Annotated in this window: 85 protein-coding genes and 1 other RNA gene (2 of these 86 running past the window's edge); 53 read left to right on the top strand and 33 right to left on the bottom strand. The window is 63.2% G+C overall.

Features of this window, described 5'->3' with window-relative positions:
- Window positions 1–1,225, top strand: the 3' portion of a protein-coding gene (locus ACEW7X_RS11490) for a TonB-dependent receptor domain-containing protein (RefSeq protein ID WP_420177206.1). It extends 1,550 nt beyond the left edge of the window; the window shows 1,225 of its 2,775 coding nt (coding positions 1,551–2,775); the start codon falls outside the window, past its left edge; it ends in the stop codon at window positions 1,223–1,225.
- Window positions 1,226–1,383: 158 nt separating this feature from the next.
- Entirely contained in the window at window positions 1,384–3,822 is a 2,439-nt protein-coding gene (locus tag ACEW7X_RS11485) for a PKD domain-containing protein (protein WP_420177205.1), read from the top strand.
- Between the two features lie 188 nt (window positions 3,823–4,010).
- Here ACEW7X_RS11485 and ACEW7X_RS11480 read toward each other — a convergent pair whose 3' ends face one another.
- The 3 genes from ACEW7X_RS11480 to ACEW7X_RS11470 all read right to left on the bottom strand — a co-directional run bounded on the left by ACEW7X_RS11480 (window position 4,011) and on the right by ACEW7X_RS11470 (window position 6,313).
- Window positions 4,011–4,172 (bottom strand): hypothetical protein, encoded by a 162-nt coding sequence (locus ACEW7X_RS11480; protein WP_165390075.1) that lies wholly within the window; start codon window positions 4,170–4,172, stop codon window positions 4,011–4,013.
- A gap of 12 nt (window positions 4,173–4,184) precedes the next feature.
- Window positions 4,185–5,270: a YeeE/YedE thiosulfate transporter family protein gene (locus ACEW7X_RS11475; RefSeq protein WP_068370254.1), complete on the bottom strand. Its 1,086-nt coding sequence runs from the start codon at window positions 5,268–5,270 to the stop codon at window positions 4,185–4,187.
- Between the two features lie 89 nt (window positions 5,271–5,359).
- Window positions 5,360–6,313, bottom strand: a complete 954-nt coding sequence (locus ACEW7X_RS11470) for a rhodanese-like domain-containing protein (RefSeq protein ID WP_253102246.1) — start codon at window positions 6,311–6,313, stop codon at window positions 5,360–5,362.
- A 346-nt stretch (window positions 6,314–6,659) separates the two neighbouring features.
- Between ACEW7X_RS11470 and ACEW7X_RS11465 the strand changes: the two genes are divergently transcribed.
- The 5 genes from ACEW7X_RS11465 to recR all read left to right on the top strand — a co-directional run bounded on the left by ACEW7X_RS11465 (window position 6,660) and on the right by recR (window position 11,279).
- Window positions 6,660–7,565 carry a DMT family transporter gene (locus tag ACEW7X_RS11465; protein ID WP_068370249.1) on the top strand — a complete coding sequence of 302 codons (906 nt, stop codon included), beginning with the start codon at window positions 6,660–6,662 and terminating at the stop codon, window positions 7,563–7,565.
- An 80-nt stretch (window positions 7,566–7,645) separates the two neighbouring features.
- An RNA gene (ffs, locus tag ACEW7X_RS11460) (signal recognition particle sRNA small type) lies at window positions 7,646–7,743 on the top strand.
- Between the two features lie 128 nt (window positions 7,744–7,871).
- The gene (gene dnaX, locus ACEW7X_RS11455) at window positions 7,872–10,277 is read left to right on the top strand and encodes a DNA polymerase III subunit gamma/tau (RefSeq protein WP_253102244.1); all 2,406 of its coding nucleotides are present in this window, start codon (window positions 7,872–7,874) and stop codon (window positions 10,275–10,277) included.
- A gap of 51 nt (window positions 10,278–10,328) precedes the next feature.
- Window positions 10,329–10,655, top strand: a complete 327-nt coding sequence (locus tag ACEW7X_RS11450) for a YbaB/EbfC family nucleoid-associated protein (protein ID WP_068370245.1) — start codon at window positions 10,329–10,331, stop codon at window positions 10,653–10,655.
- Between the two features lie 12 nt (window positions 10,656–10,667).
- Window positions 10,668–11,279 (top strand): recombination mediator RecR, encoded by a 612-nt coding sequence (recR, locus tag ACEW7X_RS11445; protein ID WP_253102242.1) that lies wholly within the window; start codon window positions 10,668–10,670, stop codon window positions 11,277–11,279.
- 144 nt (window positions 11,280–11,423) lie between these two features.
- Here the strand turns inward: recR and tal are convergent, their stop codons facing one another.
- Window positions 11,424–12,389: a transaldolase gene (gene tal, locus ACEW7X_RS11440; RefSeq protein ID WP_127774733.1), complete on the bottom strand. Its 966-nt coding sequence runs from the start codon at window positions 12,387–12,389 to the stop codon at window positions 11,424–11,426.
- Between the two features lie 331 nt (window positions 12,390–12,720).
- Here tal and carA point away from each other — a divergent pair, with 331 nt between their 5' ends.
- The 4 genes from carA (at window position 12,721) to greA (ending at window position 19,598) form a co-directional block, all read left to right on the top strand.
- A complete protein-coding gene (gene carA, locus ACEW7X_RS11435) occupies window positions 12,721–13,875 on the top strand; it encodes a glutamine-hydrolyzing carbamoyl-phosphate synthase small subunit (RefSeq protein ID WP_068370465.1) in 1,155 nt (384 codons plus the stop codon).
- Between the two features lie 13 nt (window positions 13,876–13,888).
- Window positions 13,889–17,137 carry a carbamoyl-phosphate synthase large subunit gene (gene carB, locus ACEW7X_RS11430; protein ID WP_068370239.1) on the top strand — a complete coding sequence of 1,083 codons (3,249 nt, stop codon included), beginning with the start codon at window positions 13,889–13,891 and terminating at the stop codon, window positions 17,135–17,137.
- Window positions 17,138–17,315: 178 nt separating this feature from the next.
- Window positions 17,316–18,638, top strand: a complete 1,323-nt coding sequence (locus ACEW7X_RS11425; protein ID WP_068370237.1) for a solute carrier family 23 protein — start codon at window positions 17,316–17,318, stop codon at window positions 18,636–18,638.
- A gap of 483 nt (window positions 18,639–19,121) precedes the next feature.
- Window positions 19,122–19,598 (top strand): transcription elongation factor GreA, encoded by a 477-nt coding sequence (gene greA, locus ACEW7X_RS11420; protein ID WP_068370234.1) that lies wholly within the window; start codon window positions 19,122–19,124, stop codon window positions 19,596–19,598.
- A gap of 142 nt (window positions 19,599–19,740) precedes the next feature.
- On the opposite strand, the gene ACEW7X_RS11415 is transcribed toward greA, so the two are convergent.
- Window positions 19,741–20,289, bottom strand: a complete 549-nt coding sequence (locus ACEW7X_RS11415; protein WP_420177204.1) for a YhbY family RNA-binding protein — start codon at window positions 20,287–20,289, stop codon at window positions 19,741–19,743.
- Between the two features lie 18 nt (window positions 20,290–20,307).
- On the opposite strand from ACEW7X_RS11415, the gene ACEW7X_RS11410 reads away from it, so the two are divergent.
- From ACEW7X_RS11410 to ACEW7X_RS11390, 5 genes are all read left to right on the top strand, one after another.
- A complete protein-coding gene (locus ACEW7X_RS11410; protein WP_068370230.1) occupies window positions 20,308–20,943 on the top strand; it encodes an RlmE family RNA methyltransferase in 636 nt (211 codons plus the stop codon).
- 235 nt (window positions 20,944–21,178) lie between these two features.
- Window positions 21,179–23,107 carry an ATP-dependent zinc metalloprotease FtsH gene (gene ftsH, locus ACEW7X_RS11405; protein ID WP_068370228.1) on the top strand — a complete coding sequence of 643 codons (1,929 nt, stop codon included), beginning with the start codon at window positions 21,179–21,181 and terminating at the stop codon, window positions 23,105–23,107.
- A 25-nt stretch (window positions 23,108–23,132) separates the two neighbouring features.
- Window positions 23,133–23,984, top strand: coding sequence for a dihydropteroate synthase (gene folP / locus ACEW7X_RS11400; protein ID WP_068370226.1), 852 nt, complete (start codon window positions 23,133–23,135; stop codon window positions 23,982–23,984).
- A complete protein-coding gene (gene glmM / locus ACEW7X_RS11395) occupies window positions 23,971–25,320 on the top strand; it encodes a phosphoglucosamine mutase (RefSeq protein ID WP_068370224.1) in 1,350 nt (449 codons plus the stop codon). The genes folP and glmM overlap by 14 nt, the downstream gene beginning before the upstream one ends.
- A 62-nt stretch (window positions 25,321–25,382) precedes the next feature.
- Window positions 25,383–26,213: a GNAT family N-acetyltransferase gene (locus ACEW7X_RS11390; protein ID WP_068370221.1), complete on the top strand. Its 831-nt coding sequence runs from the start codon at window positions 25,383–25,385 to the stop codon at window positions 26,211–26,213.
- A gap of 76 nt (window positions 26,214–26,289) precedes the next feature.
- Here ACEW7X_RS11390 and ppx read toward each other — a convergent pair whose 3' ends face one another.
- Window positions 26,290–27,780, bottom strand: a complete 1,491-nt coding sequence (ppx, locus tag ACEW7X_RS11385) for an exopolyphosphatase (RefSeq protein WP_068370219.1) — start codon at window positions 27,778–27,780, stop codon at window positions 26,290–26,292.
- Between the two features lie 212 nt (window positions 27,781–27,992).
- On the opposite strand from ppx, the gene ppk1 reads away from it, so the two are divergent.
- The 6 genes from ppk1 to ACEW7X_RS11355 all read left to right on the top strand — a co-directional run bounded on the left by ppk1 (window position 27,993) and on the right by ACEW7X_RS11355 (window position 36,108).
- Entirely contained in the window at window positions 27,993–30,077 is a 2,085-nt protein-coding gene (gene ppk1 / locus ACEW7X_RS11380; protein ID WP_130487798.1) for a polyphosphate kinase 1, read from the top strand.
- Between the two features lie 93 nt (window positions 30,078–30,170).
- Window positions 30,171–31,214 carry a phosphate ABC transporter substrate-binding protein PstS gene (gene pstS / locus ACEW7X_RS11375; protein ID WP_068370216.1) on the top strand — a complete coding sequence of 348 codons (1,044 nt, stop codon included), beginning with the start codon at window positions 30,171–30,173 and terminating at the stop codon, window positions 31,212–31,214.
- A 120-nt stretch (window positions 31,215–31,334) separates the two neighbouring features.
- On the top strand, window positions 31,335–32,345 hold the full coding sequence (gene pstC, locus ACEW7X_RS11370; protein ID WP_068370214.1) for a phosphate ABC transporter permease subunit PstC: 1,011 nt from the start codon (window positions 31,335–31,337) through the stop codon (window positions 32,343–32,345).
- A 35-nt stretch (window positions 32,346–32,380) separates the two neighbouring features.
- Window positions 32,381–33,262: a phosphate ABC transporter permease PstA gene (gene pstA, locus ACEW7X_RS11365; RefSeq protein ID WP_127774727.1), complete on the top strand. Its 882-nt coding sequence runs from the start codon at window positions 32,381–32,383 to the stop codon at window positions 33,260–33,262.
- Window positions 33,263–33,314: 52 nt separating this feature from the next.
- Entirely contained in the window at window positions 33,315–34,127 is an 813-nt protein-coding gene (gene pstB / locus ACEW7X_RS11360; RefSeq protein WP_068370213.1) for a phosphate ABC transporter ATP-binding protein PstB, read from the top strand.
- Between the two features lie 205 nt (window positions 34,128–34,332).
- Window positions 34,333–36,108, top strand: a complete 1,776-nt coding sequence (locus tag ACEW7X_RS11355; protein ID WP_068370212.1) for a DKNYY domain-containing protein — start codon at window positions 34,333–34,335, stop codon at window positions 36,106–36,108.
- 78 nt (window positions 36,109–36,186) lie between these two features.
- On the opposite strand, the gene ACEW7X_RS11350 is transcribed toward ACEW7X_RS11355, so the two are convergent.
- The 3 genes from ACEW7X_RS11350 to ACEW7X_RS11340 form a co-directional block, all read right to left on the bottom strand.
- Complete coding sequence (locus tag ACEW7X_RS11350) at window positions 36,187–37,458, bottom strand: saccharopine dehydrogenase family protein (RefSeq protein ID WP_068370211.1); 1,272 nt, start codon at window positions 37,456–37,458, stop codon at window positions 36,187–36,189.
- A gap of 63 nt (window positions 37,459–37,521) precedes the next feature.
- Window positions 37,522–38,619, bottom strand: a complete 1,098-nt coding sequence (locus ACEW7X_RS11345; protein WP_068370208.1) for a carboxynorspermidine decarboxylase — start codon at window positions 38,617–38,619, stop codon at window positions 37,522–37,524.
- 123 nt (window positions 38,620–38,742) lie between these two features.
- On the bottom strand, window positions 38,743–39,432 hold the full coding sequence (locus tag ACEW7X_RS11340; RefSeq protein ID WP_068370206.1) for a TetR/AcrR family transcriptional regulator: 690 nt from the start codon (window positions 39,430–39,432) through the stop codon (window positions 38,743–38,745).
- A 492-nt stretch (window positions 39,433–39,924) separates the two neighbouring features.
- On the opposite strand from ACEW7X_RS11340, the gene ACEW7X_RS11335 reads away from it, so the two are divergent.
- The 9 genes from ACEW7X_RS11335 (at window position 39,925) to pgsA (ending at window position 52,876) form a co-directional block, all read left to right on the top strand.
- Window positions 39,925–41,112: an efflux RND transporter periplasmic adaptor subunit gene (locus tag ACEW7X_RS11335; RefSeq protein ID WP_068370204.1), complete on the top strand. Its 1,188-nt coding sequence runs from the start codon at window positions 39,925–39,927 to the stop codon at window positions 41,110–41,112.
- An 80-nt stretch (window positions 41,113–41,192) separates the two neighbouring features.
- Window positions 41,193–44,366: an efflux RND transporter permease subunit gene (locus ACEW7X_RS11330; RefSeq protein WP_068370202.1), complete on the top strand. Its 3,174-nt coding sequence runs from the start codon at window positions 41,193–41,195 to the stop codon at window positions 44,364–44,366.
- Window positions 44,363–45,871: an efflux transporter outer membrane subunit gene (locus tag ACEW7X_RS11325; RefSeq protein WP_130487801.1), complete on the top strand. Its 1,509-nt coding sequence runs from the start codon at window positions 44,363–44,365 to the stop codon at window positions 45,869–45,871. The genes ACEW7X_RS11330 and ACEW7X_RS11325 overlap by 4 nt, the downstream gene beginning before the upstream one ends.
- A 22-nt stretch (window positions 45,872–45,893) precedes the next feature.
- Window positions 45,894–46,616: a pyridoxine 5'-phosphate synthase gene (pdxJ, locus tag ACEW7X_RS11320; RefSeq protein WP_068370201.1), complete on the top strand. Its 723-nt coding sequence runs from the start codon at window positions 45,894–45,896 to the stop codon at window positions 46,614–46,616.
- Window positions 46,617–46,929: 313 nt separating this feature from the next.
- Window positions 46,930–48,657, top strand: a complete 1,728-nt coding sequence (locus tag ACEW7X_RS11315; protein WP_165390076.1) for a putative bifunctional diguanylate cyclase/phosphodiesterase — start codon at window positions 46,930–46,932, stop codon at window positions 48,655–48,657.
- An 87-nt stretch (window positions 48,658–48,744) separates the two neighbouring features.
- Entirely contained in the window at window positions 48,745–49,191 is a 447-nt protein-coding gene (gene acpS, locus ACEW7X_RS11310) for a holo-ACP synthase (RefSeq protein WP_068370196.1), read from the top strand.
- A gap of 5 nt (window positions 49,192–49,196) precedes the next feature.
- Window positions 49,197–50,276 carry a beta-N-acetylhexosaminidase gene (gene nagZ / locus ACEW7X_RS11305; RefSeq protein ID WP_068370194.1) on the top strand — a complete coding sequence of 360 codons (1,080 nt, stop codon included), beginning with the start codon at window positions 49,197–49,199 and terminating at the stop codon, window positions 50,274–50,276.
- 17 nt (window positions 50,277–50,293) lie between these two features.
- The gene (uvrC, locus tag ACEW7X_RS11300) at window positions 50,294–52,165 is read left to right on the top strand and encodes an excinuclease ABC subunit UvrC (protein WP_253102234.1); all 1,872 of its coding nucleotides are present in this window, start codon (window positions 50,294–50,296) and stop codon (window positions 52,163–52,165) included.
- Between the two features lie 135 nt (window positions 52,166–52,300).
- Window positions 52,301–52,876: a CDP-diacylglycerol--glycerol-3-phosphate 3-phosphatidyltransferase gene (pgsA, locus tag ACEW7X_RS11295; RefSeq protein ID WP_068370190.1), complete on the top strand. Its 576-nt coding sequence runs from the start codon at window positions 52,301–52,303 to the stop codon at window positions 52,874–52,876.
- Between the two features lie 171 nt (window positions 52,877–53,047).
- Here the strand turns inward: pgsA and queF are convergent, their stop codons facing one another.
- A complete protein-coding gene (queF, locus tag ACEW7X_RS11290; protein WP_068370187.1) occupies window positions 53,048–53,887 on the bottom strand; it encodes an NADPH-dependent 7-cyano-7-deazaguanine reductase QueF in 840 nt (279 codons plus the stop codon).
- 398 nt (window positions 53,888–54,285) lie between these two features.
- Between queF and aceA the strand changes: the two genes are divergently transcribed.
- Window positions 54,286–55,590: an isocitrate lyase gene (aceA, locus tag ACEW7X_RS11285; protein ID WP_068370185.1), complete on the top strand. Its 1,305-nt coding sequence runs from the start codon at window positions 54,286–54,288 to the stop codon at window positions 55,588–55,590.
- Window positions 55,591–56,035: 445 nt separating this feature from the next.
- On the opposite strand, the gene ACEW7X_RS11280 is transcribed toward aceA, so the two are convergent.
- A complete protein-coding gene (locus tag ACEW7X_RS11280) occupies window positions 56,036–58,324 on the bottom strand; it encodes an NADP-dependent malic enzyme (protein ID WP_068370184.1) in 2,289 nt (762 codons plus the stop codon).
- Window positions 58,325–58,758: 434 nt separating this feature from the next.
- On the opposite strand from ACEW7X_RS11280, the gene ACEW7X_RS11275 reads away from it, so the two are divergent.
- From ACEW7X_RS11275 to lpdA, 3 genes are all read left to right on the top strand, one after another.
- Window positions 58,759–61,626 carry a 2-oxoglutarate dehydrogenase E1 component gene (locus ACEW7X_RS11275; protein WP_130487804.1) on the top strand — a complete coding sequence of 956 codons (2,868 nt, stop codon included), beginning with the start codon at window positions 58,759–58,761 and terminating at the stop codon, window positions 61,624–61,626.
- Window positions 61,627–61,668: 42 nt separating this feature from the next.
- Window positions 61,669–62,883, top strand: coding sequence for a 2-oxoglutarate dehydrogenase complex dihydrolipoyllysine-residue succinyltransferase (gene odhB, locus ACEW7X_RS11270; RefSeq protein ID WP_127774713.1), 1,215 nt, complete (start codon window positions 61,669–61,671; stop codon window positions 62,881–62,883).
- Window positions 62,884–63,021: 138 nt separating this feature from the next.
- Complete coding sequence (gene lpdA / locus ACEW7X_RS11265; protein WP_068370176.1) at window positions 63,022–64,449, top strand: dihydrolipoyl dehydrogenase; 1,428 nt, start codon at window positions 63,022–63,024, stop codon at window positions 64,447–64,449.
- A gap of 113 nt (window positions 64,450–64,562) precedes the next feature.
- On the opposite strand, the gene ACEW7X_RS11260 is transcribed toward lpdA, so the two are convergent.
- The gene (locus ACEW7X_RS11260) at window positions 64,563–66,050 is read right to left on the bottom strand and encodes an MFS transporter (protein WP_253102232.1); all 1,488 of its coding nucleotides are present in this window, start codon (window positions 66,048–66,050) and stop codon (window positions 64,563–64,565) included.
- Between the two features lie 646 nt (window positions 66,051–66,696).
- On the opposite strand from ACEW7X_RS11260, the gene zapE reads away from it, so the two are divergent.
- The 3 genes from zapE to ACEW7X_RS11245 all read left to right on the top strand — a co-directional run bounded on the left by zapE (window position 66,697) and on the right by ACEW7X_RS11245 (window position 70,061).
- A complete protein-coding gene (zapE, locus tag ACEW7X_RS11255) occupies window positions 66,697–67,794 on the top strand; it encodes a cell division protein ZapE (protein ID WP_127774710.1) in 1,098 nt (365 codons plus the stop codon).
- A gap of 170 nt (window positions 67,795–67,964) precedes the next feature.
- Window positions 67,965–69,314, top strand: coding sequence for a tryptophan--tRNA ligase (locus tag ACEW7X_RS11250; RefSeq protein WP_253102230.1), 1,350 nt, complete (start codon window positions 67,965–67,967; stop codon window positions 69,312–69,314).
- A gap of 285 nt (window positions 69,315–69,599) precedes the next feature.
- Complete coding sequence (locus ACEW7X_RS11245; protein WP_253102228.1) at window positions 69,600–70,061, top strand: hypothetical protein; 462 nt, start codon at window positions 69,600–69,602, stop codon at window positions 70,059–70,061.
- Between the two features lie 201 nt (window positions 70,062–70,262).
- On the opposite strand, the gene ACEW7X_RS11240 is transcribed toward ACEW7X_RS11245, so the two are convergent.
- The 4 genes from ACEW7X_RS11240 to ACEW7X_RS11225 form a co-directional block, all read right to left on the bottom strand.
- Window positions 70,263–71,732, bottom strand: coding sequence for an efflux transporter outer membrane subunit (locus ACEW7X_RS11240; protein WP_253102226.1), 1,470 nt, complete (start codon window positions 71,730–71,732; stop codon window positions 70,263–70,265).
- Entirely contained in the window at window positions 71,732–74,863 is a 3,132-nt protein-coding gene (locus tag ACEW7X_RS11235; RefSeq protein ID WP_253102225.1) for an efflux RND transporter permease subunit, read from the bottom strand. The genes ACEW7X_RS11240 and ACEW7X_RS11235 overlap by 1 nt, the downstream gene beginning before the upstream one ends.
- A gap of 21 nt (window positions 74,864–74,884) precedes the next feature.
- The gene (locus ACEW7X_RS11230) at window positions 74,885–76,105 is read right to left on the bottom strand and encodes an efflux RND transporter periplasmic adaptor subunit (protein ID WP_242611515.1); all 1,221 of its coding nucleotides are present in this window, start codon (window positions 76,103–76,105) and stop codon (window positions 74,885–74,887) included.
- Between the two features lie 235 nt (window positions 76,106–76,340).
- Window positions 76,341–78,719 carry a Tex family protein gene (locus ACEW7X_RS11225; protein ID WP_068370161.1) on the bottom strand — a complete coding sequence of 793 codons (2,379 nt, stop codon included), beginning with the start codon at window positions 78,717–78,719 and terminating at the stop codon, window positions 76,341–76,343.
- 214 nt (window positions 78,720–78,933) lie between these two features.
- On the opposite strand from ACEW7X_RS11225, the gene ACEW7X_RS11220 reads away from it, so the two are divergent.
- Complete coding sequence (locus ACEW7X_RS11220; RefSeq protein ID WP_068370157.1) at window positions 78,934–80,973, top strand: ATP-dependent DNA helicase; 2,040 nt, start codon at window positions 78,934–78,936, stop codon at window positions 80,971–80,973.
- Between the two features lie 21 nt (window positions 80,974–80,994).
- Here the strand turns inward: ACEW7X_RS11220 and ACEW7X_RS11215 are convergent, their stop codons facing one another.
- The gene (locus tag ACEW7X_RS11215; protein WP_253102223.1) at window positions 80,995–81,846 is read right to left on the bottom strand and encodes an outer membrane protein assembly factor BamD; all 852 of its coding nucleotides are present in this window, start codon (window positions 81,844–81,846) and stop codon (window positions 80,995–80,997) included.
- A 50-nt stretch (window positions 81,847–81,896) separates the two neighbouring features.
- On the opposite strand from ACEW7X_RS11215, the gene ACEW7X_RS11210 reads away from it, so the two are divergent.
- The 5 genes from ACEW7X_RS11210 to phaR all read left to right on the top strand — a co-directional run bounded on the left by ACEW7X_RS11210 (window position 81,897) and on the right by phaR (window position 86,864).
- Window positions 81,897–82,862 carry an RluA family pseudouridine synthase gene (locus ACEW7X_RS11210; protein WP_134838643.1) on the top strand — a complete coding sequence of 322 codons (966 nt, stop codon included), beginning with the start codon at window positions 81,897–81,899 and terminating at the stop codon, window positions 82,860–82,862.
- Window positions 82,850–83,617 carry a peptidoglycan editing factor PgeF gene (gene pgeF / locus ACEW7X_RS11205; protein ID WP_253102220.1) on the top strand — a complete coding sequence of 256 codons (768 nt, stop codon included), beginning with the start codon at window positions 82,850–82,852 and terminating at the stop codon, window positions 83,615–83,617. The genes ACEW7X_RS11210 and pgeF overlap by 13 nt, the downstream gene beginning before the upstream one ends.
- A gap of 101 nt (window positions 83,618–83,718) precedes the next feature.
- Window positions 83,719–85,341 (top strand): PHA/PHB synthase family protein, encoded by a 1,623-nt coding sequence (locus tag ACEW7X_RS11200; protein WP_134839023.1) that lies wholly within the window; start codon window positions 83,719–83,721, stop codon window positions 85,339–85,341.
- Window positions 85,342–85,501: 160 nt separating this feature from the next.
- Window positions 85,502–86,239, top strand: a complete 738-nt coding sequence (gene phbB / locus ACEW7X_RS11195; RefSeq protein ID WP_068370149.1) for an acetoacetyl-CoA reductase — start codon at window positions 85,502–85,504, stop codon at window positions 86,237–86,239.
- Between the two features lie 61 nt (window positions 86,240–86,300).
- Window positions 86,301–86,864, top strand: coding sequence for a polyhydroxyalkanoate synthesis repressor PhaR (gene phaR, locus ACEW7X_RS11190; RefSeq protein ID WP_068370146.1), 564 nt, complete (start codon window positions 86,301–86,303; stop codon window positions 86,862–86,864).
- A 188-nt stretch (window positions 86,865–87,052) separates the two neighbouring features.
- Here phaR and fnr read toward each other — a convergent pair whose 3' ends face one another.
- The 4 genes from fnr to ACEW7X_RS11170 form a co-directional block, all read right to left on the bottom strand.
- Window positions 87,053–87,787 carry a fumarate/nitrate reduction transcriptional regulator Fnr gene (fnr, locus tag ACEW7X_RS11185; protein WP_068370144.1) on the bottom strand — a complete coding sequence of 245 codons (735 nt, stop codon included), beginning with the start codon at window positions 87,785–87,787 and terminating at the stop codon, window positions 87,053–87,055.
- A gap of 176 nt (window positions 87,788–87,963) precedes the next feature.
- Window positions 87,964–89,814: a PhoH family protein gene (locus ACEW7X_RS11180; protein WP_130487811.1), complete on the bottom strand. Its 1,851-nt coding sequence runs from the start codon at window positions 89,812–89,814 to the stop codon at window positions 87,964–87,966.
- Window positions 89,815–89,947: 133 nt separating this feature from the next.
- Window positions 89,948–90,415, bottom strand: a complete 468-nt coding sequence (locus ACEW7X_RS11175; RefSeq protein ID WP_068370141.1) for a peroxiredoxin — start codon at window positions 90,413–90,415, stop codon at window positions 89,948–89,950.
- The gene (locus ACEW7X_RS11170; RefSeq protein WP_068370137.1) at window positions 90,412–90,873 is read right to left on the bottom strand and encodes an Mth938-like domain-containing protein; all 462 of its coding nucleotides are present in this window, start codon (window positions 90,871–90,873) and stop codon (window positions 90,412–90,414) included. Before ACEW7X_RS11170 ends, ACEW7X_RS11175 begins: the two co-directional genes overlap by 4 nt.
- A 425-nt stretch (window positions 90,874–91,298) precedes the next feature.
- On the opposite strand from ACEW7X_RS11170, the gene ACEW7X_RS11165 reads away from it, so the two are divergent.
- Together ACEW7X_RS11165 and ACEW7X_RS11160 are read left to right on the top strand one after the other, a co-directional pair.
- Window positions 91,299–92,204 carry a DMT family transporter gene (locus tag ACEW7X_RS11165; RefSeq protein WP_068370132.1) on the top strand — a complete coding sequence of 302 codons (906 nt, stop codon included), beginning with the start codon at window positions 91,299–91,301 and terminating at the stop codon, window positions 92,202–92,204.
- Window positions 92,205–92,539: 335 nt separating this feature from the next.
- Window positions 92,540–93,307, top strand: coding sequence for a murein L,D-transpeptidase catalytic domain family protein (locus ACEW7X_RS11160; protein WP_202969536.1), 768 nt, complete (start codon window positions 92,540–92,542; stop codon window positions 93,305–93,307).
- Window positions 93,308–93,313: 6 nt separating this feature from the next.
- Here ACEW7X_RS11160 and ACEW7X_RS11155 read toward each other — a convergent pair whose 3' ends face one another.
- Window positions 93,314–94,441, bottom strand: a complete 1,128-nt coding sequence (locus tag ACEW7X_RS11155) for a hypothetical protein (protein WP_415358517.1) — start codon at window positions 94,439–94,441, stop codon at window positions 93,314–93,316.
- A gap of 305 nt (window positions 94,442–94,746) precedes the next feature.
- Window positions 94,747–95,790, bottom strand: coding sequence for a L,D-transpeptidase family protein (locus ACEW7X_RS11150; protein WP_253102912.1), 1,044 nt, complete (start codon window positions 95,788–95,790; stop codon window positions 94,747–94,749).
- A gap of 559 nt (window positions 95,791–96,349) precedes the next feature.
- Here ACEW7X_RS11150 and ACEW7X_RS11145 point away from each other — a divergent pair.
- Entirely contained in the window at window positions 96,350–97,651 is a 1,302-nt protein-coding gene (locus ACEW7X_RS11145; protein WP_420177203.1) for a homoserine dehydrogenase, read from the top strand.
- Entirely contained in the window at window positions 97,648–99,057 is a 1,410-nt protein-coding gene (thrC, locus tag ACEW7X_RS11140) for a threonine synthase (RefSeq protein WP_068374550.1), read from the top strand. Before ACEW7X_RS11145 ends, thrC begins: the two co-directional genes overlap by 4 nt.
- A gap of 176 nt (window positions 99,058–99,233) precedes the next feature.
- Here the strand turns inward: thrC and hpnE are convergent, their stop codons facing one another.
- Genes hpnE through hpnC form a run of 3 tightly spaced genes read right to left on the bottom strand, consistent with a single transcriptional unit; the run spans window position 99,234 to window position 102,342 of the window.
- Entirely contained in the window at window positions 99,234–100,640 is a 1,407-nt protein-coding gene (hpnE, locus tag ACEW7X_RS11135) for a hydroxysqualene dehydroxylase HpnE (RefSeq protein ID WP_420177202.1), read from the bottom strand.
- Entirely contained in the window at window positions 100,637–101,509 is an 873-nt protein-coding gene (hpnD, locus tag ACEW7X_RS11130; protein WP_134838638.1) for a presqualene diphosphate synthase HpnD, read from the bottom strand. The genes hpnE and hpnD overlap by 4 nt, the downstream gene beginning before the upstream one ends.
- A complete protein-coding gene (hpnC, locus tag ACEW7X_RS11125) occupies window positions 101,506–102,342 on the bottom strand; it encodes a squalene synthase HpnC (protein WP_068374559.1) in 837 nt (278 codons plus the stop codon). Before hpnC ends, hpnD begins: the two co-directional genes overlap by 4 nt.
- Window positions 102,343–102,514: 172 nt before the next feature.
- Here hpnC and fghA point away from each other — a divergent pair, with 172 nt between their 5' ends.
- The 4 genes from fghA (at window position 102,515) to ACEW7X_RS11105 (ending at window position 106,340) form a co-directional block, all read left to right on the top strand.
- On the top strand, window positions 102,515–103,372 hold the full coding sequence (gene fghA / locus ACEW7X_RS11120; RefSeq protein ID WP_068374562.1) for an S-formylglutathione hydrolase: 858 nt from the start codon (window positions 102,515–102,517) through the stop codon (window positions 103,370–103,372).
- Window positions 103,373–103,495: 123 nt separating this feature from the next.
- On the top strand, window positions 103,496–104,221 hold the full coding sequence (locus tag ACEW7X_RS11115; RefSeq protein WP_068374565.1) for an SDR family oxidoreductase: 726 nt from the start codon (window positions 103,496–103,498) through the stop codon (window positions 104,219–104,221).
- A gap of 16 nt (window positions 104,222–104,237) precedes the next feature.
- Complete coding sequence (gene radA / locus ACEW7X_RS11110; protein WP_134838637.1) at window positions 104,238–105,605, top strand: DNA repair protein RadA; 1,368 nt, start codon at window positions 104,238–104,240, stop codon at window positions 105,603–105,605.
- 135 nt (window positions 105,606–105,740) lie between these two features.
- The gene (locus tag ACEW7X_RS11105; protein WP_420177201.1) at window positions 105,741–106,340 is read left to right on the top strand and encodes a nucleotidyltransferase domain-containing protein; all 600 of its coding nucleotides are present in this window, start codon (window positions 105,741–105,743) and stop codon (window positions 106,338–106,340) included.
- A 50-nt stretch (window positions 106,341–106,390) separates the two neighbouring features.
- Here the strand turns inward: ACEW7X_RS11105 and ACEW7X_RS11100 are convergent, their stop codons facing one another.
- From ACEW7X_RS11100 to ACEW7X_RS11090, 3 genes are read right to left on the bottom strand one after another with little or no spacing between them, the layout of a single operon-like run.
- Window positions 106,391–106,756 (bottom strand): glyoxalase superfamily protein, encoded by a 366-nt coding sequence (locus tag ACEW7X_RS11100; RefSeq protein WP_068374575.1) that lies wholly within the window; start codon window positions 106,754–106,756, stop codon window positions 106,391–106,393.
- 57 nt (window positions 106,757–106,813) lie between these two features.
- The gene (locus ACEW7X_RS11095) at window positions 106,814–107,716 is read right to left on the bottom strand and encodes a LysR family transcriptional regulator (protein ID WP_068374578.1); all 903 of its coding nucleotides are present in this window, start codon (window positions 107,714–107,716) and stop codon (window positions 106,814–106,816) included.
- A 43-nt stretch (window positions 107,717–107,759) separates the two neighbouring features.
- Window positions 107,760–109,196, bottom strand: a complete 1,437-nt coding sequence (locus ACEW7X_RS11090; protein ID WP_253597054.1) for an SLC13 family permease — start codon at window positions 109,194–109,196, stop codon at window positions 107,760–107,762.
- 256 nt (window positions 109,197–109,452) lie between these two features.
- Between ACEW7X_RS11090 and ACEW7X_RS11085 the strand changes: the two genes are divergently transcribed.
- Complete coding sequence (locus tag ACEW7X_RS11085) at window positions 109,453–110,121, top strand: 7-cyano-7-deazaguanine/7-aminomethyl-7-deazaguanine transporter (protein ID WP_253597069.1); 669 nt, start codon at window positions 109,453–109,455, stop codon at window positions 110,119–110,121.
- Window positions 110,122–110,206: 85 nt separating this feature from the next.
- On the opposite strand, the gene ACEW7X_RS11080 is transcribed toward ACEW7X_RS11085, so the two are convergent.
- The 4 genes from ACEW7X_RS11080 to ACEW7X_RS11065 all read right to left on the bottom strand — a co-directional run.
- Entirely contained in the window at window positions 110,207–112,201 is a 1,995-nt protein-coding gene (locus ACEW7X_RS11080) for an FUSC family protein (RefSeq protein ID WP_253600737.1), read from the bottom strand.
- Between the two features lie 254 nt (window positions 112,202–112,455).
- Window positions 112,456–113,727 carry a GDSL-type esterase/lipase family protein gene (locus ACEW7X_RS11075; protein WP_420177200.1) on the bottom strand — a complete coding sequence of 424 codons (1,272 nt, stop codon included), beginning with the start codon at window positions 113,725–113,727 and terminating at the stop codon, window positions 112,456–112,458.
- Entirely contained in the window at window positions 113,724–115,097 is a 1,374-nt protein-coding gene (locus ACEW7X_RS11070; RefSeq protein ID WP_415358520.1) for a DUF459 domain-containing protein, read from the bottom strand. Before ACEW7X_RS11070 ends, ACEW7X_RS11075 begins: the two co-directional genes overlap by 4 nt.
- Window positions 115,084–115,343, bottom strand: partial view of an MBOAT family O-acyltransferase gene (locus ACEW7X_RS11065; protein WP_068374591.1) — the 3' end only. Its footprint extends 1,147 nt past the window's final position; only the last 260 of its 1,407 coding nucleotides appear in the window; the start codon falls outside the window, past its right edge — the gene reads right to left on this strand; the stop codon is at window positions 115,084–115,086. The genes ACEW7X_RS11070 and ACEW7X_RS11065 overlap by 14 nt, the downstream gene beginning before the upstream one ends.

The following is a 115,343-nucleotide window of genomic DNA, read 5'->3' as shown; positions in this document are numbered from 1 at the left end:
CCGGCGCATCGGGGTGGAACTGGGCAATACCTCGCAGTTCGAGGTATGGGGCGAACATACACTCAGCTACGGCGCCACCTTCCAGCACGAGAAAATCTCGACCGATCCGTCCATCGGGGCGCTGGATGACGCTGCAGGGCGCGAGGGCAACCGCAGGGAATACAGCCTGTATATGGACTGGCACTGGCAGCCTGCGCCTGAATGGCAGATCAATTACGGCTTGCGCTACCAGAATTCCCGCACCCGGGATGGCAAGCTGAGTACCGATATGCGCTATGAGTGCGGCAAATGGGCCATGGATGCGCAGGGCGTGGAAAGCTGCCAGCAATATGTCGCAGTGCCGACGGAAATGTGCGATGGCGTAGCCTGCTCCTATCACTATAAAACCCGCAACAGCGGTACGGTGCCGGTGTACAGCATCAGCTGGGAGCCCTGGCTCAATGGCCTGCAGTTCTATGCGCGGCATGCCGAAGCGTTGCGTATGCCCAGCCTGTTCGAATCTACCCAGGGCTGGTCGGTACAGCCCGCGCCCGGCGTGCCGCTACGGCCGGAACATACCCGCAATCGTGAATTCGGTCTGAACCTGCTGACCAACGATGTGCTGCGCAGCAACGACAGGCTGGCATTCAAGGCGGCCTACTTTCGCAACAAGACCAACGATTACCTGACACGCACTTCACCCAACGAGTGGGAAAACCTGCAGCAGGATTTCGTGATGCGCAATATCCGCAGCGTCAAGCTGCGCGGCTTCGAAGCCACCCTGGATTACGACGCCGGACGTGTCTACACACGCCTGAGCGGCACCCGCTACAACTTCATCGAAGTCTGCCACGAGGGCAGCTACCGTCGTGATGACTGCAATAACTATGGTGTCGCCGCGTCCTACTTCAACGACATGATTCCGCCGAAATGGCATGCCAGCGTACTGCTCGGCACACGCTGGCTGGACGGCAAGCTGGACCTTGGCGCCCGATTGACCCTGATGGGCAAGCGCAACCCGACGCCGGCATTCAATGATGACACCAAGCGGGCCTTTAACTGGCCGACGCTTTGGCAAGACTACAAGGTCGTGGATATCTACGCCCGCTATCAGTACAGCGAGGCGGTGTCGGTGGATTTCAACATCGACAACCTGACCGACCGCTATTACGTCGATCCGCTCAGCCTGGGCATGGTGCCGGCGCCTGGACGCACGGCCCGGCTGGGCCTGACGCTGAACTTCTGAAACCTTTGCCGCCGACTGGATACAGACGACAGCAACCTGATGGATGACTCCCGCCAGCAAGGGTGGGAAGAAGGCATGCCCGGCAACGGGCATGCGCGTGGACCTGGCTGTGCCGGGGCAATGAAATAACCGATTTTTTTGAACAGAAAGAGACCAGCATGAAACTGAACAAGTACGTGATGTTGCTCGGCCTTCCCCTGATGTTGGCCGCGTGCGGCGGTGGCGGCGGAGATGGCGATAGCGGCGAGCGCCCGGTAACGAAAAGCCCGGTGGCCAATGCCGGGGTTGATCAGATAGTGCCGATGGGAACAGTCGTGCAGCTCGACGGTGGCGCGAGTGAGGCGGGTACCAACGGCAATGATTTGCGCTACATCTGGAGCCTGCCCGAGAAACCGATGGGCAGCAGCGCGGTCTATGCCGATGCGGGTATTGTGAACCCCAGCTTCCTGGCGGATCTGCCGGGCCGTTATACCGCGACGCTAACTGTCAACGACGGCGTGGTTGATAGCGCATCTGACAGCGTGACGATCACGGCGACGACCACGGTGCCGGTGGCGATCGCCGAGCCGGTGCAGGACGTGGCCCTGAGCGCTGAAGTCGTGCTCGACGGCAGCCAGAGCGTTGCGCCCAGCGATGGTGATGCCGGTGCGCTGGTGTATCGTTGGACGCTGTTGTCCAAGCCTTCGGGTTCCCAGGCCGAATTGACGGATGCGACGACGGCCAAGGCGCGTTTCCATGCGGATGTGGAAGGCGAATACCTGGCCTTGCTGATCGTCAACTACGGCGATCAGGTCAGCCAGCCGCGTGAAGTGCTGGTGCGTGCGGCGAAAGGGAATGCTGCCCCGGTAGCAAAGATCGAAGTGGTGTCGATTGGCGGCAAGCCGGTGGAACCCTTGACTGGCAAGAACAAGAAATATCAGGTCGAACGTGGCCAGGAAGTTGTTTTCAGCGGCAGCGGAAGCACGGACGCCGATGGGGATGAACTCAGCTATCGCTGGGGCGCAACGAGCTGGACCCAGGGATCCGAGATTGCGAACAAGCTCAAAGGCAAGCAGGCCGAATTCCGCATGACACCGGATGTCGCTGCTGGCGACTGGTCGGTCTCGCTGCAAGTCTTCGATGGCCAACTCTACAGCCAGGTTTCTGCTCTGCTGAATGTGGTCAAGCCCGAGGGGGCAGAGAATACGCCGCCGGTCGCAAGGCTGGATCCGGTCACGACGACCGAAACGTATGAGATGGAGTTGGGCCAACTCACCAATATCAGCGCGTTTTCATCCTACGATATTGATGGGGACCAGCTTTGGGGCAAGCACAAATTGCAGTTGCTGGACTATCCGGCAGGGTTTACGCCGCCAGATTGGTCCGCGCCCATCTGGAGCACGACACAGTTCACGCCCACGGAGTTGGGTGACTATCGCGTGCGCTTGATTTCCAATGATGGTCTGGCGGACAGCTTGCCGGTCGAAGCGGTCTATACCGCCAAACGTGGCGCCAATCACAAGCCGAAGGCAAGTGTCGTGGTGACGGCTGCTACAGCCCTGATCAATCAGGATATCAAGTTCGGTTGCGGCGGCAGCGACCCGGATGGCGATGAACTGACATGCGAATGGGCCGTGGCTGATACGCCAGACGGCAGCGCAGCGACGTTGCAGGTACTGAACGGCGGCAAAACGGCTAGCATGAAAGCCGATAAACCGGGGCGGTATGTCGTTGATCTGGTGGTGGTGGACAGCAAAGGCGCACGTAGCCAGGCCGCGTCTGGCAGCATCCATGTCAAGTCCGTCAACAACCCGCCGGTATATGCCGGACTCTATCATTACGCCTATGGCGAGTTCTCGATACTCTGGACGTCCATCGCCAACAAGCAGGTGGGCAGTCATTTGGGCACCGCGGCGCAACCTTATCTCGTCGGACAGCGCATCGACCTGATGCCGATCAGCATGAGCGACCCCGATGGCGACAAGCTGTATCCGCTCTGGACCCTGATCGAGCAGCCGAAAGGCAGCGAACAGGTCGAGGCGGTGGATACCGAGAACTTGAGCTTCACGCCCCAGTATCCAGGCCGCTATGTTTACCAGTTCATTACCAGCGATGGCATCGTCAAGACCCAGCCCCAGCAGGTGGCGGTCGAGGTAGTGAAGGAAGAGGAGTATCCCGGCCTGCTGCTCAGGACGCATGGCGCCTATGATGACCCCGCCAATCTGTGTCCCACCCGGGGGGGTGTGCAGCCGCAGCTGGGTTGGCCGCATGACTGGATGAATACCGTGGCCGTGAAGCAGGATCCGGCAGGCGGCGCGTCCTTGAGCAAGGCATGGAATGCAGGTGTCCTGTTCAGCATGACGGCCCATGACAAGGATTACACCGTGTCGGATATGCGAGTGCAGGCCGATGGCGATCGTCCGGAATTGCCGAGCTTTGTTGGATTGACGAATGGCCAGAAGATCAAGCGCGGGGAAACTGTCTACTTCCTCGTCTATGACCCGCGCCAGGCATCCAATGGAACCTTGGACCCCGGAACGGAGATCGAATGGTTCTTCCGCATTGCCGAAAAACCTGAACAAACCTTCCGATATCGCCAGCGTTATCAGTTGTATTGATACGGCAGTGTTTCTCCTGGCCCTGAAGTGAGGGCCATGGGGACACGCAGAAAAGGCCGGTGTGAAGCGATTCACACCGGCCTTCTTCAATGCAGGCTTGACGGCAAGGGCTGGCGTTCAGACAGGCGGGGGGGCGGGCAATCATTGCCCGGTTGCAGCCCGGGCGTACGCGGTTGGCCCGCCTGTCTTCAGAATGCCGAGCAGTGCCCGCCGGTCGGCGCCTGGCCAGACCCCAATGCAATGATGGCTGGTTCCTTGCGCAGGTTGATGGGGGCGGAAGCTGACCAGTCCCAGGCCAGGAAGGCCACCAGGACGATCCAGAAAAGCGTAATGGAAAATTTGCGCTGCATGATGATCTGTCCTTAGAAGCCGTAGCGGCGGCGCAGGCGCACGCCGAGGATGGAGCCGCCGAAGGCCAGCACGATCCAGATCCAGCCATGCACGCTGCCCGTACTGATGCCACTGACCATGGCGCCCACGTTGCAGCCGAACGCCAGTCGCGAGCTGTAGCCCAGCAGGAACCCGGCGATCAGGCCGATGACCCACTGCTTGCCGGTCAGGGCTTTGCCTGCGCCTGCCTTGCTGGCAGAAATCCACAGGGCGCCGGCCAGGATGCCCAGGTTGGTGATGGTGGTCACATCCAGCAGGACATTCTGCGATAGCGTGTGGAAGTTGCCGGGTTGGCTCCAGAACGGGTTGGCGGCAGGATCGAACAGGCCCAGCGACGTGAAAATCTTTGCGCCCCACAGGCCGAAACCATAGACCACGCCCCAGGGCTGGCCGGCGATGACCAGGTTCAGGACAGCCAGCAAGGCCAGGCCGATGCCGGCAATCACCAGCTTGCGATCCAGCCAGCGCGAACGGCGTTCGCCGCGCTTGCCCCATGCCAGTGCCAGCGCGCCCACCAGCGCCAGGCCGATGAAGGTCAGCAGCAAGGCCTTGCCGGGGCCGTAGGTGTTGACCAGCCCGATCGGCTGGACGGCACCCAGTGATACCCATTGCTCCAGTTGGGCCGATCCCAGGAAGCTGCCCAGCGTGAACAACGGCAGGATGGCCATGTTCAGCGGAACGCCCATGCCTGCCTTGTAGAGCGTACCTGAACCGCAGCCGTCGGCAATCTGCATGCAGGCGCCGAAGACGAAGGCGCCAATCAGCAGGCTGAAGCTAGGGGGGCCCAGGGCAGCCATCAGGTCGGTGGGGAAGGCGGCCAGCAGAGGGATGGAGATGGCCGCCGCGACGGCCAGCAGGATCAATTGGGCGCACACGCCGGTAGCGTCGCGGTTTTCGATCAGTTTGCGCCAGCCGGTCGTAAAACCGAAGCGGGCACCGGCCAGAATGCCGCCCATGCCCAGACCGACCAGGAATAGCAGGGCTTGGCGCAGCGAAACGAACCAGGCCAGCGCCACGAAGGCAGCGGCGATGGCGATGGAGAGTGGAAGGCGTGACATATCAGGAGAAGGGCGAAGGAAAGGCAAAGGGCCGGTGGCGGCCGGAAACCGGCGCATTCGTCCGGCTTCGGCGCGCCGCCGGGAAAGCATCAGTTGAACAGGCTCTTGATCTTGTTGCCGATCTGGCTGCCGCGCCCCGGTTCGTTGTCCATGGGCAGGGGAGCATCGGCATTGGTCCAGTCTGCCAGTGATTCCGGATACATGCGCACATTCGGCAGGCCTGCCAGTTCGGACAGCGCGAACCAGTCCGTGGCGGCCCAATGCCCGGTGTTGCAGAAAGCGATGGTGTCGTCGGCCACTTCAGGGAAATGCTGGCGGGCGATTTCGCGGGCCTGTTCGGCGCCGACGATGCGGGTGGTGCCAGGTTCGAACCAGACGCTGTGTTCAAGATTGACCGCGCCGTGGATGGTCCCCGGCGTCGAGGCGGTGGGCGCCTTCACCTGGCCCAGGAAGAAATTCTTCGGACGTGCGTCGACCAGGCGTGCCTCCGGGTTGCCTATCTGTGCCTGCACGTCGTCCTGGGTGGCCAGGATCGCGGTATTGAGCACAGGCTCATACTGGCTGGCAGCGACGCTGGCTGCAGCCTGTTCCTGGGGCAAGCCGGCGTCCTGCCATGCATGCATGCCGCCGTTGAGCACAGACAGGTTTTCCAGGCCCAGATACTTGAGGGTCCAGTAGACTCGGGCGGCGGCGCCAAAGTCGGTGATGTCCGCGCCGCTGGAGACCACGATGGCATGGCTGCCCTGGTCCAGGCCCAGCTGGCGCAGTTGTTCTGCCAGGCGGGTCAGCGGCGGCAGCTGGCCGGGGCTATTGGCCGGACCACGCCAGGAGCCATAGGGGGCGGACAGGGCGCCGGGCACATGGCCCGCCTGGTATTGCTCGGGCGGGCGGATGTCGATAATGCGGGTTTCCGGCGCTGTGCGCAGCTCATTGAGCGCGGCCGGGTCCAGGACGGGCTGGCTGGCGGCTGCCTGCAGGCTGTAGGCAGCCATGAAGAGGGCAGCGCCGCCTTTCAGGACGGTAGTGAGAATGGCGTGTTTCATGAATTTTTCCGGGGAATCGCTGCCAGTTTATATGTGTATGTGTTCGTATAAGCTGATCCGTTTATTCCTTTTTGTGATAAGAAAATCAGGAGAAGAAATAAGCGCGGCGGGGCAGCGGCCCATGAATGGCGCGAGATGCTAGGGTGGGCCTGCCTGGCAGGCCACGGCAAGAGCCGTTGGCGTGGCTGGCCTGGACGGCGGGCACCCTTCGGTCATCCGGGGCGCGTGTGGTGTGGATGCAGCAATGTCCATGCATGGAGCATAGGCATCTCCCGGCCTGGCCTGGGCAGGCGATACAGTGGCGGGCTGAAGATACTGATGCCGGTAGCGGCGAGAGCGGGGAGACATGAAGGCGGACAGCTGGGCGAGGTTATTGCTGCTGGCGGCAGTGTGGGGCGGCAGCTTCATGTTCCTGCGGATCAGTACGCCGGTCATGGGCGTCATGCCTACGGTGTTCGGGCGGGTCTTCATTGCGGCCATCGGCCTGTACGCGCTGCTCAGGATGGCGCGCATCAAACTGGATTTCGATGGCCGCCTGGTACCGGCGCTGTTGCTGGGCGTGATCGGTTCCGGCATTCCCTTCCTGTGCTACACCATCGCCTCGTTGTTCATTCCAGCCGGCTACAGTGCCATTCTGAATGCCAATACGCCCCTGATGAGCGTGCTGGTGGGGGCCTGTTTTTTCGGCGAATCCGTTAGCCTGAGCAAGGTTTTCGGTATCTTTGCCGGGCTGGCCGGGGTCTGGGTGTTGATGCAAAGCGGGCCGGTCGCGCTGGACTGGCAGGTCATGGTCGGCATGCTGTCCTGTCTGGTGTCCACGGTTTGCTATGGCACGGTAGGGTACCTGACGCGGCTTTGGATCACGCGCCGGGGCGGCATGGATAACCGCCTGCTGGCGTTCGGCAGCCAGTTGGGCGCAACAATCTTCCTGCTGCCCATGCTGCTGGTGTCGTTGTTGCTGCACCCGGAGCAGGGCAGCAATATGCTGAATGCCGGGGCCAAGGCCTGGCTCGCGCTGATTGCCCTGGGTTTTGTCTGTACCTCGTTGGCCTACATTCTGTTCTTTCGCCTGCTGGCGGAAGTGGGGCCGGTACGCACGACCACCGTCACGTTCCTGATTCCCCTGTTCGGCGTGCTGTGGGGCTATCTGTTCCTCGACGAGCAATTGTCCCTGGCGCACCTGGGCGGTGGCGGGCTGATTGCGCTGGCCCTGTTGCTGGTGACGACGCAGTTCCGCCGCAGGCCGACCTGATGCATGACGGAAAAGGGCATCCGGGGCGGGGGCCGGAAAGCCTTGCGCAGATAAAATGAAACTCTGTTAGAATTCGGCTTGGCGGGCCCCTCCGCATGGTTCGGCGGCGAATCTGGTCAGGTCGGGAACGAAGCAGCCATAGTCGTGCAGAATCAGTGCCGGAGTCAGGCTCGCCTTTTGAATTTCAACAAGCCCGGTGGCGTTAGCGCTACCGGGCTTGTTCGTTTCCGCCCCATGCCGGACAAGCGGCCGGATAATCTGGCAATGTGATCTTGCGCATGTGCCAACAGGCTCTACAATCGCGCAATGAGTTATCTGGTCCTTGCCCGAAAGTGGCGCCCGAAATCCTTTGACACGCTGGTCGGCCAAGACCACGTCGTGCGTGCGTTGACGCACGCGCTGACGACCCAGCGCCTGCACCATGCCTGGCTCTTTACCGGCACGCGCGGAGTGGGCAAAACCACACTGTCGCGCATCCTGGCCAAATCGCTGAACTGCGAAACCGGCATCACGGCCCGCCCCTGTGGATGTTGCCGTGCGTGTACGGAAATTGATGCCGGCCGCTTCGTGGATTACGTCGAGCTGGATGCTGCGTCCAATCGTGGCGTCGACGAAATGACCCAACTGCTCGAACAAGCGGCATATGCGCCCAGCGCGGCGCGCTTCAAGGTCTACATGATCGACGAAGTGCACATGCTTTCCGGGCACGCCTTCAACGCGATGCTCAAGACGCTTGAAGAACCGCCGCCCTACGTCAAGTTCATCCTGGCGACCACTGATCCGCAGAAGATTCCACCCACGGTCCTGTCGCGCTGCCTGCAATTCAACCTGAAGCAGATGTCGGCCGATGCCATCGTGGGCCACCTCAGCCATGTGCTGGGCGAAGAAGGCATTCCCTTCGAGACGCAGGCCCTGTGGCTGATCGCACAGGCGGCCTCGGGCTCGATGCGTGACGCTTTGTCGCTGACTGACCAGGCCATTGCCTACAGCGCGGGCAGCATGACGGACGAAGCCGTGCGCGGCATGCTGGGCACCATAGACCAGCGTCATCTGGTACGACTGCTGGACGCCTTGCTGGCCCAGGATGGTTCCGCCATCCTCGCGGTTGCCGATGAACTGTCCGTGCGCGGCCTGTCGTATTCCGGTGCGCTGGGCGACCTGGCGGTGCTGCTGTCGCGTATCGCCGTCGCCCAGCGTGTGCCGGCCGCGATCTCGGCGGATGATCCCCTGGGGGCGGATATCGTCCGCCTGGCCCAAGGGATGGACGCGGATGCCATCCAGTTGTTCTACACCGTTGCGGTGCATGGTCGCGGCGAGCTGGCGCTGGCGCCGGATGAGTATGCGGGCTTCGTGATGACGGTGTTGCGCATGCTGTCGTTGTCGGCTTCGGCCGGCGGCGCGGCTGGCGTGCCGCCCGTCCCGGGAGGCACGGATACAGGCAATGCCAGGCCGGCCGCTGCGCCGGCGCCCAGCGTTGCGTCTGCCCAGCCCAGCCTGTGCGCGCAGCCCGAGTCGTCCGGGCAATCCAGTGCGACCATGCCGCCTGCACCGGCAAATGCGGGGGCGAGCGCCGTTGCCAACCCGCAGCAGGTTGTTGCTCCTGGCGTTACGTCTGACGTCGCTCCTGTTCCTGTTACGGCCTCGCCGGCTCCGGCTGCCGTTCCGGCAGCGCCTGTCGATCAGGCCGAGCCGATTGGTAGCGCGCAGGCCGCTACGACACCGGTTCAGCCTGCGTCTCGCGCGGCTGCCAGCGCACCCGAGGCCGCTGCGCCATCCGTCACGGCAGATGTTGCGGATGCGGCGGTCCAGGACCAGGACCAGGTGCAGTCCGCCGAGCCAGCCGCTGTAGCGGCCAGCCCGGCTACTGACAGCAAGAATATATCCGGCATGCCGGAAGCAGCGGGTTCCCCTGTCGGGGCGGATGCGCCAGCAAACGCCGCCCGGTCCGACGGCCGTGAGGCGCCTGGGCATATGGCCGGCGGCGATGGCCGCAGCTCGGCTGCCGTGCCGGAGGCTGATAGCCAGCGCCAGGCCAGCCCGGCCATCGCGCGACCGCAGGGAAGGGCGTCCGCTGCGCCGCCAGATGGCGACGTTCCGCCCTGGGATATGGACATTCCTGCCTTTCCGCCGTCCGGCGACGATCTGCAAGCCTATGATGAGCTGGAAGTTTCAGCGCGGCCGCAGCGTGCCGCCGGCAAGGGACGCGCAGCAGAACAGGGGGCAGGCCAGGCAGATAGCCGTGCGGTATCGCGCCGGCCAGCAGAATCGGCACCGCGCCAGACCAGGTCAGCTGCGCCCACGCCGGGCGTCATTGCCCTGGACCGGCCCTGGTATGAGGTTGCGGCCTCGCTGCCCGTGACCGGACTGGCATCGGAACTGGCGCGCCATAGCGAGTGGCTGGGCGTGAAGGGCAATACCATCCGTCTGAAAGTGGCGGCACGAACCCTGGCCGAGGTCAATGGCCGGGACCGCCTGCGGCACTGCCTGGAAGAATATTTCGGTTGCCGGGTCAATCTGGATATCGAGGTTGCGGAAACCGGTGAAGGCACTGCCTACGCCGTGGATGAGGCCGTGCGCGCCGAGCGCCAGCGCGTGGCCGAGGAAACCGTGCAGGCCGATCCTTTTGTGCAGGAACTCGAACGGGATTTCGACGCCCGGGTCTATCCGGGTTCGGTCAGGGCAGTCATGCCCGAGGCGTCCGGCAACGCCTGAGCGTGCCTGGATGCCCCTATTTTCACCAAGCAAGCAAGGAATGACAGCACCATGATGAAAGGTCAAATTGCCGGCCTGATGCGCCAGGCACAGCAAGTGCAGGAAAACATGAAAAAAGCGCAGGAAGCGCTGGCGGAATTGGTCGTGGATGGCGCTTCGGGCGGCGGCCTGGTCAAGGTTTCCATGACCTGCCGTCACGACGTGCGCCGCGTGACCATCGACCCCAGCCTGCTGGGCGAAGACAAGGACATGCTGGAAGACCTGGTTGCCGCCGCATTCAATGATGCGCTGCGCAAGGCCGAGGCCGCCAGCCAGGAAAAGATGTCGGCCGCGACCGCCGGTATGCCGCTGCCCCCGGGCATGAAGCTGCCGTTCTAAGGGCGCAGAGGGATGGATACGCCTGCCGGTGAACCCGCGCCTTTGCGGGAACTGATAGACGCGCTGCGGCGTTTGCCGGGCGTAGGGGTGCGTTCCGCGCGCCGCATGGCGTATCACCTCATGCAGCACGATCAGGACGGCGCCCGCCAGCTTGCCGACAGCATAGGCGGGGCGCTGTCGCGTCTGCGCCGTTGCTCGCGCTGCAACAACTTCACCGAAATGGATCCCTGTGCAATCTGCAGCCACCCCAGGCGGAACCCAGGTTTGCTGTGCGTCGTGGAAACGCCCGCCGACCAGAATACGATAGAAGCCAGCCAGGGGTATCGCGGGCTGTACTATGTATTGATGGGGCGCCTTGCGCCGCTGGAAGGCATCGGGCCGCGCGAACTGGATTTCGACCGGCTGTTGCGCCGGGCGACGGACGGGCTGGTGCGGGAGGTGATCCTGGCCACCAATTTCACGGCCGAAGGTGAAACCACGGCGCATTTTCTGTCCGAAGCCCTGACCGCACGCGGCCTGAAGGTGACGCGCCTGGCACGTGGCGTGCCGGCTGGCAGTGAGCTGGAATATGTGGACGCGGGCACGATCGCCTGGGCGCTGATGGAGCGCCGCAGCGCAGAGTAGTGGCTGGGCCGGGCTGGCCTGTCGTGCCCTGCCTGGAATAAAAAAATGCCTGCTGGACCGAGATGGTCCGGCAGGCGTTTTTCTTGTCTGGCCTGTACGTGGCGCCGGCATGCGCATAGGTGCCAGGCGCCGCTGGGCCAGACGTCAGGCGGCGCGTTGGCGCGCCGCTTCGATCAGGGCGTCCAGCTTGACGGCATCGGCCGAGAAGGCGCGTATGCCTTCGGCCAGCTTTTCCGTGGCCATGGCGTCGTCGTTGAGCTGGGTGCGGAAGGCAATTTCGTTGCACGGCAGCAGGGCAGGCGCTTGCTCGCGCGCGCTGGCGGCATTCAGCCTGGGCTCGACCTCGCCGTTCTGCGCGGCCAGTTCGGTCAGCAGTTCGGGGCTGATGGTCAGGAGATCGCAGCCTGCCAGCGCCAGAATCTGCCCGGCATTGCGGAAGCTCGCGCCCATGATTTCCGTTTCGATGCCGTGGGTCTTGTAGTAGGCGTAGATGTTGCTGACCGACTTGACACCAGGGTCGTTGGCGCCGGCATTGGCGGGCTCGTCCCAGGCGGCGCCGGCTTGCTTCTTGTACCAATCGTAGATGCGGCCCACAAACGGCGAAATCAGCTGCGCGCCGGCATCGGCGCAGGCGACGGCCTGCGGCAGGGCGAACAGCAGGGTCATGTTGCAGCGTATACCTTCGGCCTGCAGAATGCGGGCGGCCTGGATGCCTTCCCAGGTGGAGGCAATCTTGATCAGTACGCGCGAGCGCGGGATGCCGGCTTCTTCGTAGCGGGCGATGATGCCGCGGCCGCGTTCGGCGGTTGCCTGGGTATCGAACGACAGGCGGGCGTCGACTTCGGTCGAGACCCGGCCGGGAATCAGGGCCAGGATTTCGCGGCCGAAGGCGACCAGCAGGTCGTCGAGCAGTTCAGGGGTGGAGGCATCCGGGCGCTGGGCCACCACGCGTTCGAGCAGCGGACGGTATTCCTCTTTTTGCGCTGCCTTGAGGATCAGCGAAGGGTTGGTGGTGGCGTCAGTGGGCTGCAGGGTCCTCAGCGCGGCGAAATCGCCGGTGTCGGCGACGACGGTGGTGTGGCGGCGCAGGGATTCGAGCAACGAAGGCATGGTGGCGGAACTCCGGAGAAAAAGATGTTCTGGGGCGCGGCGGACTGCCCTTGGGGCGGTAACGGTGCGCTGCCGGAAGCGTAGCATTTTGTGCCGTCCTGATGTGGGGCTGGATATCAGGCGGCAGGGGCTTTGCATGGGTGCAGCGGGATGGAAAGGTTCTGTTGCGCCATGGCATCGGAGCATTCCCAAATCGTGCAAGGCGGCAGCCAGTGCGGGAATCTGCGCAGATTCGGTGCTCTGCGGCTGTAAAACTCTGCGAACAGAAGCCAGACGCAAGGTATAATCCAAAGGTTTACTTACCGTTTTTGAACTGGGGCTTATCTTGACCTTGTTGCCGTCCATTTTTCCCGAGGGCGTAGACCAGCTTGCGCCTGCAATTCTCGCATTGGCAGACGGCACGGTTTTCCGGGGTGTTTCCATCGGCGCGCCGGGCCATGCTGTTGGCGAGGCGGTTTTCAATACCGCAATGACGGGCTATCAGGAAGTGCTGACCGATCCGTCCTATACCGGGCAGCTCGTTACCCTGACCTATCCTCATATTGGCAATACCGGCATCAATGCCGAAGATTGCGAGTCGCCGGCCGTCTGCGCCGGCGGCCTGATCGTGCGCGACTGTTCGCTGCGCGTTTCCAACTTCCGCTCGGAAAAATCGCTGCCGGCCTACTTGCGCGAGCAGAATGTCGTCGCCATTTCCGGCATTGATACCCGCAAGCTGACGCGCATCCTGCGCGAAGGCGGCGCCCAGGGCGCCTGCATCCTGGTTGGTGATGACGCCGAGCAGGCCATTGCATTGGCCCGTGCCTTCCCTGGCATGGATGGGCAGAACCTGGGCGAGCAGGTCTCGACCAAGGAAGTGCAGAACTGGAATGAAGGTACCTGGCACCTGGGCGAGGGCTTCCCCGTCCTGGACAACCAGCGTCCCCATGTCGTGGCCTACGACTACGGCGTCAAGCGCAATATTCTGCGTCTGCTGGTCGATGCCGGCTGCCGCGTCACCCTGGTGCCGGCCACCATGCCTGCCAGCGAAGTGCTGGCCATGTCGCCCGATGGCGTGTTCCTGTCTAATGGCCCAGGGGACCCTGCCGCCTGCACGCAGTCCATCGCCGCCGTGCGCGAGCTGCTTGACGCCCGCGTGCCGCTGTTCGGCATTTGCCTGGGCATGCAGCTGCTGGGTCTGGCGCTGGGTGCTCGCACCATCAAGCTGAGTCACGGCCACCACGGCAACAACCATCCGGTCAAGGAACTGGATACCGGCAACGTCTACATCACGAGCCAGAATCACGGTTACGCCGTTGATGCCGATTCCCTGCCGGCCAATGCACGTGTCACGCACATCTCGCTGTTCGACGGCACGCTGCAGGGGGTGGAATTGACAGACAGGCCCGCGTTCGGTTTCCAGGGGCACCCTGAAGCCAGCCCCGGGCCGCGCGACATTGTCGTGCTGTTCAACAAATTCGTCAGCCTGATGACCGCCAAATCCTGAAGACAGCGTTACCATGCCCAAGCGTACAGACATTAAAAGCATCCTCATCATCGGCGCGGGTCCGATCATTATCGGCCAGGCTTGCGAATTCGATTATTCCGGCGCCCAGGCCTGCAAGGCCCTCAAGGCTGATGGCTACCGCACCATTCTGGTGAACAGCAACCCTGCCACCATCATGACGGACCCGGAAACGGCGGACGTCACCTATATCGAGCCCATCACCTGGCAAGCGCTGGAAAAAATCATCGAGCGCGAGAAGCCCGATGCCCTGCTGCCGACCATGGGCGGTCAGACCGCGCTGAATTGCGCGCTGGACCTGGCCCGTGAAGGCGTGCTGGATCGCCATGGCGTCGAATTGATCGGCGCCAATGCCAAGGCCATCGAAAAGGCCGAAGACCGCCAGCTGTTCAAGCAAGCCATGACCGACATCGGCCTGGAATCGGCCAAGTCCGGCGTGGCGCACTCGATGGACGAAGCCTGGGATGTGCAGCGCCGCATCGCGGCCGATGTCGGCACGTCCGGTTTCCCCGTGGTCATCCGTCCCAGCTTCACGCTGGGTGGTACCGGTGGCGGCATTGCTTACAACGCTGAAGAATTCGAAACCATCTGCCGTCGCGGCCTGGAAGCTTCTCCGACCAAAGAACTGCTGATCGAAGAATCGCTGTTGGGCTGGAAGGAATTCGAGATGGAAGTCGTCCGCGACAAGGCGGACAACTGCATCATCGTCTGCTCCATCGAAAACCTGGACCCGATGGGCGTGCATACGGGCGACTCCATCACCGTGGCGCCGGCTCAGACGTTGACGGACAAGGAATACCAGATCATGCGCAACGCGTCTATCGCGGTGCTGCGTGAAATCGGTGTGGATACCGGCGGTTCCAACGTGCAGTTCGCGGTCAACCCCAAGAACGGCCGCATGATCGTCATCGAGATGAACCCGCGCGTATCGCGTTCCTCGGCGCTGGCGTCCAAGGCCACCGGTTTTCCGATCGCCAAGGTGGCGGCGCGTCTGGCCGTGGGCTATACGCTCGACGAGCTGCGCAATGAAATCACCGGCGGCGCGACGCCGGCCTCCTTCGAGCCGACCATCGACTACGTGGTCACCAAGGTGCCGCGTTTCGCTTTCGAAAAATTCCCCTCGGCAGATTCGCGCCTGACCACGCAGATGAAGTCGGTCGGCGAAGTCATGGCCATCGGTCGCACCTTCCAGGAATCCTTCCAGAAAGCCTTGCGCGGCCTGGAAGTCGGCGTCGACGGCCTGAATCAGAAGACGACGGACCGTGAAAAGCTGCAGGTCGAGCTGGGCGAACCCGGCCCGGAACGCATCTGGTACGTGGGCGACGCTTTTGCCCAGGGCTTCAGCCTGGAAGAAGTGCACCAGCTGACCAGCATCGACCCGTGGTTCCTGGCGCAGATCAAGGAAATCGTCGATATCGAGCTGGCGCTGGAACAGCGCACGCTGGCCGATCTGGATGCCGTCAGCCTGCGTGAACTGAAGCGTCGCGGTTTCTCCGATCGTCGTCTGGCGTTCCTGCTGGATACCTCCGAAGGCGAAGTGCGCAAGCTGCGTCACCAGCTGGATATCCGTCCGGTGTACAAGCGCGTTGATACCTGCGCAGGCGAATTCGCTACGCGCACGGCGTACATGTACTCCACCTACGAGGAAGAGTGCGAAGCGGCGCCGTCGGATCGCAAGAAAATCATCGTGCTGGGTGGCGGGCCGAACCGCATCGGCCAGGGCATCGAGTTCGACTACTGCTGCGTGCACGCAGCGCTCGCCCTGCGCGAGGATGGCTACGAAACCATCATGGTCAACTGCAACCCGGAAACCGTCTCCACCGACTACGACACTTCCGATCGCCTGTACTTCGAACCACTGACGCTCGAAGACGTGCTGGAAATCGTCAACAAGGAACAGCCGGTCGGCATGATCGTCCAGTATGGCGGCCAGACTCCGCTGAAACTGGCGCGTGCCCTGGAAGCCAATGGCGTGCCCATCATCGGTACCAGCCCGGAATCCATCGACGTTGCCGAAGATCGCGAACGCTTCCAGAAGCTGTTGAACAAGCTCGGCCTGCGCCAGCCTTCCAACCGCACCGCACGCACCGAGGCGGAAGCCCTGGCGCATGCCGGCGAAATCGGCTATCCGCTGGTGGTGCGCCCAAGCTACGTGCTGGGTGGCCGCGCCATGGAAATCGTGCACGAGCAGCAGGACCTTGAGCGCTACATGCGCGAGGCCGTGAAGGTCAGCAACGACTCTCCGGTGTTGCTGGATCACTTCCTGAACAACGCGACCGAAGTCGACGTGGATTGCATTTCCGATGGCGAGACCGTTTTCGTCGGCGGCGTGATGGAGCACATCGAACAGGCTGGCGTGCACTCGGGCGACTCTGCTTGCAGCCTGCCGCCGTATTCGCTGTCCGAAGATGCTGTGGCGGAAATCAAGCGCCAGACCGCGCTGATGGCCCGTGCGTTGAACGTGAAGGGCTTGATGAACGTGCAGTTCGCTATCCAGGACGGCGATGTCTACGTGCTGGAAGTGAACCCGCGCGCTTCGCGTACCGTGCCTTACGTCTCCAAGGTCACCGGCCTGCAACTGGCGAAGATCGCCGCGCGTGTCATGGCAGGCAAGACGCTGGCCGCCCAGGGTGTCGAGCGCGAAGTGGTGCCGTCTTACTTCTCCGTGAAGGAAGCGGTGTTCCCCTTCGTGAAGTTTCCTGGCGTCGATACGTTGCTCGGACCGGAAATGAAGTCCACCGGTGAAGTCATGGGTGTGGGCGCCACGTTCGGCGAAGCCTTCGTCAAGGCACAGTTGGGCGCAGGGGAGCGCCTGCCCGCTTCCGGCACGGCCTTCATCAGCGTGCGCAACCGCGACAAGGCCCGCGCCGTCGAGGTGGCCCGTGGCCTGCATGCGCTGGGTTTCAAGCTGCTGGCCACGCGTGGCACGGCGGCTGAACTCGAAAACGCCGGCATCCCGGTGCAGGTGGTCAACAAGGTGACGGAAGGCCGTCCGCACGTGGTGGACATGCTGAAGAATGGCGAAATCAACCTGGTGATCAACACCGTGGAAGAGCGCCGCAATGCCATCGCCGACTCGCGCGCCATCCGCACCCATGCGCTGGCTGCGCGTGTGATGCAGTTCACGACCATCGCCGGCGCCCGCGCTGCGGTGGAAGGCCTGCAGTATCTGCACCAAGGCGGTGGCCTGCAGGTTTACTCGCTGCAGGGCTTGCACGAAGACCTGCGCAAGCAGCAGGCCTGATAGCCAGAGTCTAACGAGGCGGCGATGAGGATTTTCTTCTCGCCGCCTTTTTTGCGGCCTGCTGTTTTGACGGCGGGTGCATTTTTCCTGATCCTGGCTGGAGTCGGGCGCGGCAGGCAGCCGCGTCCGGGGCTGGGAACGGCGGCAAGTTCTTCTTGGTTTTTTCTGGAGTTTCCGTATGTCTGGTAGTTATTTCCCGCGCTGGCGGCTGGCTGATCCGGCCCAGTCGGTTATCGGTCCCGAAGACCGGCTGCCATGGCCGCAAACGGCGGCCATGGGGGTGCAGCACGTGGTCGCGATGTTCGGCTCGACCGTGCTGGCCCCATTGCTCATGGGCTTTGATCCCAACGTCGCGATTCTGATGTCTGGTGTCGGCACGCTGTTGTTCTTCCTGTTCGTCGGCGGCCGAGTTCCCAGCTACCTGGGTTCCAGCTTCGCATTCATCGGCGGGGTGATTGCCGTGACAGGCTACGCCGGCGGCGGGCCAAACCCCAATATTGCCGTGGCGCTGGGAGCCATCATCGCCTGCGGCCTGGTCTATACGCTGATTGGTCTGCTTGTGTGGTGGTACAACAGCAAGACCCGCGGCGGTGCAAGCATCCTCATCGAAAAGCTGATGCCGCCGGTCGTGACCGGCGCCGTGGTGGCGGTGATTGGCCTGAATCTTGCACCCATCGCGGCCAAAGGGGCCATGGGTGGGTCTACCTTCGATGCCTTGATGGCCCTGGCGACCATGCTCTGCGTTGGCGGCGTGGCCGTGTGGACTGGCGGCATGGTGCAGCGTTTGCTGATCCTGGTAGGCTTGTTCCTGGCCTGCGTGCTGTATTTCCTGCTGACGAATGTCGCGGGCCTGGGTACGCCGATAGATTTCACCCTGGTCTCGCAGGCGGCATGGATCGGCTTGCCGACCTTTCATGCACCAGAGTTCCAGTGGACAGCCATGGGCCTGATCGCACCAGTCGCCGTCATCCTGGTGGCGGAGAACCTGGGGCACATCAAGGCGGTCAGCGCCATGACGGGCAAGGATCTCGATAGCTACATGGGTCGGGCATTCGTCGGTGACGGCGTGGCCACCATGATTTCCGGCAGCGTGGGCGGGACGGGTGTGACGACCTACGCGGAAAACATCGGCGTGATGGCTGTTACTCGCATCTATTCCACCCTGGTTTTCGTGGTGGCGGCACTGTTTGCCTGCGTGCTGGGGTTCTCGCCCAAGTTCGGTGCCCTCATCCAGACGATCCCCGGCCCGGTGCTGGGCGGGGTGTCGGTGGTGGTGTTTGGCCTGATCGCGGTCGCTGGTGCCCGTATCTGGGTGGTGAACAAGGTGGATTTCAGCGACAACCGCAACCTGATTGTCGCGGCCGTTACGCTGGTCATGGGAGCGGGTGATTTCTCGCTGTCCATCGGCAATTTCACGCTTAACGGTATCGGGACGGCTACCTTCGGCGCGATCATTCTGTACGCCTTGTTGCGCAGCCGCAAAACGGCCGTCCAGCCTTGAGGCCCGCTCCGGTGCGCGCGCAGGGCCGCGAATCAGCGCCTTGGCGCGCGCCGCCGGAGATGTTTGCAGAAAGCCCCTAGGGTACTTGCTTTTCCCTGCAAGTTTGCCGACAATGTCATTAACGCACACCCCGGTTCAGTACGTTCCGGGGTTTTGTTTTGTGGTGTTCAGGGTTCTCCTGGATGCCTGGGGCCTGCTGCTGGCCTGTGGCCAGCGCGTAGGCGCGCCATGAAGGCCGCGCAGAGAACGCCCCGGTTTCCGCCAGTCAGGCGGAACCAGATTTTCTCCGATTTCTTTCGCGGCTGGCGGCAACGCCGGCCCGCGATTTTGCTGGCCCGATCTGCTTGGCAGATCGGGTTTTTTCCAGGTGGCGAGGGGTTTCGTCGCCTGGTGATGAACGCCCGTACAGGCTTAGACCGGTACGGTTCTAGTCTAGGCGCCTTATCCTTGAGGCAAGGCGCTGTTTGTTGTGTAGGAAGAGACATGCCTGCTATTCCGTTGACTGCGAGTGGCGTTGAACGTCTGCAAGCCGAATTGCATCAGTTGAAAACCGTTGAACGTCCCACTGTAATTGCGGCGATCGCCGATGCACGGGCCCAGGGCGACCTGTCGGAAAATGCCGAGTACGATGCGGCGCGTGAGCGTCAGGGCTTCATTGAAGGCCGGATCGCCGAGCTGGAAGGAACGCTGTCAAACGCGCAAATCATCAATCCGTCCGAACTGGACGGCGAGGGCCGGGTGGTGTTCGGCGCAACCGTGGAAATCGAAGACCTGGAAAGCGAAGTCCGGGTGGTGTACCAGATCGTGGGTGACGTCGAAGCGGATATCCGCGCGAACCGCATTTCGGTTTCCAGTCCGGTGGCCCGTGCGCTGATCGGCAAGAGTGCTGGTGACGTCGTTGAGGTCAACGCGCCATCCGGTCTCAAGGAGTATGAAATCATCAGCGTGCGCTACGCCTGAAAGGCAGCGCGCGGTGACTCTGGCCGGCGGCGCAGCGATGCGCCGTTGGCAAAGCAGAAATGACGGGCCATCTGGCCCGTTTTTGTTGGCTGCGCGCAATGCGCGGTGCCGGACGGGCCTGTGGCGGCCCGTCATGCGTAGCTCAGCGGCCGCGACGTGCGCCAGCGCGCAGTGTCATCGAGCTGCCGCGACGGACATTGCCGCCCAGGCTGCTGCGGCCAGCGGTCTTGCTCTTGTGCAGGGTGGGGCGGGCCGGGCGGTCGGTGTCGTAGGGATCCCTGCGCGCCGGTTTGGCCGGTTCGGCATTGGCCTGGCGGCGCGACGCAGGCTTGGGAGCACTGCGGCCAGCTGCAGCCTGTTTCTTGGGCACGTAGACATCGTTGTTGCGGCGGCCCTGGGCTTGCGTTTCTTTTTCGACGGTGGGACGGTACAGAATCAGCATCTTGCCGAGGTGATGCACCAGGGCGCAGGAGAGCTGCTCGCAGATCGTGGCGATGATTTCTTCGCGGCTTTCGCGATCTTCGCCGCCCGCGCGTACTTTGATCAGCCCATGGGCGTTAAGATTGCGGTCGATTTCCTGAATAACGGCGTCAGTCAGCCCGCGATCCCCGATCAGTACGACCGGGTGCAGGGAGTGGGCGGCGGCGCGCAGGGCGCTGCGCTCGCGTGGAGTGATTTCTAGATTCGGCATGAACCGGATTGTACGAGAATGGCTAAGAAGAAATTTTCTAAAAGTTGGTTGCAACAGCATATTAACGACCCTTATGTGAAAATGGCACAACAGAAGGGCTATCGCGCGCGTGCGGCGTTCAAGCTGATCGAGATTCTCGACAGTGAAAAGTTGATGCGCCGAGGGGATGTGGTGGTTGATCTCGGTGCTGCGCCGGGCAGTTGGTCCCAGGTTGCACGCGAGCGGCTGGTGGGCGCGGGCGGAACGGTTGACGGTCGTATCGTGGCGCTGGACCTGTTGCCGATGGAACCCATCGCAGGGGTTACCTTCATCCAGGGGGACTTCCGGGAAGACGAAGTGCTGCGCCAGCTTGAAGAAGAGCTGCAAGGCGCCGCCGTGGATCTTGTTATTTCCGATATGGCCCCCAATCTATCCGGTGTGGGCGCTGCAGATTCGGCACGCATCCAGCATGTGTGCGAACTGGCGCTCGAATTTGCGCAGGCGCATCTCAAGCCGGATGGCGCGTTGATCGTCAAGGCGTTCCATGGCAGTGGGTTCTCACAAATTGTTGCCGATTTCAAGGGAGTGTTTCGCCGGGTGGTGGAGCGCAAGCCCAAGGCCTCGCGCGACAAATCCTCGGAAACCTTCATCGTCGGTGTCGGCCTGAAACCGTGAAATGGCGTGTTTCGGTGCGTTGCGTCGTTGACAGTAACGCGGTTGCGCTCTTTTTCACCTTCAGAAGGTGCTTCCCGGCAGGACAGGCCGGCGAACAGGCTGAAGGGATCTGAAATGCCCGTTTCCAGACGATCTTGCGCAGGCAGGGTAGAATGGGACATATTGACAAACTCATGACGGCGCAGCGAGGGGGCTTGCCGCGTCATCTGGTCGGAATCAGAGCAGGAGATCGACCTTGAACAATTCGTTTTCCAAAGTGGCCGTGTGGATGGTGATTGCACTCGTCCTCTTCACGGTCTTCAAGCAGTTTGATAGCCGCGCGCCCAGTCAGGACCGCGTGAGCTACACGCAGTTCATGGAGGACGCGCGTGGGGGGCGCATTCGTTCCGTGGACGTGCAGGGCGACACGCTGATCGTGACGCCGGACGCAGGCCGTCCGTACTCCCTGACGGCGCCGGGCGACCTGTGGATGGTGCCTGACCTGATGAAGTACGGGGTGCAGGTGTCGGGCAAGCCGCGTGAAGAGCCGTCCATGCTGATGAGCATCTTCATTTCCTGGTTCCCGATGCTCCTGCTTATCGGGGTCTGGGTCTTCTTCATGCGTCAGATGCAGGGTGGCGGGCGCGGGGGCGCCTTCAGCTTCGGCAAATCGCGTGCGCGCATGCTGGATGAAAGCAACAACACCGTAACGTTCGCCGACGTTGCCGGTTGCGATGAAGCCAAGGAAGATGTTCAGGAAATCGTCGATTTCCTGCGCGACCCGAGCAAATTCCAGAAGCTGGGCGGCCGGATTCCCCGTGGCGTGCTGATGGTGGGCTCGCCCGGTACCGGCAAGACGCTGCTGGCCAAGGCCATCGCCGGCGAAGCCAAGGTACCGTTCTTCAGCATTTCCGGTTCCGACTTCGTTGAAATGTTCGTCGGCGTGGGCGCTGCCCGCGTGCGCGACATGTTCGAAAACGCCAAGAAGCATGCGCCTTGCATCATCTTCATCGACGAAATCGACGCAGTCGGCCGCCAGCGTGGCGCCGGCCTGGGCGGCGGTAACGACGAGCGCGAACAGACGCTGAACCAGATGCTGGTGGAAATGGACGGTTTCGAATCCGGCCAGAGCGTGATCGTGATCGCCGCGACCAACCGTCCCGACGTGCTGGACCCGGCGCTGACGCGTCCAGGCCGCTTCGATCGCCAGGTCGTGGTGCCGCTGCCCGACGTCCGTGGTCGCGACCAGATCCTCAAGGTGCACATGCGCAAGGTGCCGGTGGCGCCGAACGTGGATGCTCACGTGCTGGCCCGTGGCACGCCTGGCTTCTCGGGCGCCGACCTGGCCAACCTGGTTAATGAGGCCGCGCTGTTTGCTGCCCGCCGCAATGGCCGCACCGTGGACATGGTTGACTTCGAAAAGGCCAAGGACAAGATCATCATGGGTGCGGAACGCCGCTCCATCGTGATGCCCGAGGAAGAGCGCCGCAACACGGCCTACCACGAGTCCGGCCACGCCGTCGTGGCGCGTTGCCTGCCCAAGACCGATCCCGTACACAAGGTCACCATCATCCCGCGCGGTCGTGCGCTGGGCGTGACGATGCAACTGCCGGAAGGCGACCGCTACAGCATGGACAAAGAGCGCTTGCTCAATACCATCGCCGTGCTGTTCGGCGGCCGTATTGCCGAAGAAATCTTCATGCACCAGATGACCACTGGCGCCTCGAACGACTTCGAACGCGCCACGGCCATCGCCCGCGACATCGTGACGCGTTACGGCATGACGGAATCCCTGGGCCCGATGGTCTATGCGGATAACGAAGGCGAGGTATTCCTCGGCCGCAGCGTGACCAAGACGACCAATATGTCCGAAGCCACCATGCAGAAGGTCGATGCGGAAATCCGCAAGATCATCGACGAGCAGTATGCCGTGGCACGCAAGATCCTCGAAGACAACCGCGAGAAGGTCGAAGTCATGACCAAGGCGCTGCTGGAATGGGAAACCATCGACTTCGACCAGATCGAGGACATCATGGCCGGGCGCAAGCCTCGTCCTCCCCACGTGCCGGATGCCCCCAGCGACAGCAACGGCAACGATGCCGCGCCTGGCGCGCCGTCGGCTGGCGTGAAGTCCGGGGAAGACGACGCCGCTGGCAACAGTGCGCCCTCGTCGCCGACGGTCTGATTATTGCGGTACAAATTCTGCACACATGGTAGATACGCTGCTTTGCGGACGCTTTGAGCTGGCGCTCAAGCGTCCGCTTGTCATGGGGATCGTCAATGCAACGCCGGACTCCTTTTCAGATGGCGGACAGCACGATGCTCCGGAGCAGGCCATCGCCCATGCCTGGCAGTTGCTGGAAGAAGGCGCCGATATCCTGGATATCGGCGGTGAATCGACACGGCCCGGCGCGCAGCCGGTGTCGGTCGAGGATGAACTGGCCAGGGTGCTGCCGGTAGTGCGCGCCCTGCAGGGCGCAGGAGTACCGCTCTCTGTGGATACCTGCAAGCCCGAAGTCATGCGCCGCGTACTGGATGCCGGCGCCGACATGATCAACGATATTGCCGGTTTCAGCACGCCGGAAGCGGTAGCAGCAGTCGCCGACAGCCGTTGCGGCCTGTGCGTCATGCACATGCAGGGCGAACCGCGCACCATGCAGCAGTCGCCTGTCTACCAGGACGTGGCTGGCGATATCGCTGCTTTCCTGGCGCAGCGGGTCGCAGCGCTGGAAGCGGCAGGCGTGGCGCGTAAGCGTCTTTGCCTGGATCCCGGCTTCGGCTTCGGCAAGACGGCGGATCAAAATTACGAATTGCTCAAACGGCTGCCTGAACTGCTGGCTGCCGGCCTGCCTCTGTTGATCGGGTTGTCGCGCAAGACCATGATAGGCGCGGCCACGGGCCGTCCGGTGGCGCAGCGTGTGGCGGGGAGCCTGGCTGGCGCACTGGCGTGCGTGGCCCGAGGTGCAAAAATTATCAGAGTGCACGACGTGGCAGCCACATGCGATGCGCTGAAAGTGTGGCAGGCTGCGGAACAGGGGTATATCTCAAATGACGAAGCGTAAGTATTTCGGCACCGACGGGGTGCGCGGCAAGGTTGGCGGTCCGGTGATCAATGCGGAATTCGCCCTCAAGTTGGGTTATGCAGCCGGCAAGGTGCTGGCGCAGAGCTATGCCGGTTCCGGCCGGCCCCGCGTGCTGATCGGCAAGGACACGCGAATTTCCGGTTACATGCTGGAGTCGGCGCTGGAAGCGGGCCTGTCGGCGGCAGGCATCGACGTTCTGCTGGCCGGTCCGCTGCCGACGCCCGCCATCGCCTACCTCACGCGCGCGTTCCGCTTGAATGCCGGTGTGGTGATCAGTGCCTCGCACAACCCGTATTACGACAACGGCATCAAGTTCTTTTCCGATCAGGGCATGAAGCTGCCCGATGAGACCGAAGCCGCCATCGAGGCAGCGCTGGAGCAGCCCATCAGCTGTGTGGAATCGGAAAAGCTGGGCCGGGCCCAGCGCCTGGACGACGCATCGGGGCGCTACATCGAGTTCTGCAAGAGCACGTTCCCCAATGATCTGGACCTGAGCGGCAAGAAGGTCGTGGTGGATGCCGCGCACGGCGCGGCTTACCACATCGCGCCGCACGTGTTCCGCGAATTGGGCGCGACGGTGCATGCCATCGGCTGCTCGCCTGACGGCCTGAACATCAACGAAGGCGTGGGCGCACTGCATACCGAAGCGCTGGCCACCGAAGTGCTGGTTCGTGGCGCGGACATGGGCGTGGCGCTCGACGGCGATGCCGACCGCATCCAGATGGTCGACGGCAATGGCCGCATCTACGACGGCGATGAATTGCTGTACGCTATTGTGCTGGACCGCCTCAAGCGTGGCCCGGTGGAAGGCGTGGTGGGTACGCTGATGACCAACTACGGCTTCGAGCTGCAGATGAAGAAACTCGGCATTCCCTTCGTGCGTGCCAAGGTCGGTGACCGTTATGTGCTGGAGCAGTTGCTGCAACGCGGCTGGCTGTTTGGCGGCGAAAGTTCCGGACACCTGCTGTGCCTGGATTGCCATCGCACGGGTGACGGTATCATCGCCGCGCTGCAGGTGATGGCGGCCTTGAGCCGCAATAACGTGACACTCGCCGATTGGGTGTCCGATCTGAAAATGTATCCGCAAGTCATGATCAATGTGCCCCTGAACCCCGGGACTGACTGGCAGGCTCATCCGGGCCTCAAGGCGGCGCAAGCGGACGTGGAAGCGCGACTGGCTGGCCGTGGCCGGATTTTGATCCGTGCTTCCGGTACCGAACCTAAGCTGCGGCTGATGGTCGAAGCGGAGGAAGCGGAACTGGCTCGTTCGTGCGCGCAGCATCTGGCCAGCGTAAACTTCACCCAGGCTTCATGAAAGTGTCAATGACTTGAAATGTCGCTGAGCGACACTATGATGCCTTGCCAAGGAGTCCATGCATGCTCGAATTAGCCCGAATTTCTACGCCTCAGGAGGCCGGAGAATCCTGGCCCCCCGATGGGGAGGCCGGATTGGTCGCGGGCCTGGCCAGCACGGCCGAGGAAATCGAGCAAGTGCAGCGGCTGCGCTACCAGGTCTTCTCCGAGGAAATGGGCGCGGTGCTGCATGGCTGTGAAGACGGCCTGGATCGAGATCGTTTCGATCCCTGGTGCGAACACCTGATGGTGCGCGAACTGGGCACGGGCCGCGTCGTCGGCACCTATCGCATCCTGACGCCGCAAGGCGCGCGGGGCGCGGGTGCCTACTATTCCGAATCCGAGTTCGATCTCAGCGGCCTGGGGGAAATCCGCCAGGAGCTGGTCGAGTTCGGCCGTTCCTGCACGCATGCCGATTTCCGCAGCGGGTCAGTGATCATGTTGCTGTGGGCTGGCCTGTCGGAGTTCCTGGTGCGCGGCGGCTTCCGCTACGTGCTGGGCTGCGCCAGCGTGCCGCTGCGTGATGATGGCGTGACGGCGGCGGAAGTCTATCGCCAGGCCGAAGCACAGATCCGTGGCCCGGGCCCGAAGGTGGCGCCCTGGCATCGTTATCCTGTCGAACGCCTGAATCACAGCCTGCCGGCCAAGCTGCCGCCGCTGATCAAAGGCTACCTGAAAATCGGAGCCAAGGTCTGCGGCGAGCCGGCCTGGGACCCTGATTTCAATACGGCCGATTTTCCCATGTTGCTGACGGTCGATGAAATGGACGAACGTTACCGCAAGCACTTCGGGCTGGATGCCCTGCTGGCGGAAGGGTTGCCCGCCCTGGGCAATCAGCCTGGCGGGAAGGCCTGAGATGGCAACGGCGCAGCGGTCTGACAGACGGCTGCGCCGTTTGGTGTTGCGCCGCTATTTGCGGGCGACGCGCAGCTTACGCCTGACGCTCAAGGATTTCGAAAGAAAAACCCGCTTTGCGCCATTCTGAGGCCTCGGCTTCCAGGGCGTATTCCAGCAAGGGGTTGGTACGGCGCCAGCCGTTCGGCATGCTGACGCTGATCTGGCTGTTCTTGACGGCCAGCGAGAGCGGCAGTCGAGCCATGGACTGACGCCGCCGAAAGAGCAGGGCGGCCAGGCGCAGACAAAGAATGGCGCGCCATTTCACATCATTCTTTGGCTTGCCGGGCAGGCGCGAGAGCTTGCCGTGGTGGGCGAAGGCCAATTGCGCCAGCAATTCCTGGTCGTCATTGGAAAAGCCTGGCATTTCCGCATTTTCCAGCACATAGGCGGTGTGACGGGCGTAGCCGTTGTGTGCAATGGAAAGGCCGATCTCGTGCAGGCTGGCGGCCCATTTGAGCGCCAGTACCAGTTCGTGGTCGACTTCCGCTGGACGGCATTGCTCGAACAGCGCCAGCGCGGCGTCGCGGACGCGCTCCGCCTGGTTCTGGTCCACGTGGTAGCGCCGCATGAACTGATCGACGGTTTCCTGGCGCGTATCGTGTTCGTCTTCGCGGCCCAGCAGGTCGTACAGGACACCGACACGCAGCGCGCCGTCGCCAGTACGCATGGATTCTATTTTCAGTTCACTGAAAATGGCGGCCATGATGACCAGACCGCCGGGCAGCACGTCGGCGCGTTCCAGCTTGATGCCGGGATGCTCGGACGCAATGACCTTGCCCGAGCGTATCAGCTTGGCTTTCAGCGCTTCCATGCCCTTGAGAGTGATGCCCTGGCTGGACAGGCCGGATTCGGTCAGGATCGCGTAGAGCGCCTTGGCGGTGCCGGACGAGCCGAAGGCCTCGGCCCAGCCCACTTTCTTGTAGCGCCGGGTGATGGTTTCGATCTCGCGGCGGGCTGCCAGGTCGGCCTGCTGCATGCTGGCGCTGGTGATCTGGCCATCCGGGAAAAAGCGCTGGCTGAAGCTCACACAGCCCATGTGCAGCGAGGCGACCTGCAAGGGCCGGTAGCCTTTGCCAATGATCAGTTCGGTGGAGCCGCCGCCGATGTCGACGATCAGCCGCTGGGCCGTGGAGGAAGGCAGGCAATGCGCCACGCCGGCATAGATCAGGCGGGCTTCTTCGTGGCCAGCCACGACTTCGATGGGAAAGCCCAGCGCGGCTTCGCAGCGGGCCAGCAATTGATCGGCGTTGCGCGCGACCCGGAAGGTATTGGTGGCGACGGCACGGACGCGGTCCGGGCGGAAATCGCGAAGGCGGTCGCCGAACAGGCGCAGGACTTCAGTGGCGCGGACGATGGCTTCGTCTGCCAGAACCAGTGAGGCATCCAGGCCGGCAGCCAGTCGTACCGTTTCCTTGAGCCTGTCGACCTGGTAGATCTGACTGACCCCGGCTTCCTGCACGACTCGTCCGATGGACAGTCGGAAACTGTTGGAGCCGAGGTCTACGGCGGCCAGGAGGTTATCCATGGTTCCCCTTGTTATCAGTTATATGCAGTTGCCGGATTATAGATTTATGAAAGAGCCAGAATGCTGCACAGCAACGGAATTTTTCCATTGTTCGGGAATTAATCCCTGATGGCCCTATGGCAGGCGCTTTGGCGTGCTGTCATATTTATGTCATTCTATTGAAGTAAAAGTAGGAGTTTTTCTCCGTCTGCCGATTTTGTTGAAGAGATCCCATGCCTGATACTGTTTCCATCCGTCCGGATGCATTGCTTCTGAACCGGGAGCTGTCGCTGCTCAAGTTCAATGAAAGAGTGCTCAGCATGGCGGACAGGGAAGATACGCCCTTGCTCGAAAGGCTGCGTTATGTCTGCATCGTCAATTCGAACCTTGATGAGTTTTTCGAGATTCGCGTCTCCAGTCTCAAAGAGCAGCAGCGCCTGACGCCGGACCTGCGTGGTGACGACGGCCTGACGCCGGACGAAGCCTTCCGCCTGGTGCAAAGCCGCGTGCATGATCTGGTCGAGAGACAGTACGAACTGCTCAGCGAGGAACTGCTGCCGCGGCTGGAAAAGGAAGGGATCGCGCTGCTGCACGTGGACCGCTGGACCGAGGAGCAGCGCGCCTGGGCCTTCGACATGTTCCTGCGCGACGTTATGCCGCTGCTGACACCCATAGGCCTGGATCCGGCGCATCCGTTCCCCAGGGTGTACAACAAGAGCCTGAATTTCATCGTTTCGTTGTCCGGTACCGATGCCTTCGGCCGCAATGCTTCCATTGCCATCGTCCAGGCGCCCAGGGCACTGCCGCGTCTGGTGCATATGCCCGAGGCGGTTTCCGGCATGCAGCACGGCTATGTGCTGCTGACGGCCTTGATGCGCGCCTTCGTCGGCGAGCTTTTCCCTGGCCTGGAAGTGCGTGGTTGCTACCAGTGGCGCGTGACTCGCAACAGCGACCTGTTCGTGGACGAGGAAGAAGTCACCAATCTGCGCCAGGCCTTGCAGGGGGAGCTGTCGCAACGCAATTTCGGGGCTGCCGTGCGGCTTGAACTCGATACGCGCGCGCCCAAGGACCTGGAAGTCTATCTGCAAAAGGAATTCGCCCTGACGGCGGCGGATACCTATCGCGTCAGCGGACCGGTGAATCTGTCGCGCCTCATGCGCCTGTGCGACGTCGCGGACCGGCCAGCCTTGCTGTTTCCTTCCTACCGGGCACCCGTGCCGGAACCATTCTCACAGCGCGGCGCCAAACCGGCGGAATTGTTTGCCGCGATCGCGGCGGGCGACCGTCTGCTGCATCATCCCTATCAATCGTTCCAGCCCGTCATTGATTTCCTGACGGCGGCGGCGCTGGACCCCGATGTGGTGGCGGTCAAGCAGACCATCTACCGCACCGGAGAAGACTCCGAACTGATGCGCCTGCTGATGGCGGCCGCGCGTGCCGGCAAGGAAGTCACCGTTGTGGTGGAGTTGATGGCCCGCTTCGACGAACAGACCAATATCAACTGGGCGGCCAAGCTGGAAGAGGTCGGGGCGCACGTGGTGTATGGCGTCGTCGGTCACAAGACTCATGCCAAGATGGCGTTGGTGCTGCGCCGCGAGAACGGCCAGATTCGCCGCTACGGTCACCTGGGTACTGGCAACTATCACCCCCGCACCGCCAGGCTGTATACCGATTTCGGCCTGCTGACGGCCAACCCTGCGCTGTGCGACGACATGGACAAAGTGTTTTCCCAGTTGACCGGGCTGGGGGCGCGGCGCAATCTGCAATTGCTGTTGCAGTCGCCGTTTAACCTGCACGAACGCATGGTGTCGCTGATACGCGCCGAAGCCCGCGCGGCGGCCGAAGGCCAGAAGGCCCGCATCATGGCCAAGATGAATGCCCTGCTGGAGCCGGACATCATCCAGGAACTGTATGCGGCCAGCCAGGCCGGCGTGAAGATAGACCTGATCGTGCGTGGCGCCTGCGCGCTGCGTTCCGGGGTGCCGGGCCTGTCGGAAAATATCCGGGTGCGCTCCATCGTCGGGCGCTTCCTGGAGCATTCCCGGGTGTTTTATTTCTACGACGGCGGCAAGGAGACTGTCTATCTGTCCTCGGCTGATTGGATGGAACGCAATTTCTTCCGCCGCGTGGAGCTGGGTTTCCCCATCCTGGAGCGCAAGCTCAAGCGCCGGGTCATCAGTGAAGCCTTCCTGATGGCGTTGCGTGACAATCAGCTGGCCTGGCAGCAACGCCCCGATGGCGACTATGCGCGGGTGCGCGGCCGTGGCGAAGCGTATAACCTGCACGACAAATTGATGGCCTTGCTTGGAAAGTCATGACTGTCATGTTTCTGTCATCGACAGACTCTACGATAGCGTTCGTACAGGCTGGATGCCTGTCAGTGACTTCCTAACAAGACCTGAGGGATTGCAATGTTCAAACGTGTTTTCAAGCAGCTGGCCGTTGGTGTCGCCTTTGGCGCGTTCACCCTGTCCGCGCATGCCGCCGACATCACTGGCGCCGGCGCGTCCTTCCCCTATCCGATCTACGCCAAGTGGGCATCGGACTACAAGGCCCAGACGGGCAACCAGGTGAATTACCAATCCATCGGCTCGGGCGGCGGTCAACAACAGATCATTGCCAAGACCGTGGACTTCGGTGCTTCCGATGACCCCCTGAACGCCGAAAAGCTGCAGGAAAACAATCTGCTGCAATTCCCCGCCGTGATCGGCGGCACCGTGGCCGTGGTCAATATCGACGGCGTACAGCCGGGCCAGCTGAAGCTGTCGGGCCAGATCCTGGGCGACATCTTCCTGGGCAAGATCAAGAAGTGGAACGACCCCGCGATTGCCGCGCTGAACTCGGGCGTGACCCTGCCCAACGCTGACATCGTCGTGGTGCACCGTTCGGACGGCTCGGGCACGACCTTCGGCTGGACCAACTATCTGTCCAAGGTCAATGCCGACTGGAAGTCGCAGGTTGGCGAAGGCAAGGCCGTCAAGTGGCCGGTGGGCCAGGGCGGCAAGGGTAACGAAGGCGTGGCCAACTATGTCGGCCAGCTGAAGAATTCGATCGGCTACGTCGAATACGCCTACGCCAAGCAGAACAACCTGGCCTGGACGCAGCTGCAGAATGCCGCCGGCAAGTTCGTTCAGCCTGAGCAGAAGGCCTTTGCCGCTGCTGCTGCCTACGCCGACTGGGATGCCGCTCCCGGCATGGGCGTGGTCCTGACCAACCAGCCTGGCGATGATTCGTGGCCCGTGACGGCAGCCACCTTCATCCTGGTGCAAAAGACCCAGGACAAGCCGGCCCAAGGCAAGGCTGTACTGGAGTTCTTCGACTGGGCGTTCAAGAACGGCCAGGAGTCGGCCTCCGCGCTGGACTACGTGCCTCTGCCTGAAGCTGTGACCGGCAAGATCCGCACCATCTGGGCGCAGGAAATCAAGGCTGCCGACGGCGCCGCGATCTGGAAGTAATCAGCAGGGCCGGGCGGAAGCGGGCGACCGCTTCCGCGGCACCTGGGCCGGGGGCTGCCTCAGAACATACCCCGGCATTTTTTTTGCAATGATTCTGTTGAATATTAGGAAGATGCACCCATGAGTGCGGTAATGGATAACAGCGAGCAGGCTGTGCGTCAGCCCGAGGCGGCGACAGGCGCCCCGGTCCCCGAAACCCCCAACCGCAACGCACTGATGGATGCGTTGTTCAGGAATCTCACCCGAATATTCGCTTTCCTGGTTTTCATCCTGTTGGCGGCGATCATGGTGTCGCTGATTTATGGCAGCCATGAAACGCTTTCCGAGTATGGCCTGTCCTTCCTCTGGACCAATGAATGGGACCCGGTGCAGGAGTCCTATGGCGCGCTGGTGCCTATTGTCGGCACCTTGCTGACGTCCTTCATCGCGCTGATCATCGCCGTGCCGGTGTCCTTCGGCATCGCCATGTTCCTGACCGAGCTGTCCCCCGCCTGGCTGCGCCGCCCGCTGGGCACTGCCATTGAAATGCTGGCCGCCATTCCGTCGATCATCTACGGCATGTGGGGCCTGTTCGTGTTCGTACCTGTCTTCCAGCAATACGTGCAACCCACCATGATTTCCGTGTTGGGCAGCATTCCGGTCATCGGCGGCTTTTTCTCCGGCCCGCCCTTCGGCATCGGCATCTTCACCGCCGGCCTGATCCTGTCCATCATGATCATCCCGTTCATTGCCTCGGTGATGCGTGACGTGTTCGAACTGGTGCCCCCCATGCTCAAGGAATCGGCCTACGGCCTGGGCAGCAGCACTTGGGAAGTGATGTGGAAGGTCGTGCTGCCTTTCACGCGCTCTGGCGTCATCGGCGGCATCATGCTGGGCCTGGGCCGGGCGCTGGGTGAAACCATGGCCGTCACCTTCGTCATCGGCAACGCCTTCCGCATTCCGGATTCCATTTTCGCACCGGGCAATTCGATTGCTTCCGCGTTGGCCAATGAATTCAACGAGGCGGGCGGCATGCAGAAATCCGCGCTGATCGAATTGGGCCTGATCCTCTTCCTGATCACGACGGTCGTGCTGGCGTGTTCGAAGGTCCTGCTGTTGCGCCTGTCGCGCTCGGAAGGCACCAAGAGCTGAACCGGACCGGAAACATTAGGCAAGAGAGACTCACCATGTCCACGAATTCCGCTTCTTCCGGCAACAAGTCGGTCATCAACATGCAGAACGGCATCTACCAGCGCCGCCGCATGACCAACAAAGTCATGCTGGGCCTGTCGATGGCAACACTGATCTTCGGCCTGTTCTGGCTGTTCTGGATCATTCTTACGCTGCTGGTCAAGGGTGGCGGCGCGATCTCGCTGTCGCTGTTCACCGAAATTACCCCGCCGCCAGGACAGACTGGCGGCCTGGCCAACGCCATTCTGGGCAGCTTCGCCATGGCGGGTGTCGGCACGCTGATCGGCACCCCGATCGGCATTCTGGCCGGTACCTACCTGGCGGAATATGGCCAGCGAGGCTGGCTCGCGCCGGCCACACGTTTCCTGAACGATGTGCTGTTGTCGGCGCCGTCCATTGTCATCGGCCTGTTCATCTACTCGGTCTATGTCTACCAGGTCGGGCACTATTCCGGCTGGGCGGGCGCCGTGGCGCTGTCCATCCTGGTGATCCCTGTGGTGGTCCGCACGACTGACAATATGCTGCTGCTGGTGCCTAACAGCCTGCGTGAAGCCTGCTTCGCCCTGGGCTGCCCCAAGTGGCGCATGATCCTGATGGTCTGTTACCGCGCTGCCCGCTCGGGCATGATCACCGGCGTGCTGCTGGCTGTGGCCCGGATTGCAGGGGAAACCGCACCGCTGCTGTTCACCGCGCTGTCCAACCAGTTCATGTCCTTCAATATGAATGCGCCCATGGCCAACCTGCCGGTGGTGATCTTCCAATACGCCGCCAGCCCCTTCAAGGACTGGAACACGCTGGCCTGGGCCGGCGCCGCGCTGATCACGCTTTTCGTGCTGGCCATCAACATTCTTGCGCGCAGCCTGTTCCGCAAGCACTGAACGCATATCCTCCGCGCATACGACCCGAATACTCTGCTGTCCAGGATTCATCATGGAAAATACCGCTACCGCCGCCAAGACGAGTGCTCCGCACATCCAGATCCCCAGTGAGCCCGCGAAGCTGCAGGTCAATGACCTGAATTTCTACTATGGCAAGTTCCACGCCATCCGCAACGTCAACATGACAATTCCGGAACATCGCGTGACGGCTTTCATCGGCCCGTCGGGTTGCGGCAAGTCCACGCTGCTGCGTACCTTCAACCGCATGTACGAGCTCTATCCGGGGCAGCGCGCCGAGGGCGAAATCCTGCTCGACGGCGAGAATCTGCTGACCACCAAGATGGACATCTCGCTGCTGCGCGCCAAAGTCGGCATGGTCTTCCAGAAGCCCACGCCTTTCCCCATGAGCATCTACGACAACATCGCCTTCGGCGTGCGACTGTTCGAGAAGCTCAGCCGCGGCGAAATGGACGAGCGGGTCGAATGGGCGCTGAGCAAGGCCGCGCTGTGGAATGAAGTGAAGGACAAGCTGCACCAGAGCGGCCACAGTCTCTCCGGTGGCCAGCAGCAGCGCCTGTGCATTGCTCGCGGCGTGGCGATCAAGCCGGAAGTCCTGCTGCTCGACGAACCCTGCTCGGCGCTGGACCCGATTTCCACTGCCAAGATCGAAGAGCTGATTGCGGAACTCAAGAACGAATACACCGTCGTGATCGTGACCCACAACATGCAGCAGGCCGCCCGTTGCTCGGACTACACGGCTTATATGTACCTGGGTGAGCTGATGGAGTTTGGCGAGACCGGGCAGATGTTCGTGAAGCCCTCGCGCAAGGAAACCGAGGACTACATTACCGGCCGTTTCGGCTAAGCAACGCTTGCCGCGCCGGCGCCTGGCGCCGTGCCTGGACCTTCTCTGGCTGACGGGCCTTCGCCTGCGCCGGGAAGGTCTTTTTTTTGCCGGAGCGGCCCTGGGCAAAGCGTTTCTCGGAAGCCCCGGGCCAAAGGCACGGCGAGGGTGGGGGTATTGATGGGCGTTTCAGTATCGCGTCTCTCATTACAATGCTGGCAATGCAATGAAACGGGTGATCGGTGACATGACGCGCAGGCAGGGCATGGTTTTGTGGGCGCTGGCTGCGTTGGCATTGCTGCTGGTCGCTGATCTGGTTGCGATTTTGCTTGGCGATATCGACAGGCCGGACCGCAATGATGGGCAGCGCTATGGGCACAGCCGCTTTTTCCTGGTGGATGGCGTCGTGCATGCGCAGGTGGTGGGCAGTGGGTTGGTCGCCATGCCGCAGGCGGACCCAGCCAGCTTCGCACCGCTGGAGGCGGAGCAGCGCTCGGTGTTCCACATGGGGCGGGACCGGACGCATGTATATTGCGGCAACCATGTGCTGGCCGGGATGAATCCGACGCGGACGGTCGTGCTGGGCCAGGACTACGTTAGCGACGGCCGCACCACCTATTTCTGCAGCGAAAGCAGCGCGGCCAATCCAGATCAGCAGGGCTTGGCAGGATTCTGGCAGGCGCAGCGACACGCGTTGGGGCTGGGCCCACGCCGCCAGTCGCATATCCATGCCTGGGTGCAACTGCCTGAAAGCGCGGTGCCCTACCGCATTTTACCGGGTGCGCATCTGGCGACCGATGGCCGGCTGGTGTATCTGGCAGGCCAGTTGCTGCCTGGGGCAGATCCCTTGAACATCCGTGTGCTGCCCTGGTCGCGTGGGGGCCGCGCGGTTGGGTCCAGTGATTACCTGGCGGATACGCGCCATGTCTATTACCGGGGCAAACGCCTGGACATTCCGGCCAGCCCGGCCATGTATGTCGTGAGTATCGCGGGCGGCGACCGCCAGCCGCAGACCCTGATTGATCCGGCGGGCAGCGCCTATACCCAGGATCTGGCCTTTGACTCCGGGCAGGGGCCCTATCTGCCGCTGAGTGCGCCGGATGCGCCGGTGAACCACATGCTGCTGGCGGGAACGGACGGCGTCTATTACGCTGAACCGGTGCGCGGCGAGGTCCTGAGGCTGACTTCGGAAGTGACTCGTACCGGCGGCTGGCGGCCGCTGTCGGACCGTCTGGCGAGCAATGGCAGCCAGGTGCTGGTGTTGCACGCCGGCAGGGAGTGGATCAGGCGCGGGCGGCAGGGTGGCAGGGTATTGCAGGAACGTTGGACGCGCCTCTGGATGCTGGATGATGGCGAACCCGGCGGGTGGGTTTCGGCAGGAAAGGCACGCCAGGGGCTGGGAGAGGTATGGCGCCATGGCAGCCGGATGTATTTCCTGCCCGGCGAGCGCTGGTCGCTTGGCCTGGAGCAGCCCATCTATCGCATTGCGGACGAGCCTACGCGGCAGTGGTTGCTGGATGCATCCTTGCCACCCTTGTCGAACAAGGATTTGCGCGCGCGTATCGAAGCAGGGCAATTGACGCCGCCACCCATGAGGGAACTGGGCATGGCGCGTTCCGTCTATCGTTTCTTCGGTGTCGCGGCCGCGCTGGGCGTAGCCCTGGCTGCATTGGTGCTGGCGCTGCTTGGCTACCGTTTCCTTTGGCAGGCCGTCGGCTGGCGGGGGCGCCCGGTTCTGTATGTGGACGGCGGGCGGCTGTACGCTGGCAATTTGCTGCACACTTTCTACCCGTTGGCGGAAGTGTCTTGCGTGACCATCCATGACGCCACGCCCGGCGGCCAGCAGGGCCGGCGGGCGGGCTTCAGCATTCAGGTGCGCAAGGGCAGGACGCATCGCTATGTCCTGAAGGGCGAAGACATTCCAATGCGGTTGGCTGCCCTCCCGGCACGGCTGGCCGGGCACGGGATACGGGTGCTGCGGGATACTGTTCAGGGGGCTTGAGCGGCAGGGCCTGGCTGCCCATGAAAAACGCCTCCCTGGAGGGAGGCGTTTCTGGCGCAAGGGGGGCGTGCCGAAAAATCAGGCGCGCGCCGCGTCTTCCAGTTCCAGCTCTTCTTCGAAGAGGGAGCGCTCGCCGCGTTCATCGCGGATGCGGGTAGGCAGGCCCATGGTTTCCAGCAAGGCAAGCAGTGGCCGTGCCGGCAACTGTTCGACGTTGACCATGCGGCGCACATCCCATTCACCTTTGGCGATCAGCACGGCGGCTGCAGCGGCTGGTACGCCTGCGGTATAGGAGATTCCCTGGCTGCCCACTTCTTCGTAGGCGGCCTTGTGGTCGCAGATGTTATAGATGAACACCTCGCGTTCCTGGTCTTGCCAGCGGCCTTTCACCAGGTCGCCGATGCAGGTTTTGCCGGTATAGTCCGGTGCCAGCGAGGCGGGGTCCGGCAGGACGGCCTTGACCACTTGCAGCGGCACGACGGTCTGGCCGCAGTCGGTCGTCACAGGCTTTTCGGACAGCAGGCCGATATTGTTCAGTACGTTGAAAACGTTGATGTAGTGTTCGCTGAAACCCATCCAGAAGCGGATGTTGGGCACATTGAGATGCTGTGACAGCGAATGCAGTTCGTCGTGGCCGGTGAGGTAGCTGGCCTGGCGTCCGACCACAGGCAGGTCGTCCTCGCGCTTGACCTCGAACATGCGGTTGGCTTTCCATTGGCTGTCCTGCCAGGTCCAGACCGTGCCGGTGAACTCGCGGAAATTGATTTCCGGGTTGAAGTTGGTGGCGAAGTACCGGCCGTGCGAGCCGGCATTGATGTCGATGATGTCGATGGAATCGACACTATCGAAGTATTCATTGACTGCCAGGGCGGCATAGGCATTGACGACGCCAGGATCGAAACCTATTCCCAGGATGGCGGTGACGCCTGCGGCATCGCAGCGCTCGCGGCGCTTCCATTCATGGTTTGCGTACCACGGAGGCTGTTCGCAGACGTGTGCGGGATCTTCGTGGATTGCCGTATCGAGATAGGCTGCGCCGGTTTCGATGCAGGCCTCGAGCACAGGCATGTTGACGAAGGCCGATCCGACGTTGATGACGATTTGCGCGTTCGTCCTGTTTATCAGGTCGCGGGTAGCGGCGCTATCCATGGCGTCGAGTTCATGGACTTCGAGCTTGCCGGCAATCTTCATGCTGCGGCGCGTATGCACATCGCTGGCGATAGCGCGGCACTTTTCAATGGAGCGCGAGGCGATGTGTATGTCGCCCAGCACATCATTGTTCTGGGCGCATTTGTGGGCGACTACCTGCCCGACACCTCCAGCGCCAATAATCAGGACATTTTTTTTCATTTCTCGATCAAACCCTCGTTGAGAAAAGGGGAACAATCGGGAGAGCCCCGCCAGTAACGGCTGTCAGGAGAGGCTCGCTGCGTAATCGTCGTACCCGAAGGTTTTGACGATCTCGGTTTCACCGGACAGGCGCCGTACCACGATGGATGGCATGTTCAGTCCGTTGAACCAATTCTTTTTGACCATGGTGTAGCCAGCGGCATCCTGGATGGAGATACGGTCGCCGGCCTGCAGTGGCTGCTCGAAACTGAACTCGCCGAAAATATCGCCCGCCAGGCAGGACTTGCCACACACCATGTAGCGGTGCGCGCCAGCGTCGGGTTCGATGCGGGCAGGCAGGGCGTAGACCAGCAGGTCCAGCATGTGCGCTTCAATGGAGCTGTCGACGATGGCGATGTCCTTGCCATTGTTCAGGGTGTCCAGCACCGAGACTTCCAGCGTCGCGCTGCCGCTGATGGCGGCCTCGCCCGGTTCCAGGTAGATTTGCACGCCATAGGTGTCGGCAAAGGCCTTCAGGCGGTCTGCCAGGGCGTCGATCGGATAGTCGTCAGCAGTGAAGTGCACGCCGCCGCCCAGGCTGATCCAGTCCACCTGGGCAATCAGATGGCCGAACCGGGCTTCGATGCGCGAGAGCATCTGGTCGAAACTCTCGAAACTGCGGTTTTCGCAGTTGTTGTGGATCATGAAGCCGCTGATGTCGCCGATGAAAGGTTCGACACGGGCCGGGTCGTGCTCGCCCAGCCGGCTGTGGGGGCGAGAAGGGTCGGCCAGCAGGTATGGGGAATTACTCACCTGCGGATTGAGCCGCAAACCGCGCGGGATGCCGTCGGCCGCCTGGCGGAAGCGCTGCAGCTGGCCGATGGTGTTGAAAATGATCTTGTCAGCATGGGAGACGACCTCGGCAATTTCCGCATCGCTGTAGGCGACGCTGTAGGCATGGGTTTCACCGCCGAATTTCTCGCGGCCCAGGCGCACTTCCAGCAGCGAGGACGATGTCGTGCCGTCCATGTAATCCCGCATGAGCCCGAAGACGGACCAGGTGGCGAAGCACTTCAGGGCCAGCAGGGCCTTGGCGCCGGAGCGCTGCCGCAGATGGGCAATTTTCTCCATGTTGCGCAGCAGGCGGGATTCATCTATCAGGTAGTAAGGAGTCTGGATCATTTGGCAGTTGCGGAAAGTTCAGGCGCGTCTAACTGACTGGGTGAAAACAATGCCGGCCGCCCAGCCTGGTATCAGGCCGGAGGCAGCAGGCGCTAGCCGGAAATTGCCGTCGGCGGGGGCAGCTTACTGGCCGATGGAGGAGCGGTCCGCGAGGGGACCGGTGGGTTCCACGGCGCTGGCTGGCATGTTGCCGGCGGCGTTGCCGCGAAGATTCGCTTCGTGGCAAGGGTTTTGCGGGATGGAACAGCCATCCTGCCGGTATGTCTCAGCCCGCAGGCGGGCAATGATGGATAGCCGTTCCGGGCCATCCGGCCTGGGGTTGCCCAGGCGATCCGACAGCCAGAGGCCGTCAGTGGCGAACCAGACGATCCAGGCGCCGACGGACACCTGGCCACCGCAGTCATCATGCAGGCGCCGGCTGACCCATTCATGCCACCGCTGGCGCAAGGCCGGTTCGGAAAACAGCATGACGGAAAGGACGGCCCAGCGTTGCGATGGCGCGCTGGCCGGCGCGCTGCTCATGGCATCCAGGTAGGCGCGGGTGAAGCGTCCCTGGGGGACCGGGTCCTGCTGCATGAGTGCCGCGATCTGCCGGTCCAGGCGCCGCAGGAACTCATCGCACATGGCTTCCAGCAGCGCGTGCTTGCTGGGAAAATGGTGCAGCAGGCCGCCTTTGCTGACGCCCGCTTCCTGGGCCACGGCCCGCAGGGTCAGCCCGTTCAGGCCATGTTCGAGCGCAATCCGCGCCGCTTCATCCAGCAATTGCCGGCGTACCGATTCAGGCTGTTTCTTGCGCTGATGAGCTATCGACATGGCAGGGGAAGATACCGCCCGGACGGTTTTTTGTCAATGTGACGGAACGAGCGAAAAAACCCTCAAGTCAAGGCTTTTTGCGGTATTTTCACGGCATGTTCTGCGATTCGTGCCGATGGCGGGCGGGGGGATTGCGGCGATGTGACTGAGCGCCTCCGGGCATCGCGCAAGGACGGGCATCAGATATCTCCCCAAATGGCGCGGGTGCGGGGCACGGCAAGGCGTGGAAAGGGTAATATTAGCAAGCAAAAAAGATGCATGGAGGGCCGGATTTTCCAGGTACTTCGCCCTGTTTCAGGTGCTGCAAATTGCGTCGTTTTCGCATTACACTCAGCGAGTTACCCGGGCTGGTTACCCGGTGCACACAATTCTTTCCGCTATCACACCCATGGCCGCGTCGTCCGGCGGCCATGTCGCCATAGTCATGGTTGCTTTTTTGTCCCATATGGGCGCGCCATGATTAACGCCAAGAAGATTCAATACAGGGTTTCTATGCGAGCCAAGCCTATCTCTTTCACTGCGCCACGCATCGTGGTTACGGGTGCCATGTTGTTGTTGCTGGCTGCTTGCGGCGACAAGCCGCAAGGCGCGCCGCAGATGCAGCCGGAGGTCAAGGTCGTGACTGCGATCCAGCAGCGCGTGCCCATTATTTCCGAGTTGCCTGGCCGCGTCGATGCCGTCCGGGACGCCCAGGTCCGTGCCCGGGTCACCGGCATTGTAGAGAAGGTCAATTTCGAACAAGGCCGCGACGTCAAGGCGGGCGATCTGCTGTTCACGATCGACCGCGCCCAGCTCCAGGCCGTCTACAACCAGGCGAATGCACAGCTCAAGCAGGCCGAGGCCGCGCTGCTGAGCGCCCGTTCGCTGGCGCAACGCTACGAACCGCTGGTCAAGGTCAACGCGGTCAGCCGCCAGGAATACGACAACGCGCTGTCGGCGTCGCGTGAGGCGGAAGCCGCCGTGGTGGCAGCCAAGGCCGCGCTGGAGTCGGCTGCCATCAACCTGGGTTATACCAAGGTGACGTCGCCCATTAGCGGCCGCATCGGCGAACCGCTGGTAACTGAGGGCGCACTGGTGGAAGGCTCGACGGCAACGCACATGGCAACCGTGCAGCAGCTCGATCCCATCTACGTGGATTTCAACCAGAGTACGGCCGACCTGGCTCAGCTGCGCAAGGTGTTCAGCCATGGCAAGGTGCAGCGCGTCGACGAGGCGCCGGTTACGGTGATGCTCGATGGCCAGCCCTATGATCAAAAGGGCCGCCTGTTGTTTACCGGTGTGACGGTCGACCCGAGCACCGGCCAGGTCAAGCTGCGTGCCGAGGTACCCAATCCCCATTCCGAATTGCTGCCGGGCATGTTCGTGCGGGTGAAGCTTGAACAGGGCTATGACGAGAACGCCGTGCTGGTGCCGCAACAGGCGCTGCAGCGTGCGGTGGACGGTTCGGCCAGCGTGTTCCTGTTGCGTGATGGCGACACGATCGCCGTGGCACCGGTCAAGGTGGGCATTGCCTATCAAGGCCAGTGGGTGATCCAGGAAGGCGTGAGCGCTGGCGATGTCGTCGTCGTTGAAGGCTTCCAGAAGATCGGCCCGGGGGCCAAGGTGAAAGCACACCCCTGGAAGCAGCAGGAAGAGGGCGCTGCGCCTGCAGCCGCCGCGGCGCCTGCGGAGGCCAAATGATTCACAGCGAGGTCGCGCACGCCTCGGCGCCCCAACGGGCGCCGGGCGATTCCCTGTACCGTATCGCGAGATAGATTTCCATGCCTCAATTTTTCATAGAACGTCCCATCTTTGCCTGGGTGGTTGCGTTATTCATCACGCTGGCGGGGCTGTTGGCAATCCCGAACCTGCCCGTGGCCCAGTATCCGGAAGTGGCGGCGCCGTCGGTAACGATCACGGCCACCTATCCGGGGGCGTCGGCGCAGGATGTGTCCGAGCAGGTCACCAGCATCATCGAGGATGAGCTGCCGGGCGCGAAGAACCTGCTGTACTTCGAATCCGTGGCCGACTCGTTCGGCCAGTCGGAAACCACCGTGACCTTCCAGCCGGGTACCGACCCGGATATGGCTCAGGTGGACGTGCAGAACCGCGTGTCCAACGTGTCGGCATCCCTGCCCACCGCCGTGATGGAGCAGGGCCTGCGCTTCGAACAGAGCAGCGCCAGCTTCCTGCTGATCGCCGCGTTGTACTCGGAAGACGGTCGTCTCGACGCCGTTGACCTGGCCGATTACATCACCCGCAACCTGAAGAACTCGGTGTCGCGCGTGCCTGGCGTCGGCAAGTTCCAGCTGTTCGCGGCCCAGCGGGCCATGCGCGTCTGGCTGGACCCTGCCAAACTCACCGGCCTGAACATCAGTGTCAACGAGCTGAACCAGGCCATTCGCCAGCAGAACGTGGTGGTGCCGTCCGGTTCGCTGGGCGCGCCTCCCGTGGCCAGTGACCAGTCAACGACGTCCATCGTCATGGTGAGCGGTCAGCTGAAGACGCCGGAAGAGTTCGGCAACATCCTGCTGCGCGCCAACCCCGACGGTACGACGGTACGTCTGCGAGACGTCGCTCGCATCGAGCTTGGCCAGGACAGCTACCAGTTTGCCTCGCGTCTGAACGGCAAGGCCGCTGCTGCGTTCGCCATCCAGCTGACGCCGGACGGCAACGCGCTGGAAACGGCACAGGGCGTGCGCAAGGTGCTCGAGGAAATGGCGCCTTTCTTCCCGGATGGCGTGAAGTATGAAATTCCCTATAACACTGCTCCGTATGTCCAGGCGTCGATCCAGAAAGTGATCGAAACGCTGTTCGAAGCGCTGGTGCTGGTGTTCCTGGTGATGTTCCTGTTCCTGCAGAACGTCCGCTACACCTTGATTCCCGCGCTGGTGGTGCCGGTCGCCATTCTCGGCACGTTCTCGGTGATGCTGTTCCTGGGGTACTCGATCAACGTGCTCACCATGTTTGCCATGGTGCTTGCGATCGGGATTCTCGTGGACGATGCCATCGTGGTGGTGGAGAACGTCGAGCGCATCATGGCCGAGGAGGGCATATCGCCCAAGGAGGCCACCAAGAAGGCAATGCCGCAGATTTCCGGCGCCATCGTCGGTATCACGCTGGTGCTGACCACGGTGTTCCTGCCGCTGGGCTTCATGAGCGGGTCGGTGGGGGTGATCTATCGCCAGTTCGCTGTCGCCATGGCAGTGTCCATCCTGTTCTCGGCCTTCATGGCGCTGTCCTTCACGCCTGCGCTGTGCGTGACGCTGCTCAAGCCGATCAAGGGTGACCACCAGGCCGAGAAGAAGGGTTTCTTCGGCTGGTTCAACCGCCACTTCGACAACCTGACGCATCACTATGAGCGTGGCGTCGGCAAGATCCTGACGTGGAAGGGCCGCATGATGGTCCTGTTCCTGATCCTGGTCGTGCTGATGGGCTGGATGTTCATGCGTCTGCCTACCTCCTTCCTGCCGCAGGAAGACCAGGGCTTCGTCATTACCAACATCGAACTGCCCGCCGGCGCGTCGACCAACCGCACCAACGAGGTGATCAAGGAAGTGGAAGACTACTTCCAGGCGAACCCGTACGTGGAAAACATGGTGACGGTGCGCGGCTTCAGTTTCAACGGCAGTGGCTACAACGCCGCCATCGCCTTCGTGGTGCTGAAGGACTTCAAGGACCGCAAGGCGCCTGACGCCAGCGCCGAGGCCATTGCCGGTGCAAGTATGGGCAAGTTGCTGATGGGGATTCCCGATGCATTGGTCGTGACCGTCAACCTGCCTGCGATTCCGTCGCTGGGCAACGCCAGCGGTTTCGACTTCCGCCTGATGGACGTGTCCAGCCAGGGGACGGCGGCGCTGAATGCGGCGGCGGCCCAGATGCTGGGCTTGGCGGCAGGCAGCGACAAGCTGTCGCAGGTGCGTATCACCGGCCTCGGACCGGGTGCGCAGCTCACGCTGACGGTTGATCGTGTCAAGGCGGCGGCGCAGGGCGTGGACTTCTCCGAAGTCGCCGGCCTGATCTCCACCAGCCTGGGCTCCTCGTATCTGGGCAAGTTCCCGGATGCCGGCCGCATGCAGAACGTATGGGTGCAGGCAGATACTGCCTATCGCATGGAGCTCGATGAAATCCTCAAGCTCAGCGCGCGCAACCAGAAGGGCGAAATGGTGCCGCTGTCTACCTTCATCAGCTACGAATGGTCCAAGGGCCCGGTGCAGCTGGTGCGCTACAACAGCTTCCCGGCTGTGCGTATCGAAGGCAGCGCGGCAGAAGGCTATTCGTCGGGCGATGCCATGACGGAAATGGAAAACCTGATGAAGCAGTTGCCTGACGGGTTCTCCTATGCGTGGAACGGCCTGTCCTACCAGGAACAGGAAGCTGGCAACCAGACCTTCATCCTGATGGGCCTGGCGCTGTTGGTGGTATTCATGGTGCTGGCCGCCCTGTACGAAAGCTGGGCCATCCCGCTGTCGGTCATGCTGGTCGTGCCGCTCGGGGTGTTGGGTTCGGTACTGTTGGTTGGTGCCATGGGTATGGCCAACGACGTGTATTTCCACGTCGGTGTGATTACCGTGATTGGTCTGTCGGCAAAGAACGCCATTCTGATCGTGGAGTTCGCCAAGGACGCCTACGCCCGCGGCGCGACGCTGCTGGATGCCACCATGGAGGCGGCGCGCTTGCGCTTCCGTCCGATTCTGATGACGTCGCTGGCGTTCATCCTGGGCGTGGTGCCCCTGGCGCTGGCCACCGGCGCCAGCGCGGCCAGCCAGCGTGCGGTCGGTACCGGCGTGCTGGGCGGTATGCTTGCCGCGACGCCATTCGCTGTAGTATTCGTGCCTGTGTTCTTCGTTGTCGTCATGTCGATTTTCAAGACCCGTCCGCGCCTGCTGGGCGCACAGGCGGAAGCGGCTGCGGCAGAAGCACAGATAGACAAGGAAGAAGGGAATAAAGCATGACTATCAAGCAAGACTCGCAGCATGCCCTGAACGCTGGGCATGGCACGGGGCGGTTCTCGGTGCGTTTGCTGCCGCTGGCGCTGACTCTTGCGCTGGGCGCGTGCTCACTGGCTCCCACCTATGAGCGGCCGGAAACGCCCTCCGGGGCGACCTGGACCGCCAACCAGGCGGATACCGACACGGCCAGGACGGCGGCGGAGATCAGCTGGCAGGAATTCTTCCTCGACCCGCAGCTCAAGGCCTTGATCGGTATTTCGCTGGAAAACAACCGCGATCTGCGCGTGGCCCTGCTGCGTGTGGAAGAGGCGCGGGCGCAATACCGCATCCAGCGTGCCGACCAGCTGCCGAACATTGGCGTGAACGGCCAGGTGCAGCGCAGCCGCACGGCGGAACAGCTGCGTGCGGGCGGTCCGGACAGCCCGGCGTTGGGCACGGTCTACCAGGCCGGTCTGGCCATGACTTCCTATGAACTGGACTTCTTCGGCCGGGTGCGCAATCTCTCCGAGGCAGCCCTGCAACAGTACCTGGCTACTGAACAGGCGGCCAAGACGGCTCGCATCGCGCTGGTGACGGAAGTGGCGAATGCGTACTTCGCTGAACGCGCGGCGGAAACCCTGCTGGATCTGGGCCGCAAGACGCGCGAAGCGCGCCAGGCGTCCTACGAGTTGGTGCTGGCGCGCTTCGAAGGTGGGGTGGCTACCGAGCTGGAACTTAACCAGGCGCGTGGCCTGCGCGACGCCATTGACGCCGAGCTGGCCCAGCTGCAGCGCTCCTCCATGCAGGCCAAGAATGCCCTGGCCTTGTTGATCGGCCAGGAACTGCCGGCCGACCTGCCGGCGCCGGCGCCGTTCGGCAGCAGCCAGCTGATCACCAACATTCCCGTGGGCGTGCCTTCCTCGCTGCTGACGCAGCGCCCGGATATTCTGGGGGCCGAAAACCAGTTGCTGTCGGCCAACGCCAGCATCGGTGCGGCGCGTGCGGCATTCTTCCCCAGCATTTCCCTGACAGGCCAGTTCGGGACGGCCAGCACGCACCTGTCCGACCTGTTCGGCAGCGGTTCGGGCGCATGGTCGTTCGTGCCGGTGATCAATCTGCCGATCTTCACGGCAGGGCGCCTGCAGGCCAACCTGGACGTGGCGGAAGTGCGCAAGGATATCGCGGTTGCCAATTACGAGAAGACCATCCAGCAGGCTTTCCGCGAAGTCGCGGATGCGCTGGCCGGAGAGGCGACGTACGGTGATCAGCTGAAGGCGCTGCGGGCGCAGGAATCTGCTGCTGGCCGTACGCTGGAGTTGTCCAACCTGCGCTATGAAACCGGTGTGGACAGCTACCTGCAGGTGCAAACCGCGCAGATCTCGCACTTCTCTGCACAGCAGGCCGTGGTGCAGGCGGAAGCGGCGTCGCTGAACAACCGCGTGGCGCTCTACAAGGCGCTGGGCGGCGGCTGGCAGGCGGAAGACCTGGCGGCGGCGCAGCGCGTCGAAGCGGAAAACGCTGGTAGCTGAGCGCCGATCAAGGAAAGCAGCCATGGAACTGGGCGTTAATATTGATCACGTCGCGACGCTGCGGCAGCAGCGCGGTACTTCCTACCCTGATCCGGTGGAAGCCGCCCTGCGTGCCGAAGCCGCGGGTGCGGACCTGATCACACTGCATTTGCGCGAGGACCGCCGCCATATCCAGGATGCGGACGTAATAGCCTTGCGGCCGCAATTGCTGACCCGCATGAACCTCGAGTGCGCCATCACCGAGGAAATGCTGGCAATCGCTTGCCAGGTCAGGCCGGATGATGTCTGCCTGGTGCCGGAACGGCGTCAGGAACTGACGACGGAAGGCGGGCTCGATGTGCTGGGGCATGCAGCCCAGGTGCGCGATGCCGTGATCCGCCTGCAAGAGGCCGGCATCCGGGTATCCCTGTTTATCGACCCTGATGCTCGCCAGATCGAAGCGGCCCAGCAGGCTGGCGCTACGGTGATCGAACTGCACACCGGGGATTACGCCGAAGCCGAAGGCGAACGTGCGGTGCAAGCGCTGGCACGGCTGCGCCAGGCCGTCGGCCTTGCCAAGCAGGGTGGCCTGCGAGTCAATGCCGGTCATGGCCTGCATTACGACAATGTGCAGCCAGTCGCAGCCTTGCCGGGAATTTCCGAGCTGAATATCGGCCACGCGATCGTGGCGCGGGCGGTGTTCACCGGTTGGGAAGCAGCCATCCGTGAAATGAAAGGATTGATCGTACGCGCTGCTGTCGCGTAATACGCCGGCAACAGATAAACGCCATGGTGTGCTTGCACACCATGGCGTTTTTTTTGTGCTGTGCCAGGATAGGCTGAGCCAGCCGCTGCAGAGAATGAATGTATTGATTTTTGGCTTCGATAGTTTGTTTTAATTGTTATGAAAATTAAGAATTTATTTAAATGAAGTATCTGGGCCTGCTAATATTGATTAACAAAATACAGCCCTGGAAATAGTTTATTCGCTATTGGCACGTCCGATAACAATGTTTTATAGTGTTCGCTCGCATGTGAATCTAGGCTCGTGACGGGGGGTAAGGGTGTATCCGAATGGCGTGCCGGCTAATTACAATCATAAAGCTCCGGAAAGCACCTGGCAGCCGCCCGAGGGTAGCAATTACCTTTCCATTCTTGATCACATTCCAATAGCCGTATTCAGGCTGGATCTTGACGGCAGTATCGTCTGGTTCAATGCCGCCGCTGCCGCCTTGCTGGCTTTTCTGCCAGACAGGGGGCGCGGACAGCCCGTCGTCAGCATATTCCGCGAATATGGCTTCAAAGATCGCACGCCAGGGCCGGTGATGCTGCAGGCCCAGCACGAGCAATTCGACAAATGGCGCGAATTGGTTACCTGGGCTGCTACCCGAGGGGCGGTATGGCACGGAGCTAGGGAAGGCTCGGATTGTCAGTTTCGTTTATATCTGCTAAGTCATTCCGATGCGCCCGGTTATTACCTGTTCGCCGAAGAAGTCCGGGATCAGGATTTCATCCGCCATGAAAAAGGTTTCGACCTATTGACGGGATTGCCGAATCGCCTGATGGCCGAATCCTATTTCTGGCAGCAGAAGCGGTACATCAATGCGCATTACGTCCCCGGGCAGTTGCTTTATTACATCCTGATAGATCTCGATGAATTCAAGCAGATTAATAATCGCTATGGTCATCGAGTCGGCGATCAGGTTTTATTGGCAGTCTCGCAGCGATTGCGGCAAGCCGGACAGCAGCGCGGCTATCTGGCAAGACTCGAGAGCGATGAGTTCCTCATCATTTTTCCCCAGGCGGCTGAGCAGGAATTGCTGGGTTTGCTCGATGAACTGATATCGCAGATGACCGAGCCATTCTGGAGCGGCAGCCATCAATTGAATGTCAGTGCCAGCATCTCGGTCACGTCTCATGGCAAGGGCGATGAAAGCAATCTGGTGTTGAGCCTGAGCACCCGTTCCTTGGCAAGGCAGGAATGCGACGGCATGCGTTACCTGACCCCCAAGGCGGCGCATGACATCTACCGTCTGTCCACCTTGACCAAAGATATCGACCGCGCCATTCGCAATAACGAATTTTTCCTGCAGTACCAGTTGCAGATGGATGCCAGCGGACGTGAGGTACTGGGAGCAGAGGCGTTGATCCGTTGGCAACACCCGGATTTTGGCCTGGTGTCGCCGGGCGTGTTCGTGCCCCTGGTGGAGGATTCGCGCAAGTCAGCCGCGATGGGGTACTGGGTATTGCGCGAAGTCTGTCGCCAAAGCAGGATCATCCGTGAACGCATGGACCGGCGTCTGCGCATTTCCGTCAATATCACGGTGGAGCAGGTGCTGGAGGCCGATTTCTACGAGAAGCTGTGTGCCGTGCTCGAGGAATATGGCGTCGAACCCGCGGATATCGAGCTGGAAATTACCGAGACCATGCTGATCAGCGAGGTGGAAAGTGTACGCCAGACCTTGCAGCGGCTCAGTGCCAAGGGAATTTCCATTGCCCTGGATGATTTCGGCACCGGCTATTCCAGCCTGTCGCACCTGGTGCAGTTTCCCGTCAGCCGTCTCAAGATAGACGGCAGTTTCGTCAGCCAGCTACCTGACGATATGCATCATGGCGCGATCGTCCGGGCCATCATTGGCATGGGACGAAGCCTGGGCCTGCGGGTCGTGGCCGAGGGCGTGGAAACTGCCGCGCAGCGCGATTGGCTGGTGGCGGAGGGCTGCCATGAATTGCAGGGCTTCCTGTTCGCGCGACCACAGGACCCTGAGGCCATGATGGCGATGCTCGCCAGTTATCCGGGCGACTGAGCGTACTGCACGTATATCCGGCTGTGCACCCCGCCGCAGGGCTGGCAGCATGGCGCGGCGGCGCTGGCTTTGCGCTAAAGTAGCTGCATGGATAATCACGTCACTTCACAGCCTGTCGGCACCGACCAGATTCCCGGGGCTATCGCCGGCATGGGCATGGATTTGCTGCGCATCCCGCGCCTGGAGCAGACCATGGCGCGGCGCGGCGAACGCTTTGCGCAGAAAATCCTGGGGCCGGATGAATGGCTGGTTTACCAGCGCCGCAAGGCGCGCGATCCACGCCGCGGCTTGCGCTATCTGGCCACCCGTTTCTGTGCCAAGGAAGCCTTTTCCAAGGCAGTCGGGCTAGGGATGCGGCATCCGATGTGGTGGAACCGCATGCAGACGCTCAACCAGCGCTCCGGCCGGCCGGAGGTGGTCTTGGCGGGAGAACTGCTGGAGTGGTATGTTGCGCGTTTCGGCGCGGCGCACATCTCCCTGACGGATGAAACCGATCTGGCCGCCGCCACTGTCATCGTAGAAAAAAAGGTATAGCAAGTATGTCTGGCGTGGAATCCCGTAAAGAGCTGCTGCCCGGTCCTGTCATGGTGGACGTTGACGGGCTGACGCTGACCCCGGCGGAAGCCGCGCGCATTGCCCATCCGCTGACTGGCGGCGTTATCCTGTTCGCGCGCAATTACCGCGACCGCGCCCAACTTGAGGCGCTGACGGCGCAGATCCGCGCCGCCCGTCCCGGCCCGGTACTGATCGCTGTCGATCACGAAGGGGGGCGGGTGCAGCGTTTTCGCACGGATGGTTTCACTCATATTCCGGCCATGCGCGCCCTGGGCGAAGCCTGGGACCAGGACCCTTTCCTGGGGCAGCGCCTGGCCACGGCGGCCGGCTATGTGCTGGCTGCCGAATTGCGGGCCTGCGGCGTGGACTTGAGTTTTACGCCCGTGCTGGACCTGGATTACGGCGGCAGCCGGGTGATAGGCAAGCGCGCCTTGCATCGTGACCCTGCCATCGTCGCCAGCCTGGCGCGTGCGCTCAACCATGGGCTGTTGCTGGCCGGGATGGCCAATTGCGGCAAGCACTTTCCCGGTCATGGCTATGTGGAGGGCGATTCACACCACGAGATGCCGGTCGACGATCGCCACCTGGAAGCCATCCTGGCCGAGGATGGTGCGCCCTATGCCTGGCTGGGGGACGCCGTGGTGCCTTCAGTGATGCCCGCGCACGTGGTCTACCGCCAGGTGGATAGCCAACCGGCGGGCTTTTCGCGCCGCTGGATCCAGGAGATCCTGCGCGAGCGCCTGGGCTATGACGGCGTGGTTTTTTCGGATGACCTGACGATGGAGGCGGCGACCGCTGCCGGCGATATCCTGGCGCGCGCCGAGGCGGCGCTGGGCGCGGGTTGCGATATGGTGCTGGTGTGCAACCGACCCGACCAGGCCGATGAACTGCTGGCGCGTTTGCAGATGCCGGTAAACGAAACGGCAGCGGCGCGTATTCAGCGCCTGCTGCCGCGCAGCCAGGCCCTGGGTTGGGATGCACTGCAGGCCCAGCCCCTGTATCGCCAGGCGCGTCTGCAGGTGGACCAGCTGGCAAGCTTCCCGTCCGCGCAGCAGGTCGGTTGAGACGCATCGGGAACATCATGGATCGCAGTCCGGAAGTAGCGGGTGACGCCGCCGAAGGTGGTGAACCGTTCGACATCAAGGCCTTTCTGGCGCAGTTGCCCGGGCTGCCTGGGGTCTATCGGCACCTGGATGCCCATGGCGAAGTGTTGTATGTCGGCAAGGCCAAGGATCTCAAGAAAAGGGTTTCATCCTACTTCCAGAAAAACCTGGCCAGCCCCCGGATCGCCCTGATGGTGGCGCAGGTGGCCCGGATAGAGGTGACGGTAACGCGTTCCGAGGCGGAAGCACTGATCCTCGAGAACAACCTGATCAAGCAGCTCAAGCCGCGCTACAACATCATTTTCCGCGACGACAAGTCGTATCCGTATATACAGCTGAGCGCGCATGCCGCGCCCCGGCTGGCGTACTACCGGGGGTCCACCAGCGGCCCGGGGCGTTTTTTCGGACCCTATCCGAATGGCGGTGCGGTGCGGGAAACCATGCAGATCATCCAGAAGGTGTTTCGCCTGCGGACCTGCGAGGATGCTGTGTATGCCAACCGCTCGCGGCCCTGCCTGCTGTACCAGATCCATCGTTGTTCCGGCCCCTGTACGGGGCAGGTCTCGCTGGAGGAGTATCAGCAGGACGTACAGCGTGCTGCTGCATTCCTGGATGGCAAGGCGGAAGACCTGCTGAAGGAAATAGAACAACGCATGTTTGCTGCCTCGGAGGCGCTGGATTTCGAGGCCGCAGCCGTGCTGCGTGACCAGATGGGGGCGCTGGCCAGCATCCTGCACCAGCAGACCATGGAGGATGCCGATGCCGAGGATGCCGACATCATCGCCGTGGCCTGCGCCGGCGGCCGGACCTGCGTGAACCTGGCGATGGTGCGTGGCGGCCGGCACCTGGGCGACCGTGCCGTCTTCCCGGCGCAGGCTGGCGGTCAGCAGGAATCCCAGCCAGGCGAAATCCTGGCAGCGTTTGCCGCCCAGCACTATCTGGCGCATCCCCTGCCGCCAGTGCTGGTCTGTTCGCATGCCTGGCCGGACCCCGGCCTGCTGGATTTGCTGTCCGCCCAGGCCGGAAGAAAGTCGCGCATCGTGTTGCGCCCGCAGGGTATCCGCCGTTCCTGGCTGGAGCAGGCGCAACAGAATGCCGGGCTGGCGCTGGCCCGGGCGCTGAGCGAAAGCGGCGCCAGAACGGCGCGTACCCTGGCGCTGGCGGAAACGCTGGATCTGGATACCGATCCGGAAGCGTTGGATGCCCTGCACATCGAATGCTTCGATATCAGCCATACCGCAGGGGAGGCGACTCAGGCTTCCTGTGTGGTGTACGCCCACCACGAAATGCAGCCCACACTCTATCGCCGTTACAACATTGCCGGCATCACGCCCGGCGACGATTACGCAGCCATGAGGCAGGTGCTGTCGCGCCGCTTCGGCAAAGTGGCCGATGGCGACGCGCCGATGCCCGGGCTGGTGTTGATCGACGGCGGCCGCGGGCAGGTGGAAATGGCGCGCCAGGTGTTCAGCGAGCTGGGGCTGGATATCGGCACGCTGGTGGGGGTCGCCAAGGGCGAGGGGCGCAAGGTCGGTCTGGAAACCCTGGTTTTTGCCGATGGCCGCGAGCCGCGCGCCTTGGGCCTGGAATCGGCGGCGCTGATGCTGGTGGCGCAGATCCGTGACGAAGCTCACCGCTTCGCCATTACAGGCATGCGCGCCCGGCGCTCCAAGGCCCGCCTGGTGTCGCGCCTGGAAGAGATCGAAGGCGTCGGGGCACGCCGGCGCCAGCGCTTGTTGGCGCGTTTCGGCGGTTTTTCCGGCGTGGTACGCGCCAGTGTGGACGATCTTGCGTCTGTCGAGGGCATTTCCCTGGGCCTGGCGCAGCGCATTTACGACGCGCTGCACTAGGCCTGCCGAGGCAGGTTGGGCGTTTCCTGCCAACAGGCGCTAGAATGGCTCGAAGGGGCGACTGCGCTGCGGTCGCGCCTGACGCCGCGACCTGCCTGGGTTAGCATACGCCGTTGCCAATACCGTTGATTTTCCATGCCGCTGAATCTTCCCATTTTGTTGACCTGGTTGCGCATCGTCATGATTCCGCTGGTGGTCGGCATGTTCTATTTGCCCGAGTCCTGGCTGTCCGTGCCGGTGCGGGATGTTGTCGCGGCAGTGGCCTTCGTGCTGGCAGCGCTTACCGACTGGTTTGACGGCTGGTTGGCGCGCCGCTGGCAGCAGACCTCCGCCTTTGGGGCCTTTCTCGATCCCGTTGCCGACAAGCTGATGGTCAGCGCCGTCCTGCTGGTACTGCTGGATCTTGGCCGGGTGGATGTCTTCGTGTCGCTGATCATCATCGGCCGTGAATTGACGATTTCTGCGTTGCGCGAATGGATGGCGAAGATAGGCGCAGCCGCCAGCGTGGCGGTGCACCGCATTGGAAAATTCAAGACGGCGGCGCAGATGGTCGCGATTCCCTGCTTGCTGCTGGATAACGCAATCGCCTGGTTTCCTGCGCGCCAGATCGGCGGCGTGCTGATCATTATCGCCGCCATCCTCACGCTCTGGTCCATGCTGTTCTATATGAAGCGTGCCTGGCCCATCATCAGCGAGCGTTCTTCTTCCTGATAGCCAAGCTGGCGCCCGTAAGGGCGTTTTTTGTCGGGCCGCCCCAAGACAAAGATGCCCCCTGGGGGGGCAGCAAGCCGAAGACGCAGCGTGGGGGCCCTTTTGCCTTCGGCGGCCTGCTTGCCGCCGTGGTTGGGTTGGGTTGGGTTGGGTTGGGTTGGCCTGTCCAGGCTATTGGCGCGGGGTGCGGGCTGCGTCGGGTGCCGGCATGCCATGCGTGCCCCGCCACGGGTTGATATCCAGGCCTCCACGTCGCGTGTAGCAGGCATGGACACGCAGTTGCTCGGGGCGGCACTGGGCCATGATGTCGCGGAAAATCTGCTCCACGCATTGTTCGTGAAAGCCGGTGTGTGTACGGTACGAAACGATATAGCGCAACAGCGCAGCATGATCCATGGCGGGGCCCCGGTACTGGATCTGTACGCTGCCCCAGTCCGGTTGGCTGGTGACCGGGCAGTTGGACCGCAGCAGCCGCGAAACCAGGGTTTCCTCGATTGTGCCCGCGTCTGGCCGGCAGGCCAGCAGTTCGGGCGCCGGGTCGTAGCGTTCGATGTCAATATCCAGCCCGTCTATGCATTGCCCTGAAAGCTCCGCCAACGGTGGGGTAGCCATGTCCCCGGCCTCGAGTTGCAGCGCAACCTGCACCGGTGCCTGCGCCACCCTGGACAGGTCCCGGGCCAGCAGTTCCTGCAGCGTGGCGGCGCTGGCATGGCGGGCCTGGTTGTGACTGTTCAGGTACAGCTTGAAGGATTTCGATTCGATCAGGTTCGGACTATCGGCAGGGATGACGAAGCTGGCCGTGGCTACCAGTGGCTTGCCGCGTGCGTTCAGCCAGGAGAGCTCATAGGCGCGCCAGATATCCGCGCCCTGGAATGGCAGGACGGCAGCGTAGCCCAGCGCCTGGCGCGCCGCTTCCCGGGGGATGGCATGCAGGACGGTGGGGTCGTAATGGTCGGGGTAGCTGACGCTTTGGCCCAGCAATGTTGCGCCGGGCAATGGGGTGTGTGACATGGCAAAACCAGGGCGAAGAAGACAATGAGGAGGGCAAGAGCCGGGCAGCGGCTGGCGGTCGTTTGTCCGCCTGGGCCGCATGCTGCCCTGTTGGCTGCCGCCAGTGCATGGTAAGGCGCCCGCCCGAGAGAAAACGATACCCCATATTTTATATGGTGAAACGCAGGATTTATCTGATGAAAAATGTTTGCTGCGCTGCGAAAATTTGTTTTTCACATCTCGGATGTATCATTTCATAGTGTGGTTTGGTTCTGCTATCTTATTGATTTTTAAGGAAAAATTAATTCGTCCTGTGCAAGACTAATTGATATGTTGCGGCGCATATAAAACTTAGAATTTCTCCCAACGGTTTCAATTTTTTCATCGTCAATCCAAAGAAGCTGCTGAGGAGGCAAACCATGAGCACCCGCGAAAACCTGATCCGCGAACTGCAGAAAGACTGGGCGGAAAATCCGCGTTGGAAAGGCATCCGTCGTGATTACGACGCCGCCGAGGTGGTCCGCTTGCGCGGTACTGCCGGTATCGAACACACGCTGGCGCGCCGCGGCGCCGAAAAGCTGTGGCAGTTGCTGCATGAACAACCCTTCGTGAACGCGCTGGGTGCCCTGACCGGCAACCAGGCCATGCAACAGGTGAAGGCCGGCCTGAAGGCAATCTATCTGTCCGGCTGGCAGGTGGCGGGTGACGCCAACCTGGCGGGCGAGATGTATCCCGACCAATCGCTGTACCCGGCGAACTCGGTGCCCCAGGTGGTGCGTCGCATTAACAACAGTCTGCAGCGTTGCGACCAGATCCAGTGGATGGAAGGGCGCAACCCTGGTGATGAAGGCTATATCGACTACTTCGCCCCTATCGTGGCGGATGCCGAGGCCGGTTTTGGTGGCGTGCTCAATGCCTTCGAACTGATGAAGGCCATGATCGAGGCCGGTGCGGCGGGCGTGCACTTCGAAGACCAGCTGGCCTCGGCCAAGAAGTGCGGCCACCTGGGCGGCAAGGTGCTGGTGCCTACGCGTGAAGCGGTGGCCAAGCTGGCTGCTGCCCGCCTGGCGGCCGATGTGCTGAATGTGCCCACGCTGCTGGTGGCACGCACGGATGCCGATGCAGCGGATCTCCTGACCAGCGACGTGGACGAAAACGACCGTCCGTTCATCACCGGCGAGCGCACCGTGGAAGGCTTCTTCCGCACGCGTCCGGGCATCGAGCAGGCGATCTCACGTGGCCTGGCCTACGCCCCTTATGCCGACCTGGTCTGGTGCGAAACCTCGGTGCCCGACCTGGCTTATGCCCGCCGCTTCGCCGAGGCCATTCACCGCCAATTCCCGGACAAGCTGCTGTCGTACAACTGCTCGCCTTCCTTCAACTGGAAGAAGAACCTGGACGACGACACGATTGCCAAGTTCCAGCGCGAGCTGGGTGCCATGGGCTACAAGTTCCAGTTCATCACGCTGGCCGGCTTCCATGCCCTGAACTACGGCATGTTCGATCTGGCCTACGGCTATGCCCGCCGCAACATGAGCGCATTCGTGGAGCTGCAGGAAAAGGAATTCGCCGCTGGCGAGCGTGGTTTCACGGCAGTCAAGCACCAGCGCGAAGTGGGGACGGGGTATTTCGATGCCGTGACCCAGGCGGTCGAGGGCGGCGCTTCGTCCACTACCGCGCTGACGGGCTCGACCGAAGAGGCCCAGTTCGCCGCCCAGCATTGATGCGCGCAGGCCGTCTGTACCAGTATTGGCAGTAACAAGGCAGTAAAGTCCTCGCGCTTTCCGGTGGCGGCGCGAGGATCGCGCACGGTTTGCGGCAATTGCCGTCCCTGCGTTCTCGGGCAGGTGACCGTGCGCACGTGTTGGGCCGCTGCGGCTTTGGGCGGTAGCCATTGGGTGTAGAGGAGGCGGAATGCTGCGTGGGGCAGCGTTCCGGGAGACAGCCGCACCTGGATGTGCGGTGTTGACAGGTCGCCGAGGCAATTGCGCCGCAGGCGGTCAGCCAAAGAAAAATCCCGGCGGAGTGGTGTCCGCCGGGATTTTTTGTCGCCGGGCCGCCCCAAGGCAAAAACGTCCCCTTGGGGGGCAGCAAGCCGAAGGCGCGGCGTGGGGCCCATTTTTGTCGCCCGGTCCCGTTGTGGCGGGAGCCGGGCGGAGCAGGCTTGCCTTAGTTCGCGGCTTCCGCGTGCTGTTGCGCGTCCACCACGGCCAGCGCCGTCATGTTGACGATGCGGCGCACGGTGGCGCTGTTGGTCAGCACGTGCGCGGGCAGGGCGGCGCCCAGCAGGATGGGGCCCATGGCGACACCATGGCTGCCGGTCATCTTCAGCAGGTTATAGGTGATGTTGCCGGCATCCAGGTTGGGCATGACCAGCAGGTTGGCGCGGCCATTGAGCGTGCTATCCGGGAACGACAGCTTGCGGATTTTTTCCGACAGTGCGGAGTCCGCGTGCATTTCGCCATCGACTTCCAGGTCCGGCGCCTGTTGCGCCAGCAGTTCGCGGGCGAGCGCCATCTTGTTCGACGATTCGCTGGGGCGGCTGCCGAAGTTGGAGTGCGACAGCAGGGCGATCTTCGGCTCGACACCGAAGCGGCGCATTTCGTGCGCGGCCTGGATGGTGATGTCGGCCAGTTCCTCGGCGTTGGGATTCTCGTTGACGTGCGTGTCGGTGATGAACAGTGTCTGTTCTGGCAGCATCAGGACGTTGAGCGCGCCATAGGCCTTGATGCCGGGCTTGCGGCCGATCACTTCGTCGATGTAGCGCAACTGGTTGTCGTAGCGGCTGCTGACGCCGCAGATCAGCGCATCGGCATCGCCGCGCTTGACCAGCAGCGCGCCGATCAGCGTGTTGTGCTTGCGGATCATCGCCTTGGCGACCGCGGGCGTGACGCCATTGCGGCCCTTGAGCTGGTAGTAGGCTTGCCAGGTTTCGTTGAAGCGCACGTCATCCTCGGGGTCGACGACTTCGAAGTGCGTGCCGGCTTCCAGGCGCAGGCCCAATTTCTTGAGGCGCATGTCGATCACGGCAGGGCGGCCGACCAGGATCGGGAAGGCCAGTTTTTCGTCCACGACCGTCTGGACGGCGCGCAGCACGCGTTCTTCTTCGCCATCGGCGTAGATGACGCGCTTGGGTGCCTGGCGGGCCTGCTTGTAAAGCGGGCGCATCAGCTGGCCGGAGTGGTAGACGAAGGCCTGCAGCTCCTGGCGGTAGGCATCCATGTCCTGGATCGGGCGGGCGGCCACGCCGGATTTTTCTGCGGCCAGGGCCACGGCCGAAGCCACTTCCACGATCAGGCGGGGATCGAAGGGTTTGGGAATGATGTAGTCGGGGCCGAAGCTCAGTTCCTGGCCGGCATAGGCCAGGGCGACTTCATCATTCTGTTCCGCCTGGGCCAGCGCAGCGATGGCATGCACGCAGGCCAGCTTCATGTCTTCGGTGATGCGCGAAGCGCCGACATCCAGCGCGCCACGGAAAATGAAGGGGAAGCACAGGACGTTATTGACCTGGTTGGGGTAGTCGGAGCGGCCGGTGGCGATGATGCAATCCGGGCGCGCGGCCTTGGCCACGTCAGGACGGATTTCGGGCTCGGGGTTGGCCAGCGCCAGGATCAGCGGACGGTCGGCCATGGTCTTGACCATGTCGGCGGTCATGACGCCGGGGGCCGAGCAGCCCAGGAAGACGTCGGCGCCGGCGGTAACGTCGGCCAGCGTGCGGGCATCGGTCTGCTGGGCGTAGCGGGCCTTGTTGGGCTCCATGTTGGCGTCGCGGCCCACGGTGATTACGCCACGGGAATCGACGACATAGATGTTTTCGCGGCGGATGCCCAGGCTGACCAGCAGGTCCAGGCAGGCGATGGCAGCAGCGCCCGCGCCGGAGCAGACCAGTTTGACGGAGTCCAGCGGCTTGCCGACGATCTTCAGGCCGTTCAGGACGGCAGCGCCGGAAATGATGGCGGTGCCGTGCTGGTCGTCGTGGAACACCGGGATGCGCATGCGCTCGCGCAGCTTCTTCTCAATATAGAAGCACTCGGGCGCCTTGATATCTTCCAGGTTCACGCCGCCCAGGGTGGGTTCCAGCGCGGCGATGATGTCGACCAGCTTGTCCGGGTCGTTTTCCGCCAGCTCGATATCGAAAACGTCGATGCCGGCGAATTTCTTGAACAACCCGCCTTTGCCTTCCATCACTGGTTTGGCGGCCAGCGGACCGATGTTGCCCAGTCCGAGGACGGCCGTACCGTTGGTGATCACGCCCACCAGGTTGGCGCGCGAGGTGTAGCGGGCGGCGGCGGCGTTGCCTTCCGCATGGATGGCCATGCTTGCCGCGGCCACGCCGGGCGAGTAGGCCAGGGACAGGTCGTCCTGGTTGGCCAGCGGCTTGGTGGGAGTGACCGAGATTTTCCCGGGCTTGGGGTAGGCGTGGTAGTCCAGCGCCAGTTTGGTCAGATTTTCGTCCATGGACTTTCTGAAAGACAGGTGAGAAATTAGGGCCGTGCGTAGGTCTGCTGCGCCGGCAAGAGTCAAAAGATACTCGAAAACGAAGGCCTGCGGGCAGCTGTCATGTGTTGCGCTGCATTAACGGTTTTTGCGCTGCATGGCTGGAAGGCGTGATTTGGACTTATCGAACGGCATTTGTTTGGCATGTCACCGCTAAGTCTTAGCTACTGCTGCCATCGCGCCGCACAAAATTATTTTGGCGGGCCGCACTTGGACTAGAACGGGGCCAAAAATGGGCCTCAAGGCGTATGAAAGCGCTATACTGGACTGCAATACGGCTATTGAGGCTCGTTCACGTCGCCTTCTGCCCCGCTATCCGCTAACCGGTTTGGCCGTGTCGCGGAAGGTTTTCCTGCATCGTCAAGGGTGAAACGCCCGGAAAGGTGAAGCGTTACATGTCATCGCAAACAGAATCCCTGTCCTCCTCATACCTGTTTGGGGGGAACGCGCCATACGTAGAAGAACTCTACGAAACGTACCTGGACAATCCGGGTGCAGTGCCTGATAACTGGCGCACCTACTTCGACCAGTTGCAGCATCAGCCTGCAACCGATGGTCAGGAAGCCACGCGCGACAGGGCCCACGCTCCCATCGTCCAATCCTTTGCCGAACGCGCCCGGGCCAATGCCTTCGCCGTCCGTGTCCAGGAACCCGACCTTTCCGTCGCCAGCAAGCAGATCGTTGTCCAGACGCTGATTTCCGCCTACCGTTCGCTGGGCGCCCGCTGGGCCGAACTGGACCCGTTGAAGCGCCATGAGCGTCCGCAACTGCCGGAGCTCGATCCTGCCTTCTATGGCCTGACCGAATCCGACCTGGACCAAGTCTACGCCGCGACCGATACTTACTTCACCACCGCCGACCGGATGACGCTGCGCGACATCCTCAAGGCCCTGCGCGACACCTACTGTGGTTCCGTCGGCGCAGAGTTCATGCACATCTCCGATCCGAAGGCCAAACACTGGATCCAGCAACGCCTGGAATCGGTGCATTCGCATCCGGACCTGACCGTCGATCAAAAGCGCCATGTCCTGCAGCAGCTCACCGAGGCCGAAGGCTTGGAACGCTTCCTGCACACCAAGTACGTGGGCCAGAAGCGTTTCTCGCTGGAAGGCGGCGAAAGCTTTATCGTCGCCATGGACGAACTGGTGAACCACGCTGGTGAATCCGGCGTGCAGGAAATCATCGTCGGTATGGCTCACCGTGGCCGCCTGAACATGCTCGTGAACATCATGGGCAAGATGCCCGGCGACCTGTTCGCCGAGTTTGAAGGCAAGCACGCCGAAGGCCTGACCGATGGCGACGTGAAGTACCACAATGGTTTCTCCAGCGACCTGTCGACACGCGGTGGCCCCGTGCACCTGTCGCTGGCATTCAATCCGTCGCACCTGGAAATCGTCAACCCCGTGGTGGAAGGCAGCGTGCGCGCTCGCCAGGATCGCCGCGGCGACGTCAAGGGCGAACAAGTCCTGCCGGTGCTGGTGCATGGCGATGCCGCCTTCGCCGGCCAGGGCGTGGTCATGGAAACGCTGAACCTGGCTCAGACCCGCGGTTACGGCACGGGGGGCACGGTGCATCTGGTCATCAACAACCAGATCGGTTTCACGACTTCCGACCCGCGTGACTCGCGCTCCACGCTGTATTGCACGGACGTGGTCAAGATGATCGAGGCACCGGTGTTCCACGTGAACGGCGACGACCCCGAAGCTGTCGTGTTCGTGACCCGCCTGGCGCTGGACTATCGCCGCGAATTCAACCATGACGTCGTGGTCGATATCGTCTGCTTCCGTAAGCTGGGCCACAACGAGCAGGACACCCCGGCGCTGACGCAGCCCCTGATGTACAAGCGTATCGGCCAGCACCCCGGCACCCGTCAGCTGTATGCTGAAAAGCTGGAAAGCCAGGGTATCCTGCCGGCTGGCAGCGGTGACGAACTGGTTGCTGCCTATCGCCAGCTGATGGAAGACGGCCAACGCACCATCGAACCGGTGTTGACTAACTACAAGGGCAAGTACGCCACCGACTGGACCCAATTCCTGAACGCCAAGTGGACGGATCATGCCGATACCGGCGTGCCGCTGGCCGAACTCAAGCGCATCGGCGAAAAGCTGACGCAAGTGCCGGAAGGCTTTACGGTGCACCCGCTGGTGGCGCGCCTGCTCAACAGCCGTGCGGAAATGGCTCGTGGCGAGGTCAACCTCGACTGGGGTATGGGCGAGCACCTGGCTTTCGCCACCCTGGTGGCTGCCGGCTACCCGATTCGCATCACCGGCCAGGATTCCGGCCGTGGCACGTTCACGCACCGCCATGCCGTGCTGCACGACCAGAAGCGCGAGCGCTGGAATGACGGCATCTATATTCCGCTGCAGAACGTCTCGGAAGACCAGGCCCCGTTCACAGTGATCGACTCCGTGTTGTCCGAAGAGGCAGTGCTGGGTTTCGAATATGGCTATGCTTCGGCCGAACCCAACACGCTGACGATCTGGGAAGCCCAGTTCGGCGACTTCGTCAACGGCGCTCAGGTCGTGATCGACCAGTTCATCGTCTCTGGCGAAGCCAAGTGGGGTCGCCAATGCGGTCTGACCATGATGCTGCCGCACGGCTATGAAGGCCAGGGCCCCGAGCACTCCTCGGCCCGCATCGAGCGCTTTCTGCAATTGGGTGCCGACAACAACATCCAGGCCGTGCAACCGACGACGTCCGCGCAGATTTTCCACCTGCTGCGCCGCCAGATGATCCGTCAGTTCCGCAAGCCGCTGGTGATCTTCACGCCGAAGTCGTTGCTGCGCAACAAGGATGCAGGCTCGCCCCTGGAAGAACTGGCCAACGGCCATTTCCGTCCGGTGATCGGCGAAGTCGATACCGCCATCCAGCCGGAAAAGGTCAAGCGCCTGCTGGCTTGCTCGGGCAAGGTCTATTACGATCTGGTCCATGCCCGCCGCGAACGCAATGCGGAAGATGTCGCCATCGTCCGCGTCGAGCAGCTGTATCCGTTTGCGCACAAGGATTTCGCCGCCGAGCTGGCGAAGTACCCGAATCTTGCTGAAGTGGTGTGGGTGCAGGACGAACCGCAGAACCAGGGCCCCTGGTTCTACATCCAGCACCACCTGTATGAAAACATGAGCGCTGGCCAGAAGCTGAGCTACGCGGGCCGTCCCGCATCCGCTTCGCCTGCCGTGGGCTATCTCGCCAAGCACGTCGAGCAGCAAAAGGCCCTGATCGAACAGGCCTTCGGCAAGCTCAAGGGCTTCGTGCTGAGCAAGTAATCCATTCCGGAACAGAACCAATATCCATACAGGAAGAACATAATGGCCATTATCGACGTTGTTGTCCCGCAGCTTTCCGAGTCCGTCTCGGAAGCCGCCCTGCTCAACTGGAAGAAGCAGCCTGGCGAAGCCGTTGCCGCTGACGAGATCCTGATCGAAATCGAAACCGACAAGGTCGTGCTCGAAGTGCCTGCGCCCAAGGCTGGCGTGCTGGCCGAGATCGTCCGTGGTGACGGCAGCACCGTGACTTCCGGTGAACTGATCGCCAAGATCGACACCGAAGGCAAGGGCGCCGCCGCTGCTCCTGCCGCCGCTGCAGCCCCCGCCGCTGCCGCTGCTGCGCCGGCCGCAGCGCCTGCTGCTGCCAGCGCTGCTGGTGTGGCATCTCCTGCTGCTGCCAAGATCCTGGCCGAGAAGGGCGTCGAAGCCAGCTCGGTGGAAGGCTCCGGTCGTGGCGGCCGCGTGACCAAGGGCGATGCCCTGGCTGCCCAGGCGCCTGCCGCCAAGTCCGCCGCCGCTCCTGCTGCTGCCCAGCCGGTGCAGCTGTCGCTGGACGGCCGTCCGGAACAGCGCGTGCCGATGAGCCGCCTGCGTGCCCGCGTGGCCGAGCGCCTGCTGCAATCGCAAAGCGAAAACGCCATCCTCACCACCTTCAATGAAATCAACATGAAGGCAGTGATCGACCTGCGCAACAAGTACAAGGAGCGCTTCGAAAAGGAACACGGCGTCAAGCTGGGCTTCATGTCCTTCTTCGTGAAGGCCGTGGTTGCTGCGCTGAAGAAATACCCGATCCTGAACGCCTCGGTGGACGGCAAGGACATCATTTACCACGGCTACTTCGACATCGGTATCGCTGTCGGCAGCCCGCGTGGCCTGGTGGTGCCCATCCTGCGCAACGCTGACCAGCTGTCGATCGCCGAGATCGAAAAGCAGATCGCCGACTTCGGCAAGCGTGCCTCCGAAGGCAAGCTGGGCCTGGAAGAGCTGACCGGCGGTACCTTCTCGATTTCCAACGGCGGCGTGTTCGGTTCGATGCTGTCGACCCCGATCATCAACCCGCCCCAAGCCGCGATCCTGGGCATCCACGCCACGCGTGAACGCCCGGTTGTGGAAAACGGCCAGGTCGTGATCCGCCCGATCAACTACTTCGCCATGTCGTACGACCACCGCATCATCGACGGCCGCGAAGCCGTCCTGGGCCTGGTCGCCATGAAGGAAGCGCTGGAAGATCCGCAGCGCCTGCTGCTGGACCTGTAAGCACCAGCATGGCCCCGGCAGTGCCTGCCGGGGCCGGTCATTCGCAGCAGCCGCCGCGAGCGGGCTGCGTCCCCGAGGCTGCCGTTCCATGCACCAGGCATGGCCGGCACGCCGACACTAGCGAGAGATTCCTCAATCATGTCCAAGCAATTTGATCTTGTCGTCATCGGCGCAGGCCCTGGCGGCTACGTGGCTGCGATCCGCGCCGCGCAACTGGGTCTGTCCGTGGCTTGCGTCGATGCCGCAGAAAATGCCAAGGGCGGTCCTGCGCCTGGCGGCACCTGCACCAACGTCGGCTGCATTCCGTCCAAGGCACTGCTGCAATCGTCCGAGCATTTCGAACAAGCCAATCACCACTTTGCCGAGCACGGCATCGAAGTGAAGGGCGTGTCCCTGAAGCTCGACAAGCTGATCGGCCGCAAGAACGAAGTCGTCAAACAGAACAACGAAGGCATTCTGTACCTGTTCAAGAAGAACAAGGTCACCTTCTTCCACGGCCATGCGGCATTTGCCGGTCAGGTCGAGGGCGGCTGGTCCATCAATGTGACCGGCAAGACCGAGGAAAACCTGGTTGCCCGTCATGTGATCGTGGCGACGGGTTCGGCTCCGCGCGAACTGCCAGGCGTGCCCTTCGACGAAAAGATCGTCCTGTCCAACGACGGCGCCCTGAGCCTGGACGCAGTGCCCGGCAAGCTGGGCGTGATCGGCGCGGGCGTGATCGGCCTGGAAATGGGCAGCGTGTGGCGCCGCCTGGGTTCCGCCGTGACCGTGCTGGAAGCGGCTCCCGAGTTCCTGGCGGCTGCCGACCAGCAGGTTGCCAAGGAAGCCTTGAAGGCTTTCACCAAGCAGGGCCTGGACATCCAGGTTGGCGTGCAGATCAGCGAAATCAAGCCTTCCGCCAAGAAGGTCGATATCAGCTACAAGAATGCCGCTGGTGAAGAGCAAAAGCTGACGGTCGACCGCCTGATCGTGTCGATCGGCCGCGTGCCGTTCACCGCTGGCCTGAACGCTCCGGCCGTGGGCCTGACCCTGGACGAGCGCGGTTTTGTCGCCGTGGACGCGGAATGCCGCACCAACCTGCCCAATGTGTGGGCGGTGGGTGACGTGGTGCGCGGCCCGATGCTGGCGCACAAGGCCGAAGAAGAGGGCGTGGCGGTTGCCGAGCGCATCGCCGGCCAGCATGGCCATGTCAACTTCGCGACCATTCCGTGGGTGATCTACACCTCGCCGGAAATCGCCTGGGTGGGCCAGACCGAGCAGCAGCTCAAGAAGGAAGGCCGCGCCTACAAGGCGGGCAGTTTCCCCTTCCTGGCCAACGGCCGTGCGCGTGCCCTGGGCGACACCACCGGTTTCGTGAAGGTGCTGGCTGATGCCAAGACCGACGAAGTCCTGGGTGTGCATATCGTTGGCCCGGTTGCTTCCGAGCTGATCGCCGAAGCCGTGACCATCATGGAATTCCGTGGCGCCGCTGAAGACATCGCCCGCATCTGCCATGCTCACCCGACCCTGTCGGAAGCCATGAAAGAAGCTGCGCTGGCCGTGGACAAGCGTGCATTGAACTTCTGATTCCAGCCCGCCTCGGGCGGGTGATTGGACTCCAAGCCCCCTTCCGCGAGGATGGGGGCTTTTTTCATGGGGCGGGCCTGCCGCTGTTCACTAGGATGCCCAGGCCGCCGCGGCTAGGCCTGCGCTGGCGCGGGATGGCGTATGGCGAGCAGGCCGGCGATGGCGAGCAGGCACGCCACACCTGCGCCCAGCATGGCCAGGTGGAAGCCGCTGGTCATGGCTGAGGTATAGAGCCCGGCCAGTTGCGCGCCGGCGTCAGCCGGGAACTGATGCTGGTTGATGGCGAGATGGGCCAGGGCGGCGGCGTCCGGCAACCCGGCCTCGGTGGCGCTGTGCGTGAGCTGGCGGATAGCCTGGCTGCTCATGAGGGCGCCCAGCAGCGCGATGCCGAGTGTCATGCCGGCCTGGCGCAAGGCATTCATGGTGGCCGAGACCGAGCCGGCCTGTTCTGCCGGAGCCATGCCCATGATGACCAGGCTGGTGGCAGGAACTGCCAGTCCGGCACCTGCGCCCAGCAGCACCAGGTTGATGCCGATGAACCAGTAGGGCGTGTTGGCATCGCAGAACATCATGGCAAACATGGCCAGGGCGGTCAGGGCGTAGCCGCTGATCATCAGGGTGCGTACCGGCAGCCACATACCCAGCCGCCCGAACAGCATGGACAGGCAGCCGGTGACAAAGAACTGCGGCATCATGCGCCAGCCGGTTTCGACCGGCGACCAGCCGTGGATCTGCTGCAGGTAGATCGAAAAGAAGAACAGGCTGCTGTAGTAGGCGAAGCCCAGCATGAAGGAAGCATTGTTCGCCAGGACAAAGGCGGACTGGCGAAACAGTTGCAAAGGCAGCAAGGGGCGTGCCACGCGGCGTTCCACGACGGCAAACAGGATGAAGCCGAGCACGGCCACGCCCAGCGCCAGCAGGATGGCCGGATTGCCGAAACCGATGTCGCCGGCCTGGATCAGGCCATAGGCCAGCGCGCCCAGGGCGATGACGCTCAGGGCCTGGCCCCAGGGGTCACGGGCCGCGTGGTCAGGAAAACGGCGCTCAGGTATGCCCCAGGCTCCCAGCGCGATGGCAAGCAGGCCCAGGGGCAGGTTGATGAGGAAGATGCTCTGCCAGCCCAGGCCGTGCAGCAGCAGGCCGCCCAGCAGCGGTCCGAGGATGAGCGCCAGAGCGCAGAAGGCCGACCAGCCGCCGATGGCGTTGGCGCGGGCCTTGGGATCCGGGAAGAGGTGGGTCAGGATGGGCAGGGCGCCGGCAATCAGCAGGGCAGCCGATACGCCCTGGATGGCCCGGCCGGCCAGCAGTACAGCCAGCGTCGAGGCCAGCCCGCAGATTGCCGAGCCGACCGTGAACAGGACGACGCCTGCCAACCAGGCCCGTTTGTGCCCGTGGCGGTCAGCTGCCGGGCCAGCGGACAGCATGAACGCCGAGAGGCAAATGGCATAGGCATTGACCACCCATTGCAAGCCGGCAATATCGGTTTGCAAAGCGGTTTGCATGGTGGGCAGGGCGACGTTGACGATGCTGATATCCAACGTGGCGAGAAACGTGCCGAGATACGCGGCGGCAAGTGCGGCGCGGCGGCGTGCAGTATTCATGGCGAGGGATTCCTGGGCATGTGGAAATGCGAATAGTTATCTATATTTGCGTTTATGTTATCAATCGACCGACCGTCGGTCAATTCAATGTTCGATTTTTCAAAGACCTTGTGAGAAGATTGGAATGCGGCGGGCGTCTGAGTAGCGCCTTAGCCCCGCATGGTGGCGCGATGGATCTACTCCGGGATAAACCGCGCAACCGATGGCTTGATCGCGGTGCGTTCCGTCGAGGTTGCGCCCTTTGTTATGGTGCTGATTGGCCGTTGCGAACGCTTGTTACCGTTGCCCCGGAAGCCCGGAAGCCCGGAAGACTGAGGAACGGCCGGGCCACACAGCGGCCGCAGGCCTGGGCAGTGCGGCACGGCAAGGGTAGCGAAGCAGAGCAAGGTGCAGTAAGCAGGACAGGCGCAGACAAGCTTGGCGCCGGGGCCGCGCAGTCGTCCCGCTGCGTGGGTTGTTGACGGGCGGAGCGCAGCCACCAGCCGACGGAGATTGCGTGCACGTGTCGTGGTTTTGACAGGATTTTCAGGGATGTCTGTGGTTCTGCTGCCAACAGGCCCTTACAATCGCTCTTTTGAGCGGAAGATGATGGCACAGCCCGGTGCATCTCACGCTTTGTTCGCGAATGCCATGGAGTGATGGGCGCATGAATGTCATCGAGTACTACGAACATGCTCTGGCCGAGCGCGGTTACAAGCCGGACGCTGCCCAGCGCAAGGCGATAGAGCGGCTGCAGCGTTATTACGAAGATTGGGAAGTCTATCTGAAACGCGGCGGTGGCCTGTTCGGGCGCCTGTTCCGGCGGCACGAGCCCGCTCCGCGCGGGGTCTATTTCTGGGGCGGTGTCGGACGCGGCAAGAGCTTCCTCATGGATGCCTTCTTCGAAACCGCGCCCGTGGAACGCAAGGGCCGACTGCATTTCCATGAATTCATGCGTGGCGTCCACAAGGAACTGGAATCGGTCAAGGGGATGGAAGATCCGCTGGACGAAGTGGCGCGGCGTGTCGCGGACAAATACCAGCTGATCTGCTTTGACGAGTTCCACGTGTCGGATGTCGCGGACGCGATGATTCTCTACCGCCTGCTGCTCAAAATGTTCGAGTACGGCGTGTCCTTCATCATGACCTCCAACTACGAGCCTTCCACGCTGTATCCGGAAGGCCTGCACCGTGATCGCATCCTGCCAGCCATCGCGCTGATCAAGGAGCGCATGGACATCATGAACGTGGATACCGGCGTGGACTACCGCCAGCGTGCGCTCGAGCAAGTCGAATGCTATTACGCGCCGCTGGGGCCGCAGGCCGATGCCCACATGGAAAAGGCCTTCGCGCATTTTGCGCGCACGCCAAGCCAGGAGCCGCCGGTGCTGGAAGTCGAGCATCGTCAGCTTACGGCGGTGCGGCTGGCCGAAGACGTCGTGTGGTTCGATTTCGCGACCCTGTGCGACGGCCCACGCTCACAGAACGACTACCTGGCGCTGGCGGCGCGCTTCGAGGCCGTGCTGCTATCGGATGTACCACGCATGACCGCACGCGATGCGTCGGCGGCGCGACGCTTCACCTGGCTGATCGACGTCCTGTATGACCACAAGGTGAAGCTGGTCATGTCGGCCCAGTGCGAGGCCGAGGAACTATATGTCGATGGCCCCATGGCCAATGAGTTCCATCGTACCGTGTCGCGCATCGTGGAAATGCAGTCGCGCGAGTACCTGGAGAGCGAGCGCCGAATGGTGTCTGCGCTTTGATCCTGTGGTTGGCGGGGGCGCATGGCAGCGCGCACACCGTACCGGCGGGCTGTATTCCCGGCTGCTGCCCTGCGAACCCGGCGTCAGCCGCGTTACACTTGGACCGTTAAGCCGTGTTGCGCCTGGATGGCGTGGCGCGGTTCCGTCCAGCCTTGCTTTTTACCGATACCATGACTACGCGTGTACTGACAGGCATTACCACCACCGGCATTCCCCATCTGGGCAATTATGCGGGTGCCATCCGCCCGGCGATCAACGCCAGCACGGAACCGGATGTCGATGCCTACTTCTTCCTGGCCGATTTCCACGCACTGATCAAGTGCGACGACCCCGAGCGCATTGCGCGTTCACGCCTGGAAATTGCGGCGACCTGGCTGGCGGCAGGGCTGGATACCGAGCGCGTCACTTTCTATCGCCAGTCCGACATTCCGGAAATCCCGGAACTGTCCTGGCTGCTGACCTGCGTGACGTCCAAGGGCCTGATGAACCGTGCGCATGCCTACAAGGCTGCCGTGGACCAGAACCTGGCGCGTGAGGCCGAGGCTGACGATGGCATCACCATGGGCCTGTTCTCCTATCCGGTGCTGATGGCGGCCGATATTCTGATGTTCAATGCCCACCGTGTGCCGGTGGGACGCGACCAGATCCAGCACCTGGAAATGGCACGCGATATTGCTCAGCGTTTCAACCATCTGTACGGTCAGGGTAAGGACCTGTTCGTATTGCCTTCGGTGGAGATCGCCGAAGAAGTTGCGACCCTGCCGGGCCTGGATGGCCGCAAGATGTCCAAGAGCTACGACAACACGATTCCGTTGTTCGCCGGCGGCGCGCGCGCGTTGCAGGATGCCGTCATGCGCATCGTCACCGATTCGCGCGAGCCGGGGGAAGCCAAGGACCCGGATGCATCGCATCTGTTCACGCTCTACCGTGCCTTCGGCAGTGCCGAGGAAACGGCAGTGTTCCGCCAGCAGCTGTTGGATGGCATGGGCTGGGGCGATGCCAAGAAGGCGTTCCTGGCCTTGCTGGAACGCATGCTGGCGCCGATGCGCGAGCGCTATGAATCTCTGATCGCCCGTCCGGACGACATCGAGGACATCCTGCTGGCTGGCGCGCGCAAGGCGCGCCAGGAATCCATTCCGGCATTGGAGACCCTGCGTGCGGCGGTCGGCCTGCGCAGCCTGAAAACCTCGGTTGCGCCAGCCGCGAACAAGGAAGAAAGCGCGACCCTGCCGAAGCCGCCACGCTTTGTGAGTTTCCGCGATGATGACGGTGCGTTTCGTTTTCGTTTGCTGAGCGGCAACGGCGATGAACTGCTGCTGTCGCGTGTTTTCGCCAATCCCAAGGATATCGGCGCGGTCACGCGGCGCCTGGTGGCCGAGCCGGATAGCGTGTCCATCGCATTTACCGACGGGGCCTGGGTGGTGTCGCTGGATGGTGCATTGCTGGCGACCGGCAGCCAGGACGTAGCGGGCTTCGATGAACGCCTGCGCTGGGAACTGGAAGTCCTGAAACAGGCCTGAGGGCCAGCTGGCTAGCTTGACGTGAACATGCCCCCGTCCAGAATGGGCGGCATGACACGCTTCTTGCACCGCTTGGACAGTTGATATGGCAGCAGGAGTGGCGACAGGCTGTGCGCAGCGTCTTGCCGGCGGGCCGGCTCTGCGCAGAACGGGCGGCGGGACGCGCCTGTGCGTGTTTCTCTCAGGCTGCTCCCGCAAAAAGGCCTATTCGTCCAAGGGTCTATGCAGGAAAAGACCTATGCAGAAAATGAATGTTCCTGCGAATGAATATCCGGCAGATCGCCCATGACTTTTCCTGAATGTTTTCGTTTCGATTTGCGCCGCCCGCGTGTTGCGCACACCGTTGTGGCATTCCTGGCCGCCGTGGCCAGCCTGTCTGCGGCGGCAGCGCAGCCGGCTGGATCCAAGGCCTTGCCCCTGATTCAGACGCCGCCGGATAGCGCGATCGCCGAAATGGCGTCAGTACCAGCCCTGCATGGGCTGGCACTGGCGAATCTCATTGCCAGCAATTGCGCCATCGAAGGCCTGGAGGCTGGCGATGCGGCCCTGATTGGCGGGACGGCCCAGGTGGTCGCTCAGCACCTGGGCGTGGGTAGTGACGAGTATTTTTCCGTCTATATTAACGGCGCGCTGCGTGAGTTCGGTGCTGCAGACGCTTGTCATATCCATGCGGCCAGCACTCTCAGGCTGGCTTCGAGCCTGAAGGCGCAGGGCGGCGCAGTCCTCAACCGGGCCGAGCTCGAGTAACACGGGCTGCGCTGCACCCACCACATGCATCATTTTCACGCAGGTCCTCACACACCACGTGCGCACGGACACGCCCCCCTGTCTGCATGACATCGCCTCACGCTGGGCCGGGTCGTTCAGGTGTGGTCGTTTATGCCGCGCCTGACTGGCCGGCAGGCTGTGCGCTGCCTGCGTTCGCCTGCCCGGGCCAGGGCGCCAGGATCAGGGGGCAAGTGCGGAGGCAGTGCCTGCTGATGCAGCGACCGGCGCCGCTTCGTTGCTGGCATCTCCGCCCAGTACCTTGAACAGGGTGATGCGGTTGATGGCTTCTTCCAGCCGCAGGCTGATCAGGCTTTGGCGCGCGGCATAAAGGCTGCGTTGCGCAGTCAGCGTTTCCAGGTAGCTGTCCACGCCATTGCGATAGCGTGCATCGGCAAGGTCATAGCTGCGCTGGGTCGCGGCAACCAGCGCCTGCTGGGCATCGAGACGTTCTGCAATCCGTGCGCGTACCGCCAGCGCATCGGCCGTTTCCCTGAAGGCGGTCTGGATGGCGCGCTCGTACTGGGCGATGTTGATGTCGCGGCTGAGCGTCGCGACATCCAGTTCCGCACGCAGTGCCCCGGCATTGAAGATGGGCAGGGTAATGCTGGGCGCGAATGACCAGATGCGGTGTCCGCCGCCATCGAACAGATCCGACAGGCTCTGGCTGCCGATGCCGGCTCCGGCTGTGAGGGAAATGCGGGGGAAAAACGCCGCGCGCGCGGCGCCGATATTCGCGTTCGCAGCGAGCAGCGCGTGTTCGGCGGCCTGGACGTCAGGACGCAGTAACAGCACGCTGGACGGTAGCCCAGCCGGCAGTTCGCTCAGGATGACGGACGCCTGCATGGCATCCAGGCTGGCGTCTGGCAGCAGCCTGTCGGGGACGGCGGTGCCGGCCAGCAGGTCGAGTGCGTTGCGTGCTTGTGCCAGGTCTGTTTCATAGGCCGAGACGTCGACCCGGGCGCTCTCTACACTGGCCTGCACCGAGGCCAGGTCGACGCTGGACACTACGCCTTCGTCGTGCATGGCGCGGGTCAGCGCCAGCGTGCGCTGCTGGCTGGCCAGGGTATCCCGGGCCACGGCCAGGCGCTGCTGGCTGGCGGCAATCTCCAGCCAGGCGCTGGCGGTTTCCGACAACAGGCTGAGCTGCGTGCTGCGCTGGGTCTGCTCTGTCTCCAGATAGGTTTCCAGCGCCTGCTGGTTGAGGCTGCGCAGCCGTCCGAAGAGGTCCAGTTCCCAACTGCTCAGGCCTGCCTGCAACGAGCTGCTGCGGTTGACCTGGGTGGCATCTTCGCTAATGACGCTGCGCGACGCGCTGTGCTGGCCGTTCAGATTGACCGAGGGCCAGCTGTCGGCGCGCTGGATGCGGTATTGCGCCCGCGCCTTCTCGATATTGAGCAGGGCCACGCGCAGATCGCGGTTGTTGGCAAGCGCGAGTTCCATGACCTCGCGCAATTGCTGGTCGACGAACACGGCGCGCCAGGCGGCCGGCATATAGGTTACGGCTGTCGTGTCCGGGCTGGCGCCATCCAGGCTGGCGGGGACGGGCAGCGGCGGGCGTTCATAATCGGGCGCCAGGGTGGAGCAGCCGCCAAGGGCAATGGCCAGGGCGGCCAGCCCCAGACGGCGCGAAGCAAGGTGTGACAGGAACATCAGCTTGGATCCTCGTCATGGCGTGTGACATGCTTGCGCCCTGGCAGCAGGCTGCGCACGATGACATAGAAAAGCGGCACGAAGAAAATACCCAGCAAGGTCGAAACCAGCGTACCGCCAAAGACGCCGGTCCCCAGGGAGTGGCGGCCACCGGCACCCGCGCCTGAGCTGATGACCAGCGGGAAGACACCCAGCAGGAACGCCAGCGACGTCATGATGATGGGCCGCAAACGCATGCGCGCGGCATGCAGGGTGGCATCCAGCAGCGTCATGCCGCGGTTTTCGAGGTCGCGCGCGAATTCCACGATCAGAATGCCGTTTTTCGCCGCCAGCCCTACGGTGGCCAGCAGACCGACCTGGAAGTAGACATCGTTGGCCAGGCCGCGTGTGTATGTCAGCAGCAGCGCGCCTACGATGCCGATGGGAACAGCCAGCATGACCGAGAACGGAATGGACCAGCTTTCGTACAGCGCCGCCAGGCACAGGAAGACGAACAGCAGCGACACGGCATAGAGCAGTGGCGCCTGGGCGCCGGAAATCTGTTCCTGGTAGGACAGGCCGGACCAGGCATAGCCAATGCCGGCCGGCAACTGCGTGACCAGGCTTGCGATTTCGGTCATGGCTGTGCCGGAGCTGACGCCGGGCGCCGGTTCGCCAGTGATTTCCAGCGAGGACGAGCCATTGAAGCGTGCCAGGGCGGCTGGCGCCTGGCTCCAGCCATTGGTGGCGAAGGCGGCGAAGGAAACCATTTCGCCATTGCCGTTGCGCACCCACCAGCGGTTGATGTCCTGCGGCAGCATGCGGGCTTCCGCCTGCCCCTGGACGTAGACCTTCTTGATGCGGCCCCGGTTGATGAAGTCGTTGACGTAGGAGCCGCCCATGGCGATGGACAGGGTATTGTTGATGTCGCCCAGCGAGACATCCAGCGCGGCGGCGCGTGCATCGTCGATCTTGATGTCAAAGGAGGGGGAGTCCTCCTGGCCACCGTACCGTACGTTGATCAGCTGGGGGTTGTCGGCAGCCAGGCGCAGCAATTCGTCCTTGGCGGCGACCAGGGCTTCATGCCCGAGGCCGCCCAGGTCCTGCAATTGCAGCGTGAAGCCGGCGCTGCGGCCCATGCCGGGGATGCCCGAGGGCGCCATGGCGAAGATCTGGGCATCCTTGATCTTTGCCATTTCGCTGGAAATGCGCCGGCCGACTTCCTGGGCGTTGGCCTTGCGTTTCGACCAGTCCTTGAGTTTGACGAAAGCCATGCCGACGTTCTGGCCGTTGCCGCTGAAACTGAAGCCGGAAATGGCCATGACGGACTGGATTTCAGGTTGGCTTAGCGCGTAGTCGGTCAACTGGCCCATGGTGTCCACGGTGACTTCCTGGGTGGTGCCCGGGGTCAGCTTGACCTGCACCATCAGGATGCCCTGGTCTTCCTCAGGCAGGAAGGAAGTGGGCAGGCGCCAGAACAGCAAGGCCATGGCGGCGATCAGCAGCGCATAGACCAGCAGCGAGGCCAGACGATGTGTGACGACTCGTTGCACGCCGTGCTGATAGCGCGTGGCGCTGCGGTCGAAGGCATGGTTGAACCAGCTGAAAAAGCGTCCCAGCGGGCCACGCGGGCTGGCATGGCCGCCGGCGGAAAGCGGCTTGAGGAAGCTGGCGCAGAGTGCGGGCGTCAGCGTCATGGCGACCAGCACGGAGAGAATCATGGAGGCCGCGATGGTGACAGAGAACTGGCGATAGATCATGCCGGTGGAGCCGCCGAAAAACGCCATGGGCAGGAACACCGCCGTCAGGACCAGCGCGATGCCGACCAGCGCGCCGGTGATCTGCCCCATGGATTTACGCGTGGCTTCGCGCGGTGACAGGCCTTCGGTGACCATCACGCGTTCTACGTTTTCCACCACCACGATGGCGTCGTCCACCAGTAGGCCGATGGCCAGCACCATGCCGAACATGCTCAGGGTATTGATGGAATAACCCAGTGCCGCCAGCACGCCGAAGGTCCCGAGCAGTACGATGGGAACGGCGATCGCCGGTATCAGCGTGGCGCGCCAGTTCTGCAGGAACAGGTACATGATCAGCACCACCAGGACGATGGCTTCGATCAGGGTCTTGACGACCTCCTGGATGGATATCTGCACAAAAGGCGTGGTGTCGTAGGCCACCTGGTAGGTCAGGCCGGGCGGGAAGAATTCGGCAAGCTGCGCCAGTTTTTCCTTGACCGCCTTGGAGACATCCAGCGCGTTGGCGTCGCTGGCCAGTTCTATGCCCAGCCCGGCGGATACCCTGCCGTTGAACTGGCTGCTGATGGCGTAGCTTTCGCTGCCCAGTTCCACCGTGGCGACGTCCGACAGGTAGACCACGCTGCCGTTCGGGGAGGACTTGAGGATGATGCGTTCGAACTGCTCGGGCGTTTGCAGGCGGCTGCGCGAACTGATGGTGGCATTGAGGCGCTGGCCGTCGATGGAAGGCAGGGCGCCCAGCGCGCCCGAGGACACGTCATTGTTCTGCGCCTGGATGGCATTGGAGACATCCGAAGGCATGAGCGTGTAGGTGCGCAGCTTGTCGGGGTCGAGCCAGATGCGCATGGAGTATTTGGACCCCATCACCTGCACGTTGCCCACGCCGTTCACACGGCCGATGGGGTCCTGCAGCGTCGCCGCCATGTAGTCGGCGATGTCGGTGCGGTTCATGCTGTCATCTTCGGACGTGAAGGCCAGCACCATGAATATGTTGCCCGACGACTTGGTGACCGTCACACCTGTGTCCTGCACCGGCTCGGGCAGCATGCGCTCGGCCTGCTTGAGCTTGTTCTGGACCTGGACCTGTGCGGTATCCGGGTTGGTGCCCGATTCGAAGGTGAGCGAGATTTGCGATGTGCCCGACGAGCTGCTGGTCGAGGACATGTACATCAGGTTGTCCAGCCCCGTCATCTGCTGCTCGATGACCTGGGTGACCGAGTTTTCCACCGTTTCCGCCGATGCGCCGTTGTAGGTGGCGCGTATGGAAACGGAAGGGGGAGCGATATCAGGGTATTGCTCCAGCGGCAACAGCTTGATCGACAGAATGCCGGCCAGCATGATGACGATGGCGATGACCCAGGCGAAGATGGGACGGTCGATGAAGAAACGGGACACGGCGTCAGGCTCCTCGCGGGCTTATCGGGCGGCGGAAGCGGCAACCGGGGACATGGGCGCGGTCTCGGCGCTGGCTTCCTGGTTGACGGGATTGACGTCTGCGCCGGGTTTCAGGCGGCTGCCGCCGGCCGTGACCAGGCGATCACCGGCCTGGATGCCGGACAGCACTACCCATTGGTCGCCGATGGCGTCGCCCAGCTCGACGACGCGTTGCGCGAGCTTGTTGCCGTCGTCGACCAGCTGTACCGTGGCTTCGCCGCGGGTATTGCGCGTGATGGCGGTCTGGGGCACGAGAATGGCGTTGTCGTTGATCGCCATCGGCAGTTCGGCACGCACATACATGCCGGGCAGCAGTAGGCCGTCGGGATTGGGGAAGAGCGCGCGCAACAGCACGTCGCCGGTGTCGGTGCCTACCGAGGTGCCGATGAAGGCCAGCGAGCCGCTGTGGTCGTAGGTGCTGCCATCTTCCAGCAGCAGGCGCACGTCTATGGCTTCGCCTGCCGATTTCAGGTCGCCGCTGCTCATGCGTTTGCGCAGCGACAGCAACTGGGCGCTGGAGAGCGCCACATCGACATAGATCGGGTCCAGCTGCCGAATGGTGGTCAGCGGCGCTTCCTGGTTGCCGGTGACCAGGGCGCCAGGGGTATAGGCGGATGTGCCCACCACGCCGGAAATCGGCGCCGTGATGCGGGTGTAGTCCAGGTTGATGCGCGCCGTCTGCAGCGCCGCTCGGGCTGCCAATACCGCCGCTTCGTTCTGGCGCAGGGTGGCCTGGGCCTCGTCGGCCGCCTGGCGGCTGACCGCATCGAGTTTCAACAGGTTGGCATAGCGCTGGGCCTTGGGTCGGGCGGCGAGCACGGCGGCCTCAGCCTGCGCCAGGTTGGCCTTGGCGCTGTCGAATGCGGCCTGGTAGGTGGCCGGGTCGATCTGGTAGAGCACTTCGCCTGCCTTGACCTGCTGCCCTTCGGTGAAAAGCCGTTTTTGCAGGATGCCGCTGACTTGCGGGCGCACATCGGAAATCATGTAAGCCACTGTCCGGCCAGGCAGCCGCTGGTTCATGGCCAGCGGTTGCGCGACGACCGATTGCACGATGACTTCGGCGGGGCCGGTGGCCGTCGGGGCCTGCTGCTCCTTGGTGCAGGCAGCCAGCGCCATTGCCAACAACATGGGTAACAGCAGGGGGCGCAGGCCTGACCAGGAAACGGAGCGGGCAGAACCGGAAGACGGACGTGCGGACATCATGAAAACCTTTGAGCGCTGGGAACGTTACTCTAACCCGGGAATGTGTAGGAAATTTGGATGCAGGCGCAGGCAGGACGGGGAAAGGCCGGAACTTGGATGGAACGGCACCCGGAGCGGGGCCGACAAATTTACCTGCCGGTATTGTCGGCGTACCGGCATGGAGAACGGCCCCCACCGCCAAACCGGAGCGGCTGGCGGCAGGGGCCGAAAGCAAGGCAGGGCGCCTGAAGCTGGGCTAGCGCTTCAGCTTGGCCAGGGCAGCTGCCATGGCGTTGTTGAAGGGCGCCGTCTCGCCCCGGCCCTTGCCGCCTTGCCCGCCATTGCCGTTGTTGCCGCGCCGGCTGGCGGGGGCATCACCGCTGCGGCGGGCCGCCGGCAGCGCATCGTCGTTCAGGCGCATGGTCAGGGCCACGCGTTTGCGAGCCGCATCCACTTCCAGTACCTTGACCGTCACGGTCTGACCGACGCGAACCACGTCGCGCGGGTCCTTGACGAATTTTTCCGAAAGCGCGGAAATGTGTACCAGCCCATCCTGGTGCACGCCAATGTCCACGAAGGCGCCGAAGTTCGCGACGTTGGTGATCACGCCTTCCAGCACCATGCCCGGAAGCAGGTCGTTCAGGGTTTCCACGCCTTCCTTGAACTGCGCCGTCTTGAATTCAGGGCGCGGGTCGCGGCCAGGTTTCTCCAGCTCGGAGAAAATGTCACGCACCGTGGGCAGGCCGAAGCGATCATCGGTGAATTCGCTGGGCGAAAGCCCCTTGAGGGCCTCCCGCTGGCCGATGACCTGGCGCACGTCAGCCTTGATCTTGTCCAGGATGCGCGCCACGACAGGGTAGGCCTCGGGGTGCACCGAGGACGCATCCAGCGGGTTGTGGCCGTTGGGAATGCGCAGAAAGCCTGCCGCCTGTTCGAAGGCCTTGTCGCCGAAGCGGGGCACGTCCTTGAGTTTGCTGCGTTCCGGGAAGGGGCCGTGCTGGTCGCGGTAGGCGACGATGTTGCGCGCGACTAGCGAACTGAGTCCGGAGACGCGGGTCAGCAGGGCGGCCGATGCGGTGTTCACGTCCACGCCGACCGCGTTTACGCAGTCTTCCACGACGGCGTCTAGCGAACGGGCCAATTCACGTTGGTTCACGTCATGCTGGTATTGCCCGACGCCGATGGCCTTGGGGTCTATCTTGACGAGCTCGGCCAGCGGGTCCTGCAGGCGGCGCGCAATCGAGGCGGCGCCGCGCAGGCTGACATCCAGGTCGGGGAATTCCTGCGCCGCCAGTTCCGAAGCGGAGTAGACCGAGGCGCCAGCTTCCGAGACGACGACGCGGGTCAGGCCCAGTTCGGGATGGCGAGCCATCAGGTCGGCCACGAGTTTTTCCGTTTCACGCGAGGCGGTGCCATTGCCGATGGCAACCAGTTCGATGCCATGGCGCGCGGCCAGCATGGCAAGTGTACGCAAGGCGCCTTCCCGGTCACGGCGCGGTTCGAACGGGTAGACCGTTGCGGTGTCGAGCAGTTTGCCGGTGCGGTCGATGGCTGCGACCTTGACGCCGGTACGGATGCCGGGGTCCAGGCCGAGCACGGACTTGGGGCCGGCGGGCGCGGCCAGCAGCAGGTCCTTGAGGTTGGCGGCGAACACGCGGATGGCCTCGGCTTCGGCGTCCTCGCGCAGACGGGTCAGCATTTCGCTTTCGAATGCGGTCAGGAGCTTGACGCGCCAGGTCCAGCGGCAGACTTCGCCGATCCAGCGTTCGTGCGCCGTCGCGTCGGCGGCGTATAGGCTGTCGTTCCAGCCGAAATGACGGGCAATGCGCGATACGCAGGGGTGCGGCAGCAGGGCTTCCTGCTCGGCTTCCAGGCCCACGCGCAAGTCCAGCACACCCTGCTGGCGGCCACGCAGGAGCGCCAGGATACGGTGCGAAGGCAGGCTGCGCAGCGCTTCATTGAAATCGAACCAGTCGCGGAAGTTGGCGCCTTCGGCTTCCTTGCCTTCCACGACCTTGGCGTAGAGCAGGCCGGAGCGCCAGACGAAATCGCGCAAACTAGCCAGCAGGTCGGCATCCTCGGCATAGCGCTCGGCGAGGATGTCGCGTGCGCCGTCCAGCGCTGCCTTGGCGTCGGCAAAACCGGCTTCTGCATTGAGATGGTTTTCCGCCAGCACTGCCGGATCGGCCTTGGCGTCGGCGAGGATGGCATCGACCAGCGCGTCCAGCCCGGCTTCGCGGGCGATCTGGGCCCGGGTACGGCGCTTCGGCTTGTAGGGGGCGTACAGGTCTTCCAGGCGCTGCTTGGTGTCGGCCTGCGAGATTTCCTGGCGCAGGGTTTCGGTCAGCTTGCCCTGTTCGTGGATGGACGCCAGGATGGCGCTGCGGCGGTCTTCAAGTTCGCGCAGGTAGGACAGGCGCACTTCGAGATTGCGCAGCACGGTGTCGTCCAGGCCGCCGGTCACTTCCTTGCGGTAGCGGGCAATAAAGGGAACGGTGGCGCCGTCATCGAGCAGGCCGATCGCGGCGGCCACTTGGGCGGCGCGGACGGACAGCTCGGTGGCAAGCTGGGCAACGATGCGCTGCTGGGCCAGTTCGGGCGATTCGGCAACGTAAGTGGCGGTCGTTTCAGACATGGAGTACCAGGTAATCTACAGGATGAATCAACAGGACAAGTGGCCGATTTTGCCATAAGTGCCAGGGATGACCGTCCGCCAGGCGCTATGATCTTGCATTGGTTTGCGCTGTCCCGGGTTAATCCGGCCTGTCCGCCCCTGATATCGGGGCAGGCTGGCCTGGCCCAGGCGTGCGCGGGTGGCGCGCTGGCGCTGCGATTCATACGGAAGGTTCATGCTGGAAACACAGGTGGCGGCGCAGTTCGCCGAGGATGGGGCGCTGGCTCGCGTGCCGGGGTTCCGCCCGCGCGTGGCGCAAGTGGAGTTGGCGCGCGCCATCGCACGGACATTGAGCAGCGGCTCGACGCTGGTCGCCGAGGCGGGCACGGGCACGGGCAAGACCTGGGCCTATCTGGTGCCCGCGCTGCTGGCGGGCGGCAAGGTGCTGATCTCCACGGGCACGCGCACGCTGCAGGACCAACTGTTCAAGCGCGATCTGCCGCGCGTCCGGGCGGCGCTGGCCGTGCCGGCCACCGTGGCCCTGCTCAAGGGGCGGGGCAACTATGTCTGCCACTATCACCTGGCTAATCTGGAACAGGATGACCGCGGCCTGCGTTCTCGCTCCGAAGTGGCTCAGCTGCGGCGTATTCGCGTGTTTGCGAACGAAAGCCAGACGGGCGATCGCGCCGAGCTCGCAACAGTGCCGGAAACCGCGGAAATCTGGCAGCGGGTTACCTCCACCCATGATAATTGCCTTGGCCAGGAGTGCCCGAATGTGCGGGACTGTTTCGTGATCAAGGCGCGCCGGCAGGCCCAGGAGGCCGACATTGTTGTGGTCAACCATGCCTTGTTCATGGCGGACCTGGCACTGCGCGAGGAAGGGGTGACGGATCTGCTGCCTGAGGCTTCGGCAGTGATTTTCGACGAAGCGCATCAGTTGCCCGATACGGCGACACGTTTTCTGGGCGACAGCCTTTCCACGCACCAGTTGCTGGACCTGTCGCGTCAGGTCCAGGCCGTGGGCCTGGCACAGGCGCGGGAGTCCTGTCACTGGGCAGAACTGTGCGGAGCGCTGGAAACGGCGGTGCGTGAATGGCGGCTGGGGTGTGCGCCGCTGGAGCAGGCGCCGGGCCGCAAGGCCACGCTGGAAAGCCTGGCCCGCTTCGGTATCGAAGATTTCGGCGCGCGCCTGGAGCAGGTTTGCGCCGCGCTGGAGCAAATGGAAGCCGTGCTCAAGGCCTGTGCCGAACGCCATCCCGATTTGGCGGCCGCGCAGCGGACGGTGCAGGGCATCCTGGCGCGGCTGGAGCGCTGGCAGGGCAAAGCCGTCCCGGCGGCCGAAGGCGCTCCAGCCGTGCCGGCGCCTGCCGCCGGGGCAGTACGCTGGGTGGAACTGGGTGCGCATCACCTGCGCATCCAGCGTGCACCACTGTCGGTGAGCGAAACTTTTTCGCGCTGCCGGGTGCCGGGCCAGGCCTGGGTCATGACCTCGGCCACGCTGTCAGTCTGGGGCGATTTTGCCCATTTCATCGACCAACTGGGCCTGTCCGGCGCGGAGATCGGTTATTGGGAGTCACCGTTCGATTACGCCGCGCAGGGCCTGCTGTTCGTACCGCGTTCGCTGCCCGAACCGCAATCGCCGCGTTTTACCCAGGCTTTCGTGGATATGTTGGCGGACGTCCTGGCGGCTAGCGAAGGTGGCGCGTTGGTGCTGTGCACGACGCTGAGGGCGGTGGAACGCATCGCCCAGGCGCTGGAAGTTGTGTATGACGATCGTGGCTGGGACTGGCCGCTGATGCGCCAGGGGCAGGGGGCTCGCGGCGAGTTGCTGGAACGTTTCCGCAAGGAGCCCCATGCCGTGTTGGTGGGCAGCGCTACGTTCTGGGAAGGGGTAGACGTGCCCGGCGATGCGCTGCGGCTGGTGGCAATCGACAAACTACCTTTCGCGCCGCCGGACGACCCGGTGGTCGAGGCGCGGGTGCGGGCTTGCCGCGAGCGCGGCGGCAATCCGTTTGGCGAATATCAGCTGCCCGAGGCGGCAATCGCGCTCAAGCAGGGCGCGGGACGGCTGATTCGTACCGAGTCAGATTGGGGGGTGTTGATGGTGGCGGACAGCCGGCTCGTGGACAAGCCCTATGGCAAGCGCCTGTGGCGCGGTCTGCCGCCTTTTGCCCGGACACGCAACGTCGAAGACGTCAAGGCTTTTTTCCGCGAACGCCGCGCTGTGGAGGTGCCGGATGCGGATCCCGCGGGGAAACGCGCCGGCCAGGAATGATCGGCCGGCGCCCAGGTCAGGTCAGAACCAGCCGACCGGATTCCACCATGACGGTTTGTCGTCGTAGTCGCTGTTCATGACCAGCGTGGCGTTGGGGAAGTTCGCCAGCAGGACGCGGTGAGTGTCGTCGCGCAGGTCGGTCTGGCCCAGCTTGTCGTAGGCCAGCACCATCAGCTTGAGGGCCTCTTCCGTGGCCGGGACGCCTTCGAAGTCGGTAATCACCGCCTGGGCGCGGTTGATGGCTGCCAGATAGGCGTCACGTTCGTAGTAATAGCGGGCGACGTGCACTTCGTTCATGGCGATGGTGTTGACCAGCCATGCCATGCGGTCACGGGCTTCCTGGGCATATTTGCTGTCCGGGTAGCGCGCGATCAGCTCATTGAAGGAATCATAGGACTGGCGCAGGCCCTTGGGGTCGCGCTCGGAAGGGTCCTGGCCGGTCAGGTTGGCCATGAAGGCGCTGGGCGGCGTGAAGCTGATCAGGCCTTTCAGGTACAGCATGTAATCCGTGCCGGGGTGGTTGGGATACTGTTGCTGGAAGCGGTCGATCGTGGCCAGCGCCTGGTCGGGCTCGCTGTCGCGCCAGTTCACGTAGGCAAGGTCGATCAGCGCCTGCTGTGCGTAGACGCCGAAGGGGTAGCGGCTTTCCAGCGTGACGAGACGGTTGCGGGCGGCGGTCCAGTTGCCCGAGTCAACCTCCGCCTTGGCGTCCTGATAAAGCTGTTCCGCCGTCCAGGTGGCGGTGATGTCGCGTTCGCGGCCAGCGGTGCCGCAAGCGGACAGCAGCACAGCGGAGCCCAGGACGACGGGCAGCAGCACGGAGCGGCTGAACGAGCCGCGACGGCGGAAGGAAATGGCAATCTGGCTGATCACGGAAGATATCCTTGGTGTTAGCATTCCGGGCTGATTATAAGATCGACGCCATGCCTGAACGTACTGATAGCCCGGTTTCTTTGTCGGAAGATGACGCTTTGGAGTTGGTTGTGCCGGAATCGTTCCGTGCCGACCGGCTCGACAAGGTGCTGGCCGCGCTGCTCGACGGACATTCGCGGGCACGCCTGCAGGCCTGGATCGAAGCGGGCGCGGTGCATATCAATGATAGCGCGGCGCCGGCGAAGGTGCGGACCACCGTCTATCCCGGCGATGTCCTGAACGTCGTGCCCCAGCCTGCGCCGGAAGACCGGGCCTTCGAGCCGCAGGACGTGGCTTTCGAGGTGATTGCCGACAGCCCGGACTGGATTGTCGTCAACAAGCCCGCAGGACTGGTGACGCACCCCGGCGCGGGCAACTGGCAGGGCACGCTGCTCAATGGTTTGTTGTACCGTTACCCGGAGCTGGCTGGCGTGGCGCGCGCCGGCATCGTGCATCGTCTGGACAAGGATACCTCGGGCCTCTTGGTTGTGGCGCGCAATGAACTGGCGCAGACGCACCTGGTGCGGCAACTGCAGGCGCGAACTATGGGGCGCGAATACATGGCGCTGGCGCATGGCTGGGTGGCGCGTGACGGTACCGTGGACCGAGCGATCGGCCGCGACCGGCGGGTGCCGGTCCGCATGGCGGTGGACAGTCCCGTGGCGCCCAAGCCCGCCGTGACACATTATTCCGTTGTGGCGCGTGGCAAGGTGGAAGCGCTGCCGGTCACGGAAGTGGTATGTCGGCTGGAAACGGGCCGCACGCACCAGATCCGTGTCCACCTCGCCAGCCTGGGGCATCCCTTGCTGGCCGATGAAATTTATGGCGGCCGCACTGTAGGGGGCGCGCAGCGGCAGATGTTGCATGCGCGCGCGTTGCGCTTCGAAGACCCGGCAGGGCATGGGCTATGCCAATGGCAGGCGCCGGTGCCTGCCGATATGCAGCAAGTCAGGGAGACAATCGAATGGGACGAGTAGACCGGGCGGGTTTGCCGGTAGTGACAGCGCCGGATTGGCTGGGCGCTGCAGCGTTCACGACCACGCGCCAGGGGGGCAGCAGTGTTGCGCCTTTTGACAGCCTTAACCTGGGTGCGGCGGCGGGCGATGATGCCCAGGCCGTGGCGCGCAACCGCAATCGCCTGGCAGCTGCGCTGCCGGGAGCGCCGGTATGGCTGCGTCAGGTGCACGGAATACACGTGCATGATGCCGACGCCGATGCGCAACCGGGCACGGCGGAACCTGAGGCTGACGCCGCGGTAACGACCCAGGCCCGCCGTGTCCTGGCGATTCTTACGGCAGATTGCCTGCCTGTCGTCATTGCCGAGGCGCATGGCAAGGCGCTGGGGGCAGCGCATGCGGGCTGGCGTGGCCTGGCCGGTGGCGTGCTGGAGGCCACATTGGCAGCGCTGCGGCAGAAATGTCCGGACCCGGTGGGCTGGCGCGCCTGGATCGGCCCGGCGATAGGGCCGGCGGTGTTTGAAGTGGGCGAAGAAGTGCGGCACGCCTTCGTGTCGGTGGATGCCGTGGCTGCCGATGCCTTCCAGCCCCGTCCCGGCACGCCGGGCAAATGGCTGGCCAATCTGCCCGCGCTGGCCGAGCGTCGCCTGCGCTTGGCGGGTGTGGAAGTCGTGGCGCAAAGCGGCGAATGTACATTCAGCGACACGCAGGCGTTTTTTTCCTACCGGCGTGATGGAATGACAGGCAGGCAGGCGACGTTGGCCTGGCTGCCCTGATACCGGCGACAGGTGCGTGCTGCGCTGCCGCATTGACAGCCCTGGCGGGCGCAGGCAACATCGGGCAAGCAGTGAGACGATAGGGAGTCGATGTGGGCGGAATGAAGGCAGCAGCGTCAGATTCAGTACCGGTTTTCTGTCCGCCCGAGGCGTGGCAGCTCATGCAACAAGAGTTCATGGATGCCTATCGGCAAGTGCTGCAGGCCTGGCAATCAGGTAGCCTGCCAGCGTTGCGTGACCGGCGTTTCAGTGCCCCGGCCTGGGCCGAGAGCCAGCAGCACCTGTTGCTGGCCCATTTGCATGTGCTGGCCGAGCAAACATTGACGCGCATGGCGCGTTCGGCAGACATGTCCGCCGAGATGCGCGAGCGGCTCGAATTCAGCCTGATGCAGTGGCTGGAGGCCAGCGCTCCTTCCAATTTTCTTGCCCTTAACCCGGATGTCATCCGCCGCGCCAGCGAAAGCGCGGGGGCGAGCCTGGCACGCGGTATGGAAAACCTGCTGGCCGATGTGCGGCGTGGCCGCATGCTGCAAAGTGATGAAAGCGCTTTCGAACTGGGCCGCAATCTGGGTGTGAGTCCGGGGGCCGTGGTATATGAAAATCCGCTGTTCCAGTTGATCCAGTACGAGCCGCTGACGCCGCAGGTGCATGCGAGGCCGCTGGTCATCGTGCCGCCTTGTATCAACAAGTTCTATATTCTGGACCTGCGCCCGGAAAATTCGCTGGTTCGGCATGCCGTCGCGGCGGGCCATACGGTGTTCATGGTGTCCTGGCGCAATCCACAGCCGGACGACGCAGACGCAGAACAGCTGTCCCTGGCGCGCTGGGATGATTACGTTGAAGAAGGCGTATTGCGCGCGCTTGCCGTCGCGGCCGACATCAGCCGCCAGGAGCAGGTCAATGCGCTGGGCTTCTGTATCGGCGGCACCTTGCTGGGCGCTGCGCTGGCAGTGGCGGCGGCCCGGGGCCGGCAGCCGGTGGCGGCGCTGACCCTGTTGACCACCATGCTGGATTTTCGCGATGTTGGCGTGCTGAAGGTGTTTGTCGACGAGGCTCATGCCGCGCTGCGCGATGCGGCACTGGGGCAGGGCGGGCTGTTGCGCGCTGCCGAGCTGAACACGACTTTCGCTTTTTTGCGGCCGCGCGAGCTGGTGTGGTCGTATTTCGTGTCGAACTATCTGAAGGGTGATATGCCACCGCCCTTCGATCTGCTGTACTGGAACGCCGACGGTACCAACCTGCCGGGGCCGTTCTTTACCTGGTACTTCCGCCAGGCCTATCTGGAAAACCGTCTGTGCGTGCCCGGTGCGCTGGAAGTCTGCGGCGAAGCACTGGACCTGGGGCTGGTGGACGTGCCGGCTTATGTCTATGCATCGCGCGACGACCATATCGTGCCTTGGCAGACCGCCTATGCCAGCCTGGAGGCATTGCGCGGCCCGACCCGCTTCGTATTGGGCTCTTCCGGTCACATCGCCGGTGTCGTCAATCCGCCTGCCGGCAGTCGACGCCAGCACTGGACGCTGGAAGCAGGGGATTATCCGGCCGATCCGGGCCTATGGCTGCAGGCTGCGACGCAGCACGCAGGCAGCTGGTGGCCGGACTGGTTGGCGTGGCTGGCGCCGCATGGCGGCCGCCAGCGGCGTGCGCCCCAGAAACTGGGAAATACCCGCTACAAACCGCTGGAACCTGCACCGGGACGCTATGTGATGGTCAAGGCTGAATAGGCTCACATCACAAGCAGGACACAGAACAAAGGAGGCGGTGCGGCATCCAGGCCGGGCTTCGTTGCGGGGCCATGCAAGTACCGATACCGCCAATGCCGATTTTGCGGCAAGATGCTCTTGATGGGGCGGAAAGCTGCCGCGCAAGGAGAGGAGAGACAAAATGACTCAGAAAATCGCGTATGTCACCGGAGGCATGGGCGGCATTGGCACTGCTATCTGCCGGCGCCTGGCGCGCGACGGGTTTATCGTCGTGGCAGGATGCGGCCCGAGCCGGGACTGGCAGCAATGGCTCGATGAGCAGCAGGCCGACGGCTTCAGCTTTCATGCATCGGTCGGCAATGTGGCCGATTGGGACTCCACCGTGGCCGCGTTCGAGAAAGTGCGTGCCGACCTCGGTCCTGTCAGCGTCCTGGTCAACAATGCTGGCATCACTCGTGATGGCGTGTTTCGCAAGCTCAGCCGCGAAGACTGGATGGCAGTCATCAACACCAACCTGAACAGCCTGTTCAACGTGACCAAGCAGGTTATCGAGGATATGGTAGGCAGCGGCTGGGGGCGTATCATCAATATTAGTTCGGTCAACGGCCAGAAGGGCCAGTTTGGCCAGACCAACTATTCCACGGCCAAGGCCGGCCTCCATGGATTCACCATGGCGCTGGCCCAGGAAGTGGCCAGCAAGGGGGTGACGGTGAACACGGTTTCCCCCGGCTATATCGGTACCGAAATGGTGCGCGCCATACGTTCCGACGTGCTGGAAAAAATCGTTGGAACTATCCCCGTGCGCCGCCTGGGAACCCCGGAAGAGATCGCTTCCATGGTGTCCTGGGTTGCCTCGCCCGATGCGGGTTTTGCCACCGGGGCGGATTTTTCCGTCAACGGCGGTCTGCATATGGGGTAGAGCCTAGCCGTCCGGCGCCTTTCCAGGGCGCCGCAGTAAATGATGTTATATCGGGATTGCCATGACTCAAGCCAAGCCAGCCGAGGCAGCACAACGCCTCATCAAGAAGTACCCCAATCGCCGTCTGTATGACACGCGAACCAGCACCTACATTACCCTGGCTGACGTCAAGCAATTGGTCATCGCCAGCGAGGCTTTTCAGGTGGTGGATGCCAAGACAGGCGAAGACCTGACGCGCAGCATCCTGCTGCAGATCATCCTCGAAGAGGAAAGCGGCGGCATGCCGATGTTCTCAGCGCCCGTGCTGGCGCAGATCATTCGCTTCTATGGTCACGCCATGCAAGGCATCATGGGCTCGTACCTGGAGAAGAACCTGCAGGCCTTCATGGAAATCCAGGAACGCATGGCCGAGCAGTCGCAAGGCTTGTACGGCAAGCAGTTCGGTCCGGAGGTCTGGGCCCAGTTCATGAATGTGCAGGCGCCCATGGTGCAGAGCATGATGAACAACTATATCGAACAGAGTAAAAACCTGTTCGTGCAGATGCAGGGCCAGATGCAGGATCAGGCCCGCAATCTTTTTTCCACCTTCCCGTTCCCGCCGGGGAGCAAGGACGAGCAGCGCTAGGTCCGTACCTTCCAGACAGGAAAATGCAGTACCGGAAAAGGCAGCGTTCGCGCTGCCTTTTTTCCAGCAATTCTCCGGCTGGGGAATGCTGGCGCACCGGCAATGACAGCGGCCGCGCCAGGTCTACGCAGCGCCATAGGCGAAGGCATTGGGGGCGGCGGGCTGCGCCAGCCCCGCTGAGACGGGATTCAGACCGCGTCTTTTTCCTTTTCGATCAGCTTGTGCAGCTTTTCCTTGTCGAGCAACTGCACCTGACGCTGGTTGACGCGTATCAGTTCCTCGCGTGCAAAGCGCGAGAACAGCCGGCTGACGGTTTCGAGTGTCAGGCCCAGGTAGTTGCCGATTTCCTCGCGGCTCATGCGCATGACGAACTCGGTCGAGGAATAGCCCAGCGCCGACAGGCGCGTGGAAAGGTTCAGCAAGAAAGCCGCGAGGCGTTGTTCGGCCCGCATGGAACCCAGCGCCATCAGCATCTGGTGCGAGCGCGAAATTTCACGGCTCATCAGGCGCAACACCTGCTGCTGCAGGCTGGGCAGGTGGCGGGCCAGATTGTCCATGTCTTCCAGACGGATGACACAGACTTCGGCGTCTTCCAGCGCCACGGCGGTGGATACGTGGTGGCCTTCGATCATGCCGTCCAGGCCGACAATTTCCCCGGGCAGGTGGAAGCCTGTGATCTGGAACTGTCCCTGGGCATTTTCGATCTGGGTCTTGAGCGTGCCGATGCGCACGCTGTAGATCGCAGTGAGAGGCTCGTTCAGCGTGTACAGCGGCTTGCCTTTCTCGATACGAAGCCGTTCCTTGATCAGGCCATCGAGCTTGGCGACGTCATGCGTACTCATGCCTATCGGCAGGCAGACATGGCCCAGCATGCAACTGGAACAGTGCACGGCTTCGGACGGTAGGAGTACTCGTTTGGCCATTGTTGGGAGGAATAAGGATGGGGTCAGAAAAGCTGGGGCAGCCGAGCAAACAGTGCCGGGGCCAGCCCGGATTCCGCTTGATGATTTAAAGGATTGTAAATGACTTTGCGCAAGGACATGCAAACTGGCCGGCCAGCTACGCCAGGGGCAGCAGGCCGGCCAGGGGCAGGGCGGCTTTACAGAACGTCGCCGGCGTAATCGGCCAGGCGCGAGCGTTCGCCGCGTTGCAGTGTGATGTGGCCGGCATGGGGCCAGCCCTTGAAGCGGTCCACCACGTAGGTCAGGCCGGAACTGCCTTCGGTCAGGTACGGGGTGTCGATCTGCGCGATGTTGCCCAGGCAAACGACCTTGGTGCCGGGGCCGGCACGGGTCACCAGGGTTTTCATCTGCTTGGGCGTCAGGTTCTGCGCTTCGTCGATGATGAGGTACTTGTTGAGGAAGGTGCGGCCACGCATGAAGTTCAGCGATTTGACCTTGATGTGCGAGCGGATCAGGTCCAGCGTGGCATTCTGGTTCCAGTCACCGCCATTGGTGCCGCTGGTGGAGTGCAGCACTTCCAGGTTGTCGTCCAGCGCGCCCATCCAGGGTTGCATCTTTTCTTCTTCCGTGCCGGGCAGGAAACCGATGTCATCGCCCACGGGCACGGTGATGCGCGTCATGATGATCTCGGTGTAGCGCTTGGTTTCCAGCACCTGCGCCAGGCCGGCGGCCAGCGCCAGCAGGGTCTTGCCGGTACCGGCCTGGCCCAGCAGCGACACGAAATCGCAGTCCGGGTCCATCAGCAGGTTCAGGGCGAAGTTCTGTTCACGGTTGCGTGCCGTGATGCCCCAGACATTGTTCTTGCCGTGCGAATGGTCGCGCAGCGTCGCCAGGACGGCAGTCTTGCCGCTGACTTCCTTGACGCGCGCATGCAGCGGCAGGGCGCCATCCAGGAACACGAACTGGTTGACGGTGAACTGGCTGCACAGCGGGCCATGGACGCGGTAGTAGGTCGTGCCTCCCTGCTGCCAGGATTCGATGTCCTTGCCGTGCTTGTTCCAGAAGTTCTCGGGCAGTTGCAGCAGGCCGGTATAGAGCAGGTCCGAATCTTCCAGGACCTGGTCGTTGAAATAATCTTCCGCGTTCAGGCCCAGGGCACGCGCCTTCAGGCGCATGTTGACGTCTTTGGACACCAGGACGACGGGTTGCTCGGGGCGGCTGTCCTGCAGCGCCTTGAGCACGCCCAGGATCTGGTTGTCGGCCTTGGCCACCGGCAGCGAAGGGGGCAGCGCGCCTTCCATGGAGGTGGTCTGGATCAGCAGTTTGCCGCTGGCGTCCTTGTTGCCCAGCGCGTTGAGCGCCATGCCTTGGGTGATGTCGGCGGTCACGTCCATCATGGCGTCCAGCGAACGGCTCACCTGGCGGGCATTGCGCGCCACTTCCGACATGCCCTTCTTGTGGTGGTCCAGCTCCTCCAGCGTCATCATGGGGAGGTAGACGTCATGCTCCTGGAAGCGGAACAGGCTGCTGGGATCGTGCAGCAGCACATTGGTGTCCAGCACGAACAGCTTGCGTGGCTCGTCGGCTACGTGGCGGCCGCGGCGGCGCGAGCGGGTGGTCGATGGCGTGACAGCTGACGGCGCAGCCTGTACGGGGACGGCGGCAGGCGTGACAGGCACGGCTGGTGCCCCGGGTGCCGTGGCGGGCGGCGCAGCCTTGGCCACTGGTGCCGCATCTGCTGCAGCCGCGGGGATGGTGCCTTGCGCGTGCTGCCTGGCTTTTGCCGCAGGCGCCGCGCTGGCGTTTTCCGGTACGGCGGCAGGCGCTGCATGTGTTCTGGCCGTAGCCGGCTTGCGTCCGCCGGCTGGTGCGGCAGTGCTGGTGGATACTGTCTGTACGGGCTGGGCCGCCAAGGTTTCCTGTTCGTCGGCAATCGCCGGATGAACAATGGCGGGTTCAGCCTTGCGGGGGGACGGCCGGTAGGCCGGTGCCTTGGCGGGAGCTTCGAGAATCGTGGCGGGACGGACTGGCAGCTTGGGAAGAGGCATGAACAGTGGGCTCCGGGAAAAGGCGCACAGGGAAACGGTCAGGAAACGACGGGACTGGCAGAAGAGGCACTGATACTTGTTGTGTGGGGACTGGCGCAGGGAAGCTGGGCGCCGGCACAGGCCGGCATCCGCCTCAACCTATGCTTTGCGCGGCCTGCAGGACTTCATGAATGTGTCCGGGCACCTTGACGCCGCGCCAGGCCTGCACCAGCTTGCCGGTGGCGTCGATCAGGAAGGTGCTGCGCTCGATGCCGCGCACCTGGCGACCGTACATATTCTTCATCTTGATCACGCCGAACAGATCGCACAGCGTTTCGTCCGGATCGGAGATCAGCGGGAAGGGCAGCTCATGCTTGCCGGCGAAGTTCTCATGGGAGCGCAGGCTGTCGCGCGAGACACCGAAGACCAGGCAGCCGGCCTTGATGAAATCCGCATAGCTGTCGCGGAAGTCGCAGCTTTCCGTGGTACAGCCCGGGGTATTGTCCTTGGGGTAGAAAAACAGCGCTACGGCACGGCCGGCGCATTCGGACAGGCTGATGGGGCCTATGGTGCTTTCCGCGGTAAATGGCGGGACGGGGTGTCCGATCTGGATCTGGCTCATGATTGCGTTTCTCCGGTAGGAAGCAGCGCGACGATGACGCGCCGGCCTTCGGCCATCAGGATGTTGTAGGTGCGGGCGGCCGCCTGGGTGCCCATGACTTCGACGCCGACGCCGGCGCGCAGCAGGGGCAGCAACAGGCTGTGCGCCAGCATGCGCTGGCGCATGCCGGTACCGATCAGGAGGACTTCGGGAGAGTCAGGCGAGCGCCGCGGCACGGCGTCCTGTTCCGGTTCGTCGAGAAAGGCCAGGGGATTGGCGGCCGGGTCTTCCAGCCTGGCGGCCTGGCGCAGGTGCTGGGCGGCGATATCTTCCGGGCGCACGACCGGCCAGTGCGCGATTTCGCCTTCCGGACCGAAAACGACCGCATGGGTGTAGCGGACCTGGTTGATTTCTATGTAGTCGTCGCCATAGGCGGTGACGGTATTGAGGGATGTGGCGGGATCGGAATGCAGTTTCAAGCAAGGACTCCGTAAAGGGCGCCGCCAGGCCGGGGAATGAGCGTATGGCTTGGCGGTACAGCGCCCGGTGTCATTCTTGTTCTGATAATAGCGCAAACGCGGCGCAGGGTTTGGCAATCCATGCGCCGGTTTGTGACCATGCGTCAAAGCGCAGGTCGCGGCCCCGCCAGCGCGGGGACGGTGGTGGCATTGATAATGCGGTGGCTGGGCGACTGATCGCGGCAAGGGGTCGGAAAATGGCTGGATACATTGTGTCATTAGGGGCCGGAAGGCCTGCCCGGCGGGCGTATCATCCAGGCGTCCGGCATGCTTCCGGCCGTGATCGGCCAGAGACATGCGGCGGAGCGGCGCACCTTTGCGCGACTCCGTTTTCCCGCTTCTGCCGCGCTGGTTCGGCGGTGCCATCCCTCTTTATCACAACGCATATGGAACTCTCCTGGCTCTGGATCCCCATCACGATTGCCGCCGCCGCTTTTCAATCCGGGCGCAACGCCGCTCAGCGCAGCCTGACCGGTACCCTGGGCACGCTGGGGGCGACCCAAGTGCGTTTCCTGTTCGGTTTTCCCTTTGCCTTGCTGTTTCTGGCCGTTGTATTGGCCTGGGAAAGGTTGCCGCTGCCCGGCGTGAACCTGGCATTCCTGGCGTATATCGTGGCTGGTGCCGTGACGCAGATCGCTGCAACGGCCTTCATGCTGGCGGCCATGAAAGCACGTTCATTCGTCACGGTGACGGCATGGATCAAGACGGAACCGATTCAGGTTGCCCTGTTCGGCATGGCGGTGCTGGGTGATCCGCTGTCCTGGCTGACCCTGGGCGCGATCCTGCTGGCTTCCGCGGGCGTGGTGCTGATGTCGCGCATCCCCGCTGGCGCCATGGCTGGCGGCGGATCGGTGCGGCCCATCTTGCAGGGGCTGTTCTCGGGGTCGATGTTCGCCATCTCGGTCATCTTCTTCCGCGGCGCCATCCTGCAGATCGGCTCAGGGTCGTTCGTGCTGGATTCCACCTGGGCGCTGGTGTGGTCGCTGGGCGTGCAGGTGCTGTTGCTGATGGCCTGGATGATCTTGTTCGATCGCCGTCTGCTGGTGGCATGTGCGCGGGCCTGGCTGCCTTCCATTCCCGGCGGTTTCCTGGGCGCAGCGGCGTCGCAATGCTGGTTTTTGGCATTTGCGCTGACCAGCGCTGCCAACGTGCGTACCCTGGGACTGGTGGAAGTGCTGTTCGCGCAGATGATTTCCCGCAGTTTCTTCGCACAGACGCCGACTCGCCGCGAAATGGCCGGTATCCTGCTGATTGTGGTCGGTGTGGCGCTGGTGGTCAGCCAGGCAAACTGAAACTCATGGACGTGGCTGGCCGGCCCTGACTGTCGGCCATGATTGCTGGTTTCGTGGGCCGGCGCAGAATGTAAAAAATCCCTATTCCCTATACCCATAGTCCTTTCATGGGTTTTGCTGCATCCGGCTTGCAGTACACTCGATCAATGGCATGCGGCCGCTCTGGCCGCCGGGATTTCTTTCCTGTGAGTCCGCACTGCCGGCTTGGCCGGCTGCACGGTGATGCCTGTCTCTGCAGGCTGGGTGCCTGCGCATGTGAGAGTGGCGCAAGTCCGGCGGCCGTATGGCCGCGGGTACGCCGTTTGTGTTCTTGATTTTGATTGGCGTAGGTTCCAATGAATCAGCCTGATTTCAACGGTAAGGGCCGCCGGGCTGCGTTGCGCGGCATGGCGGGAATGCTGGGCGTGCTGGCCCTGCCGGCCTGGGCCGCACGGCGTAGTGATGACGAGGCTGCCTTGTCGCGGCTGGCGGGTGTCAATGCCAGCGCCGACGCACGTTTGATGGCGGCGGCCTTGTCGGCACAGGCGCCGGGCCTGTCGTCGCAGGCGCTGGTGCTGGCGGTGCAGGCACTGGAAAATGCGCGTCGCGCATCGCTGTTGCAGGCTGCGCCGCGTTCGCTGGCCGTGATCGACTTCAGCCTGCCTTCCACCCAAAAGCGCCTCTGGGTCTTCGACCTGGAAAGCAAGGCGCTGCTGTTCGAGGAGTGGGTGGCGCATGGTCGCAAGACCGGCGACAACATGGCAGAGCATTTCTCCAACGTGCACGAAAGCCATATGTCCAGCCTGGGCGCGTTCCAGGCCGGTGTGACCTATACAGGCCGGAATGGTTATTCCCTGCGCCTGCATGGGCTGGAGCCAGGATTCAATGACCAGGCTTATGCGCGTGCCATCGTCATCCATGGCGCGCCCTACGTCAGCCAGGACATCATCCGTGCCCAGGGCCGGCTGGGCCGCAGTTGGGGCTGCCCAGCCGTGCGCAGCGCGGTGGCGCGGCCGCTGATAGACAAGCTGGCGGACAACGCCTTCCTATTCAGTTTTTATCCGGATCGCCAGTGGCTGAATCAATCGGCCCTGGTAGGCGGCAGGGTGCGCTGGCTGGCCTGAATGGCGCTATTGATGCCAGATGCTGTCCAGGGTCCGGGCCTCGATCAGGCGCCTGGCCCAGGATCGCAATGTCGTGCTGTCGGCCGCTTGTAGACGATCCAGGTCGGCTGCATCCAGGCGGCCGAAGCGCGTTTCCAGCTGCTCGCGCAACATGCCTGCCATGTCTTCGCGGCCTTGTTCCAGGCCTTGCCGCAATCCCTGTTCCAGCCCCTTGCGGATGCCTATCCGTTCCACACTGCTGATGTAAGCCATGTTGCGCTCCTTCTCGAAACTTGCCAGGGATTGCCAGAATGCCTCGTCAAGGCTGGCGGGCAGGGCCAGGATGCCGTCGATGAACAGGAACAGCTGGCGGATGCGCCTGGCCTGCCAGCCGTATTGATACAGGCTGCGCACCAGCTGTTTCTTGTCTTCCAGACGTGCCTGCGGCGTACTGCGCCTGGCTGCTGCCAATTCGGCCAGCACGATGATGGCAAACGGGTTGGCAGGGGCCTGGCGGCGCAGCTCCTCTTCACGGCCGGCCCAGTCCAGCAAATGTACCACCGGCACGCGGTAGCTCAGGCTCAGAAAATCCTGACCTTTCGGTGCATAGTGGTAGTGCAGGACGCTGCCCTGACTGGCGCTGCGGGTGACGATGGAGAACTGCAGGATGGTTTCGTCCGGAAAGACTTCCTGCAACCTGGCGAAATACCCATACATGCGCCGCGCGAAGCGGCTGCCCAGGCGCTGCTGGATTTCCAGGTGCAGCAGCATCAGCGCCTGTGCACCGCCCTTGAGTTGGACACGCGCCAGTTTGTCCAGGTAGCGGCGGTTGCGACGCCGGCCCGGGGCCAGGGCACGCAGTTCCTTGTCGAGGAAAGCCGGCGGATGGTTCCAGTCAATGTCGGCATGCAGGCTTGGCCAGAAGAACGCGATGCAGGGTTCCAGCAAGGCTTCCAGCGCATCTTTCCAGTGGCCGTCGGCATCGGTGGGCGAGTTGGCATCCGCAGCGCCTGCGGCACCATAGTCATCCAGCGCCGATGGCGCATGCAGCCAGCTGGCGGACGATGGCAGTACCCGATAGCGCAACCGGGCCTGGGCACCGGACTGGCAGCGCGGGACCGGCCGTACCGGCTGTGCATTGCGGGACAGGACCACGCCTCGCTGCGACAAATGCCCCGACTTTCGCTTCAAATCGGCGGGTGGAACCCGAGACGGAATGGAGGGCGGGACCGAGGCTGGGGCAGAGAACGGAACAGCGGTCAGGGCATCAGGTAAAACGGTGGGTAGAACAGCAGGCAGGGCTGCTGGCAGCACTACGAACGAGGATGCTGGACGAGACATATTGCCTCCTGGCAGGGCGAACAGGCATAGCCTAATGCCGGCAGGGGGCAAGCGGGTGTCATGTGTGACCGAACGAGCACGCTATTCGGGCAGGCTGCTAAGCGCTGGGGCCGCCACTTTCAGTAGTCGGATTCCAGAATGCGTGCAGGTGGCGCTGCGCCGGGGGGCAGGGGCTCGGGGCGGATGGCTGGCAGGCTGGTGACCAGGATGGTCGTGCCCGGCTTCAGGACGCTGTAGAGCTGTTGCATGAATTCGGGGGGCGCCTTGATGCCGTCTTCCAGCGTCTGCAAGGCTGGCGGATTACCCAGCAGCGCATAGCTGGTCCAGTGATGGCGCTGGCGCTGCGGGTCCAGCGGGCTGGGCTCGTTGAGGATTTCCTCTCCCATGACCAGCAGCAAGGTGCCTTCGAAACGTGCTTCCGGCGCAGCCACCAGCGGTGCGGCGCCGATGACGATGCCGTCGCGCAGGACATAGACGCGCTGTTCGGCCAGGCTTGCCAGGACATTGACGGGCCCGGAATCGGGGGCGAGACTGGGGTCCCAGAATTCGCCGCTTTCGAAACTGGCGACCAGCGCAGCCGGCAACTGGGACGGATCACTGGAAACCGGCGCCAGCAACGCGGGATAGGCAATGGCGGCCGGGTTCACCTTGGCATTGCTGACCACCACGGTATCGCCGCGCCGTGTTTCAGAGAACAGTTTCTGCGCGAATTTGTGGGGCAGCCGGACGCAGCCGTGCGAGGCCGGGTAGCCCGGCAGAGAGCCGCCGTGCAGGGCGATGCCATCCCAGGTCAGCCGCTGCATGTAGGGCATGGGCGCGTTGTTGTACAGGTTGGAGCGGTGATCCTTGGATTTTTGCAGGATGGTGAAGACGCCTGTTGGCGTTTCATGGCCTTCCTTGCCGGAGCTGATGGTGGAGGCAGCAATGGCGATGCCGTTGCGGTAGACATAGAGACGCTGTTCATCCAGGCTGACCAGGACGATCAGCGGGCCTGCTGGCGCGATTTCCGGGTGCCAGTAGAAGTCTCCTGGGCGCAATTGCGGTTTGCCGGCCGGTACGGTGCCGGGCGCGGCGGCGAATACCGAGCCAATCGGCAACAGGGAAACCAGGCCGAGCGTGGCGGCCTGGGCGAGAAGTCGGCGGCGTTGCGGTGTCTTGTCCATGGCGACAAGCCTAGCATGAGGAAAAAGGTTATTGGAGGCCTGTCTGTATCAGACTATGATGCCCGACCGCGACAGACCAGTGCGGGATTTGGCCTGGGCTGGCAGTAAGGTTGCCAGTTCATTTGCCGAGCAGGCAACCATGCGCTAGATTAATGGATTCGGCATGAGCGGCGTCGTAAAATCCGTCATCCGGTTTCTTGCCTGATCCTGTCGCTAACTTCCTTGTCCATGCACCGTTTGCACCGGATTGCGCGGATTGTCCGGAAAAGTTGGGTTTTGTGCGCGGCCCTTGGCGCGTTTGCACGAAAACGCCGGAACGCAGGCGTGACAGGTGGCCTGAAGGTGCCTGTTACTGGCCTGAGGTCGGTGCCAGGACAGCCATTGGATGGCTGAGGGGGGCTGAAGGGCGGGCAGCAAGGCAAGAACACACAGGTACGGCAGCTTGCCGCACCCGTAGTAACCGATGTTTTGATGTCAGTGCGCATCCTGGATGCGAGCAGCGTATCCGCCAGGCCGTACGCGGTATCAAGGAAATGTTTCGCAAGGATGGTCTGTTGAGATGAAACCAATAAAAGTCGGCCTGCTGGGCCTGGGAGTGGTGGGCGGCGGCGTCTGGGATGTCCTGCGCCGCAATGGCGAGGAAATCTCGCGCCGGGCAGGGCGCCGCATTGAAGTGGCGGCGATTGCCGTGCGCGATGTGGCCAAGGCCCGTGCCCGGGTCGATGGTGACGTGACGGTGACTGCCGATCCCTACGCCGTCGTACGCGACCCCGCGATCGACATCGTGGTCGAGCTCATCGGCGGTTCCACGCTCACACGTGAGCTGGTGCTGGAAGCCATCGCACAGGGCAAGCATGTCGTCACGGCCAACAAGGCCTTGCTGGCCGTGCATGGCAACGAAATTTTCGCTGCCGCGTCCAAGCGCGGCGTGATGGTGACCTTCGAGGCCGCCGTCGCTGGGGGCATCCCCATCATCAAGGCGATTCGCGAAGGCCTGACCGCCAACCGCATCGGCTGGTTGGCCGGCATCATCAACGGCACGACCAACTTCATCCTGTCCGAAATGCGCAGCAAGGGCCTGCCTTTCGCGACCGTGTTGGCCGAGGCGCAGCGCCTGGGCTATGCCGAAGCCGACCCCACCTTCGACGTCGAAGGCGTGGATGCCGCGCACAAACTGACCTTGCTGGCGTCGCTGGCGTTCGGGGTGCCGGTGCAGTTCGACAAGGCGCACATCGAAGGCATCAGCAAGCTGGAGCAGGAAGACATCGTCCATGCCGAGCGCCTGGGCTACCGCATCAAGCTGCTGGGTGTGACGCGCCGCCGTGCCGATGGCATCGAATTGCGTGTGCATCCCGCCCTGGTGCCGGCGCAACGGCTGCTGGCCAATGTCGAGGGCGCGATGAATGCAGTGCTGGTCTGGGGCGATGCCGTGGGCGCGACGCTTTATTACGGCCAGGGCGCAGGCGCGGAACCCACGGCGTCTGCCGTGATTGCCGACCTGGTCGACGTGACCCGCCTGCATACCGCAGACCCTCACAACCGTGTGCCGCACCTGGCTTTCCAGCCCGATGCGCTGTCCGATCTGCCCATTCTGCCGATCAGCGAAGTCCATACCGCTTATTATTTGCGCCTGAAGGTGCAGGATCAGCCGGGTGTGCTGGCCGATATCGCCGGTATCCTGTCGCGCGCAGGCATCTCCATCGGCTCCATGATCCAGGAACAGGCGGAAGATGGCGCAACCATTATCTTCCTGACGCATGAAGCGGTGGAACGCAATGTGGATGAGGCCATCGCCAGCATCGAACAACTGCCCTTCGTGCATTCCCGCGTGACTCGCCTGCGCCTGGAAAACCTGAAATGAAATATATCTCTACCCGTGGCGGCATGGCGCCGCAAAGCTTTTCTGACATCCTGCTTGAAGGCCTGGCGCCGGACGGCGGGCTGGCCATTCCCGAGCAATTGCCGCGCCTTGACGCGGATACGCTGGAATCCTGGCGTGGTCTGTCCTACCCGGCGCTGGCCGTCAAGGTGCTGGGTCTGTTTGCCGACGACATTCCGGCCGCTGAACTGGAACGCCTGGTGCACGCTGCCTATGCGCCTGGCGTGTTTGCCGATGATGAAGTCGTGCCCTTGCGTCCGTTGAGTGAAGGCATTTCCCTGTTGGGCCTGTCCGAAGGGCCGACGCTGGCCTTCAAGGACATGGCCATGCAGTTCCTGGGCCAGGTGTTCGAGTATGTGCTGACCCAGCGCGGCACCACGCTCAATATTCTGGGAGCGACTTCCGGCGACACGGGCTCTGCTGCCGAATACGCCTTGCGCGGCAAGCGCGGCGTGCAGGTGTTCATGCTGTCGCCGCATGGCCGCATGAGCGCCTTTCAGCGTGCGCAGATGTTCTCGCTGCAGGACGCCAACATTCACAACATTGCCGTCAATGGCGTGTTTGATGATTGCCAGGATATTGTCAAGGCCCTGGCCGGCGATCTGGAGTTCAAGTCCAAGTATCGCCTGGGAGCGGTGAACTCGATCAACTGGGCGCGCATCGCTGCCCAGGTGGTGTATTACTTCCATGGCTGGCTCAAGGCAACGAGTGGCCCCGGCCAGCAGGTTTCGTTTGCCGTGCCGTCGGGCAATTTCGGCAACGTGCTGTCGGGCCACATCGCCCGCAGCATGGGCCTGCCGGTGCGTCGCCTGGTGGTGGCGACCAACGAAAACAACGTGCTGGAAGAGTTTTTCCGCTCTGGCATCTACCGTCCGCGCGACGCCGTCCATACCTACAAGACGTCTAGCCCGTCCATGGATATTTCGCGCGCGTCGAATTTCGAGCGCTTCGTGTTCGATCTGGTCGGACGTGATGGCGCCCGCGTGGCGGATCTCTGGCGCGAACTGGCCAAGACCGGCCAGTTCGACCTGTCGGCGGAACTGCCGCGCTTTGAGTCCGAATATGGTTTCGTGGCCGGTGCCAGCTCGCATGGCGACCGTCTGTCCACGATCCGCAGCGTTTTCTCTGCCGATGGTCTGATGATAGATCCGCACACGGCCGATGGCCTGCACGTGGCACGCCAGTATGTGGAGCCAGGCATTCCCATGCTGGTGCTGGAAACGGCGCTGCCTGCCAAGTTTTCGGAAACGCTGGAAGAAGCCCTGGGCCGCCGCGCGCCGCTGCCGCCCGCGCTGGCCGATCTGGAAAACCGCCCGCAGCGTGTCGATGTGCTGGACAACGACGCCGAGGCAGTGCGCCAGTACGTGATGGCGCGCGCGCAGCTGTAAACCGGATTCCGGCAGACCTCCGGGCGGCCCTATGGCTGGCCGGGATGAAAGAAATCTCCTGGGGACAGTTTGTTCTCAGGAGATTTTTTTATGTCCCGGAGGTGGCATTCGGCTTGCCCGCGCAATGGCGGCACAGGCGGCGCGAATATCGGGGTGGCTGGCGCCCGGAATCGCTTTCAGGCCATGCGCAGCAGGCGCCTGGCGGCTTCCTGGCCGCTGCGCACTGCGCCTTCCAGTACCCCGGGGTAGCCGGTGTCGGTCCAGTCTCCTGCCAGGTACAGTCCGGGCCAGGGGCTGACGGCCCCAGGGCGAGCCAGGCCTGGACGGGCACTGAAGGTCGCGCGTTTTTCCACCACCAAGGCATGGGCCAGCGTGGCGGGCGGTGCCGCAGGCGCGGGCTGCCCGATGCGGGATGAGGTAGTGCGAGCCTGCCACTGCCGGCGCCACTGGGCATCCATGGCTTGCGCCAGGGCTTCCCGGCCTGCTTCCAGGAAGGGGCCGGCGACGCTGCCGACGATGCTGAGTTCGCCGCATTCGGGCCTGCCGGTCAGGTTGGCCCTGTCGAAGATCCAATGGCCGGGTTGGCGGCCATCCTGGTCGTCCAGCTGCATCATCGGGAAGGGCAGTTGCCAGGGGGCGGCCAGTTTCAGGTTCAGGGTGGCGATCGCCTCGAAATCGAAAACCGCCAGGGTTTGCAACAGGCGCGCCGAGCCTGGCCTGCCAGGCAGGGGATGGAGCAGGCGGGCCGCCTGTGGCGGGGGCACAGCCAGGATCAGGGCGTCGTAGGGCGCGCCGGTTTCATGTCCGCCGGCGGGCGCGGCATCGTCGGTGTGGGCGCTCGCACGCAGGAGCCGCCAGCCGTCAGGCGTGTGCTCGATGGCCGTGATTGCGTTGCCGGGCCGCCAGTCTACCTGGCGGATGGCGGCATCCGGCCAGAGCTCGCCCAGGTCGCAGCCGGGCAGCAGCAGGTCACTGGCCTGGCGTTCCTCAGCAAGCCCATCACGTAGAATTCTGGCGAAAAGGGCGGCGCTGGCCTGTTGCACGGGGGTATTCAGGGCCGCCAGACAGAGCGGATGCCAGAGGCGTTGCCGCAGTTCGCTGCCTTGGCGCAGGCGCGCCAGCAATTGGTCGACACTCCATTCGATGGGAACCTGCCAGCCCCAGCGCCGCAGCGCCAGCATCAGGCGCACGGCCTGCCCGCGGGCGGCCAGGCTCAGTCCCCGGGCGCTGGCCAGCGCCAGGATGACATTCAGCGGGGCGGGCCAGCGCCCGGGGGCGTGCAGCCGGAAATGGCCATCCAGGCTTTCCAGATGCAGGGGGTAGCGGTGCAGGCGTGCCCGCTGGTTGTTGGCAGTTTGGCTGGCCAGGTGTTCGATCAGCGCCAGGCTGTCGCGATAGGCGCCCAGCAGGATGTGCTGGCCGTTGTCCAGACCGGCCGGAAAGTCCGGATGGTCGATGCGGCGGGCCCGTCCGCCAGGCCGGGGGCCGGCCTCGAAGACGCTGACATGCGCGACGCCGGCCTGGCGTAACGTCAGAGCTGCCGACAGCCCGGCCCAACCGCCGCCGACGACGGCGACCTTCATGATTGCAGCTTGCGCAACCGGCGGATGAGCCGCTTGCCGCCGCCGACCCAGGTACTCCAGGCCAGCCAGAGCTTGCGCAGGGGCGTCAGGGAAATGCGCTGGTGCAGCACTTGCCAGTTGTCGCGTTCCAGTTCTTCGAGCAGCGCATGGTAGATGGCGGCCATGAGCAGGCCGGGGCGTTGCGTACGCCGGTCGCTTTCGGGCAGGGCCTCCACCGCTTCGCGGTAGAACTGGCGTGCCCGGGCGGCTTCGAAGCGCATCAGCTGGCGGAATTCCTCGGTTTCGTTGCCATTGAGGATGTCCGCCGCGCGCACGCCGTGCTGCTGCATGTCGTTGATGGGCAGGTAGATGCGGCCGCGCCTGGCGTCGTCGCCTACGTCGCGCAGAATATTGGTGAGCTGGAAGGCCAGCCCGAGTTTTTCCGCATAGACCAGGGTGGACGGGTCTTCATAGCCGAAGATTCCCGCCGAGAGTTCACCGACGACGCCGGCGGCGTGCCAACAGTATTTGCGCAGCCCGGCCCAGTCCAGATAACGGTTCTGGTCCAGGTCCATCTCCATGCCGTCGACAATCGCTTCCAGGCGCGTCTGGTCGATGTTGTAGGGCTGCAGGTGGGGCTGCAGCGCCTTGGTGACAGGGTGGTCAGGCTTGCCGTCGTACATGGCGGCAAGCTGGGTGCGCCACCATCCCAGCTTGACCCGGGCCAGGCCAGGGTCGCTGACTTCATCGACCACATCGTCCAGTTCGCGGCATAGCGCATACAGCGCAATGATGGCGCGGCGCCGTTCCGGCGGCAGGAACAGGAAGGCGTAATAGAAGCTGGAGCCGCTGCGCGCGGCCTTGTCCTGGCAGTATTCGTCGGGTGTCATGGTGCTAGGGTACGCCAGAACATGAGGGCCCAGTCACGGGCACCCAGAACGGGACGATGATCGAAAACATTGCCGCGCGCGGCATCTACGCGCTCAAGTATACGTAGACCGCCTTGTATGACCAGTCGCAATTCCCAGCCGATGCGCCCGCCCAGGGTGCGTGGCAAGGGTGCGCCGGCCTGCAGCAGGCGGCGTGCCCTGGCAGTCTGTCCGGCCATCAGGGCCTGCCAGACAGGCAGGTTGCGCTGTTCCGGCAGCGCGCGCACGGCGCGGTCTGTCAGGCCATGGGCGGCCAGTTCGTCGAGTGGAATATAGAGCCGGCCCCGGTCCCAGTCGATGGCGACGTCCTGGCAGAAATTGGTCAATTGCAGTCCGGTGCAGATGGCATCGGCCTGAGCCAGCGCGGTGGCGTCCCCCGGATGGCGATAGAGCCCAAGCATCAGGCGGCCGACCGGATTGGCAGAGCGCCTGCAGTAATCCAGCAGGGCCGCTTGCGTACCATACCGCAGCGTACAGACATCCTGTTCGAAGGCGGATAGCAGGTCGTGGCAGGCCTGCCATGGCAGGTGGTGCTCGGTCATGGCCTGCGCCAGCGGCTGAAAGATTGGGGCCAGGGGCGCAGGCACCTGTTCCACCTGCCCGCGTTCACAGGCGGATAACGCCTGGCTGTAGGCATGCAGGGCAGCCCGCCGTTCATCGGCGGACGCCTGGCCTTCGTCGGCGATATCGTCGGCGCTGCGTGCGAAGCGATAGATCGCCCGCACGGCCGGGCGCAATCGGCGCGGCAGCAGCAGGGATGCGACGGGAAAGTTTTCGTAATGTCCGACAGCCATGGGCAGGTACAGGGGCGCTACATAGGCGCTACAGGGAGCAGGATAGGGCGCGGCAGCGCGATATTGTACCGGCTGGCGCCAATCGCCCCTAGGGCATGCAGCGAACAAGGCGACACTATCCCCTTTGGCAACTGCGGTACTATCCTGCCGAAGATGAAAACCGGAGGAAGATATGTCCGACCTGGAGTTGTTGTCGCAGCATCGCGCCTTCGAGGGCAGCCAACGCTATTACCGTCATGCCTCGGCGGAAATCGGCCTGCCGATGCGCTTTTCCGTGTATCTGCCGCCGCAGGCGGCAGCCGGCGGCAAATTGCCCGTCCTGTTCTTCCTGGCGGGGCTGACCTGCACGGAGGAAACCTTCATGATCAAGGCGGGCGCACAGCGCCTGGCAGCCCAGGCCGGCATCATCCTGGTGACGCCGGATACGAGTCCGCGCGGCGCAGGCGTGCCGGGCGAGGACGATAGCTGGGATTTCGGCACCGGGGCGGGGTTCTACCTGGACGCGACCCAGGCGCCGTGGTCCGCGCATTACCGTATGGACAGCTATATCGTGAAGGAACTGGTGCCATTAGTGCAGCAGCAGTTCAATGGCGATCCCGCACGTATGGGTATTTTCGGGCATTCCATGGGCGGCCATGGCGCGTTGGTGCTGGCCTTGCGTAATCCTGGCGTGTTTCGCTCCGTGTCGGCCTTCGCGCCGGTGGCTGCGCCTTCTCAATGCCCTTGGGGGCACAAGGCGCTGGGCGCCTATCTGGGCGAGGACCGCTCCGCCTGGGCGCGCTACGATGCGACAGAACTGATCCGTGCCGCAGGCCGCAGCGTGTTTCCCGAAGGTATCCTGATCGACCAGGGCACGGAGGACGGCTTCCTGCAGGAGCAACTCCATCCTCACCTGTTCGAGCAGGCCTGCGCCGAGGCTGGCCAGCCCTTGGTGTTGAACCGGCGCGAGGGTTATGACCACGGCTACTATTTCATTTCCACTTTCATTGACGGCCATATGGCGCATCATGCGCGCGTCCTGGCTGGCTGAGGATGGCGGTCCGGCACGCCGCCGGCGGCTGCCGCCTCTCGCCGCGCGGCGGCCAGGGAATAGAATGATGGCGGCACGATAGATGACGACACGACTAATGGCGGCGCAAAAAGGAGCGATGCAATGAAGGGGCTTTGTGTACTGGTGACGGATGCCTGTTCCGGCGTGGGTTGGGCCATTTCCCGGCTGCTGGCCGATCGCGGCTGCCATGTGGTGGGTGTGGCTGGCGACGAGGAGCCCATCGAGTTTCCCGGCATCCTCTACCAGTGTCCGCCCCACGATGCCGGTCGCATGGCCGATATGCTGCGCGCCATTCGCGAAAAATATCCGATCGACGCCATCGTCAATAATACCGGCCTGAACGTGCCAGCGCCCCTGGGTGAAGTGTCGTTGACGGATCTGTACGATGTGTTCGATCGCAATGTGCGCACTGCGCTGCAGGTCACCCAGGCCCTGCAGGAAAACATGCGCGTGCGCCGCGCCGGCCGCATCGTCAATGTCTGCCATCATGGCTGGTGGGGGCAGGCGACGGAATCAACGGCCTATGCGGTCGCCAGCGCTGCACTGGCTGCCTGCACCCGCGCCTGGGCGCTGGAGTTGGCGGATGCCGGCGTGACGGTCAATGCCGTGTTGGCCGGCCCGGTGGAAACCGAGGATTTCCGCGAACGCCATCCGCTAGGTTCGGAGGCTGAAAAGCAGGCCCTGGCGCAGCTGCCGCTGGGGCGCCTGGGCGCAGCGGAGGAAGTGGCAGGGGTCGTCGCATTCCTGTTGCAGCGCGAAAGCGCCTTCATGACGGGCCAGGTCATCGCAGTAGATGGCGGCGCAGGTTTGCGCCGCCCCACGTTCTGAGGTTTCGGGAGTTTTCATGGCAAGTAAATCGGCCAGCCGCCAGAAAACGGTCTTCCAATGTACCGAGTGCGGCGGCAGTACGCCCAAATGGCAAGGGCAATGTCCGCATTGCAATGCCTGGAATACGCTGGTCGAATCCGTGGCCGAACCGGTGGGCGGGCATCGTTATGCCTCCTTGGCAGGAACGGCGCCGGTGCGCAGCCTCGACGAGATCGAAGCACGCGAATTGCCGCGCCTGCCTACCGGCCTGGCTGAGTTCGATCGCGTGCTGGGCGGCGGGTTGGTGGCGGGTGCAGTCGTGTTGATCGGTGGCGACCCGGGCATTGGTAAATCCACCCTGCTGCTGCAGGCGTTATCGGCCATGGCACAGAACGAGCGCGTGCTGTACGTGACAGGCGAAGAGTCTGCCGATCAGGTGGCCCTGCGCGCGCGGCGGCTGGGCCTGAGCGGCGCAGGTGTTGATCTGCTGGCGGAGATCCGCCTGGATGCCATCCAGCAGGCATTGAACGAAAAGCGGCCGGCGGTGGCAGTGATCGACTCCATCCAGACCGTCTATTCGCCGGAATTGAGTGCGGCGCCAGGGTCGGTGTCGCAGGTACGGGAGTGCGCCGCGCAATTGACGCGCCAGGCCAAGCAGACCGGCGTGCCGGTGGTGATGATCGGTCACGTGACCAAGGATGGCGCGCTGGCTGGTCCGCGCGTGCTGGAACACATTGTCGATACCGTGCTGTATTTCGAGGGTGACACGCACTCTTCGTTCCGCCTGATCCGCGCCTTCAAGAACCGCTTCGGTGCCGTCAACGAGCTGGGCGTTTTCGCCATGACCGACCGCGGCCTGCGTGGCGTGGCCAATCCTTCCGCCTTGTTCCTGTCGCAGCATGCGCGGCAGGTGGCGGGTTCCTGCGTGATGGCCACGCAGGAAGGCACCCGGCCCTTGCTGGTGGAAATCCAGGCGTTGGTCGACGCTTCCCACGCACCCAGCCCGCGCCGCCTGAGCGTGGGCCTGGAGGGCAATCGCCTGGCCATGCTGCTGGCGGTATTGCACCGCCATGCGGGCATTGCCGCACATGACCAGGACGTGTTCGTCAACGCAGTGGGCGGCGTGCGCATTACCGAGCCTGCCGCCGACTTGCCGGTGTTGCTGGCGATCATTTCCTCCTTGCGTGACCGGCCGCTGCCGGCAGGCCTGATTGCGTTCGGCGAGGTCGGCCTGGCAGGAGAAATCCGGCCTGCACCGCGTGGCCAGGAACGCCTGCGTGAGGCGGCCAAGCTCGGGTTCAGCATTGCCCTGATTCCCAAGGCCAATGCACCCAAGCAAGCCATCGAAGGGCTGGAAATCTGGCCGGTGGAACGCCTGGATGAAGCCATGGAGCGTTTGCGCTGAGCCGTTTTCATCCGGCCTCCATCGGCCCATCCTGCTCTTATTCGGTCGCCAGTCGGCCTTCATTTGGCTTTCATTCAGCCGCAAGGCGGTCCTTGGGTGCCAAGGGAAACAGGAAACAAGCGACTCATGACAAGCATGAGCAATGATGTAGAGGCTTACCCCTGGCACTGCTGGCAGCCGGAAGCACTGGCACAACGGCTGTTACGGGTGGAACGGCCGTGGTGCGTGGTTGGAGGCTGGGCGCTGGATCTCTGGCATGGCAGGCAGACCCGCGAGCACGAAGATATCGAGTTCACTGTGCTGCGCGAAGATATTGCAGCGTTCAGGCAGGCGCTGGCAGGTATCTCCTTTTATGCGGCAGGCGATGGGCAGGTGGCTGCGCTGGCGCCCGATGACGCGCCGCCTGCGGATATTTTCCAGTTATGGTGCCTGGAGGATGCCCTGCGCTGCTGGCGGGCCGACATGATGGTGGAGCCGGGCAGTACGGACACCTGGGCCTATAAGCGCGATCCCCGCTTGACCCGGCCGCGCCATGAAATGGTGGGCCGAACGGCAGCTGGCATTCCCTATCTGCGGCCTGCCGGCGTGTTGCTGTTCAAGGCCAGGCACCAGCGCGCCAAGGACGAGCAGGATTTCGAGCATGCGCTGCCGTCCATGCCGGTGGCAGAGCGGGCCTGGCTGAAATATGCCCTGGCTAGCTTGTACCCAGGGCATGATTGGCTGCACCGTTGCTGAGACGGCAGCGGTCGGTATCGGCTGGCGTGGCGGGTTTCAGGCCAGAGGCCTCAGCCGTGTGATTGCTCGCAAAAGCGCAGCCTGTTGCCGAATGGGTCGGTGAGCGTCAGTTCGCGGCCCCAATCCACTTTTTCCACGCCGGGTCGGGCGTAGCGGTAAGGCTTGGCAGCCAGTTCTGCGTGTAGCGTTTCAATGCCGTGCAGCGGGATGAATACGGTGGTGCCGGGCGTGGTGTCGCCGTAGTGTTCCGTCAGGTGCAAGACGAGATCGTCGCGGCGTATCTGCAGATACAGGGGCATGTCCGCGTGGAAGCGGTGTTCCCAGTCCACTGTGAAACCGAGATAACCGACATAGAACTCGCGCGCTTTTTCCTCGGAGAAAATGCGCAATAGCGGGATGGCAGAGGAAATATGCATGGCGGTCATCCTGGAACTGGCCGGGTCAGGGCCACATGATAAAGGAAAGCCTTGGCGTCAGGCGTCACCCCAATGTCCCTCGGCCTTCAGTCCGTGCACGGTCTCGATGGCGGCACCCAGCAGCGCTTCGCCATTGCGGTGGGCCTGCCAGGCGAAAACCATGCAGGCCTGGTGCTGCGCTTGCCCGCCTATCAGTTCGACTTCACCTGCCGCTTCTGCGGCGCGGGCGGTGGTTTCGTGCAGAAAGCCCAAGCCTATGCCTCCGGTGATCAGGGCGCGCGAGGTGTTTTCGTGATCGGCATTGAACAGCCGTCCGGGCCGAAAGCCATAGGTCTGGAACACGTGTTCGGCGGCCAGTCCGCAGCAGGTGCTGGGGCCGGGGCAGATCCAGGGCAGGCGGGCAAGCTCTTGCCAGTCAGGGGGGGCTGCATGGGCCACCAGGCCGGGCGCGGCAGCCAGAAAAATGCCGAAGCGGTACAGTTCGATGCGGGCCAGGTTGGTGTCGGGCACGCCGGCATCGGCAAGAATACCGGCATCCAGGGTGCCGTTGCGTATGCCCTGCAGGATTTCGACCGATGTGGCGTATTGCAGGTCTAGCTCCACGGCTGGGTAGCGGGCCGCCAGCGCGCCCAGCAGCGGGCCCAGCACGGGCTCGCTGGCGGCGCTGGTCAGTCCCAGGCGCAGTCTGCCGTTGAGAGTGCCGCGCAGGCGCCGCGCTTCGTCCAGCATGTCGTGGTGCAAGGCCAGCAGCTGTTCGGCCCGGGTGTACAGGCTGACGCCTGCCGGCGTCAGGCTCATGCCGCGTGGCGTACGTTCGAACAGCAGCAGTTCAAGTTCTTCTTCCAGCGATTTGATGTGCGCGCTGATGGCCGGCTGGCTCAGGAACAATTGATCGGCTGCCCGTGTGATGCTGCCTTCGCGGGCGACCGCGAGAAAGGTGCGTAGCTGATAGATATCCATGGCGGTGTCGATGGCAGGAGCGGCCAGGCAAGCAGGCAGGTGATCATATCCAGCCCAGCAGGTGCCACCACAGGAGATCCAGCGGGGTCAGCACCAGCAAGGTGACGGCTGCCAACGCCAGGCAGAGGCGGGTGGCGGCGCGCAGGTCGATTTTACCTAGTTGGATGGCGACCAGCAGCGGCGGTGATTGATAGGGCAGGATGACATTGGAAAAGGCCAGGACCTGGCTCATCAGGACGGTGGCGATGGGCAGGCCGGTGGTATCCGACAGGGATGCCGCCAGGGGCGTCATGATGGCAGGTACGCCGGGCAGGGTGGTGAACAGCGCCACCAGCGTGCCTATGCCCCCCAGCATGGCGACTTTCTGCCAGGCGGCGCCATTGCCCAGGCCGACATAGGTGCCGGCAGCCTCGACCAGCGCGCCACCCAGGCCGGTGGCGGCGACGATGGCGCCCAGTCCCATGACCCCGCCGATGAACAGCAGCGAACCCATATTGATTTCTTCATTGATGCAGCGTTTGCTGGTCAGGCCTGAGCCTGGCCAGAGGAAATAGGTGCCAGCCGCCATGCTGATCCAGGCCGGGGCGATGTGGTGCAGCGAGTCCGTCATCCAGAATGCCAGGCACAGCGCCAGGGCGATCATCAGGCGGCGTTGTGGTGGCGTGGGAGAAGTGCGGGCGCGGCGGATTTGTCCGTCGGGGTGAGCCGGGCCGGCCGGAAACAGCCAGAGTATCAAGCCGGCCAGCACCAGCGATTTCAGCATGCCGAGCACGGGAAAGTGCAACAGCAGGTATTGCGTGTAGGTGGGGGCATAGCCGTAGAGTGTTTCGGCGGTGCCGGCCATCAGCATGTTGGGCACATTGGCAGGCAGAATGGTAAAGGCAGGAATGTGGGTGCCCAGCGCCGTGGCCAGGAGCATGCCGGTCCTGCCATTGGAGCCGGGGGCGTAGCCCAGGCGGCCTGCCAGGGAGGTGATGATGGGAATCAGCAGAACGGCGCGTCCGATGGAGGACGGCAGCACGAAACTGAGTGCTACGCTGAAGGCGACGATGGTGCCTATGACGCTGCCGTAGCGCTGGCTCATCAGGGCGGCCAGTGAGTTGGCCCAGCGTTGGTCCAGCGCCGTATGGCGGACAGCAGCGCCGGTGATGAGTCCGCTGAAGAGCAGCCAGAAGGTGGATGAGTTGAAGCCAGAGAAAATGACCGTTGGCGGTGCGACCTTCAGCAGGATGGCCAGCAGGAAGAAACACAGTGCAGTGAGGTACTCGGGCAAGGCCGAGCTTGCCCACAGACCGATGCTGAAGATGGCCAGGGCCAGCGCGATGGCCTGGTCAGCGGGCAGCGGGCCTGCCGCCAGCCAGCCGGCCAGCACGGCGCCGGCCGCAATGATGGCCACTGCTGCATGACGCTGGGGTGGGGGAGGGCCAGGTGTGGCGGGTATGGACGCAGGTGGCGATGCGGGAGGAGGCAGGGTGGTCATGGCGGAGCCGGTACATGCGTGGAAGCGGGAGCGCGGGATAGCGGATGCGTAGAACAGTGGACATGTGAACGCCTGCCACTATGCAACGGGATCGCGCCTGCGTCCAATCGCAAATCTGGAGGGTTGGGTGTCAGGATATCGGGGAGCCTGCCATGATCCAGGGTGCGGGCCTGATAGAAAACCAGTACACTCCCGGCTGCAGTTTCTGCTGTTCCCTCTATGGGTTCCCTTACCCCATTCATCAAAAAGGTTCATGATGAGTCCTGTTACCAACCCGCGCTCGCGGGCGTCCTTGTCGCTGGCATTGCTGGTGGCCTTTCATGTGCTGGTGATCATTGCCAGCAATTACCTGGTGCAATTGCCCATTTCGCTGTTCGGTTTTCACAGCACCTGGGGCGCATTCAGTTTTCCCTTCATATTCCTGGCCACCGACCTGACTGTGCGTCTGATCGGCAAGCAGGCTGCGCGCAGCGTCATTGCCCGTACCATGCTGCCGGCGTTGGTCGCATCTTATATTGTGTCCGTGCTGTTTCATGACGGCGCGTTCAGCGGCTTTGCTGCGCTGGGGGAATTCAACAGCTTCGTGTTCCGCATCGCGCTGGCGAGCTTTGCCGCCTATGTGCTGGGGCAGTTGCTGGATATCCAGGTGTTCGACCGCATCCGTCGCGGCAATGTGGCCTGGTGGGTTGCTCCTACGGCATCGGGAATCGTCGGCCAGGCGCTGGACACTGCTGCGTTTTTTTCCATTGCGTTCTGGCGCAGCAGCAATCCGTTCATGGCTGCCAACTGGGTGGAAATTGCAGTGGTGGATTACTTCATCAAGCTTGCGGTCAGCCTGCTGATGTTCGTGCCGCTGTACGGCATCATGCTCAATGCCATCCTGCGTTCCTTCAAGCAGGAAAAACTGGCGGGCTCTGCCGCCTGAGGCCTGGTGTGGCGCACGGTAATCGTGCGTCACGCGGCCCGCGTTGGGGCTTGTGCATGTCGTCGCACTTGCCCGGGCCAGATTGTCAGGTGCTGACCGGGGTGGCCTTTGGCGCGGTGTCGGGGGCGGCCTCGGCGAAGTTGTGGATATGCGCCATTTCACTGCGGATAGTGCTGATGAGCGCAGATTCCGGCGAGCCGTCGAGCGGTGCGTTTGCCATGGCGTTGTCACTGATGATCTGGCTGCCCTCGGCATGCGAGGCTGTGGCAAGCAGGCCGGCCAGGCGTTCCAGTTCGGCGCGCTGGCCGGGATCGGGCTGTTCGCTGGCCACTGCGCAGTAGCCGGTAATGGCATCGCAGATCCGTTCGGCGCTGGTGATCAGCGGGAACCAGGCAGCTGCCTCGGGCCCGGCAGGTGGTGGTTCGGTCAGCGACTTCTGCAATTGCAGGCGGATGTCCGCCAGGGCGCCATAGGCTGTGCGGCGGCAGGCGCTGGCCTGCTGGTTATCCTGCGCTTGCCCGGGATCGGGCAGGCAGGCGCGCAGGTAGGCGGCAATGGCCTTGCGCGCCTCGCGGAAGGCCTGTACAAGTTGGCGCTCATGGCGCTTGGGCCAGATGGCATAGCCGAATACCAGGACGATGAGTCCGCCCAGCAGCGTATCCACCAGGCGCAATGCGGCGTAGTTGATGCCGTGCGTTTCCGGGGTGACGAAGTCGATCAGCACCAACACCAGCGGCGTCAGCGCCAGCGTGTACATGGCATAGGAGCGTTGCGAGGCCCAGGGAAGAGTGATGGCGATGAGTGTCATGACGATGACGAAGCTGGGGCCGGGTTCGAGCACGGCCAGCAGGATGGCGCCAAGGATGACGCCGATGCTGGTGCCTATGCTGCGTAGGATGGTGCGCGCGAAAATGGAGCCGAAATCCGGTTTCATGATGATGAGGATGGTCATCGGCACCCAGTACCAATGGCTTTTGGCATCTATCCAGTGCAGCGAAAAACCGATGGCGACGCACAGGGAAAGCGCCAGTGCGGATGCGATGGTAGCCCGGCCAGGGGTCAGGCGGTCCAGCAGGATGCGCAGCCGGCTCTCGCGGGCTTGCGCCGGCGCCTGCGTCACGCCGGAAGCCGGCTTTTTGGCGGGCGCAGCGCTGTTCCAGAAGGGGTCATACAGTGCCTGGACCGCCCGCAGCAAGGCGGGGTCCTGGGGACAGGCGGTGCTCGCCGGTGCCCTTGTGCCGTGGGCCAGCGCCTGGCCGATGGGCTGCAGTTGCTCGGCGGCGCGCCTCAGGGTGTCGGCATCCTGGCAAGCCATGATGCAGGCGAACAGGTTGTCGAAGCGCTGCAGCGAGGCGGCGGTGCGTTCGGTCAGGGGGTTGCGTCCTTGCGCATGGGCGCGAATCTGGAGCATCTGGGCATAGAGCACGCTGAGCCGGTCTGTGACCTGACGCCGTGCCGCGTCGGTGTCCTGTTTATCCGCACGGGCCAGCGCCAGTGCGCGCAGCGCCTGTGTCAGGGCGGCGAGCATGGCGCGCTGTGAACGTTGCCGGAAGCATAGCGCCTCCACGCCCAGCATCAGCGCGTAGAAGGCATTGCCGGCCAGCAGCATCAGGGCCGGCAGCCAGAAATCCGGGCCGATGTGGCCATTGCCGGTCATGACGGTGCCCATGACCAGCGCCTGCAGGCTGCCGGAGGACAGCGCGGCACTGTAGCTGCTGATAATGCTGCCGATGAAGGCAGCGCATACCATGGTGACCGTCACCACGCCCCAGGAGTAATCGCTCAGGTAGCCCAGTAGGCATCCCGCCGCGCCCATGGGAGCGGAGATGGCGATTTTCCAGAAGATGGCCTTGTAGGGACCCTCGCGTTCCGCACTGGCTTGCAGCAGAGAGCCCATGGCGATCCACAGGCTGGCGGCGAGTTGATCGAAGACGATGCCCAGCGCCAGGGGCAGGCCCATGCCGATGGCGGCGCGGATGGAAACGCCCCAGCGCCAGTGGGCGGGCTTGAGGGTAGTCAGTTCCCTGAGCCATGGATTGGGCCGGATGGCAGGGCGGGCGGATGATGCAGCTTGCGGCATGCGACGTCTTCCGGAAAAAGAATGGGTGGCAGGTGCCAGGCGGCGAGCCGGGGCTCGCGGGCCCAGGGCCGTGTGGCGGTCCTGGCTGCGCGCGAAGGTGGTGCACCGCCATCATACCGGCTACGTTGCAGCGGGCAATAGGCGGCCAGGGCAAATCCTGTCCCCTGGCCGGAGGGGGTGTCAGGAAAGGAAAAATATCGGCTCGCTGAACCCTCGCCTGGCGAGAGTTTTCAGGCCCTGGGCCTGTGCCCGCATCAGGGCTGGTTCAGGAAACCGAAGAAATCCGAAAGGAAGCGGCGGCTGCTTTCTTGGTAGCCTTCCATGGTGAAGTGCACCAGGTCTTTGCCCACCCATTCGCGCTGCTGCCATTCCAGCATGGGGCAGGCGCCGCCCATGGCCTGTTTCCAGTCCCAGAACAGGGTTTTTTCCTCGCGTGCCACTTCCCACTGCACGCGGCGCACGGTGTCGTGCATGGCGGGCCTGCGGTCCTGGCAACTGGCCGGCGCGGGCCGGGCGCGATCCATGGCGTCGGGGATGCCGACGATCAGGACGGCTGCGTCGGGCAGGGCGCGCCGTATCTGGCGGATACCGGCGCGCAGGCTGGTGGCCATGTCCTCGGCAAGCAACTTGTCGTCAAAGGACTCATTGGTGCCGTAGGCCAGGATGATCAGGTCTGCATGGGTGGCCTGCAATTGCTCCAGCCAGCCCGGCGACCATTTTTCAAAGATGGTCTGCCGGGCGCCATTGGTGCCGACGGGGGAAACGATGACGCCATTGCTGCCCGTTTTCTCCAGCCAGATGCCGCCCAGCTGAGCGCCCTGGGCGCGAGGCGCAGTAATGGAAAACGGCAGGCGCACGTCCACGGTGACGCGTTGCCAGCCTTCGCCGGGCTGGCGTGGGGCCAGGGGCTGGCGCCTGCCGCGTGCATCCTCGACAAGCAGCGCGGGACCGGTCGTGGTCTGGCGCACCAGGAAGGAGGCACGGTACAGCGAAGTATCGGGCTGGCGCAGTTCAATGCGGATGCGGGCGCCCTCCCTGGTGGGCATGGCGATATTGCCGCCCAGCGGGAAATGCGGGTGTTCTTCGGTACGGCTGGAGGTGAGCTGCCAGTGGGTGGAGCGGACCTTGACCAGCATGTGGCTCTGGCCGCGTATGTCCATGGGTGCGATCCAGCCGATGCCGGCATTGCCCAGCGAGGCCTGCAGCGTGCGGCGCAGGCCGGAGGTGAAGGTATCCGACGCCGTGTGTGAATCGCCTAGCTGCACGATGGACAGGGTGCCAGCGGCGGCGCCGGCCTGGCGGGCGCGGAAATTCGCGATCAGGCGTTCGCGGTTAGGGTCGCCGAAGTCCGTCAGGCCGGAAGTACCGACAGGGGGGATGTCATGGGCCAGCGGCGGGGCTGCCTTGGGTGGTGCGGCGGGTTCGGCCGCCGCCGCCAGCTGTGGATGGTAGGGGTTGCAGCCACTGGACAGTGCCAGCGCGAGCAACAGGGGGGCAAGCCAGCGGCACGCAGGCAGGGCGCTCATTGGGCTGCGTCCGGCGCAGGCAGGACGTCGATGCGAGCCAGCACCGCTTCGGCGATCAGGCGCTGGCCCGCCACCGTGAAGTGGATGCCGTCGTCGATACGCACCTTGACACGGCGATCGCCGACCTGCACGTGGGTCGAGTACGCAGCGTTCTCGTTGCCCAGTAGCAGATTGGTAGGAATGAACTGGGCGCCGGCATGGGCGACTTCCGAGGCATACAGGGTGTTCAGGTAGTCCATGGACTGGTTGAGTGAATTCTTTTTCATGGCCGGGACTTCCAGCCACATGACATGGACCTGATGTTCGCGCGCGCTTTCGAGCAAGGCACGGATGCGTTCGCGATAAGCGGCTTCCCATTCCGGCGACTTGAATCGAAGGAAAGGCTGGCCTCGCGCAAGGGGGAAGTCCCAGGGGTCATTGGGGCCGAGAAATACCACCATCAGCCGGATGTCAGGATGACTGGCGAGCGTCTGCTCGACGGTGGCCGGCCAATTGAAGAAGCCAGTATAAGCCAATCCGCTGCTTTGCTTGCTGAGGTCCAGGCTCTCGATGCCATGCTCTTTGAAGAGCTGTTTGCGGACATGCGGTGCCACCCCTTGCATCATCGAATCACCGACGAAAAACACGGTGTCGCCGGCTTGTAGCAATACCTGCGGTGGGGGGGGCAGGAACAGATCGGGGGGGGCAGACGTGCCTGCTTCCTCCGTCGTCGTGCGGCTTGCTTCATTACCGATGCCTGCGGCCGGGCCCGCGTTGCGGCTCGCTGCCACCAGGCTGTCGGGGGCCGCGTCAGGCTGGCCGGCAGGCCATGCGTCCAGGGTGTTGTGCCGTGCTTTCAGCGGCATTGTGTCGTCACGTACCAGCGAGGCAAGCAGGCCGGATTCAGGTAGCGCCGCCGGCTCAGGCAGCACTGACCAGGGGTACTCATGGGCGTCCAGCACTGTTTCTGCTGGCACTGTCGATGGCGGTTCCTGTGCGGGGGCTGGCACGGCAGCGGCAGGGGGGGCGGCCGCTTCCGACGCTGGCCGCGCGGGGCGGGCCTCCATACCGCGCACGGTGGCCTGTTGCGCCTGGCGTGGCGGCGTCAGCCATGTCTGGTTGATGCGCTCGCGCATGGCATCGTCGAAACGGTGCAAGGCGGCGCTGCCTGCGTCCTGGTAGTGCATCCAGTCGCGTTGCAGTTCACCACCGGTCTGCCACAGTGCCGAGGCCTGGAACGCCGGAATGCCGGGGTCGCGGTGATACACCTCCAGCCAGTAGTTGCTGATGGAATTCTGCATCAGCCATACCAGCGCGGCAGCGGTCAGCAGCAGTGTGTAGAGCAGCTTGAAAAACGGCCGGCGTACCGGCGCCGGACTAGAATTTCGCATAGATGAAACCGGGAATGCCGGGAGGCGACAGTGTCATGCCTATCCACACCAGGGCGACCAGAACGAATGGCTGCAATACCCAAGGCGTCTGTCCGGTGCGTGCCAGCAGTTGTCGGGTCAGCTGCGCCAGCCTGGGATAAAGCATCAGCAGCAGCCAGGCCAGCAACAGGTAGAAGGGGGAATTGAATTGCAATGGCTGCTGGAAGTTGGAAAACAGCGCCTGAATGAAGTCCGTGCTTTGCTCCA

The organism is Kerstersia gyiorum (assembly GCF_048595715.1).
Lineage (GTDB): Bacteria > Pseudomonadota > Gammaproteobacteria > Burkholderiales > Burkholderiaceae_B > Kerstersia > Kerstersia gyiorum.
The sequence above is the reverse complement of the archived record's forward strand: the minus strand, read 5'-3'. Positions and strand labels throughout refer to the sequence as shown.

Bases quoted from the DNA above. Each gene is read 5' to 3' on its own strand.
- ACEW7X_RS11480 (WP_165390075.1), bottom strand. From the start codon at position 4,172: ATGCAGCGCAAATTTTCCATTACGCTTTTCTGGATCGTCCTGGTGGCC.
- ACEW7X_RS11070 (WP_415358520.1), bottom strand. From the start codon at position 115,097: ATGCGAAATTCTAGTCCGGCGCCGGTACGCCGGCCGTTTTTCAAGCTG.
- pstC (WP_068370214.1), top strand. From the start codon at position 31,335: ATGAGTGCGGTAATGGATAACAGCGAGCAGGCTGTGCGTCAGCCCGAG.
- ACEW7X_RS11260 (WP_253102232.1), bottom strand. From the start codon at position 66,050: ATGAATACTGCACGCCGCCGCGCCGCACTTGCCGCCGCGTATCTCGGC.
- tal (WP_127774733.1), bottom strand. From the start codon at position 12,389: ATGCCTTCGTTGCTCGAATCCCTGCGCCGCCACACCACCGTCGTCGCC.
- nagZ (WP_068370194.1), top strand. From the start codon at position 49,197: ATGTCTGGCGTGGAATCCCGTAAAGAGCTGCTGCCCGGTCCTGTCATG.
- ACEW7X_RS11175 (WP_068370141.1), bottom strand. From the start codon at position 90,415: ATGAGCCAGATCCAGATCGGACACCCCGTCCCGCCATTTACCGCGGAA.
- folP (WP_068370226.1), top strand. From the start codon at position 23,133: ATGGTAGATACGCTGCTTTGCGGACGCTTTGAGCTGGCGCTCAAGCGT.
- ACEW7X_RS11450 (WP_068370245.1), top strand. From the start codon at position 10,329: ATGATGAAAGGTCAAATTGCCGGCCTGATGCGCCAGGCACAGCAAGTG.
- fghA (WP_068374562.1), top strand. From the start codon at position 102,515: ATGTCCGACCTGGAGTTGTTGTCGCAGCATCGCGCCTTCGAGGGCAGC.
- ACEW7X_RS11340 (WP_068370206.1), bottom strand. From the start codon at position 39,432: ATGTCGATAGCTCATCAGCGCAAGAAACAGCCTGAATCGGTACGCCGG.
- ACEW7X_RS11100 (WP_068374575.1), bottom strand. From the start codon at position 106,756: ATGCATATTTCCTCTGCCATCCCGCTATTGCGCATTTTCTCCGAGGAA.
- ACEW7X_RS11230 (WP_242611515.1), bottom strand. From the start codon at position 76,105: ATGATGTCCGCACGTCCGTCTTCCGGTTCTGCCCGCTCCGTTTCCTGG.
- carB (WP_068370239.1), top strand. From the start codon at position 13,889: ATGCCCAAGCGTACAGACATTAAAAGCATCCTCATCATCGGCGCGGGT.
- ACEW7X_RS11415 (WP_420177204.1), bottom strand. From the start codon at position 20,289: ATGCCGAATCTAGAAATCACTCCACGCGAGCGCAGCGCCCTGCGCGCC.
- radA (WP_134838637.1), top strand. From the start codon at position 104,238: ATGGCAAGTAAATCGGCCAGCCGCCAGAAAACGGTCTTCCAATGTACC.
- ACEW7X_RS11390 (WP_068370221.1), top strand. From the start codon at position 25,383: ATGCTCGAATTAGCCCGAATTTCTACGCCTCAGGAGGCCGGAGAATCC.
- ACEW7X_RS11250 (WP_253102230.1), top strand. From the start codon at position 67,965: ATGACTACGCGTGTACTGACAGGCATTACCACCACCGGCATTCCCCAT.
- ppk1 (WP_130487798.1), top strand. From the start codon at position 27,993: ATGCCTGATACTGTTTCCATCCGTCCGGATGCATTGCTTCTGAACCGG.
- dnaX (WP_253102244.1), top strand. From the start codon at position 7,872: ATGAGTTATCTGGTCCTTGCCCGAAAGTGGCGCCCGAAATCCTTTGAC.
- phbB (WP_068370149.1), top strand. From the start codon at position 85,502: ATGACTCAGAAAATCGCGTATGTCACCGGAGGCATGGGCGGCATTGGC.
- ACEW7X_RS11425 (WP_068370237.1), top strand. From the start codon at position 17,316: ATGTCTGGTAGTTATTTCCCGCGCTGGCGGCTGGCTGATCCGGCCCAG.
- queF (WP_068370187.1), bottom strand. From the start codon at position 53,887: ATGTCACACACCCCATTGCCCGGCGCAACATTGCTGGGCCAAAGCGTC.
- ACEW7X_RS11275 (WP_130487804.1), top strand. From the start codon at position 58,759: ATGTCATCGCAAACAGAATCCCTGTCCTCCTCATACCTGTTTGGGGGG.
- glmM (WP_068370224.1), top strand. From the start codon at position 23,971: ATGACGAAGCGTAAGTATTTCGGCACCGACGGGGTGCGCGGCAAGGTT.
- ppx (WP_068370219.1), bottom strand. From the start codon at position 27,780: ATGGATAACCTCCTGGCCGCCGTAGACCTCGGCTCCAACAGTTTCCGA.
- ACEW7X_RS11325 (WP_130487801.1), top strand. From the start codon at position 44,363: ATGACTATCAAGCAAGACTCGCAGCATGCCCTGAACGCTGGGCATGGC.
- uvrC (WP_253102234.1), top strand. From the start codon at position 50,294: ATGGATCGCAGTCCGGAAGTAGCGGGTGACGCCGCCGAAGGTGGTGAA.
- lpdA (WP_068370176.1), top strand. From the start codon at position 63,022: ATGTCCAAGCAATTTGATCTTGTCGTCATCGGCGCAGGCCCTGGCGGC.
- ACEW7X_RS11475 (WP_068370254.1), bottom strand. From the start codon at position 5,270: ATGTCACGCCTTCCACTCTCCATCGCCATCGCCGCTGCCTTCGTGGCG.
- acpS (WP_068370196.1), top strand. From the start codon at position 48,745: ATGGATAATCACGTCACTTCACAGCCTGTCGGCACCGACCAGATTCCC.
- ACEW7X_RS11245 (WP_253102228.1), top strand. From the start codon at position 69,600: ATGACTTTTCCTGAATGTTTTCGTTTCGATTTGCGCCGCCCGCGTGTT.
- ACEW7X_RS11075 (WP_420177200.1), bottom strand. From the start codon at position 113,727: ATGAGCGCCCTGCCTGCGTGCCGCTGGCTTGCCCCCCTGTTGCTCGCG.
- ACEW7X_RS11485 (WP_420177205.1), top strand. From the start codon at position 1,384: ATGAAACTGAACAAGTACGTGATGTTGCTCGGCCTTCCCCTGATGTTG.
- ACEW7X_RS11220 (WP_068370157.1), top strand. From the start codon at position 78,934: ATGCTGGAAACACAGGTGGCGGCGCAGTTCGCCGAGGATGGGGCGCTG.
- ACEW7X_RS11350 (WP_068370211.1), bottom strand. From the start codon at position 37,458: ATGAAAAAAAATGTCCTGATTATTGGCGCTGGAGGTGTCGGGCAGGTA.
- ACEW7X_RS11210 (WP_134838643.1), top strand. From the start codon at position 81,897: ATGCCTGAACGTACTGATAGCCCGGTTTCTTTGTCGGAAGATGACGCT.
- ACEW7X_RS11160 (WP_202969536.1), top strand. From the start codon at position 92,540: ATGAATCAGCCTGATTTCAACGGTAAGGGCCGCCGGGCTGCGTTGCGC.
- ACEW7X_RS11080 (WP_253600737.1), bottom strand. From the start codon at position 112,201: ATGCCGCAAGCTGCATCATCCGCCCGCCCTGCCATCCGGCCCAATCCA.
- greA (WP_068370234.1), top strand. From the start codon at position 19,122: ATGCCTGCTATTCCGTTGACTGCGAGTGGCGTTGAACGTCTGCAAGCC.
- ACEW7X_RS11470 (WP_253102246.1), bottom strand. From the start codon at position 6,313: ATGAAACACGCCATTCTCACTACCGTCCTGAAAGGCGGCGCTGCCCTC.
- ACEW7X_RS11280 (WP_068370184.1), bottom strand. From the start codon at position 58,324: ATGGACGAAAATCTGACCAAACTGGCGCTGGACTACCACGCCTACCCC.
- pstB (WP_068370213.1), top strand. From the start codon at position 33,315: ATGGAAAATACCGCTACCGCCGCCAAGACGAGTGCTCCGCACATCCAG.
- pstA (WP_127774727.1), top strand. From the start codon at position 32,381: ATGTCCACGAATTCCGCTTCTTCCGGCAACAAGTCGGTCATCAACATG.
- pdxJ (WP_068370201.1), top strand. From the start codon at position 45,894: ATGGAACTGGGCGTTAATATTGATCACGTCGCGACGCTGCGGCAGCAG.
- ACEW7X_RS11090 (WP_253597054.1), bottom strand. From the start codon at position 109,196: ATGACCACCCTGCCTCCTCCCGCATCGCCACCTGCGTCCATACCCGCC.
- ACEW7X_RS11240 (WP_253102226.1), bottom strand. From the start codon at position 71,732: ATGTTCCTGTCACACCTTGCTTCGCGCCGTCTGGGGCTGGCCGCCCTG.
- ACEW7X_RS11095 (WP_068374578.1), bottom strand. From the start codon at position 107,716: ATGGATATCTATCAGCTACGCACCTTTCTCGCGGTCGCCCGCGAAGGC.
- ACEW7X_RS11145 (WP_420177203.1), top strand. From the start codon at position 96,350: ATGAAACCAATAAAAGTCGGCCTGCTGGGCCTGGGAGTGGTGGGCGGC.
- pgeF (WP_253102220.1), top strand. From the start codon at position 82,850: ATGGGACGAGTAGACCGGGCGGGTTTGCCGGTAGTGACAGCGCCGGAT.
- ACEW7X_RS11200 (WP_134839023.1), top strand. From the start codon at position 83,719: ATGAAGGCAGCAGCGTCAGATTCAGTACCGGTTTTCTGTCCGCCCGAG.
- ACEW7X_RS11085 (WP_253597069.1), top strand. From the start codon at position 109,453: ATGAGTCCTGTTACCAACCCGCGCTCGCGGGCGTCCTTGTCGCTGGCA.
- ACEW7X_RS11115 (WP_068374565.1), top strand. From the start codon at position 103,496: ATGAAGGGGCTTTGTGTACTGGTGACGGATGCCTGTTCCGGCGTGGGT.
- hpnC (WP_068374559.1), bottom strand. From the start codon at position 102,342: ATGGCTGTCGGACATTACGAAAACTTTCCCGTCGCATCCCTGCTGCTG.
- aceA (WP_068370185.1), top strand. From the start codon at position 54,286: ATGAGCACCCGCGAAAACCTGATCCGCGAACTGCAGAAAGACTGGGCG.
- phaR (WP_068370146.1), top strand. From the start codon at position 86,301: ATGACTCAAGCCAAGCCAGCCGAGGCAGCACAACGCCTCATCAAGAAG.
- ACEW7X_RS11150 (WP_253102912.1), bottom strand. From the start codon at position 95,790: ATGGACAAGACACCGCAACGCCGCCGACTTCTCGCCCAGGCCGCCACG.
- ACEW7X_RS11465 (WP_068370249.1), top strand. From the start codon at position 6,660: ATGAAGGCGGACAGCTGGGCGAGGTTATTGCTGCTGGCGGCAGTGTGG.
- zapE (WP_127774710.1), top strand. From the start codon at position 66,697: ATGAATGTCATCGAGTACTACGAACATGCTCTGGCCGAGCGCGGTTAC.
- fnr (WP_068370144.1), bottom strand. From the start codon at position 87,787: ATGGCCAAACGAGTACTCCTACCGTCCGAAGCCGTGCACTGTTCCAGT.
- pgsA (WP_068370190.1), top strand. From the start codon at position 52,301: ATGCCGCTGAATCTTCCCATTTTGTTGACCTGGTTGCGCATCGTCATG.
- ACEW7X_RS11410 (WP_068370230.1), top strand. From the start codon at position 20,308: ATGGCTAAGAAGAAATTTTCTAAAAGTTGGTTGCAACAGCATATTAAC.
- pstS (WP_068370216.1), top strand. From the start codon at position 30,171: ATGTTCAAACGTGTTTTCAAGCAGCTGGCCGTTGGTGTCGCCTTTGGC.
- ACEW7X_RS11355 (WP_068370212.1), top strand. From the start codon at position 34,333: ATGAAACGGGTGATCGGTGACATGACGCGCAGGCAGGGCATGGTTTTG.
- ACEW7X_RS11165 (WP_068370132.1), top strand. From the start codon at position 91,299: ATGGAACTCTCCTGGCTCTGGATCCCCATCACGATTGCCGCCGCCGCT.
- hpnD (WP_134838638.1), bottom strand. From the start codon at position 101,509: ATGACACCCGACGAATACTGCCAGGACAAGGCCGCGCGCAGCGGCTCC.
- hpnE (WP_420177202.1), bottom strand. From the start codon at position 100,640: ATGAAGGTCGCCGTCGTCGGCGGCGGTTGGGCCGGGCTGTCGGCAGCT.
- recR (WP_253102242.1), top strand. From the start codon at position 10,668: ATGGATACGCCTGCCGGTGAACCCGCGCCTTTGCGGGAACTGATAGAC.
- ACEW7X_RS11345 (WP_068370208.1), bottom strand. From the start codon at position 38,619: ATGATCCAGACTCCTTACTACCTGATAGATGAATCCCGCCTGCTGCGC.
- odhB (WP_127774713.1), top strand. From the start codon at position 61,669: ATGGCCATTATCGACGTTGTTGTCCCGCAGCTTTCCGAGTCCGTCTCG.
- thrC (WP_068374550.1), top strand. From the start codon at position 97,648: ATGAAATATATCTCTACCCGTGGCGGCATGGCGCCGCAAAGCTTTTCT.
- ACEW7X_RS11335 (WP_068370204.1), top strand. From the start codon at position 39,925: ATGCGAGCCAAGCCTATCTCTTTCACTGCGCCACGCATCGTGGTTACG.
- ACEW7X_RS11180 (WP_130487811.1), bottom strand. From the start codon at position 89,814: ATGCCTCTTCCCAAGCTGCCAGTCCGTCCCGCCACGATTCTCGAAGCT.
- ACEW7X_RS11105 (WP_420177201.1), top strand. From the start codon at position 105,741: ATGAGCAATGATGTAGAGGCTTACCCCTGGCACTGCTGGCAGCCGGAA.
- ACEW7X_RS11330 (WP_068370202.1), top strand. From the start codon at position 41,193: ATGCCTCAATTTTTCATAGAACGTCCCATCTTTGCCTGGGTGGTTGCG.
- ACEW7X_RS11225 (WP_068370161.1), bottom strand. From the start codon at position 78,719: ATGTCTGAAACGACCGCCACTTACGTTGCCGAATCGCCCGAACTGGCC.